Below are 115343 nucleotides of genomic sequence, written 5' to 3'. Positions count from 1 at the left end.
AGCTCAGAAAGCGACATAGAAGAATTAGAGAAGAAGTTATGCCAGTCGGAAAAGGAAAAGAAAGAATTAGAAGGTAAAGTTAGTGATGAACGTCAAAAGCGCACTGATCTTGAAAGTAAAGTTGATAAATTGTGTACAAAGGAGAAAGAGTACTTATCTAAAATTAAGAAGCTGGAAAAGGAGTCATTATCTTTACAAAAAGAAGAGAAAGAATCTGATAACACATTAACAACAGTGAATGATGATCGCGATAATAAGGTGAAAGAATTAAACAGTTCACTTTTGAAGCAATCCTCTCAAATAGAACAACTTCAAAAAGCTTTATTGGAAAAGAAAAAAGAAGAAGTGCTTTTTTTGCAACGGATGATAGAATATGTAACAGATGAGGTAGAAAAATTAGTAAGGGAAAATGAAGTGATCAGAGATGATGATAAAAAAGTAATATTACAAGTGATTCAAGCAACAAAGTCTGTGTTAGTAGAAGAAGCTGCACAATATTTGCCAGGCGAAACGTCTGTTCCTTCATTTGTGGAAGATCCTAGATATACCAGTGGATGTTCTACCCCGATCAATAGCCACTAGACATTTTGAGTACAGTTGTACACTGGATACATAAAACCTTAGCCATTTTTAGCTAGTAGACTGAAAAAGGAAAGTTTGTTGTAGGTGCAGCACTATAATTCCTCCACAGATAAGAGAATTTTAATAAATATATACAAGACTGCTGAACGTGGGGGGAGGAGGGGAGTAATGAGCAATTTGCTTAGTGAGGCTAACACATTTTATTTTATAGCTAGTTCCTTAGCTACTCTTACGTTACTTACATCTTTAGCGCTTATTGTAACTTCTAATGTGCCTCTTCCTCTAATTCTTGCTTTAGCTACATTATCTGTTTTGGTGCTTGCACTTTCGTATAAAATAATTAGTAATAATAAAAAAATAGAGGTTGAGAGAAATAAATTCGCTCAGAAAGAGCAAGAGTTAGAAAATAAAATAACTCTAGGAAAGGAAGCTGAAAAAGCTGCAAACAAAGAAGTGGAAAAATTAAAACATGAATTAACTCGAGAAAAGCAAAATTTAGACAAGAGAGCAAAAAGATTGGATCAGAAAGTAAATGAGTCAGAAGTTGAGAGAGAATCTCTTCTTGAAGAAAAAAATCTTTAGAGAAAAAATTAGAAACAGCAAAGAATCGTACGTTTGAAATAGACAATGAATTGGACAAAACAAGAAAGGAAATAGGTAAGCTTAATGAGCAGGAAGAGAAATTAAAACTTGAAATCTCATGTTTAAAGAAACAGTTGGAAGAAAGAAGTAGATTTATTGCAAAGCTGAAGATGGAAGTGGATGATAATAAACATTTAGAGCTAGAGAATAAGGGGTTAAATGATAGAATAGAAACGTTACGTGAAGTACAAAAGGCACTACGTGAGAAAAAACATGAACTTAGTGAAAAAGTAGAGGCATTGAATAAGGAAAAAAATAAACTTTCTAAAGAAGTAGAGGAATTACGTGAAGAACAAGAAAGGCTGCATGCAAACTTAGATAAGCTACAATGTAAAATTAAAGAGGTCAACAAAGAAAAGAAAAATTTATCTAAAGAATTAAAAGAGAAATTTGAAGAGTTAGATGAAGCAAATGGTTTAATTAAAAATCCATCTTTTGAGTTAGATGGGATAAGAAAAGATTGTAATAATGAAGTAAAAAGTTTAAGAAATTCACTTTTAGAACGAGACAGTCAAATAGAAGATTTTTTGAAAGAGAAAGAAAAACAAGTGAATTTTGCGCAACTGTTGATAAGATGCGTAACAGACAATATAGAAGAACCAATAAGAAATAATGATGGAAAAGCAATATTAGATACGATTCAAATATTAAAGTCTGCGTTACAAGGAGAAATTGCACGGCTTTTGCCAGACGAAACGCCTTCTTCTTCGCTGGAAGATCTTGGATATGAATCATTATTTGTCAGTCGCTCATCCACCCCGACCAAGTTGCCAAATTCACTATTGACAGAATCTTATGAACGCAGTCAGTTCAATCAGAGTGAAAGTATTTGCAAAACACAACAATGAGTCTTATTATAAGATAAATCATGCAAGATAATGAACCCAATAATATGCGCACTGGATACACAAGACTTAAATAAGGCTATTTCTCTAGCTAATGCTCTGCGTGGTAAAGTTGGCATGGTAAAGCTGGGATTAGAATTTTTTGCTGCTCAAGGTCTTTCTGGAGTGCAAGAAGTTGCAAAATGCAATGTACCAATTTTTTTAGATCTGAAATTGCATGACATTCCAAACACTGTAGCCAAAACAGTTGAAGTAATAAAAGTTCTGAACATTGAAATGTTAACTCTGCACATCAGCGGTGGAACAAAAATGCTTGAAGAAGCGCTAAGTGTAGTGCAAGGCACAAAAATAAAGCTGATTGGGGTGACAGTGCTAACTAGTATGAGCAATGAGGATTTAAACGAGCTTGGAGTAGCAAGAGAAGTAAAATCACAGGTAATTTTGCTTGCAAAGCTTGCAAAAAAGATTGGACTCTATGGAATAGTCTGTTCTGCATTGGAAGCTCAGGAAGTGCGCCGAGAATGCGGTGAAGACTTTAAAATTATTACTCCAGGAATTCGTATAGATCCAGGTCATGACGACCAAAAAAGAACAGCAACACCAAAAGAAGCAATAAATTCAGGAGCTGATTATATCGTCATTGGCAGACCCATTACAAAAACTACAAGTAGTGCGGAGCTAATATTGAAATCCATGAAAGAATTTTAATATAATAACTTAATTTATAAAAATACTAACATATTAATTAGGAATAAGCATGAGTAATATCAATAGAATAATACGCGAAGTAATCAAGGAATTCCGCTCAAAATTACCAGATAAGGAAATAGAGGAATATTCTGGCAAATTGAATAAGCTACATATCTACCAGTGCAATAAGCATATAATAGAAAATAAGAAGCTATATCATTATACAATAAATGGGAAAACCCATGCTATGGGTCAGCATGGGCATAATTTTGTCAAGAGTTTAGAAGTTATCTTGAGGAATAAGCCACAAATTTCCTTAGAAGAGGTAATTGATTTTATGGAAAAAATAATTAATTTTGGTATTGATAGTTGTTATGGAGCATTTGAGATGATATTTGAATCTCGCTCTGGTGTTACAATAGATGATGCAGTTAATTTTGTAAAAGATAGCTTATCTAGTAAATTTTATAGATTCCATGGCAGTGGGATTTTCAAAGTAATATTAGAACTTAATCCAGAGAGCTCTCTTGAAGAGATAGAGAAACAATTTAGCAAAGTAGTAGATCCTTACTTTCTTAATGCTTGGAGTCGAGAAAGTGAAAGGGCTTTTGCTAAGATATGTAGGTTATGTAGAGAAGGACATGTGGAGAATATGCAGAAATTTGATTTTAGCAATTTTAATTTAGATCAAGATAGTGCTGGAGCATTAAGAGCACTGTTACAGTATTGTGTTGACGTTTCTAATCAAAAAGCTTTAGGTGATTCACATGAATTGCATAGAGAAGAGATGGAGGGGATATATAAATTTGATGATAATTACGATTTAAATTTAGATAGTGATCATAATGATAGTATCTGGCATTGAAATTATACTACAATAATAAAATAACTGGATAAAAATTATCACCAAAAAAATTCAAAAAAGTGCTTGACATAAAAGAACGAACATTATATAGTGTCATTATCTTTTATTTTACCTCGCTTAATTTAATTACTGGATTAAGCTTACAGTACTAAGCGTGGCACAAAGTGCCACGCTATTTTTCGGTTTACATTTTCAACAGATAAAAAATGATGCCATTTCAGTGCCAAGCACATAACTGTACGGATATTCATTTTTAAAGGTAAATTGCACAACAGATGATGTCATTCCAGTGCTTGACACTGGAATCCAGAAATTTTGCTTATAACTGAGCTGATGAGCTAAAGGTAGTTGTCTTACGCTAAAACAAACGTTTTTAATTAAGTTGCATAGAAGCTGGATCCCAGTGTCAAGCACTGGAATGACATCGTTTACTATGTACCATATTGCAATATTCGTACAACTGTGGGAAACATCTATGGATGCCATTCCTATTACCTTATTTCCATTTTTATTTCATTTTCAAAGGAGGCTATTATGTCACTTACCGATATCGCTCACCGTATCAATGAACTCGCTTCATCATGGGAGCAATTTAAATTAATAAATGATCGCAAACTAAAAGAAATTGAAAGCAAAGGGCGTGCTGATTCTGCAACAATTGAGCAGCTATGCAAGGTAAATAATGCCATTGATAGTTGCAAAGAGCGTTTAGACTTGATCGAAACTGCAGCTCAACGCCCAGAAGTAAATACAGATTTTAGCACAAGCGATAAATATTTTTCTGATTATATCCGCAAGGGAATGGAAAGCGGTTTATCACACAAAACCCTCAGTGGAGATGACAGTGATATCGGGGGGTATCTAGTTACTCCGCATATTGTAAAACGCATAAACAAGCGCGTAACTGATTCGTCCCCAATGCGACAAATATGCTCCAGTCAAAGAATCTCTACTGAAACATTGGATTACATTATAGAAGATTTTGACCGCGCCGGTGCAGGTTGGAGCAGTGAAACAGTAGATGATGAGGACGGTGGCAATAAGTCTAAGTATGATTTTGCAAAAGATACGGACACGCCCAAAATCCAAAAGATTTCCGTCACAACTTACGAGTTATATGCTCAACCACAAATATCACAAAAGTTACTCGATGATGCGTTTGTCGATGTTGAGAGTTGGCTGGTGGAAAAGATTGCCGAGACTTTTAGTAAGGAAGAAAGCGAAGCCTTCATTAAGGGTGAGGGCACTTTTCAACCAAAAGGAATTTTAGCTTATGAAAATGGAAACAGTTATAATAAAATAGAGCAAGTTAAAACTGAAAAATTAGATAGTGATTCAATAATGATGTTGTATTACTCTCTGGACGAATATTATTCCAAAAATGCGTCATTTTTGATGAACAGGAGTACGTTGAAGGATATCAGGCTGCTAAAATCTCAAACAGGTCAGTATCTCTGGCAGCCAAGTCTGTCGCTTGAAGCTCCAGATACTTTAATGGGAATACCAGTATATCAATCTGCCGATATGCCACCAGCGCCAAACAATCAGCTACCAGTAATTGCGATGGCAGATTTCAAACAAGCTTATAAGATTGTAGATAACAGAGGAATGAGAATATTAAGAGACCCTTATACGAATAAACCTTATGTGAGGTTTTTTGTCACTAAGCGTGTCGGCGGAGAGGTTGTAAACACCAGTGCTATTAAATTGTTGAAAGTTGCGAGCAAGTACTAAAAACTTCCGCAGCATCATCTTTATAGCTGATCAAAGCAACACGTCATACCGCGATTCATTCCATAAATGTACGAACATTGTGATTTTGGCCCATCAGGAGGGTGTCATCCCAGTGCTTGACACATATAGCTAAACTGACTTAGATTTACCGACAGTTTGAAAAACAAAAATTCGTCATTCCGCTACTTGTTAGCGGAATCTATGCTGAGATATCGCGGCGGTATGACGTAGGAAAACCTTTCTTGGGTTAGCTATAGTTTGCTATATTATGTGATTTTATTTTTAGCATTGCTTCTTACATTATGTAATTTTGTTTTCCATAATGTATATTATGTAATTTTCGATGCTAAAATCTGTTATAGCTCTCAGTATGATATGAGTGATTCTCTTTCAATAATTATTTTTTAAATAGTTTGTTGGTTCATCAATTTCTTTAGGATTGATATCTACAATTATTTTTCCGTTTTTTAACAGAATAATCCGATCTGATATTTTTGTTAAAAAATCCAAATTGTGAGAAGCGATAATCATAGTAATACCCATATCTCTAACTGATTGTAATAGTTCCACAACGTCGACTATTGTTGCTACATCTAAACCAGACGTTGGCTCATCGCATAATAGAATCCTTGGATTCATCATTAAGCTTCTGGCAAGCGCAACCCGCTGTTTTTGCCCACCGGATAGATTACTAGGGTAATCATTTTTTTTAGAGGCAATACCCAAAGACTCAAGTAGTGAATCACTTTGATCCTGAGTTTTGTTTTTAAGTTTGGGAGCATATGTAAGATTTTCCCAGACAGTCATATGTGAGAAAAGTTGAAAATCCTGAAATACAAAACCAGTACTATCATTGCATTCAATGCTACCAGAATCTAAAACTTCGAGTTTTTGTATACAACGTAACAATGTTGATTTACCACTACCAGAAGGACCAGCAAGACCAACTATAGATTGCTCTATAATCAGGTTAATATTATTAAGTACTGGAATATTATTAAATAATTTACAAACATTATGCATTTTTATCATATATACCTTTCTGTTCAATCTTTTTGCCTATATATTCAATTAGTAATACAAGAGCGTAATAATAAGCCCCAGCAAGACAAAGTGGTATAAAATAAGTAAATTGTTCTGCTGCAAGCATTTGCGCAGAGCGCATAATATCAACACCACCAATAGTAGAGATTAATGCCGTTTCTTTAAGGAGTGCAATGATCTCATTTATCATTGCAGGAAGAATATTTTTAATAACTTGTGGTAATATAATATCTCTCCACATATAGAAACTAGGTATTTGTAAAGTTTTAGCTGCTTCAAACTGGTTTTTTGATATAGTTTCAATACCAGCTCGTAAAATCTCAGCAATATAAGCACAGCTATTTAGACCAAATGCTATAATGCCAGCACTAAATATGTTTAATTTAATTCCTGCAATGGTTGGGGTCATAAAATAAACAACACTTAACTGTAATATAAGGGGGGTGCCACGTATTACAGATATAATTCCATTAATTAATGGAATACAGATCTTATTATATCTGAGTACTGACAATAATCCCCCTAGACTCACACCTAAAAGCAGTCCTCCAATCAATAATTTTAAAGTAAAGGCAAGGCCTGTTCCAACAAACAAGAAATTAGAAATTAATTCCTGCATCAGTTATCTCCTAGCCATTTTTCTGCTATTTTTTGTATTACACCTTTACTTTCTAAACTTTTTAATGCCTCGTTTATTTTATCCTTTAAAGCAGATCCTTTATTCACAGCAATAACATAACCACCATCTAACTTGGCAGTGGCTGACCATGATAGACCAGGATTTTTTTTGCTAAATACTTTACCTTGGAATTCATCAATTAGGACGCCATCAACATGACCAGACTTTAATGTTTCTACAGCTTGATTATTATTGTCTATAGCAATAATTTGAGCTGTTGTAGGAACATGCTCTTTTAGCCAAATTTCCATGACAGTTCCTAGTTGAACGGCTATCTTCTTGTGAGTTAAGTTGTTTATACCGGCTATGGGTTTATTTTTGTGATATAGAATACCAAATTCCCCTGTATAATAACTATTTGAAAAATCAAAATTTTTTTCACGCTCTTCTGTGCTACCAATAGTAGATATAGCAGCATCTACAGAATTACTTTGCAATGCTGCAAATATAGCACTAAACTGCATATCTTTAAATATCGCTTCTTTACCTAACTCTTTTGCTACTAATTGAGCAAGCTCAATGTCAAAGCCAGTAAATTTACCATTTTCATAATATTCAAAAGGTGGATAATCTGCAGAAATTGCAAATCTAATGATATTATCGTGTTTATTTTCCTTGCATCCTGTTAATAGAATACTTATCACTATAATAGCATTTAAAATATATTTTTTCATATTACTAATTTATATTCATATTTTATTCATCTTATGAATATAGACATTAAAAATTGAATAGTCAAGAAATAATGAATATAATTTCAAATATACTTATTACATATTCAATATGAGGAAAATGCATAATGCATGACAACACACTAGGTGAACATATTTTAAATATTATTCAAAATCACGAAATTTTAGAGCAGAGCGATTTACAGACCTTGCTTAAAGAAAGAGGGCACAACATTCCTCAGGCTACTTTATCAAGAAAATTAAAAAAACTTAAAATTGCCAAAGTTGCTGGTATGTATAAAGTAATTGACATCAACCAATATCGATTACCATTAATACTTAATATGCAAATTTCGGATTTTGGTTTAATAGTACTACACACTCAACCAGGACAAGCTAGCAGCCTAGCTTACTTTCTAGATCAGAAGTATGTTATTTATTCATTAAATAATAGCAAAAACATAGGAATTATAGGAACTATAGCAGGTGATGATACAGTATTATTGATCATCAAAAGTAAGGCTGAACTTAACAAAGTATTACAATCAATTTATGAAACATTTCCATATTTAAGTCCTGAATAAGAATGTTGTAAGTTAAAAATGTGATATAAAGGAGATAAGAGGGATTTCTTTGTTTAAATCTTTGTCTTCTTTTTTTCAATATACCTACATATCAGAATGGACAATTCATATAGAATCAGCATAGGTATTGCAAGCCCTACTTGGCTTAATACATCAGGTGGAGTTAAGATTGCAGCGATAATAAAAATTACCACTATCGCGATTCTGCGTTTATTTGACAAACTTTGTGTAGTGAGTAACCCTACTCTCACCATTAATGTGAGTATTACTGGAATTTGAAATGCAGTGCCAAAAGCAAACATAAATTGGAGAACGAGGTCTAAATATTCGCTAACTGATGGCATAAACTCTATCGGTATATCGAAGGATTTACCACTGTGTTCGAAGTTGATAAAAAACTTCCAGGCTAAAGGAAATATATAGTAATAGACTACAGTAACTCCCGTTACAAATAAAACCGGTGTTGCAATTAAGTATGGCAACAACACTGCCCTTTCACTTTTATATAACCCAGGTGCTAAGAACATATAGAATTGCCATGCAAACACAGGAAAAGAGAGCAAAAGTGCACTCATTACAGCAACCATAAGATATACAAAAAATGCCTCTGTTAAGTCTGTGTAAATCAAAGAAAAACCTTTGCTACCTTTTGTTGCTTCTATTAAAGGTGCAAGTAAAAAACGGTATATATTTTCCTTAAAGTAGTAACAAAAACCAAAAGCAACGCAAAAAAATAGAAAGCAAAAGATAACTCTTTTTCTGAGTTCCGCAAAGTGCTCATAAAATGAGGCGTATTTGTTTGAGTTCCAGTTCATACTTTACTATAGCTCAATAATGCTATGTCTAACATTCTCAGCGAAAAAGCCCACTCATTGTCATACCACGCTGCAACCCTGCATATATCACCTGTAACATATGTACCAGTTAAATCCACAATTGCACTATAAGGGTTATGCACAAAATCTATTGAGACTAAAGGTTCCTCGCATATAGAAAGTACATTTGACATTGGATAACCCTCTGTCATCCTAGTACCCTCTGATGTCATCCGAGTAGCTGACACTGGATTAGATTCCAGCGTCACGCGCTGGAATGACGTAGACGAGAGAGCTGCATCCTTAAACATTTCATTGATTTCTTTAACGGTCGCTTTCTTATCAGTCGTAAATGTAAAATCAACCATAGAAACATTGCTAACCGGAACTCTGACGGCAGTGCCATCTAGCTTGCCCTTTAATTCAGGAATTATAGAACCAATTGTTTTTGCTGCCCCGGTTGTAGTTGGCACCATAGATAATCCGCAAGCCCTTGCTCTACGCAAATCTTTATGATTACCATCAAGAACATTTTGATCATTCGTGTAGGCATGTATAGTAGTCATAAAACCGCTTTTTATACCTAAACTGGAGTGTAGGACTTTCACAATCGGAGCAAGGCAATTTGTAGTGCAAGAACCTGCTGATATCACTTTATGCTCTTTTTCGAGCATATCGTCATTCACACCATAAACTATAGTGACATCAGCATCCGGAACTGGAGCAGAGACAATTACTTTCTCTGCATTGTGCCTTATTGCTTCTTCACGTTTATTGAATGCACCAGTACATTCAAGTATTACATCAACATTCCAAGGAATATTTTCAGGATTCCGTTCTCTATATAAAGAAAACTTTTTGCCATTTATAGAAATCCAATTTTGAGACTCATTAAAATCAATATCACCACTGAATTTGCCATGAACAGAATCATATTTAATCAAATGTGCATGCTGCTCAGCACCGAGCGATCCATTGATAGCTACAACTTCTATTTGCTCACTATACTTTTCTATTTCATAAATAGCACGCAATACACTTCTGCCTATTCTACCCAGACCATTAATTCCTACGCGAACCGTCATCTCTTCATTCAAAAAATTTAATTATAGAGGATATCACTTGATATTTCATTCTATTCTTTTGCTTTTCTATCGATATGAACATTATAGCAAGGAGACAGGGCTAAAAACTTGCTTGACAAACTCCGCCAGCCCCCTTATCATGAAACTGAAGCTATTGTATTTGCTTTCGCCAATCTGCAGATTAAAAGGTAAGGATTACTTAATGTATCGGCGTCTTATGTTTAATTTTTTGCAGTATATAGATACTGTATGTCTTTACAAAACTTCATCTACATCTAGATTTTTATCTAAATAAGCTGAACGCGCTTATAAAGCGTTACAAGACATCAAAAAATGCCAATACTTGACAGAGATAGTAAAAGACTAGCTAACTCGGGGATTCTTTGTCTTTTTTTCTGCTTGGTAAATTTCTTAAACATTTGCAGCGTAGGTTAGTTGCAATTAAAAGCAGCTAAATCTTGCTTGTCAAACGTTTAAAACATAAAAAACGCCAATATTTTAAAGCAGATAATAACCCCAGGGCTTCTTTTGCCTTTTTTTTCATTTGGTAAATTTCTTAATGTTTATAGCTAAAAGAGCCCAAGAGAGGTCAATGCCCCTGTGATGTCATTCCAGTGCTTGACACTGGAATCCAGCCTTTATTATGCAGCCACTTGGTTGAAATTAAGTCTTCTGGATCCCAGTGGGCTTTGTTGCATCGCTAGCTATGATGGATTAAAGATAAAAAAGATAGGGAATATCAGTAGCTTATTATTCTGGTATTTATAACAAGAACGGTCAATGAATACCTAAATTTGAGTAAAAGAAATTTCACTACCATTTACCAATCCGGCTAAAATTCAAGAATTTCAATGCTTTAGCTATTTTCAATAGAATTAAATTTATTAATATAAATAACAAATTACTATTCTTAAATTTGATCAGATTGATTGCAAAAAAACAAGATTTTCAATAGGTTGCTTATAATCCTAACTATAGTTAGCCTTTCATAAGTAGCGATGCAACAAAGCCATCCCAGTGTCAAGCACTGGGATGACAAAAAAAGGAGGCTACTCGGATGACAGGAGAAGGTACTGCCGTCATAAAGGAACCAGTTTCAGCTACTTTCATGACATCGTTGTAACATTGTACCATATTACAATTTAGCGTTTTTAGTAACTAAGAAAAGTGCTTCCCCCTTTTAGAGCACTGCATATAATAGAATTATATCGCAGTGCATTGCGAAACAAAATTCCCAATACTACAGGAGGCTTTATGAATAAGAAATTTCTCTATTCACCATTGTCAATAAAAAGTATAGGAGAAAACGGTGTATTTTCTGGTTATGCGAGCGTTTTTAACATAGTTGATAAACAAAATGATCTGATATTGCCCGGAGCATTTAAGGAAAATTTAAACAGAAATAAAATAAAACTCCTTTGGCAGCATAATCCTGACGAACCTATAGGTAGTATCATAGATATTTATGAAAATGATGTTGGCCTGTATATAACCGCACATTTACTTTTGGGTATTCAGAAAGCAGAAGAAGTGTATTTGATGCTCAAAACTGGGGCAATTAACGGACTTTCCATCGGCTATATACCTATAGAGTATGATGTTGATCATAAAAGTGGAGCTAGAGTGTTAAAACAAGTGGAATTATGGGAAGTCAGTTTGGTCACTTTTCCTGCAAACTTGGCTGCTCAGGTAATCAATGTGAAAAATCAGAACAATGAACAGGAAGTGTTAGCAAGAGCGATAGAAAAAGCAAATGCTGTACTTGCAGACATGTACATTTCTGCTTAAAGTGTATTAGGCGGGCAAAGACTTTACCATAATTTGACACCTGTGTTAGTATTTGTTTAACATTTATACTAATATATATATAACTTTATTGCTATTAAAATTTTCTATAAATTAAAGTTAAAAAATAAGGTAATTTTATGCTAAATATTAATAATAAGGTTAATTATGAAATTAATATTAAGCGAAAGGAAAAAAAATACAGCTGGTCTACTGTATTTGCTTGGTTATATCTAAAAACGATTGGACGAATATTGCCCAAGAGATGGAATAGATGGGCAGAAAATATTTTGTACTACGATAAAACTACTGCAAACAATGAAGTTCAAACTGATGCTTTTAAGACAATAGATGGAAGTGTTCAAGTTGACTTAAAACCTGAAGTTGTAGAGAAAGAGAGCCAAAGTGTAGTGATAAACAAAGATGGAGGGGTTCAGACTGATGGAGTAGCATTGATAACAGAGGAAGATGATGAAGCATTAGAAGAACAGCTGGAGGGCATAAATCAGGAATTAGAACTTGAACGTTTACAAAATGCTTCCTTAAAAGAAGAAAATAGAGAATTACGATCTGCAATTGAAGGACTTGAAAAGAGTTATAAGGGACTTACAGAAGATGCAGGCGAACGAGAAGAGGAACTAACCAAATACAAACAAGATAAAAAAGCAATGCAGGATAAAGTTGATGAACAACAGAAAACTATATTTGATCAATACATGATAATAAGAGAGCAAGGAGAAGAAATTGAAGCTACTAGGAAAGATAATGAAAGTCTGCAAGCACAAATAATAGAACTTAAGAGTAGGTTAAAGGACAAGGAGGATAAATTAATTGAATTGAATCAACAATGGCAAGCTAGCAAATTAGTGGCTTTACTTAAATCACAGACTGATAAATTGTGTCAGGCTAAAGACAAAAATACTGAATTAGAAAATAAAGTCAGTGACTTAGGTCATGAAAACAAAGCTCTACGATTAAGTGTGAATACATTGACTGCTCAATTGGGTGAAATGGAGAACTTGGGGAAGCAATTACAAAGTGTTCAAGAATCTAAACAACAATTGGAGATTGATTTAGAAGGTCAATTGAAAGCTGACACTAAGAAACTACAGGAAGCAAAAGAAGGTCAATTGGCTAAAAAGGCAGATACAGTGAGTACAGTATCTACTGCAAAATCAACTACTGGTTCTATGAAGTCAAAAATTCCAAAGGGTTTATCTAAGCTTCGTGGGAATGAGAATTGCGATAAATTTTTATCTGATAAAAATAAAGAGTTGAAAAAAAGTTTTTCTAAATTTGAAAAGAAACACTTTTGCCATAACGTGCTTAATGAAACTATAAAGTTTCTATCAAATCAAGATGATGGCAAATTTGAAAGCAGTAAGCTGCTTGAATTATTAGAAAGTAATTTGAAACAATCCGCAAGGGAGATCATAGAAGCTAAGGTTAAAGAAGTTGTCAACGAACATTGTAACATTGGAAAAAATATGGGTAAAGAACTACGAGATGACACGTTAAAAGCCAAGTTGTCACCTTCTGTTAGAAAATGCGTAAAAAAATTAGAATTTAACAAACAAGAAGGGGTAAATAAGATTGTAGACTCTATCTTGCACAGCTTTAATAGCAAGAATAATAATAATAACGACTCAGGAGAATTGCTTAAAGAAATTGTTACAGGAAAATTAACAGAGGCTAAAATGAAATGTTTTTCAAATAAGATTCAAGAGTTACAACTGGCATTAAGCATAAGAGATAAATTTTTATCTCCAGATCAGGGAATGTGTAATCAAACTCAAGGAGGAGTAAACGAATATCAATTAACAGAAAAAGCTAAAAAAGAACATATACCTAATTCCTCTATGAGTTCCCCTAATATTGCAAGCATACATTCATTGAACAGTCAGAAAGCAGTTAGAATAGGCTCTTAGCATAAAGCACCAGCTCCTCTTTTGTTAAAGTGTAGGAGCTATCTTCCCAATGTTGTTTTAGCAATTCCAAGTTTCTACCTAAACTTTTTCCTGGCTGGTGACCTATACTTATTAAATCATCGCCAGATAAAGGAAATTTTGGAATATTGAATGTGTTAGCAAATGAAATGTATTCATCAACATTTTCTCCAGACTCAACACCACAAATTTTCACTAAATCACAATATAATTCTCTACCAAATAAAGATATGTATTTTTTTTGCTCTTTTTCTGAGAGTTCTGTTTTGATATCGTTGGATAGTAAAAATAGCAGCTTTTTCTTTTGCTTGTTTGAAAGACGTAAAAATTTGCTTACATATTCTCCAAGACTTAGCCTGTCATTTTTTTTAGTAGTCCTAAGGAGTAACGCTAATTTTACTAGTGCATCAGTGCCCAAAAGAAGTGGCGAAGACAGAATTTCGCATTTTACTTCTTTTGGGATAATCTTTTGCAAAACATCAGATTCTTGCATGCTCTTAAGTGTTGGAAAAGGATCATTGCACTCCAGCAATTTAAGTATTTCATCTCTTATTCTCTCTCCAGAGAGGTTTTGAATCATATGCGAATGCTTTTTGCATACGTTTAGTATTTCATCACTCAAATCTCCGACACATATTTTTGCATGAAAACGAAATGCTCTTAAAATACGTAGATAGTCTTCTTTAATTCTATCTTCAGCGTTGCCTATAAAGTTTAACCTTCGCGCTTTTAAGTCCTCTATACCACCAAAGTAGTCATATATATGGCCATGCTTATCTGCATACAGAGCATTAAATGTAAAGTCGCGCCTTGAAGCATCCGCTTGCCAATTATTGGTAAATTCTACTTTTGCATGCCTACCATCACATTTCACATCATGCCTTAGTGTTGTGATCTCAAAAGATCTTTGATTTAGAACCGCAGTGATAGTTCCATGTTTTAAGCCAGTTGGAATAGTTTTAATATTACGGAGTTTTAGCGCTTTAATCGTTTGATTGGGAAGCAAATTAGTAGCTAAATCGATGTCGTGGACATCACGCTGCAAAATTGAGTCTCTCACACACCCGCCGACAAGCCTAGCCTCACCACCAAATTCCTCTATGGCATCAATAATTAAACTAGTCTCATGGTCAACTTGCATTTAGGTTAGTACGTACTGCAAATTCATATTATATGAAATGCTTGCAAAAGCCCTATATAAAAATATACAGGGCTATGAAGATTTATTTTACACTTCCAATTATGATATTTGTTGTTGATGAAATGTTTTTTCTGTTCTTGATTCCTCCATACTACATCTTGGTAAACTTGAAGGGTTTTGCTCTTCAGAGCACTCTATGCGCTGCTTTATCTCACTAACGCACTGCTCTACAACATCACCAATTTTTCCATCAGCATTTTCTGCCAATAACTTATCAAATCCCTTTTCAACCTCTGCTCTCTCAGAGATATCCTTTGAAAGGTTACAATATTCTAAGATCTCGTCTAGCTGCAGTTTTTTTGCTAATAGGAAATCTTCTTGTTCTTGCTCTTGTTTAAGTTTGGTTTCCTCTTGCAGTTGTTTTGCTAAACTTTTATTTCTATCAAGCAATGGTTCGAAATGCAATCCGCCTTTGTTTATTATATGCACAATACTACTATCATCATAATCAACTTTATTGTATTCACCTGCACTTTTTGAACCTGAATTGTCTATTAATTCATGCAAAGACAGATCTTGGTTATCAACAGTCTGGTTCTCTATAACATGTAGCTTTACCTTATACTTTTCACAAAGTATTCTGCCTTCAACGTCAGGATCACCCCACCTACTGTTACGCATAATGTCTGCTGTATAATCATCTACAGTTTCACTACGGTGCTGGCCATTTTTATCATGACTATTGACAATTGCATTTGTAAACCACTTTGGTGGATTCTTTTGCGCAAATTCCCTACAATCATTTCTTAATTTTTCGGCAGTAACTTGCTCTCCTGTCTGTTGTTCTAGACTTTGCCTGAACGAGTCAAAAAAACAGCTTCCATTACCAATTGCTTGTCCTACATAGAAATTGTCAGGGTAAGGGTTACTATTTAAAAGAGTTATTTCTTGCCCTGAGATCCTGGGCCTTTTTATTCCAACCTCAACATCATGAAAGTCACTTGGTAGTTTCCGTTTCTTAGCTGTAGTCATAGTTTTACCTTAATTTAAGCTATATATTACTATACCAACAAAATTGTCAATAAGCGACTAGTTAAGTATAGCAGAAATTTTTAAATTATGCAATAGTTATAATTTTACATAGCAAATATGAGTTTTAACTGCGGTATAGTTGGGTTACCAAACATAGGAAAATCAACCTTATTTAATGCGCTTACAGAGTCAAGTGCAGCCGAAGCTGCAAATTATCCTTTTTGCACAATCGAGCCAAATATAGGCAAGATTTCGATAAAAGATCAACGTTTGAAACAAATCGCAGCAATTGCAGGCTCAGAGAAGGTAATCTACAACCAATTAGAAGTTGTAGATATTGCAGGTCTGGTAAAGGGTGCGAGCAAAGGCGAAGGGCTTGGCAATAAATTTTTAAGCCATATCAGAGAAGTTGATGCCATCGTTCATCTGCTCAGGTGCTTTACGGATGACGATATCAGCCATATACACAGTAAAATAGATCCAATATCAGATGCTGAAGTGGTAGAAATGGAATTAATCCTAGCTGATATTGATAGCATAGAAAAAAGGCTTCCTCAATTGGAAAAGAAAGCAAAGCAAGGTGATAAAGAGCTAAAGAGACAACTTGAATTAATGCAAGAGGTATTAGCTACTTTAAAATTAGGTAAACCTGCAAGAAGTTTGGAGAATATCAATGAAGATGAGATGAAGTTGCTTCAATTGCTGACAACAAAGCCCGTTATGTACGTTTGCAATGTTGAAGATACAAATGTTATAACTGGCAATGAATTATCTAAAAAGGTAGAGAGGATGGCGGAGGAAAATAAAAGCAAATTTTATTGCATTTCAGCAAAACTCGAAGCAGATATTGCAAATCTTGATAGTGAAGAGGAAAAACAGAGTTTTTTATCAGAATTTGGCTTACAAGAATCAGGCCTTGATGGAGTAGCGCGTATTATGTATGAAGTGCTGAGTATGATAACTTTCTTTACTGTGGGCCCCAAAGAAGCACGGGCATGGCCAGTAAAAATAGGGTCAACAGCCGATAAAGCAGCAGGTGTAATCCACACTGATTTTGAGAAAGGCTTTATAAAAGCAGAGACAATAAGCTTTGCAGACTACATAAAGTATGGAAGTGAATCAGCTTGCAAAGACGCAGGAAAAATTCGCTTTGAAGGCAGAGATTATATCGTGCAAGATGGCGATATAATGCACTTTAGGTTTAATGTGTAGTTTATTATGCAGCCACTTATTTAAAGTTAAGTTTTCTGGATCCCAGTGTCTGGGCACTGGGATGACATCCTCCCTAGCGGAGATTGCTCTCAAATCACAATGTTCGTACAGTAAGCACTGACCACTTTGCTTCAATATTTGCGATGCCCCTGAACAGATACAAAAAATCTATTGTTTTTTTATAAATTAAATCCTAAGGCATTTTTTACTGTAGATTAATCATTTGATTATAGTATCATTTTAATTAAGCTTATGCTTGGGATATTTATGAAGAATATTTTATATTTTATATTATTAGCTGTCGTATTCGGATCAACCATCCTGTTTGCCGTAGAGCAGCTTGAAGAAAAGAAAATTGAATCAGTTCATAAAAACGAAAATGTAGGTGTAAGGAAGCAAGATAGCACAAATCAAAAAGATGAGTTAAAAAGCAACGTCGATGCTAAACAAACACAAGAGGCTGAGAGCAAAAGATTAGACGGCACTACCGATAAAGAGAAACTGCAACACAACGAGAACAAAGCTTTCGTGGTTGAAAAAACTATAAGTGAAGGTGAAAGGATTGATAAAGATTTGCCAAATGACCAGCTAGAAGGAAGCACAGACAAATTTGCTCAAAATTTACCAAATGTGGCCAATAAAGAAGTGAATAAAGATTTGAAACCAGAGCCTTTGCCTTTAAGTGCTGATTTAAATGAGAATACAGCTAACCCGCAAAAAAATCTACAAGCTGATCAGAAGATTGATATAAAAGATAATGAACTTTCAAAAAGTGATGCGAGTCAATTATTAGAGGGAAAAAAAGAAAAAGTAGAGAATCAGTCTGAAGAAAAAAAAGTGAAAGAAACAAACAGTAATTCCAAGGACCGCAATAGAGTAAAACCTATAACTAAAAAAGATGAAGAAGAGCAAAGTGAAAAGAAAAGTTTACAAAAATGGACAAAGCTAAACAGAGAACCAATAAAAGAATGGGGTCATAAAGACATACAAAGCAAGTCAATATATAAACGACAATATGATAGCCTTAATGAGCATCTTCCTACAACTGTGTTTATTGATGATTACAGTAAGCAATTTTTTTACTGCATTAAGAAGAACAACTTAACTTGCTTAAGAGGAGTAATAAGTAAGCTAGAAAAAATTGGATTAACAATTCAAGAGATACTAAGGTTTAGAAATAAATTGGGTGATACTCCTCTCATTTATTCAGTTAAACAAGGTGAGGTAGACATAGTGCGCTTTCTCTTATTACAAGGTGCTGATCTTAGAGTAGTTAACAATAATTTTCAATCCCCAATTGATATAGCAATCGAAAAAAAGCAGATCAATATAATAAATGCGATTGCCGAAATGATGCCACATCTTTTGGAGGATAGAAAAATAGACAATAAAGAAAGCTCAGCAATGTACGATTGGGCTGTGAAAACGAAAGAAATACAGTGCGATAAGCAAGATGATTAGATTTTTGATATTAATTTTAGTTGGTCATTTATGTTATGGAAACGAAACAAATGATGAAAAAAATCAGATTAGTGATTTTTTAAACGCTTTGCGTGATGCAAAATACGTATCTTACAGTAAAAAAGACTTTGCTGAATTTTTGGTGCAGTGCCACAAAGAGGGCGTGCCAGAAGATTTTAAGAAAGGTTTTGGTTCTAACTTAAATGGAGCTAATTTTAACCAACTGTACCTAAGTAAATCTGTTTTTGATGGAGTAAGTCTGATTGGTGCCGATTTTTCTAACACCGATTTATCCGATGTGTCTTTCATTGATGTTGATTTACGTGGTGCTAATTTTTCCAATGCTAATTTACATGGCATTAAAATAAAAGGTACAAATTTGAGTTTTACAAAATTTGTTTCTGCAAACTTAACAGATATCGTATTTGATCAGTCTAATGTTAGTTATGCTGATTTTATCAGTTCCGATCTCAAAAAAGTAAGTATGCACAACGTAATTGGTTTGCATACTAATTTCTCGAATGTGAAAATGAATTTCTCCAACTTATCAAACTCGAATGTTAGCCACGTAAATTTTAGTGATAGTGAAATAAACGATACTGTTATGCAGAAAAACAACCTTGATAATGCAAGTTTCTTTGGAGTGGATGCATATAAATTAAAGATACAATTTTCTTCATTAAAAAATGCTAACATATATGGTGCAGAGTTAAAAGAATCAGACTTTACAGGTAGCAATCTTTCCGATGCTTGCCTTAATTCTTCTATCATAATTAACAGTAACTTCGACGAAACTGATTTAAGCAACACACAAATTTCCTATGTGAATGACGATAATTCAAGTTTTGTTCAATCTATACTAAATGGTTCCAAGATAAAACATGCATATGTTTCTGAAGCAAATCTTCATGATGCTGATTTATCCAATATTGATTTTAGTTTTAGTGAACTGCATCAAGTTAATGTCTCTAATGCTGACATTCGTCACGGAAAGTTTCATAATACTAAAGTTGCAAATTCTAACATGAATGGCTCATTTTTTGACCATTCACTATTCATCTATGTGAAGATAGAAGATTCAGACCTTTCTACAACTTCAATGTATAAGATAAAAATCCAAGACTCTCAAGTTTATAACAGTACACTTTCTCGCCATAATATTGATTCCAGTGAAATAGAAAATTCAACATTCTTTAATTTATTAGCTGATAATTCGAGCTGGTCCAATTTAAAAGTAACTAATTCAAATTTTATTGAAAGCGATTTCAGATCTTCTTTGCTTCACGCTAATGCCTTTAGGAAAACTAGCTTTTTTCTTAGCAATTTGAGTAATTCAACAATTAGTGATATGTCTTTTCTCTCTTCAAGCATATATAAAAGTTCAGTTGTTGATGCTCACTTAACAGGTTGCAAATTTGATAATTCAATTTTGATTGACAATAAAGGACAGAAAAAACTTGCAGGTTCAGAAAATGCTATAACTTCGATTAAAGATTTGCAAGAGAAAATATCACAGGGTGAAAAATTTAATGTAAATTATTCTTACTTTGAATTTAAGAATATGAATTTAGAAAATGCCGATTTTTCTAATTCAACATTGAGTAGAGCAAAGTTTGTAAACGTTAATTTGAATAAGGCAAATTTTGAAAAGACCGATTTGCGCTATACTGTCTTTGATAACTCTTCTCTTATTGGCACCAACTTATCAAATTCTAATTTAGAAGGTTCTAGCTTTTTAAACTCTGATCCAAAAAGCACCATGTTAAAAAATGCAAAGAAAAATGACCGTAAAAAGTGAGGGCGTATTATTGGTTCTATCCTCCCCTTCTGGAGCTGGAAAAACTACTATATCAGCAAAATTACTTGAGCAATCAACTAATTTAGTTAGGTCTGTTTCTATGACTACACGCAAGCCTCGCCCCGGCGAAAGAAATGGAAAAGACTATTTTTTCGTTACCGAAGAAAAATTTCACGAGTTATGCAAAGCTGGCCAAATGCTTGAATACGCCAAAGTTTTTGAGAATTTTTATGGTATACCAAGAAATTTTATAGAGCAAAACTTAAGCAATGGAATAAGCGTTTTACTCAGCATAGACTGGCAAGGAGCATTTCACTTATTCAAGCTCATGAGAAAAAAAGTTGTAAGTGTTTTTATACTTCCCCCTTCAATGGAAGAGCTTAGGTTGCGTTTGCAAAAGCGTAATAGTGATGATGCAAGCGAAATAGAGCGCAGATTAGCCGAAGCTCAAAAAGAGATAAGCAAACGTGATAAATATGATTATGTAATAATCAATGATGATATTGATAAAAGTGTAGAAGAGATAAGCTCCATACTAAATAAAGAAAGACTTAAAAAATCAGAAGAAAAACCAAGCCTGGAAGATTTATAAAAAATCAATTTGGATATTTGCAGCTATAGTTTCTTATCCTATTTTAGCCAATAGCACATTTCACAGTTTAGCTATATTTATTATTTTTTAAGATTAAATGGTTAAAATAGTAGCAACTGTTCAAGTGAGGATTTGACTATGACAACAGATTTTCTAATAGAAACTAGTTTTCTGCCTTTCCACCTATACATATACAACGTTTAGCTCAATTTAAAAGTCAAACTTCTTGGTTGTTAGTTTAGTGCTGACAACTTAAATAGCTTTTAATATTGAGGTTTTAGTATGGGTATAGATATAACTGCACTAACTACTAATGCAGATAAATTAGGTGAATGCATAGATAAAAATAAAAAGCAAGAGCAGGATAGAAAAGACGAACAATTATATGGCATTATAGAGAGAAAGGTAAAAAAAGAAGAACACAAGCGTGAAAAACCAAGAGGTCAAGATGGAACCCTCAAGAAGTGTAAAAGGTTATTTGAGGAAGGTGCTAGCTCTGAAGTACTAACTAAATTAGAAGAATCACTTAGAGAACAAGAAAAATATTATAAGTATTATGTCCAATGCTTTCTTCCGGTATTGAATAGAAAAATATCGAAAGAACTAGACCCTATAAAAAAAGAGGAAATAGGACAAGCAATTTCAGAAATTACTTATAATAGCAGATATTGTTTTACCCACAACCGTAGGGACAGCGAAACAGAGAGTGGCTACGGCAGTGATGTTGAAGATGATCATGAAGTAGAAATAAGCAACGAAATAACAAATAACAATGCTCTACTACTAAAAGCGATCAAAAATGGAAATAACAGGAAATTTAGAAAATATCTAAAAGATTGTACGGATATTAGCAGCATAAAAGCTGAAGAAGGGAAAAATATTTTACACCTCATTGCGTCGTTGGAAAAGAAACAGAAATGCAAGTTTCTGGGTACCCTAATAAAAACGGTCACCAAGGAAGATTTAGCACAACTTGTTGATAGTGAAAATCAGGACGAAAAAACTCCTCTTCAGGTGGCACTAATTAACAAGATAACAAAAGAAAAACATGAGTCTCATACAATCCAAGATAACGATAACACACTTAAGTTTCTTACAAAATTGTTAGAGCATGGGGCCAGCTCTGATAATTTAGGATTATCTACAAAAAAATTACAAGACTTAAAAGAAGAGCAAAAGACATACTATCGTAATTTCTTAGAAAAATTAGCAGAGCAAGGAAAGAACTCTAAATTAAAGCCAGAAATAAAAATCAATACAGAAGCAAAAATTAAAGAAATTATACCACGTACCATAAATACTCCAGATAGTAATGATAATTATCAATTACATTTAGCAATTAAAAATAATGATAAAGAACTTTTTAAAGAACTATTGCAAAAAGGGGCAGATATTAGCCTTAAAGACACAGATGATAATAATGCTTTACACTTGATTGTTAAACCTGAAACAAAACAAAAACTTAAACTTCTCCATATATTGCTAGAAGCAAGCCAAAAAGAACAATTTATAAAAGCTGTAAATGATAAAAAAGAAGGGCAAACACCGCTCCACCAGGTACTCCAGTGCATACAAGAGAAGAGTGAGAACCGATCACTTAAGAAATTTGAGAAAACTAAGAGATATAAAACCCTAGAGCTATTACTACAAAACGGTGCAGATATTACTGTGCAAGATAAAGATGAAAAAAATGCTCTGCACTATATTGCTTCATTCAAAGGAGAACAAAAAGTTGCATGTTTGAAGTTGACTTTAGGTAAGGATGAATTTAGTAAGGCTATAAATGCTGTTAACGGGAAAGAGCAAACACCGCTCCATCAGGTACTCCAGCGCATACAAGAAAAGAGTAAAGAACCTTCATTGAAAAATAAAATAAAGAATGTAATAAAAAAAGAATTTAAGGATACTGGCAGGTATAAAACCTTAGAGTTATTTCTACAAAACGGTGCAGATATTACTGTGCAAGATAAAGATGAAAAAAATGCTCTGCACTATATTGCTTTATTCGAAGGAAAACAAAAAGTTACATGCTTGAAATTAATATTAGGTTTAGTAAAAGAAAGAAAAATATCTGAAGATCAATTAAGAGAGGCTGTGAATGCACCTAATGGAGAAGGGAACACACCCCTAGAATTGGCATTAAAGAAAAAAGCAGAAAAAAGAAGTATCGAACACCTATTGCAAGGAACAATTTTTGATACAGCAACTGCTTATGACAATACAACAAAATTTTGTACAATGCTGCTAGAAATAGGCGCTGATCCCTGTTCTCTGGAGCTGAAAGATCCAAAATTCCATACTAAAAAGTACTATTTAACTTTACGAGATCTAAAAGATTATTCAGAGACTCCACAGAAAGCACAGGAGAAAGCTAAAGAACTAAAAGAGAAGCTTGAAGAAAAATACCACTGTAAAACTGCTTCAAAAAAATGCAAGTCTGGCATTAAAGAAGCAGGTTCTGGTATAAAAAAAGGAGTATCTGCTGTAGCAGGATTCATAGATCCAGCAAAAAGGACCCGCGAACTGTTAGCAATCACGATAACGATTACTGTTATTGCAATGGTAACATTTGCTTTCTTTCAGGTTCAAATGGCAATTGGAGCAGCCATTCCTATCATAGCTACTGCTGGAGTTATATGTCTTACTTTAACTTTAGGATTTAGTGGTATTAAGAAATTTTTTGAAAAATCAACCAACAAAGCACAGGACATATTTAACGACAAAAACCGCTCTAATTCAACAACAGAGCAGAATCAAGCTTCGAAGAACCCTATTGACAATGATCAACAGAATTTAGGAAATGATTCTGAAGACCTAGCAGCAAAAAGACAACAAAATCAATCAGAGCATACAGAAAACCCAGCTACCAAAATGAGCGATGTATCAATAATGAACTCGTTGAAAAATTGTGTAGGGATAGTGTAACTAGTAAACCCTCTTCTCTGGCGCTATGAAATCAATCTCACCGCTCAGAGTTTTTTCAGCCACTTTTTTATAATCAATTTTTACGTTAATTTGCCCTTTCTTTTCTTCAAGCCACGCTATAGTGTGCTTCATCCAGTTTTTGTCATCACGTTCAGGAAAGTCTTCACGAGCATGGGCACCTCTGCTTTCCTCGCGATTAGCTGCGCATTCCATGGTAATAACCGCTTGTGGGATCATGTTAGCAAGCTCCAGTGCTTCAACTAAATCACTATTCCACATCATACTGCGATCCTCAAGTGAAATATCAGGCATCATTTTTGCTACCTTTTTTATAGCTTTTTTGCCTTCTTCTAAAACTTCAGCAACACGGAACACTGATGCGTACTTTTGCATAGTGTTCTGCATTTCACTGCGTATTTTTGCTACTTTTAGCCCACCGGAAGCAAATCGCATTTTATTGAATCTATCTACTATCCAGTCTGTGCAGTCTGAATGCAATTTTTTATGTGGTGTACCGGATTTTAGTTTCTCTCTTGCTCTGAGCGCTGCAGCTCTGCCAAAAACCACAAGATCAAGAAGCGAGTTAGAACCAAGTCGATTTGCACCATGCACAGAGACGCACGCAGCTTCTCCAATTGCAAATATTCCATCTACCACTTCTTCCTTACCTTGCTTCAGCGTGATCACTTCTCCATGATAATTGGTTGGAATGCCACCCATGTTATAGTGAACAGTCGGAATGACCGGTATTGGATCTTTAGTAACATCAACTCCTGCAAAGGTCTTTGCGGTTTCGCTAATGCCCGGCAATCTGAGTTTTATTACTTCCGGATCAAGATGCGCTATAGTTAAATACATGTGATCTTTTTTAGGTCCAACTCCCCTTCCCTCTCTAATTTCAATTGTTATTGCACGACTTACCACATCACGGGAAGCTAAATCTTTTGCTTTTGGTGCGTAACGTTCCATAAACTTCTCGCCCTGAGAGTTAACAAGGTATCCCCCTTCGCCACGGCATCCTTCTGTCATCAAGCACCCTGAGCCATATATTCCTGTCGGATGAAATTGCACAAATTCCATATCTTCAAGTGGTAATCCAGCTCTTACTACCATGCCATTACCATCACCTGTGCAGGTATGCGCACTTGTTGCAGAGAAATAAACACGTCCATATCCACCTGTTGCTAACACCACTCTATGCGCACGAAATCTATGTAATGTGCCGTCGCATAGCGACCAAGCAAGAACTCCGCAGCATGTTTCGCTATCCATAATTAAATCAATCACAAAGTATTCAACAAAAAATTCAGCGTTGAATTTAAGACACTGCTGATATAGAGTGTGAAGGATTGCGTGCCCAGTCTTATCTGCTGCCGCACAAGTGCGCTGCGCTGATTTTCCTTTACCAAAGTGAGTTGTCATTCCACCAAAGGAACGCTGGTATATTTTGCCATCTTCTGTACGAGAAAAAGGTACGCCAAAATTTTCAAGTTCAATAACAGCTTTAGCAGCGTTTTTACACATATATTCTATTGCATCTTGATCACCAAGCCAGTCTGAACCTTTTATTGTGTCATATGCATGCCAGCGCCAATCGTCTTCACCGATATTACCTAAAGCTGCACTAATTCCGCCTTGTGCTGCAACTGTATGACTTCGTGTAGGGAAAATTTTAGAAATGCAGGCAACTGAAAAATTAGTTGCAGCCATCCCAAGCGTTGCTCTGAGCCCTGCTCCACCTGCACCTACTACTACCACGTCATACTCATGTTCTATGATCTCATACGCTGACTTATCCATATTTACTTATTTTATCATTACAGGCTTATGATATCACAGAAGTAGAAAAAATCTATACAAGTTTTCTATAGTTAAGACGTCATGCCGCCGCGGCGCTAACAAGTAGCGGGATGACAGCAATCCTACGTCATACCGCCGCAGTATCTCAGCCACTAACACGTAGCGGGATGACGAGCTTATTGTCATGCCGCCGCGAACCGTCATACCGCCACGAACCGTCATACCGCGATTCATTCGCGGTATCTCTAGATCCCGCTAACAAGCAGCGGGATGACGATTGTCGTTTAGCTATAAATATTAAGAAATTTACCAAACGAAAAAAAAGGCAAAAGAAGCCCCGTGGTTATTATCCGCTTTAAAATATTGGCGTTTTTTATGTTTTAAACGCTTGACAAGCAAGATTAAGCTGCTTTTAATTGCAACTAACTTACGCTGCAAATGTTTAAGAAATTTACTAAGCAGAAAAAAAGACAAAGAATCCCCGAGTTAGCTAGTCTTTTACTATCTCTGTCGAGTATTGGCATTTTTTGATGTCTTGTAACGCTTTATAAGCACGTTCAGCTTATTTAGATAAAAATCTAGATGTAGATGAAGTTTTGTAAAGACATACAGTATCTATATACTGCAAAAAATTGAACATAAGACGCCGATACATTAAGTAATCCTTACCTTTTAATCTGCAGATTGGCGAAAGCAAATACAATAGCTTCAGTTTCATGATAAGGGGGCTGGCGAAGGATGTCAAGTAATTTTCTTATTTCATTTAAATTGCTTGTAACCTTCTTATACACTCATCTTTACCAAGAATCACCATGATATCAATGATTCCAGGTGCATCCATTACTCCAGTTATAGGGGCGCGTAATGAGTGGTATACATCGCTTATTTTCATATCGTGCAATTTTGCACATTCCTTGATCTGAGAAGATAAAAAACCCTTATTCCAATTTTCATCACCGATCTTTGACAGAAATGACGCGAGTAACTTGATTATATCGAGGTTAGATTTGACAATTTGCTCAGCCTCTTCACTTAAATCAAGTGGCGGATCTTGAATATAAAATTTTGCTAAATCCAATAATTCGGTCAGGTAGTTTGCTCTTTTTTTTAGCTCTGTCAGTCCCTGCAGTAAATAGCCCTTTTTTTTGTCAGTTAGAGTATTTTCTCTAAGCATTAGAGTCAGAATATCTTCATTGCTCATATTACTAATATAGTGGTTATTCAAATGCTCCAGTTTTTTGAAATCGAGCCGTGCAGGTGAACGACCAATACTTTCTAAATTAAACCACTCTATTGCTTGCTCATCGCTAATAATCTCATCGTTGCCGTGACTCCAGCCAAGTCTCAGCAAGTAATTACGCATCGCTTTTGGCAATATTCCCATCTTTTCATAATCGCAAACGCTTGTGGCACCATGCCTTTTGGATAGCTTATTCCCATCTTCCCCATGGATAAGCGGCACATGTGCAAAGCGTGGAATGTCAAAATCAAGAGCCTGGTATATTAGCAGATGTTTAAAGGTATTAGTGAGATGGTCAGAACCACGTATTATATCAGTTATTCCAGCATCATGATCGTCAACTACCACGGCAAAAATATATGTTGGAGTGTTATCAGAGCGTAAGATCACTATATCATCAAGCTGGTCGCTATTTACTTTGATTTGGCCGTATATTTTGTCATCAATGACGATCTCTTGCGAATCTGGCACTTTAAAGCGGACAACTGACCTCACACCCGATGTCATTCCAGCGCGTGACCACATATTTTTCCAGTGTCGGCTACTTGGATGACAAGAAGGAGGTTTTGTAGTACATTTATGCTTGTATATCTTGCCCTCTTCTCTTGCTTTTGCCTTCTTTTCTGCAACTTCATCTTCAGGGCAGTAACAGTGATACGCCCTACCCTTTTCAACTAAAAGGTTTGCTACTTCTTTATGCCGCTCTATTCTTTTTGACTGATATACTATTTCCCCATCATAGCTCATACCGAGCCATCTTAGCCCTTCTATAATTGCATCAATTGCTTCTTGTGTTGAACGTTTTCTGTCGGTGTCCTCAATTCTTAGCAAAAACCTGCCACCATGATGCTTTGCATAGAGCCAATTAAATAACGCAGTACGAGCTCCTCCAATGTGCAAAAATCCTGTTGGTGATGGAGCAAATCTCGTGACTATACCTGGCATATTTGTCTGTTACAGTAATGTAAATGATGATAGCTAAAATTTATGTTTGTAACAATTTAGAATTTATTTGTTCTGAGAGATAAAATTTACTTATTTTTCATAAATTGTGTTGTATAGTTTAGTATTGGTTGAATATAGCGAGGTGAGTTATGAATGGACTTGTAGATATAGCAAAATTGCTTTCAGATAATGAAGCTAATATCAATTGGCGTTACACCGGCCCTTTTGATAAAACAAAACAAAGAGTACAGGCAGGTAATCTCCTGCATTTAGCTGCAAGAATACAAAACAAAGGTAAATTTGTAGACATTTGTAAGAAGAACATTGCTTCTGTAACTGCGCATAATGAATATGGAGATAATCCATTTCATGAAGCAGCAAGAAGTGGAATTTTGCTGCCTGCAGTACAAGAGATTGTGAATGACTTAGAGAAGGAAGCTAATAACAAAATTACGAAAGCAGAAGAAGCTGGAGATCGGAAAGAAGTAAGCAGATTGAAAGAGGAACTCAAATGTAATAAAAAATATATTAAAGATGCGCTCTGCAGTAAAGGCTATGCTTTTAATAAGAAGAGGGAAACTCCTCTTTATTACTTAAATGCTGCACAACAGAAAGAAATTAAGCAAATCGCAGGCATAAAAGACAGCTTTATATGTAACCAGAAGTTTCACCTGTGCTTATATATAATAGGAGCGATAGCATGTATCGCTGCTTTATGTTTGTCTTTATACTTTTTATTTTTAGTTTCGCAATCTTTTGCACTAAGCTCGATGGTTGCAATAGCTTCTGGCGGAGTCACATACCTGTCAGTTAAAGCATGTAGCGAGATACATGCCTTGCATAACGAAAGCACTTTAGTGGAAAATGCTAATGTACAACTTGCAGGAGAAAGTTTAGGTGTTTGATGAAGCTAGAAATTACTTGCAGGCAATGATATAGAAATTTACTTTCTTAACTTCAGAAAGTATACTCATACGATGATAGAAAAGAAGTACAGTAAGATTTTAATAGCAAACAGAGAAGAGATTGCCTGCAGGATTATCAGAACTGCCCATAAGATGGGTATATCTTGTGTGTGCATATACTCGGATGCAGATGTAAATTCTGTGCATGTAAGACAAGCAGATGAGTCAAGATATATCGGCCCTTCGCCATCTTGCCTCAGTTATTTAAACATTGAAAAAATATGTGAAGTAGCAGTTGAAACAGGTGCTGAGGCAGTTCATCCTGGCTATGGTTTTTTAGCAGAGAATCCAGATTTTCCACGTGCTCTTCAAAAACATAATATAGACTTCATCGGTCCCAGTGCAGAAACAATAGAAGTTACAGCCAACAAAATAACAGCAAAAGAAGCTGCAAGAAAAGCTGGAGTGAATGTAGTGCCAGGATATATGGGTAAGATCAGCGATGCTGCCCACGCAGCTCAAGTTGCTAAAGAGGTCGGTTTTCCCGTTATGCTCAAAGCTGCATCAGGCGGTGGTGGCAAAGGAATGCGAATTGTAAACTCCAAAAAAGAAATTGAACTAGCATTTACATCAGCCACAAATGAAGCAGAGAAAAGTTTTAAGGATGGCAGTATCTTTATAGAGAAATATATAGAGTTGCCAAGACATATTGAAATACAAATCATAGCAGATAAATATGGCAATATAGTTTGTCTTGGAGAAAGAGAATGCTCGATACAAAGGAATAATCAGAAAATAATAGAAGAAACGCCAAGTCCATTCATTAGTGAAGAAGTAAGACAAAAAATGTATGTTCAATGTGTTTCTCTGGCAAAGCAAGTTGGCTATTTTTCAGCAGGCACTGTTGAGTTTGTTGTAGATAAAGACCAAAACTTCTATTTTCTTGAGGTAAATACGAGATTGCAAGTTGAGCATCCAGTAACAGAATTTATGACTGGAATAGACATAGTAGAAGAAATGATTAGAACTTCCTGTGGAGAGAAATTGAGATTCAATCAGGATGATATTAAACTTACTGGTTCTGCAATAGAAAGTAGAATTTGCGCTGAAGACCCATCGAAGAAATTTTTCCCTTCCAGCGGAAGAATAAAATATTACGATAAACCGGGTGAAAATGATTATGTAAGAATAGATGATGGAGTTGCTGCAGGTTCAGAAATTAGCATGTTCTATGATTCGATGATTGCCAAAGTGATAACATATGGAAAAGATAGAGTAGAAGCGATCAGCAGAATGCAAAAAGCATTGTCTGAATGCTATATAGAAGGAGTAACAAATAATATAGAATTTCTAGAATCCATCTTCCATCACCCAAATTTTATCGCAGCAAAGCTCCATACGAGATTCATTCCAGATCATTACCCTAGTGGGTTTCACGGCGATTTTGTTACAGAGGAGTATATTAAAATATTTATTTTCACTGCGTTATATGTTCATTTGGAAAATGAAGAAAGGTACCATCATAAAGCAGTGAATGAAACATCTCAGGTGTCATTCCAGTGCGTGACACTGGAATCTAGTAAAAAAGAAGGGGCACCAGTATCAGCTACTCGGATGGCAGGTGACCGTGCAAGAGATTTATTCATAGTGAATATAAATGACAATGAGTACTCCGTAAATGCAAAATACCAAGATAATATATTAATAACGGTATATAATCACAATAAATACTCCGTTATAGGCAAGTGGAAATCAAGTTATAGATTGCTATATATCACAATTAATGACGATACCAATATAGCACTTAAAATAGAAAGACAAGGCAGCAAGTACTTCATAAGGCATGCAGGCATGAAAGCTGAGTGTTGTATATTTAAGCCTCATGTAGCTGAATTAAGTAGGTTAATGCTAAATAATGAAACAGAAGGGATTTCAGCAGATGCTGTAAAATCCCCAATATCTGGTTTATTAGTTAAATTGCACGTAAATGTAGGAGATCAGGTGGAAATAGGACAACCTTTATTTGTGGTGGAGGCAATGAAAATGGAAAATATCATATGTGCTGAAGCAGCAATGGTGATAAAAAATATTCCCGTTCAAGAAGGAAAAAATGTGCAGATTGGTGATGTAGTCTGCTTTCTTAAATAACATAAGAAGTACAAACTTGACCCAAACAAGATAAATGAAAACACTTGATGAGCTATGGCAATGGCTATTGGTATGTGCAATAATAGAGTAATTACACCTAAAATGATCTGAATGACGACGGAGAGCAGCATAATATATACCGGTTTTATGCTAGCATTTTTTACTGTGAGTATTACTACCAAAGTTAGTATTAGCAATGCCAGTGCTCGATGTATAAATTGCACTGTCGCTCTGTTCTCAAAGATATTCAGCCATATAGGCTGTAAGAAAAATAAATCTTCTGGAACGATTTGTCCGTCCATTAGTGGAAAGGTATTGTAAATCAAACCAGCATTTAATCCCGCAACAAATGCGCCGAAAATTATTTGTATTACAATTAGAATCAGAATAAGTATTGTGTAATATATACTACTGTTAGTAGATTGAAATCCTGTCATCCGAGTAGCTGACACACAACTGTACGAACGCTTACTTTTGAAAATAAATTGCACAGCAAATGGTGTCATGAAAGTAGCTGACACTGGAATCCAGCTTTTACTATGCAGCCACTTATTTAAAGTTAAGTTTTCTGGATCCCAGTGTCTGGGCACTGGGATGACATCTTTCTTGGTGAAAATTACTCTTATACTGCAATGTTCGTATAGTTGTGTACGTAACACTGGGATCCATATTTGGTAATCAAAAAATTGATATGACAATAATGCAAAGATAATTAATGCTAATAATAAGTGAAGTGCAAGCCTATAGTGGCTAACATGAGGTTCAGTTACTAAACCACTTTTAACCATATACCAACCAGCAAAAGCTTGTAAAGCTCCAAATAATAATGCCACACATAGCTTTATTACTACCTTTTTAGATATTTTTCTTCTTAATATGAAATATATAAATGGCAGGACAAAAACTAAACCTGTTAGTCTTGCAACCAATCTGTGTACATATTCTATTAAGTATATAGCGCGAAACTCCTCCATACTAATACCATAGTTAAGTGCTTTATATTCAGGTGTAGCTTCGTATTTTAATTTTTCTTGTAGCCAGTCTTGTTCACTCAGTGGTGGTAATGTTCCAGTAATTGGTTTCCACTCCGTGATTGACAATCCTGCTTTTGAAAGTCTGGTAAATCCACCAATCCCTACCATGAGAATTACCATGACCGAGCAGAGAAAAAGCCAAATAGCTACAGGTTTTGCTTCCATAAACCATGCTGAGTTTTGTTCCATCGCTCAGGGTAAAGAATAAATTCCCATAAGTCAAGAAAAGCTGCAACACTATGTAGCAGACTATAGACCGGAAAAAATATCGATACTATATAAAAATAAAAAGGCATCTTTTGCTGTTTGACAGCTATTACCAAAAGAATCAGGTTAGTAACGTATACCACTACAAAGTAGTACAAAAATAATTCATTTAAAACTTTAGTTAATATCAATGAAAGCAGTAAAAATGGAGTAGTAAAAAATATAAAAGCTGCAGAGCCAACAAAAAGATTCAATAGCAAAATTCCCTTAAATCCAGTGTGTTTATAAAGTGACTTTATATTTTTTAAATGAACAATATAAGTTTGCATATAGCCTTTGATCCAGCGCGCTCTTTGCTTAATCCAAGCAAATACAGCAATTGGTGACTCTTCCAATGTTTCTGAGTCAATCATCCTGGTTTTATATCCCATTTGTGCAAGTCTCAAACCAAGGTCAGCATCTTCGGTAACACTATAAGCATCCCAGAAAAACACTTTTTTTAGAATTTTTACTGAAAAATGATTACTGCTACCACCCAAAGGCATCGGCATGTTCATTTTTTGGAATCCAGGCAATAAGTATTGAAACCAGTTCATATACTCCAGAGAAAAGAATTTTGTGAGAAAATTATAATCACAATTGTAGTAATTTAATTTCGCCTGTACACAGGCAAGCTTATCGTCGTCCTTATTAAATTCAATCAGTGCTTTTTTTAACTGCAATGGGTCTGGTTTATCGTCCGCATCATATATTACTGCATACTTTCCTCTAGCAAAGCTCATAGCATAATTGCATGACTTGGCTTTTGTTCTAGGCAAAGAATGAGGCACTTTTATTACTTCAAAATACTGCGGTAAAGTGTACTTTTCTATAGCTGCTAGCGTTTCTTGGTCATCACTTTCTACCTGAAGCTTCACATCTAATTTTGATTTTGGATAATCCAAACTTTCAATGCTTTCAACCAATTGCTCTATCACTGCACTTTCTTTAAAAGCAGGCAATAAAATAGTATATATAGGAAAATCTTCTTCACTCAGCTTACTATAATCCACTTTTTAGTTGGAGGTTTCACATAAGTTAAAAATTGTAGCTATAAACTTGAATAAATAGCTAGAACATCCGATTATAAATATCAACATCAAAGCAAAATATGTATATTTCTCTGTTAGTGTTAAAATTGAAGTTACAATAAAGAAAGAAGCAAAAAATATTGAGCTTAGTTTAATGCTTTTGGCTGAAAAATTAGGATTCTTGTAATATAAGTAGTTGCTTGCAAATTCTGAAATACCAAAGTGCGAGTTAAGAAGATTTAAAATCTGTTCGCTATCCACTTTTATTAATACATAGTCAATACCGTAATGAGCTTCGACCCAACGGTTGATATCTCGGCTTGTGTCTTCAACCATAAAAAAAGTAGTATTATTTAATTTTTGCCAAGGAATTATATTAAATTTATAGTAAAAAAGTTTCTCTGGCTCTTTGCACAAACTAGAATCAAACTTAATTTTTTCTACATTATCAGCTTGAAGTATAGGCAATTGTTGCATTGAACCTAATGCAATTTTTTATTTAAGTCACGTGAAAATGAAGATATGACCTCGCTACTACGCTTATCATCTTTACGTTCATGCATTATTTTTTTTACAGCATCAGCAGCTATATTCGCTGTGTTAGCCTGTAAATCTCCAAGAGCTTTTTCAACTTGGTCAGTGACTTTCTTCAAGTTAGAATGGGCATTGTCATCTAATGTCTGATCTAGCTGCTGTCTATTGTGCTTAATGATACTATTAGCTTTATCAAGTGCTTCATTCATCATTTTATTAACTTCTGCATCTAATTCTTTGTATTTTTTAGAAGATTTTTTGTAATACTCCAACATATCTTTCCTGAATTTTTCAGTTTCTTCACTTGAAAATTTGCTTTTGTTACGCTTATTGTTAAGCGCATTTTTTATCACTTTCTTTAGCAATTTATACGAAAGGACAAAACTTACCAAGAAGGCAAGACCGATAATCAGTGATGTAGACATAAAAACCCCTAAAATTCTTTGGACACCAAGTCAGCAATAAATTCCTCTTCAATTTCAGAATTAGTCAATTTAGTATAATAAATTAAAGCAATACTAGTAGCCATTTGTTTTAACTGATCAGTATATTCAGATTTAAATTCTGCCACTTTTTTTTCAATAAGCTTGCTCTTTTTTTTATCTTCCTCTTCTAATATATTCTTAACATTAGCTCTCATTTCTTCTACCTGAGCAAGTGCATCATCTATGATTTTTTTTGTCTGTATTCTAGCTTGGGTTAAAGCTGCGTTATACTTGGTAATCTGATCTTCCGTAAGTCTTAAAAGATGAACAGAACTATTAAAAGAACCCAATACTTCTTTACTTCTAGTGCTTATTATTTCATCTAACTTTGGCAAAAATAAACAACTTACTACGAAAAAAAGTGAAGAGAAAAAAATTAAAAACCAAAAAACTTGAGAAAAGAAGGTTGAAACATCAAGCTGTGGCATCTGTTAAGCAGCAAATATTAATAACATTGCAAGTACAAACGCAAGCAATCCCATGATTTCAACCATGGCAGCACCAATATAAACATAACTTTTCATTTTACCTTCTGATTCAGGGTTTCTCGCAATCCCATTTAACATAGCAGAGAAGATATTAGCTATACCTAAACCAGCGCCGAGCATTCCAAACACAGCTAAACCAATTGCTATAAATTTTAAAGCTACTAAATCCATATATTACCTTTAATTATTTCTTTATAATATAATTGTAAAATATTCTACAAGGAAGTCAATTACTTTACTGCATCTGACAAATATACACATGTTAATATAGTAAATATATAAGCTTGTAAAATTGCAACAAATACTTCAAATCCTATCAATGCAATTATGAACAAAAACGGCGCAGGAGTGAAAAATATGTTCATATTTACAATAAACCCTGCTATCACTTTGATGATTGTATGACCAGCAATCATATTTGCTGCAAGCCTTATTGATAGGCTAACCGGCCTTACTAAATAAGCAAACAACTTAATAATAATTATTATAGGTGCAAGCCACGAAGGAGTTCCTTTTGGTAGCAATATGCGTAAAAATTCTACTCCCCTTTCTTTAAATCCAACAATCGTTATATAAATAAAAACCACCATCGATAAAGCGAAGGTGACTATCACATGACTTGTGACCGTGAAACTATAAGGAAGAACACCAACTAAATTACACGATAAAATGAAAATAAACACTGTAAATATCAATGGAATGTGCTGCAAGCCTTTGCTTCCAGTGTTATTTTCTATTATTGAAATAACAAAATCATATACATACTCAACTGCAGCTTGCAAATATCCTGGTATTACTGCCCCCTTCTTTATTCCAAAAAGCAAAAAGAGTATCACCAATATCACCGAAATCATCGTGAAAAGAGATGAATTGGTAAAGCTTACGTCATACCCAAATAACCTAGGTAACTCTATTACCGTATATACTTTAAACTGTTCCAGCGGATTTAATGCCATTTTAATCTGAATTATAAACAGTAAATAAAGTATGAATTTTATAGGACAAAGTCAAGAATTAAGATAAGGCTCTGTATTATTATAACATTAACATATTAACAAAATATGTAATTAGAATGTTAATTACAGTCAGCTCTGTATTTTAAAATTTACTAATCTTGTTAAATTATTCAATATCTTGACTTAATATCTTATTTTGATTATAATTTAATTTTTAGTGAGGTATATAATGAACGAAATAGATTTTATTAACACTAATCATCCTTTAAATTTGGAGCAGGAATTTGGTAACGGATACATCGAATCAGTAGATTGTTTCCTTGACGAAGATACTCGCGATTATTACATAGGACTCAACAATGCAATAATACACTTCTTTTTTGATGGTAACATTGATGAGGATGCCTGGGATTATGAAAGTCTTAAATTCTTTCTGGAGATAGATTTAAGGTGATATAGAAAAAATTCTTTCTCTTCGCAAGAAGATATAAAGTTACAAAAGCTTCTACATCATAAACAATGATGTAGAAGTATTCCACTACAACAAGCTTTAAAAGCACTACATTTTATATTACAATAACTTTTTTGTTTCTTGTTAGATCGATGAAATTCACGTTATCTTGGTTACTGGAGTATTTAGAAACCAATGCTAGTTTAGAAGAAATTACCGATAAATTAACTCACATAGGGTTAGAAGTAGAAGATGTGATCGACAATACCAAATTAGCTGGTTTTATTGTTGCAGAAGTATTAGAGGTGATACAGCATCCAAATGCTGATAAATTAAAATTATGTAAAGTAGATGACGGAAGTAAAATTCTACAAATAGTTTGCGGAGCAAACAATGTTAGAGAAGGTATGAAAACTGTGCTTGCATCTCTTGGTAGCACATTGCCAGAAAGTGATTTCACAATCAAGCCTACAAAAATACGAGGAGTGCTAAGTGAAGGGATGCTCTGCTCTGCTTCTGAACTTGCGTTGGTTCAAGAGGAAAGTGAAGGAATAATCGAGCTTTCCGATGATTATAAAGTAGGGGATAAATTTTTCAATTGTGACCCTGTAATTGATATAAATGTTACTCCAAACCGTGGAGATTGCTTAGGCATTTATGGAATAGCTCGCGACCTTGCTGCAACTGGAATTGGAACATTAAAGACTTTAAGCATTCCACAACTTACCAGCTCCATAAATTCACCAATCGATGTTGAAGTTACTGACGGAGAAAGTTTTATTAGTGGAATATACATCGCCAATGTAAAAAATCAAGAAAGCCCAAAGTGGCTAAAAGATAAATTGGAATCGATAGGAATGCGCTCCATTTCTACAATAGTTGATATCACGAACTATATTATGATATCTTTCAGCCGCCCAATGCACGCGTATGATGCAAAAAAAATAGAAGGAGAGCTCACAGTACGCAAAGCAAACGACGGAGAAAAATTTGCTGGTTTAAACGGTAAAGAATACTTATTAAACAAAGACATGAGCGTTATTGCAGGTGATAAAAATATTCATGGAGTTGCTGGAATTATAGGTGGAAAGTGCAGTGGATGTACACTTGAAACTACTGATATCTTTTTAGAGTCTGCTTGGTTTGACCCTATATCTATCGCTAAATCTGCAAGGCAAATAAACATCTCCACAGACGCTAGTTACAGATTTGCACGTTCTGTTGATCCCGAATTTACTTTTGATGGACTCAACCTTGCAGCTAAAATGATTCTGGATTTATGTGGTGGAGAAGCCTCAAGCGTAGTGTCTGCTGGCAGCTTAGATAGGGCTGACACCAAGGTGAGCTTTGATTACCAAGATGTAAACAAGTTTGGAAGTGTATCTGTATTGCCTGATGAAGTGTTCGATATCTTGACGAAACTAGGGTTTAATATTGATAAAAAAACCGAAGGCAATTGGAATGTACAAGTACCAAGCTGGAGACCGGACGTGACAATACCGGTTGACCTAATTGAAGAAGTAACAAGGATATACGGCTATGACAAAATAAAAGAAGAACCACTACCAAATAATGTTGAAGAAGTAGATAGTACATACGACAATTTGCGTATTTTGATGACAAACAGAGGGTTTCATGAAGTGCTAACCTGGTCGTTTATGAGTGAATCAACAGCTGAAAAATTTGGTTACTCGAATAAGTTATTTATCATCGATAATCCGTTTAACAATAACTTTAATATAATGAGACCAAGTATTATGCCAAATTTATTGCAAGTTACTGCTGATAATATTGCCCATGGAATATCTGATCTTGCAATCTTCGAAATCGGGCCGATTTACGATGGTGAAGCTCAGTCTAAACATGTTTTAAGTGGAATAAGAACAGGAAATAATTTACCGCGAAACCATTATAATACTAATAGGAAAGTAGATGTTTTTGACGCAAAGGCTGATTGCATAGCAGCTTTGGAGTTTTTTAACGTCAATTGCGATAATTTAACGATAGAGAGAGCAGAAAAAGAACATTACCACCCAGGAAAGTCAGGCACTCTCTCTTTTAAGAATAAAGTAGCAGGTTATTTTGGAGAGTTGCATCCTAATATATTAGATCTTTTTGACATCAAGCAAAAAGTTGTAGGTTTTGAGGTGATATTAGAAAATATTGAAAATTTACCTGTAAGTAGAAAGAAATTTATCGATTATAAATACCAAAGTGTAAAACGTGATTTTGCATTTATTGTAAATAAGGATGTGAAAGTAGGTAACATAATCAATGTGGTAAAAAAAAGCTCAGAGCTCATCACAGAAGTTTTAGTATTTGACGTATACCATGGAAATAATATAGAATCGAATAAGATGTCTATAGCATTGTCAGTTACTTTCTGCTCTCCAACTCACACTTTAACTGAAAAAGAGATCCAAAAAGAATCAAGTGCTATAGTTAATTTAGTATGTGAAAATACCGGGGGAACTTTGAGAACTTATCGTTGAGTCACAATCATAGTTTCCTGCCGTTGCTGTGTCACACTTACTTCATCCAATTTATTTCCAATATTGAATTCAATATCCTTGAAAAATCTATCCCACATTCCATGCAAATGCTCTTCTATTTTAGGCCACACATCATTTTTAAATGTTACCCCATCATCAGAAAATAAATTACCTAAAAAGGCTCCAACACCTTCATAATTTGACTGAAAACATTGAAGAAATGTCTCTCCTTCTTTATAAGTATTATGTGCCACATTTAACGCTTTTCTCTCTGTAGTCTCTTTATAAGCATTTGATGCTCCAATCTTTATTGCACCAAACATAACTTTACTCCAGTTCTTAACTTTCTGTATACAACCTTCACTATTTCCTGGTATATTATTTATTATATCTTTTGTCAAATTATCTATCAAAGGAGACAATAAACCTTGATAAAAGTGCTTGATATTATTTTTTGTTTTTATCACAGGACTTTTTATGCATTTTTCTGCCAAATAGTATTCAAGTTCCGCTTCCTCTAACAACTTCTTAACTGCTTCTTCGTTAAAAGTTTCACGCTCGAACTCCTTCAGTAAATCATCCTCTATTATTGCAAACTTTATTTTTTCGCGAGATTCTAGTTCTTCTATATAATCATTTTTTGTTTCTTCATTTATCAACAATCCTTTTTCTTCTAATTCTAACTGTTTTAATGCTTTGAGAATTTCTTGGTTATTTTTCAAATGCTTCTCTATTAATTTTGTACTTGGATGCTGTTCTCCTTTCCTATTTCGCTCACCTTCTAAATATTTGTTTAAATCCTCATTTTCTTCTATTACTTTCCTTAACGATATAGGTTGCTCTAAGCATTCTGCAATTTCCGCTCGGTGCGCATTAATCCTCTGTACTAAATCCGGCTCCTTTTCCTCTAACAGCTTACATGAATCCTCTATACCCTTTGCTTGGCCTTTGAGTACATTTTGTATTTTGCATTTCGTTATTTCTAAATATATCTTTGCTACAAAAGCATTTACTTTATCTGAAGCTTCTTTTAAATTCTCACTCAAAGAACCTTTTATCTCCTTTTCTAAATCCCGAAACTGGTCTATTAAGCTGAGCATGCCTAATAGGCCTAACTCACCCTTGGCTTTTTTCATTACTGATTTTACTAGCCTTTGCTCAACTTCTTGATCATCATACTCGAACTTAAAAAGACCTTCTAACCTTCTTCTTAAAACATCACCTGCTAAATTATTCTTTTTTACATCTCCATATATTTCTTTCAATTTTTCATGTATCCTAATATATCTTTTTTGTCCTTCTTTTTTTAAAAGATTAATCTCTTCTTTAGCATTACCTAGAGCTGTCTCTGTTTCTCTACTATGTATATATTTATAAACATCAATAATTGTTCTCTTAGCTATCTTCCCTTCTTCTTTAAGCCGCTTCCATTCTGCTTTAAATATAGGAAGCTCACTATCATCTAAAACATCCGGTACTTTTGCTCCTGCTTTTTTCAGATCTCTTATTATCACTTCTTTCTCACCTGGTAATTCCTTACCTTGACTCTCTAATTCCTGTTTCACTAAAGAATTTTTTATCTCATCTTCCAGTGAAAAACCTTCTTTCCGTCTATCCAGCTGAAACCTAACTGCTTGTATAAAGGCAACTTGATAGGCGTTGTATATTAAGTGAGTTGTCAACTTAAAATCTATGCTACTTACCACTTTTAACCTGAATTCGTCCAACAATTCCTTCAATTTATCATATGTAATCTCTTTCTTTTCTAGCTTTATCAGTTCTTCCATAGTCTTCGCAAATTCTTGAATAGAAGTTGCAAGCACATTCTTGATCTCATTACGTAAAGGCTTAAGACCATTTTTTAAGTGGATATTAGCTGATAATTTCAGTATGGTATTATGTTCTGAATCACGTGCAACATTAAACCAACTACCATCTTTATCTTCGTATAAATCTCTAAGTAGTTGTTTAAATTGCGGTGGAAACTTAACTTCCATATTCCACTTAATGTCTGCTTCAATAGCCTCTATCTCATGAAAAGACACCTCAATATTTTGGTGTTCATTTTGACATAACCCATTACTTATTTTAATAGCAGCAATCAAAAAATGAGATAATTTTTTATTTAAAAGATAAAAAGTAGCCAAAGCGAGTGTTGCAGGAATAAGTAATGCTGCAAGCACAACGATATTAACAAGAATCACTATTGCAGCAAGAACACCATATGCCAATCTTTTTGCTGTACTTTCACTTACTTCACTTTTTTTTGTTTTATTCTCCTCTGAACTGATTTGTGTCTTATCATTTGTTTTTAATTTATTATATACGGCTAATCCTAACGCAGTGAAAACTATATAAGGAAACATTAAAACTGATAGAGCTAAATTTAATACTTTCTTCTCCGGGCAAGCTCGATTTACCTCTTTAAATATTCTACTTGATATATTATACCAAGAAGTAAAAAAATCAGAGTTATAATCTTTATAATGAAATATACTGAGTGGAACGTTAAAATTAGCTAACGGCTCTTGTTCTTCCACAGCATCAAAAAATTCTTCTTCCTCTTCTGAAGTAGCAAGACCTAAATCATTCCCTTCTTCTACATTAGAAACAGCTTCCATAGCATCAAAAGACTCTTCCTCTTCCAAAGTAACATTGGAAATAGATTCTACTTTACCTAAATCATCACTATTGTTATTTAAGTCAACAACTTTCTTACAATCTACAACAGCATGCATACCATAACCTTACCTCAAGTAACCTAAGTATAGCATAAACAATGACAACTTTCAACTACTAATAATTTAACCTAATACCAACTATCAAATTTTGGTACTCCTTAAAATAAAAGTTAGTTCCAATTTCTGTATTAATGTCCAAAGATAAGGTAAGGGTCTGCTCTTTTATATATTCAATCCACGTATTTATTGCTTCCTTAATTTTCTCATCTTCTGTTTTGATTATTACTCTGATTCTATCGGACATATGAAAATCAGCTTGTTTCCTGGTTTCCTGAATGAGCCTCACGACATCTCTTGCAAGCCCTTCTAGAATTAATTCATCATTTAGTTCAGTATTTAGAATGACAATCCCTTTATTGTTATCAAATACAGAGGAATATTCACTGTTTGCTTTTAACAATAGTTCATATTCGCCTTTTTCTATGATGCAATTTTCTGACTCATTACCTAAAAAAACTTGCTCATTTTCAACTTGCTTCCATTTTCCCTCTTTGACATATTGAACTAGTTTCTTAATTTTATCTGGTATTCTCTTTCCAAGCAGGGGAAAACTTAGCTTTAACTCTAGTGATGCAATATCTTCAAGTCTGTTTACTAACTCCAGTTTTTTTACATTTACCTCATCTTTTATCATCTCTTGATATTCATTCATGCTTGGTGTCATTCCAGCACTTTTTTCTTTCTGGATCCCAGTGTCAGCTACTCGGATGACAGGAGAGAACTCTGGGATGACGGGAGAGAGCTCTGGGATGACAGAAAACGGCTCACCTTCAAGAAAACTACAGGAAGACTGATGATAAATGATCATACTGCCAAGTGGCTGTCTGATACGTATGTTAAAAGTGTTTCTAATAGAGAGTGCAGAGTTGCATATCTCTCTCACCAAATCCATCTTGGCAATGAGCTGACTATCAAACTTCTCTAATTGTGGAAAATTAGCCAAATGAACAGATGTTTCTTCATACTTAAGCCCTTGCCATATATTCTCTGTTATAAGTGGCAACAAAGGAGCTGCAGCTCTTAGTATGTAATAAAAAACCGTATATAGAACATTATAAGCATCAGTTTTATCCTGATCCAAATCACTTTTCCAAAAACGCTCGCGACTGCGACGAATATACCAATTATTTAGCACTTCAAAAAAGTTCATTAAAATTTTGCAAGCCTCTTGGGAGTTATAGTTGTTCATAGAAGCTTGGATACCTTCTACAGCTTCAAAACACTTGGAAATCATGTAACGATCAATAGTGCTTTGATAATCCTTACAAACTTCAGCTTTAATTCCATCTGCATTTGCATACATAGTAAAAAAGTGATAACTGTTCCAAATAGGTTTTATTACGTTTTTCAGAACATCTCGTATTGAGTTTCCTTCTTTATCGAGTAGCAAATTACCACCACAAACAATAGATCCAGAAAGCATAAGAAAACGCAGTGCATCAGAACCGTATCTATCAAAAACCTCCATTGGATCTGCATAGTTATTCAAACGTTTGGACAATTTTTGCCCTTTTACATCCAAAACAACACCGTGGCATATGCAGTTCTTAAATGGTTCCCTATTAAACAAAGCAGTGGACAATACAAAGAGCGTATAAAACCACCCCCTGGTTTGCGCTATGTATTCAGTGATAAAATCCGCAGATTCAAACCACTCCTTATTTTCAAACGGATAGTGGATTTGCGCAAATGGCATCGAGCCAGATTCAAACCAGCAGTCAAACACGTCAGGTACACGGCGCATAACTGATTTTCCTGTTGGATCATCAGGATTTAGTCTTGTTAAAGTATCGATAAATGGTCTGTGCAAGTCGTCTATTTTAACATTAAAATCTCTCTCCAGTTCTTCTATTGAACCATATACATCTACTCTTGGATATCTCGCATCATCTGATTTCCATACAGGGATTGGCGTACCCCAGAATCGATTGCGTGAAATTGACCAGTCGTGTGCCCCTTCAAGCCATTTTCCAAATTGACCATCTCTAATGTGGTTTGGTATCCAATTAACTCTCTTATTTAGCTCTACCATTCTGCTTTTGAATTTTGTAACAGCAACATACCAAGAAGGCATAGTTCGATAGATCAAAGGAGTGTCAGTTCTCCAGCAGTGTGGATAATTGTGAATATATTGCTCAGTCTTAAACCAACTTCCCTGCCCTTTCAATTTTTTTATTACTGTATCATTGGCATCAAAAACATGAACCCCTGCCAAATCTGAAACTTCAGCAGTAAATTTTCCACTGTTATCAATTGGACAAATAACTGGAATATCATGGCTTTGGCAAAGGTAAAAATCTTCCTCACCAAATCCAGGAGCAGTATGCACAACGCCAGTACCGTCTTCTTCCGTCACATAATCAGCAATAAAAACGCGAAATGCATTTTTTGTGTCTTTAAAATAGTCAAACAGTGGTTTGTAAGAAAGACCTGCAAGATCATTCGCTTTAAGTTTTATATTGCAGTTTTCATATGGAATATTTTTTTGTTCAGAGTGGCTGATAAATTTCTCTAAGTAGCTTTCAGCAAAAATGTATATTTCACCATTCATTGAACTTCCTTCACTACTCCCTGTCATCCCAGTGCCCAGACACTGGGATCCAGAAATAGATTCCAGCGTCACGCGCTGGAATGACATCAAAGGGTGGACTGACACTGCACAATACTTAATATCTTTTCCTATTGCTAAAGCCAAGTTGCTCGGCAACGTCCAAGGAGTTGTAGTCCAAGCAAGTAATTTACACTTTCGTTTAACACTTTTAAATTGCTGTGGGTTTTCTAAAAGCTCAAATGCAACAGTTACAGCTTTGCTAACTTTTTCTCTATACGCGTTATCAAGCCTTGTTTCGAAATTAGATAATGGAGTTTCGCATGCCCAGCTATATGGTACAACGCGCACTGATTCATACACCAGACCCTTATCATAAAGCTGCTTGAATGCCCACATGACCGACTCCATGAATGATTTATCCATAGTCTTATAGTCATTGTGAAAGTCTACCCACCTTGCTTGCCTATTTACATACTTCTCCCACTCTGATGAAAATTTCATCACAGAAGTACGGCAATGATCGTTAAATTTATCTATACCAAACTTCTCTATCTCAGTTCTACCAGATATTCCAAGTTCTTTTTCTGCACCCATCTCAGCCGGCAATCCATGGCAATCCCAGCCAAATCTACGTTCAACCCTTTTTTGAAGCATAGTTTGATATCTTGCAAATGCGTCTTTGATGAAACCAGTGAGTAAATGTCCATAATGCGGAAGTCCATTTGCAAACGGAGGCCCATCGTAAAAGACAAAACAATTATCCTTGGAACGTTCTTCAACTGACCGCTCAAAAACTTTGTTTTCCTGCCAAAATTTTATGATTTCCTTTTCTAACGATAAAAAATCAGGACTACTTACTGTATCAGGATAATGCTTTGACTTCATGTTCGCTATGTAAAACTAAAGAATATAGGGCTTTCTGAAAAATTACAAATTCAAAAATATTTCCGTAGCTCACACCCCAACAAACTATTCTGCCGAGCTTCCAATACCTTTTTTTAAGTTTTACTTGCAGTTTTTATTGTTTTACTTAACATTAACCCAAGCTTTAGGAGTATTTTATGGATCAGAAGACAGATAAGTTTCCACAATTTTTAAAAATGTTGTGCTTTGTTGAAATGTGGGAACGTTTCTCTTACTATGGAATGAGGGCACTTTTGGTCCTATTTTTGACTTCTCACTTAGGTTTCACTGATGAGAGGGCCTTTACTATTTACTCATTATTTGCTGCAACAGGTTATGCTATACCAATACTTGGAGGTTTTTTAGCTGATAAGTTGATGGGATTCCGCAACATGGTGTTGCTTGGAGGGATAGTGATGATAGCAGGTCATGCTTGCATGTCATTGGTTAAGTTTGAACCAGGTTTATTATATTTAGGTTTATCTCTAATAGCCATAGGTACTGGTATGTTTAAAGGGAACGTAACTAACTTACTTAGTTCATGCTATGGCAAAGACGATCCTGAACGTAGCAGAGGCTTTACTTTATTTTACGTAGGTGTGAATATTGGAGCAATATTGGCTTCTATTTCATGTGGTTATGTAGCCCACTTGTTTGGCTGGCACTACGGCTTTGGTTTAGCTGGTATTGGGATGTCTATAGGGCTAATCTTTTTTCTCAAATTTCAGAATCTTTTAGGAGATAGCGGCCTTTCTCCTTATCCAGAGCTTATGAATAAGCGCATATTAGGGATTAAAATTTTTGGTATAGTATTGATAGGAAGCTTTCTGTCATCATCAATAATTGCTAAAATGCTTATACATAGTGAATTTTTTACTAATATGCTCATATTTATTGGAATAACAGCTCTGGGCATATTTATTTATATAATATCTAAATTATCAGCAGAACAAAGACGAAAATTAGTGGCATTATCTATTCTTGTGGTATTTTTCTTGTGTTTTTTTGCTTTAGAAATGCAGCTTGGCTCTTTGGTTAACTTATTCACCGAAAGAAACGTTATTAACAATGTATTAGGTATAACAATCCCAGCTTCAGTTTCTCAAGCCATAAATCCTTTGTCAATTATAATATTTGGCTTTCTTTTTGGAACATACATGAAGTTTAAGCAAAAATATGCAACTTCCATGTTTACCCTTGGCCTTCTGACAATGGCTATGTGTTTTTTCACACTGTACATAGGATGTTTAAACTCTAACATTGAAGGTAAAGTAGAATACTTATATTTAATAATTGCTATCTCCTTTATGGGACTGGGAGAATTATGTATTGCTCCATTAGTCCAAGAACAAGCAACTACACTAGCCCCCAAAAACCTTAGAGGAGTAGTGATGGGTATAGTAATGCTGTCATTAGCGTTTTCTAACCTAGCCGGAGTTGCAATATCAAAATTTATGTCAGTTCCTTCAGTAAATGGTAAAATAAATTATTTAGAATCTTTAGAAATATATAAAGAGGGTTTTTTAAAGGTGGGAATATTTAATTTAATGCTCGTTATTGTATTTTTATTCTTCTTCAATTTTATACATAAAGTTGTTACTAACTCATCTTGTACAAAAAATTGATATAGGTAAGCTCAAATTTGTAGGTTTAAGGTACCCGTTCAGCAGAGGTAGCAATTAAACTTTGTAACTTTTGAAAAAGATTATGATTGCATTTTTTCAATACTCTTTGCTTAAGATTTATATTTAACGCTGCTTAAAATCAGTGAAATGCACACCCCAGCAAACTACTCTGCCGAGCTTCCAACACTTTCACATTTACTATTTTGTCCCTGTATTTATCTTCAGAATCATCAATGCACACTGATTGCATATATGGGCTTTTACCAATAATTTGGTTTTGGTGTTTACCTTTTTTATCGCTAAATAGAACAGGTATAGTTTTACCTACCATACTCTGGTTAAACTCAAGTTGTTGCTTACTAATTAATTTCTGTAAACGAAGAAGGCGCTCTGTTTTAACCTCTTCTGGTACTTGATCTTTTCTTTCCGCTCCCGGTGTGCCTGGTCTTGGGCTGTATTTAAAACTATAAGCCTGAGCATATCTAACTTTTTCTACTAATTTCATAGTTTCTTCAAAATCTTTTTCGGTTTCTCCAGGAAAACCAACAATAAAATCAGAAGAAAATTCGATTTCAGGTTTCAATTTGCGAAATCTGTCTATTATTTCCAAATACTCCTCTGCAGTGTGTTTCCTGTTCATCGCGTGCAATATTTTATTCGAACCAGACTGCACAGGCAGGTGAACAAACGGCATGAGCTTTGGCTCTTCCGCATGTGCCAAGTAGAGAGATTCATGCATATCTCTTGGATGAGAAGTTGTATAACGAATCCTCTCTAGCTTTTCAATTTTAGCAATATGACTAATTAATTTTCCTAAATCCCACACTTCCCCTTCGCACTCCCCATGGTAAGCATTGACGTTCTGACCAAGCAAATTGATCTCATTTGCCCCATTTGCAACTAATTTCAATGCTTCACGAAATATTTCATTCACTGGCCGTGAATACTCAGCTCCACGAGTATAGGGCACTACACAAAACGTACAAAATTTATCACAACCCTCTTGTATGGCAAGAAACGCAGAAGACCCCTGGCTATTGCCATAGCATTCATCTGGCAATTTATCAAACTTTGCAACTTCAGGAAAATCAGTGTTTATTACATGACCTTTACTTCTGCTTGCTTTGACTATCAGCTCCGGTAAGGTAGCGATACTCTGCGGACCAACAACAATATCAACAAAAGGAGCCCTTCTGAACACTTCTTCTCCCTCTGCTTGCGCTACACACCCAGCCACCACTATAGTCATTTCTTTTCGTAACGAATGAATCTTCCCAAGCTCTGAGTAAAGTTTTTCTGCTGCCTTCTCTCTAATGTGACAAGTATTCAGTATCACTAAATCGGCTTTCCCTGCATCACTAACAACGTTGAACCCCAAAGGTTTAATTACATTTTCCATTAAAACGGAGTCATAAACGTTCATCTGACAGCCGTAAGTTTTAATATATAGGCCTTTCATATTTGGTATGTCTTTTTCAAAATTTCTTCACCCTACACGTAAATGTCTAACAGACCAGCGCGTGACGCTAGTGAACTTGCTAGCACAATAGATTTTGACAAAATTATACGAAAAACTGGATCCCAGTGTCAAGCACTGGGATGACAAGTTCTCGGCAACCCCTACGTCATACCATCACGGTATCTCTAGATCCCGCTAACAAGTAGCGGGATGACGGTTGTCAGGGTGTCATGAAAGTAGCTAACACTGGCTTCCATCCAAGAGGGCAGTGCCCTCTTCTTGTCATCCCAGTGCTTGACACTGGGATGGCTTTGTTGCATCGCTACTTATGAAAGGCTAACTATAGTTAGGATTATAAGCAACCTATTGAAAATCTTGTTTTTTTGCAATCAATCTGATCAAATTTAAGAATAGTAATTTATTATTTATATTAATAAATTTAATTCTATTGAAAATAGCTAAAGCATTGAAATTCTTGAATTTTAGCCGGATTAGTGAGTGGTAGTGAAATTTCTTTTACTCAAATTTAGGTATTCACTGACCGTTCTTGTTATAAATACCAGAATAATAAGCTACTGATATTCTCTACCTTTTTTATCTTTATCCATCATAGCTAGCGATGCAACAAAGCCCACTGGGATCCAGGAAAAAGAATGGTGTCATCCGAGTAGCTTGACACTGGCATCCAGGAGACTTAATTGCAAGTAATGCATTGAGTTTGGTGAGTATGGGTTTTGCGTTATAGAATGAAGCACTTTTGGTGAATTTGTAAAGAAAGCTGGATCCCAGTGTCAAGCACTGGGATGACAAGAAAGGGAGCACTGGAATTTTTATTTCAGTATTGTACATTAGCCATGCATCTGAACAGATACGAGCTTTCTGCTTTTTTTGGGTAAGGTCAGTCAAAAAGGTTTTACAACAACCATAATAACTATAACTATTATCAATACTGTAACTGCTTCATTTAAAACGCGAAAATAAATATGTGACTTCTTATTCGAACCCATTGCAAAATTTTTCCTATATTTTGCAAGTAGCATATGAATAATTAACATCAAAAGTATTGCAAATGCTTTTACATGAAACCATCCTTCACGATATGCTTCCCTAATAACCATTAGTGTAATTCCAAGACCAAGTGAGAAAAGCATTGCAGGGTTTATGATATATCTAAGTAGCCTCTTTTCCATTGTTTGAAGCAAGCTATCATTTTCCGATCCCGGTTTTACAGTTGCATGGTAGACATAAAGCCTGGGTAAATAAAGCATACCTGCCATCCACATGATAACAGAGATAACGTGAAAAGCCTCAAGCCAGTGGTAATAGTTCATTAGCAAAAATTTAAAATTCCTGGTATTGTGTTAGTTTAATGAAAAAGAAATCGATATGAAAGCAGAAAATTTCACTAAAGAACAGATAATTGGATTCTACAGGAAAATGCTACTCATACGCAGATTTGAGGAAAAAGCAGGACAATTATATGGGATGGGATTAATAGGCGGGTTCTGTCACCTATCAATAGGACAAGAAGCAGTTGCAGTTGGAACTCAAGCTGCATCAAAATTAGGTGACGCTTTTATCACAAGTTATAGAGACCATGGCTTAATGCTCGCATGTGATTCTGATCCAAATGTTGTAATGGCAGAGCTTACCGGCAAAGAAACAGGATGCTCGAAAGGTAAAGGTGGTTCGATGCACGTATTTGACGTTGAAAAAAAATTCTTCGGCGGGCATGGAATAGTGGGAGCACAAGTTCCAATTGGCACAGGAATAGCATTTGCTAATAAATATAAGAAAAAAGATAATGTGGTATTTACATATTTTGGCGACGGTGCTGCAAATCAAGGACAAGTATATGAATCGTTTAATATGGCATCTTTGTGGGAGTTGCCTGTGGTTTACATCATAGAAAATAATGAATACGCAATGGGAACCTCCGTGCAAAGGTCAACTTTAGTAACAGAGTTATATAAAAGAGGAGAAAGTTTTGGTATTCCTGGAAAACAAGTTGATGGAATGGATTTTTTCTCTGTTTATGAGGCTACAAGCGAAGCAGCGGAACACACACGCAGCGGAAAAGGGCCTATCCTGCTTGAAATGAAGACATATCGATATCGCGGTCACTCAATGTCAGATCCTGCTACTTATCGCTTAAAAGAAGAAGTTGAAGATATGAAGCAAAATCATGACCCTATAAGCACTTTAAAGAAATACATGACAGATAATAAAATGGCTTCAGAAGAAGAGTGCAAAGTAATTGATAAGGAAATACGTGATTTAGTAAAAAAGTCGGAAGATTTTGCCAAAAATAGTAAAGAACCAAGCGTTGATGAGCTGTATACTGATGTTTATAAATTTGTTAGCTAATTTTTTTATCCAGAACTGTACAAACATTGTATAGTAAACGATGTCATCCAAATAGCTCCTTCTCCCGTCATCCAAGTGCCCTCCTTTTTTTGTCATCCCAGTGCTCTGACTACTTGGATCCAGCTGAGTTGGTGAGTATAAAAGTATAGCTAACGCAAGCTCTACGTCATGCCGCCGCGAACCGTCATACCGCGATTCATTCGCGGTATCTCTAGATCCCGCTAACAAGCAGCGGGATGACGGTTGTCAGGCTAGCTGTCATCTCAGTAGTCTCCTTCTCCTGTCATCCGAGTAGCTGACACTGGTTCCTTTATGACGGCAGTAGCCCCTTCGGTGTCATTCCAGTGCTTGACACTGGAATGACACCAATAATTGACATTTCACTAGATATTCATTATAAATAATGGAATGCTACAAAGTATAAAAACCATATTAATAGAAGACGATAACGTTAGGCTGGATAGGTACATCAGAAGAATCTTTCCTGATCTAAAGCAATCTGTAATTGAAAAATCTTTAAGGAAAGGATTAATCAAAGTTGATGATTGCAAAGCAAAGTCCAGTGATAGAGTAAATTCTGGGCAAACTATAACGCTGAAGCACTTGAATTATATTGAAAACGCTAATTCTGATCGCAAATATAATGAAAAGTTAGTGAATCTACTAAGAGAGAACATATTATATGAAGACGAATATATACTAGCTATAAACAAACCCGCAGGGGTCATCGTTCAAGGTGGCGTAAAAGTAAAGATTAGCATGAGTGATTTGCTTGACCAAATAAGAGAGGGAGAAACATTTAAAATTGTCCATAGGCTAGATAGAGATACGAGTGGAGTGATAATATTCGCACGCAACGCTAATGTTGCCAGATACCTTATGGAAGAATTTAAAGGACGAAGAGTAAAAAAAACTTATTTAGCATTAACTTCTGGCATACCGAGCAAGGATAGTGGAACAATAGACTATCCATTGGTGAAAAAATATGTTTCAGGTCAAGAAAAAGTGGTCGTTGATGAAAATTCACCTCAGAATGCCACTACGCATTTTTCAATTATAGCAAAATCCAAACACAATGTTGCTTATTTTAAATTACAACCAATTACCGGCAGAACCCATCAGTTACGTGCACATTTAGCTCATATAAATTGCCCTATTCTTGGTGACGGTAAATATGGTGGTAAAAAAGCTTTTATTGATGGGATAGCAAATAAAATTCACCTTCATTCGCATTCTTTATCTTTAAAACTGCCAAACAATAAAGAAATCACTATCACCGCTCCTATCACTAAACACATCGAAAAATCCATTGAAGCGCTATTTTTCGACTGAAACGATTTCACCAATCAACTTTTCTGTCTTTGGCTTTAATTTGAAGCACAGATATTAGGCTAATTAATGCGCAGGCAGTAAGATAAATGCCTGCTGCAAGTTTTGTTTCGGTTTTTTCTATAAGCCACATGCATATGTATGGAGAAAGGCCACCAAAAATTCCTGCAGATATATTATTTGCTAAGCTTACGCCAGTGCATCTTACTTTTGTTGGAAACAGTTCACAAATAACAGAACCATATATTCCAAAAGATGCACCTACTGGTATAGTAATCAATAAGTAAGTTATTATTACGACATAGTGGTTAACGGAAGATAATAATGGTAATACACATGTACCAATCAGAGATAGCATAATCAGTACAGGAATCATTACGCGTTTTCTTCCAACTTTATCAGATAAAATTGCAAAAAGTACCGCAGATGCTGCAAATACAACCTGTATTACTATCCTCATTAAATCTTTAACACTAATAGATAAAATAACTAGCTCTTTTATTGATATATTATAAAACATTATTGCTGCGTAGACAATTGCATTCTGAGCAATTCCCAGATTGATTGAAATAATAAGCGGTCTTTTATAGTTTCTTACTAGTTCTAACAATGGTGAATGTGCTAAATTATTAGCGTACTTATTAGTTTTATATGCTAAGCTTTCTTTTAATATGTACCTAGTTAAAAAACCTATTGTCCCCAAAAAAAAGCAAAAATAAAAAAGCAACTTCCATCCCCATATTTCATAGTTCTCACCTGTAACTCTTTTGCAGATAAATATCATTGTTATGCATAAGAGCGTTCCCAGGGCTCCGCTAAAGGGCTTCATACTTCCTAAGAAACCTAGATTTTTTTTATCTTTTGAATGCTCTATCGTAAATGCTGTATTAATGCTTGTTTCACCTCCTGCAGTTATTCCTTGCACTATTCTACAAAACACAAGCAATACAGGTGAAAGCAACCCTATTTCTTTATACCCAGGTATAATTCCCATAATTGTGGATGATATTGAAATTAATATTACTGAAGTAAGTAAAGTCTTTCTTCTGCCATACTTATCTCCCATATAACCAAAAATTACTGCACCAATTGGTCTAAACGCAAAACCAATTGCAAAAACACCAAGGAATTTGAGTGTACTCAAATAATGATCTTCTGATGGGAAAAAAACGTTGATGATTGTATCTGTTAATACTCCAAAAAGAGTGAGTTCATACCACACAATCATGTTACAGATCATGCCCGATAGTATTGCTTTTTGGATATTATTCATGGTCTTTCAATTTAACATAACCTAATATATCATTAACCGGTGCTCCTTGCTATAAAATTTTTCATTCAATAACCTTCAAGGATAATTCACGTAAATGCTTATCCTCCACCTTGGAAGGAGCACCCATTAGAACATCTTCACCTTGCTGGTTCATAGGAAAACAGATTACTTCACGAATATTTGGCTCATCAGCAAGCAGCATAACTATTCTATCAACTCCTGGTGCTATTCCACCATGAGGAGGAACACCAAATCTGAATGCACGTACAAGTGCACCGAATCTTGTATCAACTTCTCCCCGGCTATAACCTGCAATGGCAAAAGCTTTATACATGATATCCAGTTTGTTATTACGAATCGCCCCACTTGACAGTTCTATTCCATTGCAAACAAGATCATATTGGTAAGCAAGGATATCCAGTGGATTTTTGTCCTCTAAATCTTTCAGACCACCGTGTGGCATGGAGAATGGGTTATGAAAGAAATCGATTTTTTTACTTTTATCGTCATATACAAAATATGGAAAATCAATGATCCAACAAAACTTGAAGATATTATCATCTATAAGACTGAGTTCTGACCCTAAAAGAGTGCGTACTTTTCCTGCAATGTTTGCCGCCTCATTCTCTTTGTCAGAAGCAAAAAATACACTATCTCCTGGCTCTATGTTTGTTGCTTCTCTTATGTGGTTTAGCCTATTTTCATCAAGAAATTTAGCAATTGGGCCTTTCGCAGTTCCATCTTTATCAAACGTTATATATCCGAGACCCTTAGCACCGAATTCTTTTTGCGCATGTTCTATCTTTTTATCAAAGAAGCTGCGTGGTTCCTCTGCTGTTTTAGGTGCAGGGATGGCTCTCACTACCATACCACGCTCAATATTGCTTTTGAAAATATTGAACCCTGAATCACGAAAAATTTCTGTAACATCGCTGATTAATAGTGGATTGCGCAGATCTGGCTTATCAGAACCATATTTAAGCATTGCTTCTTTATATGTAATACGTGGAAAATCTTTATCAACAGACTTACGAGAAAATTTAGCAAACACTCTATATAAGGTAGACTCAATAATCTGAAAGATGTCTTCTTGAGTTACAAAAGACATTTCAAGATCTAGCTGATAAAACTCTCCCGGAGAACGGTCAGCCCTTGCATCTTCATCACGAAAACACGGTGCGATTTGGAAATATTTATCAAACCCTGAGACCATGAGCAACTGTTTGAAAATCTGCGGAGCTTGTGGCAATGCATAGAACTTGCCAGGATTTAGCCTGCTTGGCACTAGGTAGTCGCGTGCTCCTTCAGGAGAGGAAGCAGTGAGTATTGGAGTTTGAATCTCTAAAAATCCTCGCTCTATCATGAGCTTGCGGAGTTCTGCAATAATTTGTGAGCGCAGAATAATATTGTTGCGGGCTTTTTCACGCCTTAAATCAAGAAAACGATATTTAAATCTCATATTTTCCGGATATTCTTGTTCGCCAGCAATGCTCGCTAATATACTTCTTTCTTCTTTCGCTATTTCTTCATCACGGTGGAACTCGACTTCCGATTCAACGTGCAAATTGCTAACTACAACCTCAATTTCCCCAGTTGCGATAGAGGTGTTTACCGTATCTTCAGTTCTAGCTTCAACTATTCCTGTAACAGTAATTATACTCTCCAATTTTAAATTTGATATCTCATCAAAAAAGTCTTTGTCATTATTCAATACTAGTTGAGTGATTCCATAGAAGTCTCTTAAATCAACAAAGATTAGGTTACCGTGATCGCGCTTACGGTATAACCATCCAGAGAGGGTAACTTCCTTTCCTACATCATTCTTCCTTAATTCATTGCACGTGTGAGTCTTGTAGCAGTTCATATTTGTTTCACTTCTAAATTCTTTAAAAAGTATAGAAATAAACCTTACTACATACAAGCCCATTCTCAGATATTTGTCCAATTTACGAAATAGAGCAGTATTACTTTTATACTGTCTTTACCCGCAAAAAAATTGCACAATTTCTATAATTATGGTATAATAGTAAGGGTATTTTTAATGAATTAGATACAGGAAATGCCACTTACACAGATCATATTATATAGCGTAACATTACTTGCTGTAGCTGCAGTATTTCTCTTTTTGAGAAAAATATACAAAAATCGCATTAGAAAAATCATATTTCCTAGAAAAGTTTTTAAAGAAGAGTGGGAAGAAGACAGAAAATTCAATGAATTATATCAAAAAAATAAGCAAAAAGAGTTGATGAAACAACAAGAAACGCTACGCGAGAAACAAAAAGATGTGCAAGTTTATAAAGAAGATCCAGAAATAGTTGACATAGCAAAACCGGTAGGTAAATGGACAAAGATGGTTATGATGGGTAATAGTTTAATGCAGCGTTTTGCACAATTGATACATAGAGAAGGCGGACAGAAAGGATTTTGGGAGCTGTTTGTAAAAGCTCAGGCTTCAACTCAAGGTAAACATAAGGGAAAGGGCAGATAATCCATGCTTGAATGTGAAAATTTATCCTGCACTCGTAATAATAAGGTACTATTTAAGAATCTCAGTTTTAAAGCTGAGCTAAAATCAAAGATTCTAATCACTGGTCCAAATGGTAGTGGTAAAACCAGCTTAATTAGAAGTTTATCTGGACTTTTACCGCCGGTATCAGGCAATATAAGGCACTGCGGAAAAGATATATATGATGATCCAAAATCCTATATATCTTCTATGGTCTATATAGGCCATAAGAATGCCTGTAAAGATAGCTTAACTGTTGCTCAAAACGTAGAATTCTGGGCAGGAATACGAAATACTAGAGAATTGATTGTGGCAGCTATTTGTTGCTTGCAGTTGCAACCTGTACTTAATATTAGATATGGCGAACTTTCTGCAGGCTGGAAAAGGAGAGTTGCGCTTGCTCGCCTCTTGATTTCTAATGCAAACGTTTGGCTGATAGATGAACCATTTTGTAATCTTGATAGTGCAACGTGTGAATTAGTGCTGAACCTAATCTCAATACGCTCTGAGCAAAATGGTATAGTAATTATTACAGGGCATAGCTCTACAGAGCAATTGTGTGATTTTACAACGATTGATATACGTAATTTCAATAGACTTCTTGTATAGTTTTTGGCAACAACCGCTAGAAATAAAAAACTTGCTTGACAAACTCCGCCAGCCCCCTTATCATAAACACTGAAGCTATTTATTTATCTTCTCTGTACAGATTAAATGACAAAAAAACTCACGTATCTGGCGTCTCATGTTTAATTTTTTGCACTATGTGCACCTTATGTCTTTATCAAACTTCTACCTACATAAGCTGAAACGCGCTTATAAAGCGTTTAAAACATAAAAAAACGCCAACTTAAAAAATGGATAGTGAATAACTAGCTACCCTAGGGTTTCTTTTGCCTTTTTTTCTGTTTAGTAAATTTCTTAAACATTTATAGCTAAGGTTAGTTGCATTTAAAAGCAGCTGAGTCGCGGTTATTAAGCGTTTAGAATAAAAAAACGCCATACTTGAAAGTATAATGTAAGTAATTAGCCAACTACGGGGCTTCTTTTGCCTTTTTTTCTGTTTAGTAAATTTCTTAAATATTTATAGCTAAACGACAACCGTCATCCCGCTGCTTGTTAGCGGGATCTAGAGATACCGCGAATGAATCGCGGTATGACGGTTCGCGGTGGCATGACGATAAGCTCGTCATCCCGCTGCTTGTTAGCGGCTAAGGGATATCGCGAAGGGATACTGCGAATGAATCGCGGTATGACGGTTAATTATTCTGCGGCGGTATGACGTAGAGCTCGCGTTAGCTATACTTTTATACTCACCAACTCAGTATCCAATCTGGATCCAAGTAGTCAGCTACTTGGATGACAACCTGTTGAGGCTGCGCTTACACATTCCACTTTCTATGCTCACCAAACAAATTTGCTTACTCGCAGCAAAATTTTCTGGATCCAAGTAGTCAGCTACTCGGATGACATCTTTGTGTTTGAGGCAAAACCAGCTATAACATTTCTTCGCAAACAAATGTTCGTACAGTTGTGCGCGTGATGCTGGAATCTAGACAACAATTAGATCCTATTGTCAAGCAATAAGCTACATGTGCTATTTATTTAGTAGATTAAATATGAAGTTTAAAACTCTGCTATTGACTTCCTGTAGAACTAGTGAAAAATAAACTTGCTTAAAACCACTTAATTAGTTATAGTTATAAGTTTAGGTACAGTAAAATGACAGCTTTTGTCCCCTTGATTATTTTTTTAATCTTGTATCTTGGAAGTGGTGCTTATTTTTCTTTTATCGGAACTGATAATCCACTTCATCAGGTTTCACCAGTAATCTGCTTATTACCAGCACTATTTTTTGCTGTCTCACGTGGTACAAATAAAATTCAGCATAACATCGATACTGTTATCAAGGGCATGGGTGACAAAAACACCCTTACTATGTGTTTAATTTTTTTATTTTCTGGAGCATTTTCTGCGGTGACTCAATCAATCGGTAGCGCAGACACTGTTGCTAATTTAATTCTTAATTTCCTTCCAGCAAGATTACTGCTGCCTGGAGTATTTTTGGCTTCTGCTTTTATTTCAACTGCAATTGGCACATCTATGGGAGTTGTTGCGCTGATGGTACCTATAGCTGTTAATCTGGCAAAAAGTGGAGCTTTTGGTCTCGAAATAGGAACTGCAACTGTAGTAGGTGGTGCCGTGTTTGGCGATAACCTTTCGATGATATCTGATACCACCATTGCATCTGTTTCTTCACAGGAAGCTTCAGCAAAAGATAAACTTAAAATGAACTCTAAAGTTGCACTTATTGCCAGCATTATAACACTCATCTACCTAGCAGTTGCCTCAAATAGTACAAAAATTATTTCTATATCAAATTTAGATTATTATTCTATAATAAAAATTATTCCTTACATTTCTTTAATAATCATGGGGCTGCTTGAAGTCGCCACTTTAGTAACAATAACTATAAACATAATTATTGCTGGTGTGCTAGGAATAACTTTTTTTGACTATGCTATCATTCAATTTCCTCATGACGTGTATGACGGTTTCAAAAAAGTAAACGAAATAGTGATATTTGCTCTATTTATCGGTGGATTGAGCCATATAATGTACAAGCAAGGTCAAAAAGCGTTGCATAAACTCATCGATGAAAGCAATATCACAAAAACTAAAGCTGAATTTGTGATAGCAGGAATTGCGTCTATGTTTACTACCTTAGTTGCCAATAATACCATTGCTATTTTACTAAGTGGTGGCATTGCAAAAAGGCTTGCACAAAAACACAGTATTGCGCCACATCGCAGCGCATACTTATTAGATGTTTTTGCTTGTGCTACAAAAGGTATCTTACCTTATGGTTCCCAACTATTGCTAGCAGGTAGCATCGCCTCTGTATCACCTATTTCTTTATTAACACAGGTATATTATTGCTTTATTCTAGCGGCAGTTACAATAGGCGAAATAATCATCAACAGCAGAAAAGAGAAACATTGTGCGGCTGCAACTTAGAGTTTCTCTTTTTTTACCCATAAGGAACGGAATTACTTGACACCCTTCGCCAACCCCCTTATCATGAAACTGAAGCTATTTATTTATCTTCGCAATCTGTGCAGGTTAATGACAAAAAACTTAGGGTATTTGGCGTCTCATGTTTAATTTTTCGCACTACGTGCATCGCATGTCTTTAAAAATTTCTGGGTTTTTACCTATATAAGCCGAAACGCGCTTACAAAGCGTTTAAGACAGCAAAAAACGTCAAATTGACAAGGGAGAATTTGAATGCTAGCTACTACGGGGTTTCTTTGCCTTTTTTCCTGCTTAGTAAATTTCTTAAACACTTGCGGTGTAGGTTAGTTGCAAGTTAAAAGCAGCTAAATCGCTCTTAATCAAGCGTTTTAGAATAAAAAAAACGCCGATATTTTAGTACATAGTAAATAGCCAACCACCATGGGGCTTCTTTTGCCTTTTTTTTCATTTGGTAAATTTCTTAAACATTTATAGTTGCAATTTAAGAGCCCGTAAAGGGTGTCATTCCAGTGCCCCTGTGATGTATTCCAGTGCTTGACACTGGAATACAGTTTTCCATATAATCTCATCGAAAATGTTGTAACCACTTTCCATGCTAGTTTGCTTGTTCACAAGCAAACTTTTCTGGATCCCAGTGTCTGGGCACTGGGATGACAAGAGAAGGTACTAGCCTGACACCCTGACAACCGTCATCCCGCTGCTTGTTAGCGGGATCTATGCTAATGCCCTTTTATTCTTTCAATTATGTTATTTCCATTTAAATCTGTCTGTTCCGCAACTTCAGTGAATACAGTTGAATACTCCCTAAAACTGATTGTCATAACTTTACCCTACTTTGAATAATATTTTGATCATTACATATTGTAACAAAAAAAAATCAACTCATTTCTTCTAACGGCTCTATATTAAAGATAGAAAGTCCAGAAGCAATGACGTGTGCTAAGGCTTGGACAAGTTGCAGCGGTGAGATCTTTCTTATATTTTTAATTGTGTAATCTTCTGTGTTTGTAAATGTTTTTTCTATACCCCACTGCAGTAATAAGTACTTTACGTTCTGAATGATTTATGATGTAAATTATACGGTAGTTGCTAACCCTTATCCTATATTGCCCTCTAAAGCTATGACATAAAGGCTTTCCTAGATTAAAAGGATCAACTGTAAGGCGTTTCTTTATGGCCTCCTGAACCATTAATTTAATCTTTGCCGGAAGAGCTGGAATTTCTTTTTCAATAACATTTTTTAAGAATTTTATAGTGTAAGTTTTATTTCCAGATGTTTTCATCATCCTCTACTTCTTCTTCACCTTCAGAGAGGCGATCGTCAGCTATTTTGGATAGCTCTACATCTTCTTCGAACTCTTCTTCCACTAAATCTACTAAAACTTCAGGAATAGTTTTATTTTGAGTCTCTGCCATTTCTGTAAGATACTGAGCCAATTTACTGTCAAAACTTACATTAACATTGAGCTTTTTTTGACTGTGAGCCATATATTAACCAGAAAATACTACTATAAACTATAACATTTTTACTTAATTTTGTCAACTTCTCTATTCGTTGAAAAAACAATCTTGCATAAAAAAATCAACTCATCTCTTCCAAAGGCTCTATATTGAAGATAGAAAGTCCAGAAGCGATGACGTGTGCTAAGGCCTGCACGAGAAACATTCTTGCAGCGGTGAGGTTTAAGTTGTCTTCCAGTATGAAACGCATGTTTAAATCACTCTTGCCATACCCCCATAAAACGTGAAACGCTTCTGCAACTTCAAGTAAGTAGAAAGTAATTCTGTGTGGCTCACAAAGCCTTGCTGCAATTTCTACCACATCTGGCCACTTTGCTAAGGTTTTTATGAGGAAGAGCTCTCCACCTGTCCTTAAAAGTGAAGGATCTGCTGTTGGGAGCTCTTTTGGAGCATTACGCATTAACGAATGAGCACGAGCATGCGCATATTGCACGTAAAAAATAGGGTTGTCTTTTGACTGTTCTTTAACTTTAGCAAAATCAAAGTCCAAGACCATATCATTCTTGCGTGTTAGCATTATAAAACGAGTTATGTCCCTGCCAACTTCTTCCACTACATCTCTTGCTGTTAGGAAGTTTCCTGATCTTTTGGACATCTTAACAGGTTTGCCGTTCTCGAAAAAATTCACAATATTATGCAGTTTTACCTCTATTTTTGCTTGATCATCACTGAGCGCAGAGACGACTGCTTTGAGTCTTTTGACATAACCGCCGTGGTCACTACCAAGCTCTACGATCATATTGTTAAAACCACGCGATATCTTATCAAAATGGTAAGCGATATCCGAGGCAAAATAAGTCCAACTGCCGTCCTCTTTCTTCAATGCACGGTCAACGTCATCACCAAATTTTGTAGAGCGAAATAGCATCTCTTTTCTGGAAGTCCAATTTTCGCTTTCTTTGCCTTTTGGTTTCTCCAGGTACCCTTCATACACTAGACCCTTGTCAGACAATATCTTTATACTCTCTTCAATTTTGCCACTTTTTTGTAGCTCATACTCTGAAGTAAAAACATCATGATTTACTCCAAGTAAGTTCATGTCTTCCTTTATGATTTCTAAGATAGAACTTAAAGTATAGTCTCTAATCACTTGATTATCTTGCTTTTCTAGAAGCTCTGCGCCATATTTTTTGGCCAGCCCAGTCCCTATTGGTTTTAAATATTCACCTGGGTATAAACCTTTTTCGATGCTGATTTTTTCTCCCAGAGCTTCCTTATACCGCAAATATGCTGACCGAATTAGCGTATCTATCTGCGCTCCAGCATCATTAATATAGTATTCCTTAGTAACTTTATAACCAACTTTTTTCAATAAATTTGCCAGAACGTCACCAAATACTGCCCCTCTTGCATGACCAATATGCAGTGGACCAGTTGGATTTGCAGATACAAATTCAACATTAATGGCCTGATTGTTCCCTATATCTAGGGTGCCAAACTCTGTTTTTAGCTCATTTATTTGTTTTAAAATTCCATGCCACACTTCTATTTTTAAGTGCATGTTGATGAAACCAGAGCCTGCTATTTCCACTTTTGCAACTTCATCAAAAAGTTCAAATTCTTTGGCTAAAACCTCTGCAATTTCAATGGGATTCTTCTTTTCATGCTTTGCAAGCACCATAGCAACATTTGTGTAAATGTCTCCATGGACTCTATTGCTTGGAGGCTCTATGATAAAGTTTGCTGCACTTGTGCTTATAACACCCCTTTGTTTCAACTCATTCAATTTACTAAAGATTAGAGAAGAAATCTGCTTAAAAATGTTCATTCACTATATTGCTATAAAATCTATAGCAGTATAGTGAATAAGTGGGACTAGTTGAAGGTTTATCTTAACTATTTTATCTTCCTGGATCAGAGTTTATATTAAGTCGTTGCCGTAACCATGGTAAGAGAAAGCCATACCTTCGCTGTAACCATCATTACCAGCATCAGGCTCTTCAACATCATCAGTTACTACCTGATCTTCAGTTGTGATTTTATCCTTGATCGTCTCGTCTACACCCTCATCACTATAAGAAAATTTGTTAGTATATGAATAGCGATTATTGATTTTATCACTATAGTTATGTTTTAACATAGAGACCTCCTATACAGTCAAAATTGGAATTACATTAAGATAGAACAAGCTATGAATATAACGTGAATGAAAGAAACTACAGATCACGAAATTTCCGGATAACTATGGAACCATTATAAAATAATAAAATTAAAAATTTAATAATTTTAATTATAAATCTAGCATATCAACTAACGGTATGATTTAAATTCTCTTTCAATTCCACTGTATCTTCGCCAGTTTTGCATATAGCCCGTCTTTACTTATTAGAGAGTCATGAGTGCCTACTTCTTCTACTTTTCCATGATTAATTACTATAATCTTGTCAGTCTTGAGTGCGGTTGATAGCCTGTGTGTAATTACGATTGTTGTTCTGTTTTGCATTAACTTGCTCAATGCTTTTTGCACGAGGTTCTCACTTTTGTAATCAAGGGCAGAGGTTGCTTCATCCAGTATTAAAACCTGAGGATTGTTGAGTATGGCCCTTGCTATTACAATACGTTGTTTTTGTCCTTCAGAAAGTTTTAATCCTCTTTTTCCTACAAATGTATCAAATTTATCAGGCAGCTTATCAATAAATTCCATCGCATAAGCGCTGATGGCTGCTTGCTTCACTTCCTCATATTCGGCACCTGGTTTGCCATATAGTATATTTTCCATTATTGAGCAAGAGAATATCATGTGATCTTGTGGCACTAAGCCAAACAACGATCTGAGGTCATTTAGCGCAATTGACTTAATATTGTACCCATCGATAGTAATGCTACCTTTGTTTGGATCATGAAAACGGAGCAGAAGCTTTAAAATGGTGCTTTTACCACTGCCAGATGGTCCAACAATTGATACTGCTTGACCTGCCTCTATAGAAAATGATACGTTATCTAATGCTGGCTTATCAGCATAAAAAAATGTTACGCCATTAAACGAAATTCCCTTTTGAACACTACAAATTTTTATAGGATCATCGGGATCTGCTATAGAGCTTTTCATATTTTTAAATTCAAATAAACGCTCTACTATTCCAAGACCTCGTTGTAAATCACTGATATTATCGCTCAAATTATTTATAGCTCCTGCTGCGAGCGCTGAATAAAACACAAATGAGGAGAGTTCTCCAATAGTTATATTATTGCTTAAGACTTCTTTAATACCAAAAAAGAGCAAAACAACTAGTGAACCTATCACACACGTGATAACTAGAGTTACTAAAATAGCACGCAAGAGTACTAATTTTACGTATGATTTTGATACTGAGTTTAAATGTTCCTTAAAACGGATTTTTTCGTTTTCCTCGAGTACAAACGATTTGATAGTCACTATAGATCTAAAATTTTCCTCACTAAATGACGCAAGCTCACTTAATTTATCCTGAGCAAAGCGTGCATAGCTACGCACTTTTTTTCCAAGTGAGGTCATGATAATGAGTAGTATAGGTATTATTGCGGCTGCATACGCAGTTAGTTGTATATTTGTATATAATAACATAGCAACACTGCCAATCAGAATCACAAAATTTCGTAATATGGTTAGTAAGCTGCTGTTTATTATTGATTGCAGCACAGAGGTATCAGTAATTAACGCTGAGATAACATCTTGTACGCCTGTGTTCTCAAAGAAACTTGGTTGCAAGTTAGTGATACTGCTGTATAAGTCATATCTGATTCTTGCGATAACTTTCTCGCTGCCAATGCCAATGAAATATAACCGAGTAAATGCAGTGAGAGAAATGGCTAAAACTATAAGTATTGCAACTAATAGTTTGGTAGTAAAATCGTGCTCTGTGCCAGAATCAATTATATTGCTTAAGCCTCTGCCAAAGAGGAGGATCGTTAAGGCTGAAAATAAAACTGCAATAAAAGCTATGATGAAATAAGATAGATTAGGCTTTATATAGTAAAATAACTGCCTAATATTAGATCGCATTTTATTTTAAAGTTTCTAAAGTTAAGTATATAGATTTTAGTTTCAGGGGAAAGGGGAAAGGTGTAGTATGAAGCAATTTAGGTTCTGCAGCTGTTGTGATTTTAGTCCACCAAGAAAGGGTAGTAGCTCGCAGAAACAAAAAACTTACTTGACAAACTCCGCCAGCCCCCTTATCATGAAACTGAAGCTATTGTATTTGCTTTCGCCAATCTGCAGATTAAAAGGTAAGGATTACTTAATGTATCGGCGTCTTATGTTCAATTTTTTGCAGTATATAGATACTGTATGTCTTTACAAAACTTCATCTACATCTAGGTTTTTATCTAAATAAGCTGAACGCGCTTATAAAGCGTTACAAGACATCAAAAAATGCCAATACTCGACAGAGATAGTAAAAGACTAGCTAACTCGGGGATTCTTTGTCTTTTTTTCTGCTTAGTAAATTTCTTAAACATTTGCAGCGTAAGTTAGTTGCAATTAAAAGCGGCTGAATCTCGCTTGTCAAGCGTTTAAAACATAAAAAACGCCAATATTTTAAAGCAGATAATAACCCCAGGGCTTCTTTTGCCTTTTTTTTCGTTTGGTAAATTTCTTAATATTTATGGCTAAACGACAACCGTCATCCCGCTACGTGTTAGCGGGATCTATGTTAAGGTATGACGGTTAAGTAAGGGATCTATGTTAAGAGATACCGCGGCGGTATGACGGTTCGTGGCGGCGTGACGATAAGCTCGTCATCCCACTACGTGTTAGCGGGATCTAAAGATACCACGGCGGTGTGACGGTTCGTGGCGGCGTGACGATAAGCTCGTCATCCCGCTACGTGTTAGCGGGATCTCTTGTTAGCGCCGCGGCGGTATGACGGTTCGTGGTGGAATGACGATAACCTCGTCATCCCGCTACGTGTTAGCGCCGCGGCGGTATAGCTATACTTAAAAATATGGTTGAATAGTTGTTAATAATAGTGTATAATTATTAATCTTTTCTCAGTATTTTTACTATGGCTCTTTCTAAATTTCTCGATCCAAAATTGGACCTAACATTTAAAAAAATATTTGGTACTGAGAGAAATAAGAATATTCTTATTCATTTTTTGAACGATATTTTAGGATGTACTGAAGTCAACACTATACAAGAAGTAGAATTCTTAAGCACCATTATGGACCCTGAAATTGCTTCTGATAAACAAAGCATTGTTGATGTTCTTTGCAGGGATTCTAGTGGGAACAGGTATATAATTGAGATGCAGCTCACTCGTGATAAAGGCTTTGAAAAACGTGCACAACTTTATGCTGCTAAGGCTTACTCAAGACAAGCTGATAAATCTGGTAAATACGTTGATTTAAAGAAGATTTTCTTTATCGCGATTTCAAATTGTACCTTATTCCCTGATAAGCTTGACTATATATCTAGCCATACCATAAGAGATGAGAAAACCAATGAACATGACTTAAAAGATTTTCAATTTATCTTCATAGAGCTGCCAAAATTTCCTAAGAGTAGAGCAGAACAACTAGAAAGTGTAGTAGACCGTTGGCTATTTTTTTTCAAATATGCAGATGAAACAACGGACGAAGATCTCAGAAAAATTGCGGAAAAATCACCAATAATAAAGCTAGCATATGATGAATTAGATAAGTTTCACTGGAATGAAAAAGATCTAATAGCTTATGAAGAAAGAATAATGGATCTGCGCAAAGAAGAAGCCATTCTTGAATACAGACTTGATCTTGCTAAAGAGGAAGGTAGAAAAGAGAGGGAAATTGAAGTCGCAAAGAATCTACTTAAAGCAGGTGTTTCTTTTAATATTATAGCTCAAACTACTGGTCTTTCTATGAGTGAGATCAAAGAATTGCAGAATTAAGTGTGAATGGTTACGAAAAATATAAGTTTTTGCGATAAACGACATAGTGATGTATTTGTTGTTCAGCATGTCAGTGGAATATTTTCTGAAAAATTTCCACATAACTCTTTCAGATTTCATAATATCTCTTGCCACTCATCTGAACAGATACCCATTTTGGAGGGATACCAATAATAGTTGTGAGCGGTACAAGTTTAGTCCATATACCTTCCAAGCATAACACGCTCACGAAACTTTAATGCGATAGCTTGGTTTCTACTAAAAGACAGCATTATGCCAAGTGCGATGCTCGAAGATAAAAGAGAAGAACCACCATAGCTAAGTAGTGGCAGGGTTATGCCGGTGGTTGGAAAAACACTCAATGTTACCCCTATGTTTATTATGAATTGTGTGATGAATTGAATTGAGATACCGAGAATCACTAACAGATTAAATAATTCATTTTCCCTATATGCAACGTAAAGCAAGCGGGCGGAAATGATACCAAATAACATCAATGTGGCTAAGCACGTAATCAAACCAAATTCTTCTGCTAAAACAGAAAACACAAAATCTGTATGACAATCAGGAAGAGAGGCTTTTACGCTACCTTCACCAGGTCCAACTCCAGTTAATTGACCTCTTTTAAATGCTTCTAATGATTTTGTGACTTGAAAGTTATCGCGCTGCGCAAAAAAGACAAAATTGTAAATCCTTTGCTTTATATGCGGAAGACATAAGTAAGCCGTGGTAATTCCAGTTGTGACCACTCCTATTATACATAGAAAGTATAAAAATGGTATACATGCAATAAACATTTGACCAATAAAAGAATATGTTAAAAGCATGGACATACTGAAATCAGGTTGCAGAAGTAACAACACAAAAACTAACAGAAATATTATGATTGATATGTGCATTTTAAACCTCATTTCGCTGGCCAAGATACTAGCTATAACAACAGAAAAAAATGGCCTTACGAACTCAGATGGTTGAACAGAAATTTTGACAATATGTAACCATCGTTTCGCACCTTTTACCTCTATACCAAGTATTATCGCAATTGCTACTAGAATAGTAAATAAAATGAAACCTGCGAATGAGAGGTTAAGTATAGTTCTTGTGTTGAGAAAAGAAAATGTCACCAAGGTAATTAGTGACAGGACTATATAAATTGTATGGCGCCGTATAAAATAATCCTGTGGCAGAAAAAGACGCTGCGCAATTACAGGGCTTGCTGAATAAACAAGAATGAAGCTTATAGTGAGCAAAAAAAACACTGGAAGGATGAGATAATAATCCAGCGTTCTATACCAGAGTTTAATATTCATTTTGTTCCAATGTGTAATGCCACTATTCCATAGCTCATATTATGAAACTCAACATTCTTAAAGCCTACCTCTTCAATTTCCATTTTAAAATCAGCCTGAGTTGGAAACTCTCTAATGCTCCTCACTAAATATTCATAAGAACTCTTGTCTTTAGCAACTATGCTGCCAATTTTAGGAATTACTTTAAATGAATATAAGTCATAAAGTTTGGTAAATATCTCATTTTGATAGTGCATAGGGGCAAATTCTAAGCAGATAAATTTCCCATGTGGTTTTAATACCCTGTGCGCCTCATTTAAAGCCTTCTTGCGGTCAGAAACATTTCGAATGCCAAAAGCTATTGTGCAATAATCAAATTCGGAGTCTTCAAATGGTAAACTTTCTGCACTTGCACATACCCAATCAAAATTAATTTGGTTTGAATTTATAGCTTTATCACGTCCTCTGTTTAGCATGTTTTGATTTATATCGCATACTGTAACCTTAGCACTTGGCTCTTTTCTTACTACTCTTATTGCTATATCTCCAGTTCCTCCAGCAACATCTAAAACCTTAGAGTTTTTTGTAAAATGCACACTATTTACCATCTTATCTTTCCATAATCTGTGCATTCCGAGGCTCATTATATCATTCATGGTGTCGTAGCGACTTGCCACGGAATCGAATACCTCTTTAACTAATTGTGATTTCTTCTCGATTTTTATAGTAGACATTACGTAAAAACTCCTTTATAATTAGTAAAAATTAATTTGAATTAACACAAATGTCAACGACAGGCCTTGAGCCTGTTAAAATCTTCTTCAGCGTGGTATGATGACCGAGTTAGTGGGCTTGATGCAACCACTAGGAACCCTTTGGAGTAAGCAATGTATTTATAATGCTCAAACTCTTCTGGGGTAACATACCTATCAAGTTTTGCATGTTTTGGAGTTGGTTGTAGATATTGACCAATTGTAATAAAATCAACCTCAGCACTGCGCAAATCGTCCATAACCTGCAGTATTTCCTCTTTTGTTTCTCCAAGACCAACCATAAGCCCTGACTTTGTGAAAACTTTAGGATTAATCTGCTTTACCATCTTCAGCAAATATAGTGAATGAAAATAGCGAGCTCGTGGTCTTATTTTTGCATACAATCTCGGCACTGTTTCAATATTGTGGTTATAGACATCAGGTGATGCAACAGCAATTGCTTCAAATGCTCCTTTCTTATTTAAAAAATCAGGAGTTAAAATCTCTATTGTTGTTTCTGAAGTTATCTTTCTAATTTCTTCTATGCACTGTATAAACTGATTTGCGCCACCATCTGGCAAATCATCACGATCAACAGAAGTAATGACAACATGTTTTAAGTTTAACTTTTTTATTGCTTTTGCTAAATTTTCTGGCTCATGAGGGTCTAGTTTATCAGGAATGCCAGTTGCAACGTTGCAAAATGCACAAGCACGAGTGCAAACAGAACCAAGAATCATCACAGTAGCATGACGTTTATTCCAACATTCACCAATATTTGGACATGCAGCCTCTTCGCACACTGTATGCAAGTTATGCAGTTTAACGATGTTTAAGGTCTCATTGAATACTTCACCGGTCGGAGCTTTTGCTCTGAGCCATTGAGGTTTGCTATGCATCTGAAACTGCTAACTCTACCTCTTGCTTTACTAAAACTTTTTTCAACCTTCTTTTTATCTTCTGCGCTTTCTCACTTAGTTTAATCGTTCTTGTGTTGAGCAAAAAAGCATCTAAATCACCTTTGTAATCTATAGTTCTCAAAGTTCTTGTTGCCACACGAAATCTAAACTTTTTATTCAATATATCACTTGTCAACGTAACCTTATGTAAATTTAAAAGAAAGGTACGCTTTGTTTTACGATTCGAATGTGATACCTTATTACCAAAAGATTTTTTTCTATTTGTTAATTCACAAACTCTACTCACTTCAATATACCAAATTATTCTATGTACTTAGATTACCTTATATAGTCAAATAGTCAATACTCTCTTGCTTAATTTTTATACCATATACTGCTTTATAACCAAAAAATATCGTAATTTTTTCTATTATAAGAGAAATCATATGCTGAATTTCCAATGCTTTACTGCCATTTGTTACTACCAGATGCAATACACCCGAATTTATATTCTGTGCATATGAGATCTTTTTCGGTTTTGTACACTCTGCTATTTCTTTCCCTACTATATTTCGCCAGTTTAAAATAAGACGTATTTCATTTTTACTAATCTTATTTTTCATGCATTTTAATGCATAGTTTTCAATTATAGACTTTAATTTTTTTGGACCGCTACGTTTGAGCATTTTTCTGTTTTTTTAGTAGGTAGATAATATAAAAGTATACATATAACTTGAGATTTTGTCATTACTGCTACATGTTTGTGAGATACCGTGACGGTATGACCATAATCGTCACTCCGCAACGCATATTGCATAGTCGTCATTCCGCGGCGTGTTCGCGGAATCTAGCTCTGGTCACGCTACTTAGATGACAACCTTCTAACTGCTTTACAAAGGCTCTACCCTCTGGCCTCACACCGTAAAAGCAGTATTTTTATGCAAAACTTATCTCAACGTAGCACTTGCCAAGATCGTTCCATTTACCAAATTTTGTGCTGTCATCTTTGCCTCATAATTAACCTTATAGCTGTTTTAATTGTAATTAGTTAAATTATTATTAACTTGCCAGGCTAGATCCAAAAAATAGCATAATCAATATGCAAATTGTAATAGAAATCACGTTTGCGTATGGTTTATTGCTATGCGGTTAATCTTTCCTCAATCCAAGCTGCTTGAATAGCTTCGAGTATTTTTTCGTTACAGCGTTTTTCATCATCATCAAATTCCTCTAAACTCAAGACCTTTTTTTTAAGCTCAGTGAATCTGATACTAATTATATTCTCATTTGGAAATTTTTCCTCCAGAGCTTCCACAATATCTTCTATATCAAGCCATTTCATACTTTTTTGTATTTATCTGCTAAGTTAAATTGGTGCCCATGGGGAGACTTGAACTCCCAAGGTCGCAAAACCCACGGATTTTAAGTCCGCTGCGTCTACCGATTCCGCCACACGGGCTTTTTTTATCTATCTAGAGTAAAACTCTACTACTAAATTGACTTCCATGTCTGCTGAATAAGGAACCTCAGAATATTGAGGTGACCTCAAATACTTCACTGAATGCTCTTTACTATCTGCTTCTAAATAATCCGGAGCCTTGCGCTCTTGTTTTTGTTCAGCCTCTACTACTACAGGGATTTTTGCTGCCCTTTCTCTTATTTTTATTATATCACCTGGCTTCACTCGATAACTCGATATGTTAACCACCTTATCATTAACTGTAACGTGCTTGTGAGATATGAGCTGCTTTGCTGAGTAAATTGTTGGAACAAGACCAGAGTGGTATAAAACAGAACTTAATCTCGATTCTAAGATACCGATAAAATTATCAGCCGTATAACCCTTTCTGTTATAAGCATCTAAAAATGTACGTCTGAGCTGCTTACTTGAAATCGCATAGTAAAACTTAAATTTCTTATGCGCAGCAAACTGCTTACCAAAGTCGGATAACTTCTTGAATCCAAGAATACCGTGTTGACCTGGAGGGTATTTCCTTTTGTTTACTGGGTCTTTAGCTCTACCCCATAAATTTACACCAAGTCTACGGCTAATCCTATACTTTCTAGTGATAACAGTTGTCATATAAAAACTCTCACGATTTAACTTTAGATTATTAAGGATTTTAGCACTCAGTGTCAACTTGTTTTTGCTGATATAATCTTTTATACTTCATTTTTAAGTTTTTCTATTAACACATGAATCATTCACATTTAAAATCTATGGCAAACGCCATCCGTTTTTTATCAATTGATGCAGTACAAAAAGCAAACTCTGGACACCCAGGTATGCCACTTGGCATGGCAGATGTTGCAACTGTTTTGTTTGCTAAATATCTGAATCATAATCCTGATGATTCTAAATGGTTCAATAGAGATCGCTTTGTTTTATCAAACGGTCATGGGTCAATGTTACTATACTCAATATTATATTTGACAGGTTATATTAGCATAGATGAGCTAAAAAACTTCAGACAAATGGGATCCAAGACCCCAGGTCATCCAGAGTTCGGCTTGACTTCCGGGGTAGAGGCAACAACAGGCCCGCTCGGTCAGGGGTTTGCCGCTGCTGTTGGCATGGCACTTGCTGAATCGATACTTGAAAAGCAGTTTAGAATCAATCACTACACTTATGTGATGCTAGGGGATGGCTGTCTTATGGAAGGAATAAGCCATGAAGCAGCATCACTTGCTGGGCATCTTAAATTGAATAAGCTTATAGCTCTTTTTGATGATAATGATATTTCTATAGATGGCGCTACTTGCCTTTCCTGTTCTGATGATGTAGAGAAACGCTTCTTAGCGTATGGATGGAATGTTGACAAAATTGATGGCCATGATTTTGATGCCATATCCCTTGCAATAGAGCAAGCAAAAAAGTCTGATAAACCTACAATGATCTGCTGCAAAACTATTATCGGAAAATTTTCAAGCCGTGCTGGCACATCCTCTGTTCACAGTGGTGCTTTTTCGGAGGAAGACATAAAACAGATGAGAGAGAAATTAAACTGGAATTATGAACCATTCCATGTACCAGAAGATGTGAAAAATGCCTGGAAGAAAACTGTTGAGAGAGCAAAACAAAACTACACGATGTCATTCCAGCGCGTGACGCTGGAATCCAGGAAAGAAGAAAAAGAATGGATCCCAGTGTCAAGCACTGGGATGACAAGAGAGAGTACTGGGATGACAGAAGAGAATGCTGGGATGACAGGGTATCATGCAGAACTTCAAAGACGGTTAGATAAACATCTACCAGATAATATCGCTGGTGTTTTAGCTGACCTGAAGAAACAAATATGTGAGCTAATGCCAAACGAAGCTACTCGATCTTCTTTCGGCAGAGTAATGGAACTTTTAACTGAGTCTATGCCGGAATTAATCGGCGGTTCTGCTGATCTTACCGGGTCAAATTGCACTAAATATGAGCACATGCAGGTAATAAATAGCAATAATTATAGTGGCTCTTATGTCCACTATGGAGTGAGAGAGCACGCTATGGCAGCATGTATGAATGGTATGGCACTTCACGGCGCGATTCTTCCTTATGGCGGCACTTTTTTGGTATTTTCCGACTATTGTCGTCCTGCTATACGTCTTTCAGCTCTGATGAAGCAGCAGGTTATGTATGTCATGACTCACGACTCAATTGGAGTGGGAGAAGATGGCCCGACTCATCAGCCAATAGAGCATTTAGCCTCTTTGCGTGCTATACCAAATCTATATGTTTTTAGGCCAGCCGATGCAGTTGAAACTCTGGAGTGTGTTAGCATTGCACTCGAAAAGAAAGAATCTCCAGCACTGTTTGCGCTCTCAAGGCAAAACGTAAGTTACATGCGCAAGTTCTACTCTGATATCGATCAATCTGCTAATTTATCGAAGTTTGGTGCATATATTTTGTGTGAATGTTCAAAAGAATTAAAAGTGACGATATTTGCTACGGGGTCCGAGGTTGAAATTGCAGTTGAAGCAAGGGAGAAATTGCAGGAAAAGGGTATAGGTACAAGGATTGTTTCTATGCCATGCTGGAGGCTTTTTGACGAGCAAAGCGATGAATATAAAGCGGCAATATTAAATAATGACAGCATTAAAGTTGCAATTGAAGCCGGAAGTGAAATGGGTTGGCATAAATACATAGGTTCAAACGGTATATTTATTGGCATGAAAAGCTTCGGAGAATCAGCACCTTATAAAACACTTTATGAGCATTTTAATATCAACGCTGATCATGTGGTAAAATGTGTGTGTGAGAAGTTAGGTTGCATTCAGTAAACCTCTTGCATAACCATATGAAAGCCCACTCTTCTTTGTCATTCCAGCGCGTGACGTTATTTCCATCCAAGATGGTGTCATTCCAGTGCTCCTTTTTTTGTCATCCCAGTGCGTGACACTGGGATCTAGCCTTTATTATTTGGTTGAAATTAAGTCTTCTGGATCCCAATGTCAGCTACTTTCATGACATCATCATAAAGTAAAATGAGATCCCAGTGTCACGCACTGGGATAACAGGAGAAGGAGGCTACTTAGAGAGGATGTCATTCCAGCACTTGACACTGGAATCCAGTTTTCCATCCAAGACGGTGTCATCCCAGTGCTTGACACTGGGATCCAGTTTTCTTTACAAATTCACCAAAAGTGTTTCATTCTATAACGCAAAACCCATACTCACCAAACCCAATGCATTACTTGCAATTAAGTTTCCTGGATCCCAGTGGGCTTTGTTGCATCGCTACTTATGAAAGGCTAACTATAGTTAGGATTATAAGCAACCTATTGAAAATCTTGTTTTTTTGCAATCAATCTGATCAAATTTAAGAATAGTAATTTGTTATTTATATTAATAAATTTAATTCTATTGAAAATAGCTAAAGCATTGAAATTCTTGAACTTTAGCCGGATTGGTAAATGGTAGTGAAATTTCTTTTACTCAAATTTAGGTATTCATTGACCGTTCTTGTTATAAATACCAGAATAATAAGCTACTGATATTCCCTATCTTTTTTATCTTTAATCCATCATAGCTAGCGATGCAACAAAGCCATCCCAGTGTCAAGCACTGGGATGACGCCTTTTCCGGTAGAAGATCACTATCAAATCACATTGCTCTGGTCATTATGATCACCATTATTTTGTTCAACTGATTGATCGACCCCAGGTGAAGAAGAATCATCATAAGGTTGTGTGTCAGACTTTTCTTCGTCAGACCCAAACAACCATGAAAAAAAACCACCAAAAAATGATGCAATTAATGAAAAAGGCTTCATAAGTATACTAAACAAACTACCAAAAAAAGAGCTCGGCTGTTCTTCTGTTTGTGCAGGTTCTGTGGAAGCAACAGGACCTACATCGTTGTCTTGTACATCAGTTCCTTGTTCTGCACTGGTGGTGCTGGTTTTTTCCCCTTCTTTGCTATTATCTGATTGTAGTTCAGTATCATCACCTACTCGTTTTTCTTCCTCTTGACCCCCTTCACTATCTGTCGATGATCCACCCGCTGAACTATCATCAGATTTTTCTGCTGGTTGCAATAGAGTTTTTATTCCTTCATCAGTGGCTAATTTGAAAGGAGTATTTCCATCTTCATTTTCTATATTAACATCTGCTCCTTTTTTATTAAGAATTTTACTGTTTCCGCAGAGGCGTTTGCTGGACGATCTGCATAACCCATAAACACTTTATTTTTTGTAGCAAAATGTAAAGGAGTCCATAGATCGTTATCTTGTATATTAACATTCGCTCCTTTTTCTAATAAAAGTTCTGCTATATCCGTATAACCTTCTCTAGCAGCCCAATGCAAAAGAGTATGTCCATATGAATCTACTGCATCAGCATTTGCTCCCTTGTTTAATAAAGCTTTAACTATATCTTTATGGCTACTATTGTAATTATATTCCATCATACTCTGAAGAAGTGATTCCATTACTGTATCAACCTTTGCTCCATTATTTAATAAAACTTCAGTTGCATCTTTATGACCATAGAAAGCAGCTTCAAATAAAGGAACCCTTCCATCTTTATCTGCTATATTAACATCTGCCCCTGTTTGTATTAGAGCTCTTACTATTTCTACATTGCCCTTTCTAGCAGCAAAATGTAAAAGAGTTTTTCCATCGTTGTCTATTGAATTAACGTTTACTTTTTTACTTAATAGACTTTGAACTTCCTCATAATTATCACTTTTAACGGCTGAATACAAAACTTCGATGTCCTTTTGCGTTTCTTCTAGAATTTTTACTATATGTTGCCTGCCTTGTTGAGAGGCAAGATTTAAAGGAGTGCTGCGAGTATTATCTAGTGGAGTAACATAAATTCCTTTTGCTTCTAATAGAACTGTTACTATTTGCTGATTGTAACTTTTAGCAGCTTCATGTAAAGGAGTCTTTCCATCTTTATCTACTGCATTAACGTTGATTCCTTCTACTTTTAATAGAGCTTCTATTATGCTTGTATCGAGTGGTTGCGTTTTGTTGGCTTCGTCAACAGCAACATGTAAAAGAGCGCGTCCAGTTTCAGACTGTGCATTAACATCTGCTTTGCTATCAATTAAAAGCGAGACCATATCTTTGTTTCCTTTGGCAATAGCATGCCGTAAAGGAGTAAATCTGTTTCCATCTAAAGCATTAACATCTGCTCCTTCACTTATTAGACGCTTTAATCCATCAATATCACCTCTTTCAACAGCCTCAAATAAAGCAGCATTTTGTGGGACTTGGCTTTCTTCTTCATCATCTTGCAATACTGGACTAGCATCATCAGATTCTTCTGCGGATTGCAATAGAGTTTTTATTTCTTCATCAGCGGCTAAACCTAAAGGAGTATTTCCATTATCATCCTCTGCATTAACATTTGCCCCTTTATCCAATAGAGCTTGCACCACCTGCTGATAACCACTTTCAGCAGCAAAGTGTAAAGGAGTCTTTCCATCTTTATCTTGTGCATCAACATCGATCCCTTTTACTTGCAGTAGGGCTTCTGCTACTTCTTTATGGCCATTTTCAGCAACCCAATGTAAAGAAGTCTTTCCACCTTTATCTACTGCATTAACATTTGCCCCATTACTTAGTAAAATTTCTACTTCCTCTTTATGGCCATTTTCAACAGCCCAATGTAAAGAAGTCTTTCCACCTTTATCTACTGCATTAACATTTGCCCCATTACTTAGTAAAATTTCTACTTCCTCTTTATGGCCATTTTCAACAGCCCAATGTAAAGGAGTCTTTCCATCTTTATCTTGTGCATTAACATCGATCCCTTTTACTTTCAGTAGGGCATCTACTGCATCTTTACGGCCATGTGCAATAGCCCAATGTAAAGGAGTCTTTTTATCTTGACCTACTGCATTAACATCTGCCCCATTATCCAATAGATCTTTTACTATCTCTGCATCGCCATTCGTAGCAGCATAATGTAAAGGAGTCCTGTTATATTCATCTACTGCATTAACCTCAGCTCCTTCACTTATTAGACGCTTTACTTTATTAGTATTACCTTTTATAACAGCAGAAAACCAATCATTATTTATACTTTGTAAATTACTCATCCCATACCTCCTGTAAAACTATATTGTTATGATAAAGTCGTTAATAATCTATGAGCTCTCACCCCTGTAAAATTATATTATCATGATAAAGTCATTAATAACCCATGAGCTCTGGATCACGCAAATAATGGTTATTCCCTGTGTTTTTCAGTACATTTGAGCTGGCTGTACATAAGAATTGCAATTGTAGAGCATGCTATTGTTAATAGTAAATTTGGTAAAATACCATAGCGAAAAAATTTTCCTACTATATATATTCCAATAGCCCCAAACATCATATTGCAGAATGAGAGAACTGCACTACCAAGCCCTATACCTTTGATCGTTTCTAAAGCAGAAGTTACGTTATTGCTTATTATTAATGCAAGTCCGATATTAGCTGGAATCCAAGCAGTTTGAAGAATGAATATATTCAACTTGTCCGCGAAATAAAAATATACCAATAAACTATCGGATATTATCGGTAACACCAAACCTATTATTAGCATTTTGCTAACCCCTACTTTTGGTACATACCTTCTATTAATTAAAGTTCCAATTATGTAAAATATGACTATGATCGATATGAGGTAGCCAAAATACTGTACTTCAATGCCCATCGATTCAAATATGAACGGGTAGTTAGCAATGTATGCCCAAAGCCACATGAAAGTTAATCCATGAATGGCTGAAAACCCAAGGAAACGATAATTTCTAAATATTGATATATATTGCTTGAAGATATTAGTAGTTATGTTAGTTATACTGGTTTCATTTTTATTTACAGTGAGTGTTTCTTGTAACTTAAAGTAGATAAAAATAAGTATAGCAATTGCCGCGAGTGACATAATAAAAAACAAAAATTTCCAATGATACCCATGTGAAATTATATAACTGCCCACCACTGGAGCTATTCCAGGTGAGAGTGCCACAACCATATTTAATTTTGAAATTACTCTCGAGTATTCACTACCCGAGTACATATCCCTTATTGCTGCATACCCAACAACACCTGCAACACCAGCTCCTGCCCCTTGTATGAAGCGAATTAGTATCAAGAGCATAATACTGTCGGCTATATAACACATGACACTTGCCAAAGTAAAAATTGTCATACCAATCAGCATCATTGGACGCCTACCATAATGGTCCGATAATGGACCATAAATTAAGCCAGATACCGCAAATCCAACTAGATTTAAGCTAATTGTAAGCTGCACTACACTGCCTTCTACTTTAAAATAATTGGCAATGCTTGGTAGTGCAACTGAGTATAGGTCAGTTGCCATATCGACAATTGCTACAGACAATATCATAATAAGAGAGATGATATTTTGCGAAAGAGCTGTTTTCACTTAATGATTTACTGGATTAAATATACTTAATTATAATGTATTTTTTTCATTAGTATATTAAATTAACTACTGAAATTAAGAGTAGCTATTCAAGAAAAAGCCTGTGAAGGCTCTATCCAGTAGGGCAGTGCCATGACTACTTGGATCTAGTTTCCATTATACAATTTCATCAAAGCAGTTTACTTACTTGCAATTAAGTTTCTGGATCCAAGTAGTCATGGCACTGGGATGACAGGAGAAGGAGGCTACTTAGATGACACCCTCCTAGTGGATTCAAATCACAATGTTCGTACAGTTATGTGCTTTGACACTGAAATCTTAAGCTAAAATCATGAAAAGCACGAATTTCAATATCTTACCTTTGATTATTCACTTTAAGCTTTAAGTCTTCAACAGAAGATGCATTTGCCTCACTTACTACCTTTAGTGGTTCACCAAGGCTATGTTCCACTTTTGTCTCAAATTTAAAGCCCAATTTTTCGCAAAGCTTCTGAAAATATTCAACAATAACATCAAACAAATTCTTACCACTTACTTTGTAGTTTTTTAGCTCTTTAGGAATGGTAAGAAGTACTTTACCATCTTCATATGTTACATTTTTATCTTCACATTTCAGTTTAAACTCCGCTGAACTGCAAAAACCTGGTGTTTCGATATATGTACAATCATCATAGTTAAGCATTTTTGTATATTTCATGCTAAAACTAAGCTTTATACAATTGGGTTCACGACAATCCATAATATACTCTCTTGTCATACAGTTGCTTTGCTTTGACAAATGAAAAGATCCAAGAGCTTGACTCATATCATTAGGAAGAAAATGAGTATATCCGCCCTGATAATAGTTATTTATTAACTCCTCAATAATAGAGTTATTGGGAATTGTTGCACCAACGTGTTTAAACATTTCTGTAAAAATTTGTCTGAGAAATGGACGATAATTCCCTTTTCCGTTTTCATCCCGTAGAATTAGATTTTTATGTTTTGAATACAGATTGTTAATAAATTCGTTAGTTATTTTTTGTCCGTTAATAGCAAGGCCGTGTGTTCTATTAAGATCCTTATATTTTCCCTCACCAGAAATTACTTCGTCCCAAGTGTTAGCTTTGAAATCAGCATATTTGAGCTTCTTCACTTCAGCTTTCAACGCATTGACCATTTCCTTTGACATGTTATATCTCTACCATTAATACCTGTATATTAATTCTAGCACTTACTTTATTAAATTTCAATTACTAAATGAATTTATCACTTTCACTTCCGTATTTTCCATCGAGTCACCGTAAGTCACTGCTTTTAGGTAAAACTTTTTTCCCCTTTGCACTTCGAAAGATATTACTGAATCATCAAGCAGAGTAAATTTTTCACCTGCGGTGTGCTGATACTCTTTGGTGCCCTCTTGCCCTCTAATTAGGTTGCTAAGCTTATATTTATTTTTATCTATAAGTTCGGCACTCTGAAATTTTACTATCTCTTTTCCAACCAGTGCTAAATTGCTTACATTTATAGTACTAACATTAGTGCTTGTAAAACCCTCTTCTGTCATCCCAGTGCCCAGACACTGGGATCCAGGAGAAATATGGTCAAGCGCTGGAATGACACCATCACTTAAATAATGGTTATATGAAGAACTCAATACACCAAAACGTAACACTACTATAAGCCCCTCGTCGGTAGATTCCATTACATATCCGTAAGTAGACTGCTTGTTTGTGCTTGCGATAGGCTTATAATCCTTATCGTTGTACGAAATAAAGAGTGTTGCTCCTTTCCAATTCTTTTCCTCGCTAATTAAAGTAAAGCTTGTGGTGTTATCTTTAACATGCGGTAAATCTATCATTTCTATGATGGTTTTGCTAACGTGAGAGGGAGGGTATTCCTTCAGCATAAGTGACCTTGTTGAAGGAAAAGAGAGCTTATATATAGAGCGATCATAACCAACGCCAATTACTTGAATGGACATGCTTTCAAATTTCGTTTTTATAATTCTCACCGTATGCTTTTGCTCACCGTCTAAAATCGTTATTACATCACTTGGCACAAGCCACGCATATTTTATCGACAGCTTGAAATTGTATATATTTCTCTCTTGCCACGAAGAATAAAGTAAAACCTCAGCTATATTTTGCGCCTCTCCCTCCTCCATAATGAGTGGTATTTCAACTGTTATAGCAGTGCCTTGCTTTGGCAACTCAGCATATTTAACATCAATTGGATAGCCAAAATTGCGGTTAAAGTAAACGATGTTAACTTTATTGTTTAAATCCAGTTGACTAATATTAACAAGTTGCATCGACTTTGAACTGTTATTGAAAACCATTTCACCAATTGGCATTACAGTTGTAACTCCCCTGCCCTTTTGGACAAATTTCAGTTTAGAGTCCTGTTCAACCACATCAAAAAAATAGCAACTTTGCAGCATTTTAATAATTGAACGTACCGATTGCTGGTCATTTATTACATATCCAGACAATAATCCTTTAACATCACTCGTATCGAACTGATCGCTTTTTAAACCTGCTTTTTGTAATAGATCCGATAAAACATCGGAAATATTAAGCTGTGAAAGCTTTCCCTGAATCCAATGTCCTGTCTGCCAATTATGGCAGTCAGTCCACATATCACACAAATTGGGGAAATAAGGAAATGGCCTTGCATCCCATGCCCAGAGAAACATTTTTTCTACCATTTCCGAGCTTTGCCACTTCTTTAGCGTTCCTTCAATTGCAATTTTTTGCGAAAGAAAGCTCACCTCTCCGTTTGAATATCGTGGATATTTGCTCTCTATGCTGCCTTTATCAACAAACACATTTGGCTCATTAGTGCAGCCGTTCATACTGGGAAATCCATACTCAGTAAACCATATTTTTTTCATTTTTGGTTGCCATTTCGTTTTACTACCACCTGGATTTATGTGAGTTTCACTCCACCATTTCTCTATATTTTTCCACGCATACCTGCTGTCGTTATACTTTACTTTTTCAGGTTCACTCTTTGAGTAATCATAGAAATAATCATACCCCACTCCACTGCTCCAACCACCCATTACATCTTCCGCGGAATAACCAAAAGGAGGCTCTGGACCATCAGTCAGTGGAAAATAAGCATCTATGCCAACAACGTCGATATACTCTGAAGACCACAGTTCATCCATATTATACCAACCATCATATGAATGGTATTCGCTCCAATCTGCAGCGTAGGTAACTGTTACTTCTTTTCCAAGATTAAGTTTTATCTGTTTTGCAAGTTTGACCAGCTCTATCACCACAGGATAATTACCTTGAGCATCTTTTACTCTGGTAAGCTGGACAAACTCAGACCCGATGATAAACCCTTCCACTTTAGTTTGTTTGGCAATGCTTGCATAATGCTCTATAAATTTGTTATATTGATTCTCAAAAAAATCACTTATATCCCCAGGGGTCCCGCTCAATTTTCCTCGCCACTCTTTGTTCTTTGTGTCAAGTAAGGGCATTGGATAGAGCATCACCTTGTAGCCTCTGCTGTGTAGCTCTTCTATATATCTTATCAACGCTGCATCACTAACTGTGCCACCATACCTTGGGTTTCCACTCGCATCTTTTGAAATTAGCTGAGCATTATCTCTGGTTACACCCCCTACTTGCCAATCATCAGGTAATATTGCGGAATCATCTTGAAATTCAACTGCAGGATATATTTTACAATCTTTAATGTTCAGATCATTCACAAACCAATTGACTACCACCGACACCAACTCAACATTTGGCAAATCTTCTTTTAATTGATCCAAAGAAAGCATTGCATCGCTCTTTTTAGTGTGGTTGTTGTGATTTACCCTTTGCGCCAGCCCATATGGGATATATTGGTTGCTGCTTATTTTCTCTTGCGCGATTTTCTTCTGTATTTTTGTATCATATACAAACTCACCTGAACCTGGTATGATATTGATATTCCGAATATTTTCCGCTATTGAAAACCCAACGGGCTTTAATGCAGTTCGCACTTCAAATGTAAATATCGGGACGCGATTGTTATAGTCTGCTAAAGGAAAATTCTTGATGACTATGTAAGATATTCCCCTATAAGCCGGCACATTCCCCTCTCCTTCAATTGATGACATAAATGGATCAGGATTTTGGTCTTCTCTGCCGCTGTAAAAAGTATAATCTATTTCATCAAAGCTAAGTGATGTTGTATCTGCCCAGATTCTGTTTAATTTTTCTACTTTCCCCTTGCAGATCGCAATTGCAAGCGTTGCGTAGTAATTATATGTAACGTTCATACCTCTTCCAATTTTGCTTTTGGTGGTTATCGCCTCTTCTTTTATTGGCTGTGACCAAATAATGTTCCCTGCAACACGAGCAGTGCCATAGATAATTGGAATCGTTCTGCCGTAGGTTGAGGTTTGAACTTGCAGATTTTTTAGTCTCGCACCATGCGTTACTTTTTGCTCGGCATCAAGGCCGAACATTGCCCCATCTAGCTGTGCACCAAGAAGAGCACCGAGTTCTGAGCCGATAATCCGGCCAATTGGACCAAAAATGCTGCCTGCTTGACCAAAAATTGATGATAAAATTATTGTAGACATGTTAATCCTCCTTTTGATAGATTTTTTTGAAATTGTTGAGAGAAGATCCAAGTGTCACGCTACTTGGATGACAAGAAAGTGGTACTGGGATGACAGATACTATGATAAGAAATTCAGCAGCTTACAATGGATAGTTGAAGTTTTTAATTAAGGAAAGCACACAAGTAAATCGTGTAGCTATAGTTATTGTAAGCAACAATGAAAAAGTGCGGAAGTGAAAAATTTATGTTGATTTTATATTAATTTTTAGTACAATTTAGCATTATAATCTGGGGGTACCAATGAAATTTGAAATGTCGGAAGAAAATAGTAAAAGAGTCTTGTCTGGTACAAAATGGATTACTAATGTTGGTCAAAACTATCTTACATCACTGAATAATAGCACTAAACCAACTAGTTCTGGAAAAAAAATTAATCAATGCTTTTTTACTTGTTCCAATCATCGTGCCTACTGCTATAACAGCATTATCTCTTAGCTTAACTATGCTTTTTTTGAATGCTGTTAATGTTCAAAAAGATGATTCTAAATTATCTAAAGTAATAAAGTTTATAGTTAGCTCTCTAATCTATATAGCTGCTACCGTGGTTTTAATTCCGTGCATTGTATTAAATCTAATAATTTCACTGATACCTGGTCTTATTTTTTATTACATTAATAAAGACATGTTTAGTCAAAAAGACATAGAAAACAGTCAAGGTCAACCAGTAAATAAAGTTGAGATAAGTAATGATAAAGAATACAATGAGCGTGTTGAAAAAGAAGCTAGCATATTAGGAACTGACCAACATCAAAATAATGAAGAGCACGAGCAAAATGAACTAAGGAGTAATAGTCAAAGTAATTCAGAACAACACCATTCAGCATATAATCAAGCATTAGTAAGTAATGGTCAACTACATAATCAACCGACTGTAGAAGTAATATCTCGAGAAGTGGGTAATACGCGATTTGTAGACCAGACTGTTATAGCAAAGGATATAAATAATGATGGTATACGAGATGGTGGAATGATGATGCGAACAGTTGGAAATGATCGTAACTTCACTGCTTGTGGTGTTGTTACCGGAAATGCTACTAATAAACAAGAAGGTTTCACTACTGCTATGGGGTTTTCATGTAACATTGTTGAAAATGGAATAGATTTCCAACTTGGCTGCAGTATGCGCACTGGAACTGACAAAAAGCAAGCAATTAAACATCTTAAGCAAAGTGAATCAGCGCGAACTTTGCTATCTGGTGATAGTGGAATATTGTCTATAGAGCAGTTTGGTAGCTCACAACGAAAGCAGTAATTATTTCACCAGCGGCAAAGTAATACCATGCTGATTCATATATTTTCCTTTCATATCATCATATGATTTCTCGCATTCACTTTCGCCGCTTAAAAATACGAATTGGCATGCGCCTTCATTAGCGTAAATTTTCGCAGGAAGTGGAGTGGTGTTTGAGAATTCGAGTGTGACATGACCTTCCCATCCAGGTTCTAAGGGAGTAACGTTTACTATAATTCCACATCTTGCGTAAGTTGATTTACCAACACAAATGACCAGTACATTCCTTGGTATACGAAAATATTCCACTGTACTTGCAAGCACAAAGCTATTTGGTGGAATTATACATACGTCTGTTTCCTTATCTATGAAACTATTCTCAGAAAAATTTTTAGGGTCCACGATAGCTGAATTAACATTAGTAAAAATTTTAAATTTATTATCCACTCTTGCATCGTAACCATAAGATGATAGTCCGAAAGATATAACACCTTTGCTGCTTTTGTGGTTCACAAAAGGTTCTATCATTCCAAAATTTTCAGCTTTTTCTCTTATCCATTTATCTGGCATAACTGCCATAATTGCCCCTTAAAGTTGTGTAATACTTACAATAATATAAAATAAAATTTAAATGTAAACTGTAGCTTTTGTCATGCAATTAAAGCTTTTCAGTTTGATTTTTTATTACAATAATTAGATTTATGTTCTTAACTAAAAATAATGCTTAGAAACTTTCTCCTGATTTTTGTATTCGTATTATTCACGCCGCTATCAAATGCTGATGCCAGGAAATACATCAGAATTGTTGGATCTTCAACTGTTTTTCCTTTTATCTCGTTTATAGCCGAAGAGTTCAACCGTGTATTCTCCTTTAAGACTCCAGTTGTGGAATCGATAGGAAGTGGATCAGGATTCAAAATGTTTTGCTCAGGAATAGGGGAAGACACGCCAGACATCACCACTTCATCTCGCCCTATGAAGGAAGTAGAAAGAGAACTATGTAAAAGGAATAAAATTAATGAAGTGATAGAAATCATCATTGGCTATGATGGAGTTGTCATTGCAAATTCAAATCAAAGCCATAGATTTGATTTCACAAAGAAGGACTTATTTGAAACTTTATCTGCATATTCTCAAGAAAATGATAAATTAGTAAAAAATAATAAGAAGTTTTGGTCTAATGTCAATCAAGCCTTACCAAAAACAGAAATTGAAATTTATGGTCCACATCAAAATACAGGTACATACGAAACTTTGGTTAATTCTATTATGCTTGATCAATATTCATGCATGAACTCGAGAATTTTCAAAGAGAATTATAAAGATCAGGAAGAAAGAAAGAAAGCATGTGGTAATATAAGGGATGACGGAAGGTATATAGAAGTTGGAATTAATGAAAATATAATAATACAAAAATTGAAAAGTAACAAGAACGCCTTAGGGATATTTAGTTTCAGCTTTTTAATGAGGAATCAAGATAAAATACAAGGGAGCACAATTGCAGGAATTGAGCCAACTTACGAAAATATATCATCGGGAAAATATATATTAGCAAGACCTCTATACCTTTACATAAAGAGGGAACACTTGGATACTGTTGATGGATTAAGAGAATTCGTAAAAGAAATTATAGATTCAATCGGTATTGAAGGTGGGTACCTATCTAGGCTTGGTCTAATCCCACTTTCAAGTGAAGACATGAAAAAAGCTTCAGCAAAAGTTTATGATATAACGTGACGGTCTTTTATATTCTTTGTCCCAGCGCGGCGCGCTGGGATGACATTATTAACGTTGTACTTCTGTAAACGTTCTTTCTACACTTGGATCTTCTAAAACCTTAGCAATACCAGCACCCATTAATATAACTGCTGCCAAAACTGTTAAAGCCAGTGCAACTACAGGATACGCTAGCACATAGGCTGCAACAGTACCAACTGCGCACAGTCCAACAACGCCCAGAGCAATTTTCCCTTTGTGTTCACTCCAGAAGGTTGTTTCGTTCTTTTCTGGGGTTTTGTTGTCTGCAGTTGGTGCAGAGTTTACGGTGTTTTGATCTAGATCAGTGTCATCTATAAAGTTAAGATCATCATTCTCAGACGGATCCTGATTGATTTCTTGTGAAAATCGAGTCGCATACTCTTTATCCCATGCTATCTGATCATTAATCTTGGCATTATCTAGTTCATTTTTACTAAGTTTTTCCTCAAATTCTTGAATCAAATCTTGAAAGCATTGCTCACCTACTCCAGGTATTTTAGCAAAACGTTTTTGTGCACATGTAAGTTTATCCATTACATAGTTATTTCCATTGGGCTCGAACCCAAGGAGCCCTGGAGAAGCAGCATCAAACATTAATTTAAAGCTTTCTTTTATCTTTTCCACATCTTCTTGGTTCAATTCTTCACTATATTCAACTTTCAGAGGATAAACTAAAAGGGCATCTACTCTTCCACTACTCCAATATACCTCTCGCTCTAAAACCCTTTCTACATCTTCACCACAATTCTCTAATGCTGCTTTAACTTGATCAATATCAAGGTTTTCTATTGCTTCTTGTAAGTTGGAATCAAGATCCTTTACCCTCTCGTGCTTTTCTATTTCTTGAATAACTCGTGCAAGAGCAAAATATTCTGTGCTATTATAGTCAATTTTTCCTTGAAAGCGTTTAAGAGGTTGTCCGGAAACAAGTAAAAGGCTATAATATCTGAAATTTTAGTACGGGGTAAAGATGAGAAAAAAGTATCCAACAGATCTAAGCGAAAGGGAATGGGCAAGAATAGAAAAACACTTCAGAGTATCATACAAGAAAGGAGGAAGGCCGCCAAAGTATAGCAAAAAAGAAATATTAGAAGCAATTTTCTATGTATTGCGTACAGGGTGTCAATGGCGGTATTTACCAAATGATTTTCCGCTATGGAAGACTGTGTATGAGCAGTTCAGGCAATGGAAGAAGCAGGGAATTTTTGAGAAAATGAATTATGAAATTACAAAATATAGTAGAAGAAAAATAGGAAGGAATGAGCAGCCGAGTGCCTGTATAGTAGATAGTCAATCTGTAAAGACTACAGAAAAGGGGGGATCAAAGGCTATGATGGAAGTAAAAAAGTAAAGGGTAGAAAAAGGCATATAATTACAGACACTCAGGGTTTTATACTAGGTTGTTACGTAGGCGCTGCTAACGAAAATGATAGAGATGGTATTAAAATAGCATTAAACAATATGAGAACAAAATATACTAAAGTTAAAAAAATGTGGGCTGACATGGGATACCAAGGAAGAAATTTAAAGAATCACATAAAGGAAGAATATGACATAGATATTGAAATTGTTAAAAGGCCTCCATGTAGATTTTGGGTGCACAAAGATACGCCACCTGAGCTACTACCAACAAGAGAACAAGGGTTTAAAGTACAGCCAAGAAGATGGGTTGTAGAAAGGACTTTTGCTTGGGTTAATAGGAATAGAAGGCTATCGAAGGAGTATGATTTACTCACAACATCCACTGAGAATTTCATATACCTAGCTATGAGTAGGGTTATGTTAAAGAGGGAATATGCTTGAATTTACTAGTTTCCGGACAACCTCTAAGATCATCTATTGTATCCGCAAAATATGGTTGACCTTCAAAAAATTCTATTACCTTGTAATCACACAAAAAATCATGAGTTTTTTGATCAGCTTTCTGCCAAATTAGTTCAATGATCTTTACTTGAGCTTTAATTGTAATGCTACAACACATAACAAAATCTAAAATGGTACCTTTGTCACTAGTCAAAGTCCCCTCGTGGCTCAAAACTGCTTGTATATCATTATGTTCATTATCGTCGAGTACGTTCTGGACTTCTTGAACACTGCCATTCCAGACTGCCTGTCTTAATGAACCTAGAATTTCTTCTTGTGCATCAGTTAATTCAACCATATCTTACCTCTAATAAAAATTTAATTATCACACATATTTACAAGTAAATCAAGTATATTGTTAATAACTGTTAATAAAGGCCAACAAAGTGCTTGACGTTAGAGTAGCTTTTATGGCTTTGTATAGCGAGGAAGTAACTCTATGAAAAATCATCAACGTTTACAAAATTTGCGTTCAATTGTATTTATTGTGGGAATATTCCTATTGCTGTTTAGCTTAGCAATGCTTATTCCTGCTATTACCAATAAGTATCTCAGCTACGAATGGAAAATTTTCTCGCTGGATTCATAATTACCTGCACATCTGGCGCAATTTTTATTTTACTCGGTAAATTAAGTAGATTGCATGGAATGCCAGCAATTTTTGCGATTACTAGTTGCACCTGGATTGCCTTGTCTCTGTTTGCAGCTATTCCTTTCTATTTTGATAATCTGAGCTATGTTGATGCATTGTTTGAAACGATATCTGGCATCACAACCACAGGAGCAACTATATTTAATGATATTGAAAAGCAATCTCCGGGAATACTGCTGTGGAGAGCAATGCTACATGGCATGGGGGGTTTTGGTGTAATCACTTTAGGAATTGCAGTTTTTCCTATGTTTAAGGTTCTCAGCCTAAATAATTTACTTTATTCTGAATATTCAGATGCTACCAAAAGGAAGTTGCCGAACACGCGAAGCGTAGTAATTCATGTTACGGCAATATATTATGGCTTAATTTTGTTATGTATATTTTCCTATTATCTAGCTGGTATGCCACTATTTGATGCAATATGTCACGGAATGTCTGCTGTATCAACTGGTGGATTTGCTAACTATAATGATTCTATAGGGCACTATAATAATCCCATACTAGAAGCCATAACGATCGTTTTTATGATTTTGGGTTCTCTGCCTTTTCTTAGCTATTTAAAAATCATAAGACGGTTAGACATTTGCTATGATGAGCAGGTCTCTTACTTTTTTAAGATAGCTATTGTTTCATCTTTATTTGCTTGTTTTTGGTTGTATAAAAATGTTGATTTAGGAGTGTCATTATCATTTAGATGCAGCACATTTACCATCACTTCCTTGATTACGTCAACTGGTTATGCAATCTGTAATCATATAGATTGGAGTTTCATTTCAGTCTTAGCTTTTTTTCTCACCTTTGTTGGTGGATGTAGTGGTTCTTCAAGTGGTGGTGTCAAAATCTTCCGCTTGATTGTTCTTTTAAGGTCTATAAGAAATTACTTTTACCTTTTATTAAACCCTGATGCAGACAATGGAGTAAAATTCAATGGAAAAACCCTGGAGAATGATGAAGTTCACTCTGTCTTTATATTTTTTGCAATTTTCATGTTAACGTTTACCATTTCATCAATAGTGATGTCTTACTTAAGCAATGCAGACTTTATAACTAGCATCAGTTCAGTCTCTGCAACGCTTACAAACTCTGGCCCGGGATTTAGTAATTTAATAGGTCCTTCGGGTAATTATTCCTCTTTCAGTAATGAAGTAAAATTATTTCTATCGTTTTTAATGCTGCTTGGCAGACTTGAAATATTGCCAATCTATTTTTGTATAGGCAATTTATTCTTATTTAATAGAAAGAAATAGTTGGTGAAGTTGTGAAATTTGATATTATAGCTAAACTGACTTACGACAATTTGAAAAACCGTCATTCCGCTACTCGTTAGCGGAATCTATACCGCGAATAAATCCACAGATGTACGAACATTGTGATTTGGGCACACCAGGAAGAATGTCATCCAAGTAGCCCCTTTCTCGTCATCCCGCTACTTGTTAGCGGGATCTATGCTAAGAGATACCGCGAATGAATCGCGGCATGACGGTTCGCGGCGGTATAGCTATAGATAGTATTAGCTATTTAATAAAAAGAGCGTAGCTAAACCAAGAAATATAAAAGCTGAGAGAATATCAGTTGTTGCCGATGTTAGGATTGAAGAAGAAACGGCAGGGTCAGACTTTAAGCGATGAAGCATTATAGGAATGAAAGTTCCGATGAACGTTGCAATAATTGACATCATAATCATGGAGACCACAAAAATCATCTCCACTTTGAAGTTGTGAAACCTTATTGCTAACACTACTAATGAAATAGTAGATAAGATCACCCCGTTTATAAGACCTATTAAAAATTCTTTCATCAGTATTCTTTTTGCATTTTGCTCAGTTAGATATTTTGTTGCGATTGCCCGGATGGTTAGCGTTACTGTTTGGGATCCTGCATTTCCGCTCATTGATGCAATTATCGGCATGATTATTGGCAGCACTATAAAACTTTTTATTACATCATCGAAAAAGCCAACTACTATGGAACACATTGTTGCAGCTAAGAGGTTAAACAGTAACCAAGGTAGCCTTTTAATTATAGTTTTATGTATAGGGGCATTTATATCGGCTTTAGAAGATACACCGCTTATTTTGAGTACATCCTCTTCTGTTTCTTGTTGAACAACTTTTATCACATCTTCAATTAAGATCACACCAATAATTTTACCATTCTTATTTACTACCGGAGCCGATAATAGAGAGTAATCTTTAAATATTCTTGCTACTTCCTCTTGGTCTATTCCAGTTTTAATGATTTTTATGTCATGATCCATTATCTCTTTTATTATTGTGTCTCCTGAGTGAGATATTACCTTATTTAAATTAACACTGCCTATAGGCTCTAATTTTGAGTTGATAATGAATATCTGGTAAAATTTTTCTGGTATTTTTTTATAGTTGCACACAAATTCTGTCAGTTGATTTATTGTCCAATAATATGGAGCTATAACCATATCTTTATGTATTAACCTTCCTGCACTTTCTTCTGGATATGATAGCAACTCCTCTACCGATTTCTGAGTTTTGCTGGGCAAATAGTAAAGTATATTTTCTACAGACTTTCTATCTAAATCTTTCACTATGGTTACTATATCTTCTACATCAAGGAGCATTAGTAACTTTGCTGTATTTTCTATTCCCAATGTTTCTATGATCTCTATTTGTAAATCTGGCACTACATGCACTAGGGCATCACTTAACAAATGTTGATCGAGGATATTAACTAATTTCTCCCTGTGATCACTGATCGAAGTAGATAAAAAATAAGCTAACTGAACACTGTCTATCGTTTTTACAATATTACGAACATTCTCTAGCTCCTCGTTATCAAGTGACTCTATTAAGTCATCAATAGCCTTTTTGTCTAAACCATAATGGGAACTTATTTCAATATTCATTACTTTACCTTGTTTTTTAATAAATATACGCGCTTGATTTCCTTAAACATTAAAGTACAATGAAATTATTTAAATTAACTATCATATGGTTAAATTTCTATTTTGTTTACTGTTATTGTTATTGATAGTAAGTATATTAAAATCTAAAGTATAATGAAAACTTATCCAGAAATTCTTGAACACTTTCAAAGCTTAAATAAAAGTATTTCTCTTATCAGGAGGTGTCTTTGACATAGAAAAATTAAAGTTGCGTCTTGAAGAGCTTGACTCCCAAGCGTCGAATGATGACCTATGGCAAGATAACCAAAAAGCACAAGAAGTTTTAAAAGAACGTTCTAAAATTAAAAATGACGTAGAGTCGTTTTTAAAGCTGGAAAGCGATTACAACGATGCCATCAGCTTAATGAAGTCTGCTATTGATGAAAATGATGAAGAATTTTTCTCTGAAGTTGAAAATGAATTAGCTAAGCTAGAGAAATTAATCAAGTATAAAGAAACAGAGTCCTTATTTACTGGTGAAGCAGATAATAATAACTGCTTTTTAGAAATCCACTCAGGAGCTGGTGGAACAGAGAGCAATGATTGGGCTGAAATGCTGATGCGCATGTATGTAAGGTGGGCAGAAATTTATCATAACTTTAAAGTTGAAGTTGTAGAAAAATTAGAAGGAGAGTCAGTTGGTATAAAGTCTGCAATGATAAAAATCGTTGGAGAAAAAGCTTATGGGTGGGCAAAAAGTGAAAGTGGAATTCACAGGCTGGTTAGAATATCGCCATTTGATGCAAATGGTAAACGTCATACCAGTTTTGCAAGTGTAGGAGTAACTCCAGTGATAGAAGATTCAATTGATATTGCTGTGGATGAAAAGGATCTAAAGATCGACACCTATCGTGCTTCCGGAGCAGGCGGTCAGCATGTGAACAAGACTGAAAGTGCGGTACGCATTACGCATATTCCAACTGGTGTTGTAGTTCAATGCCAAAATGGTCGTTCTCAACACAGAAATAAAGATGAGGCGTTAAAATTACTTAAAGGACGTTTATACCAAATTGAACTGGAAAAAAAAGAACAGAAAATGGCTGAAGAATATGGTAAAAAATGCGATATAGGCTGGGGCAATCAGATCAGATCGTACGTTATGCATCCATATCAAATGGTGAAGGATTTAAGAACCGGACATGAAGTGGGCAATATAAATTCTGTTTTTGATGGTAATATAGATTGTTTCATAGTTAGTGTGCTTACTAAGCAAAATTAGGTAGGGTTGACTTTCTTGCCATAATATATGATAATTAAAATATTGTTAAAGTAGGAGTAAAGTTATGGCGATTAAATATGATCAGTGGAAAAGTGACCTTACCCAGAAAAAGTGGAGAGAAAGTGTGGAATGTTTTTTACAAAAAGAATGATGCATCAAATTGTTCTGGAATGCAATAGTTAATAGTGACGTTGTTTGTTATAAAAAATTTCTATGTATTCAAATATTGCAGTTCTAGTGTGTTGAGCAGAGTGTTGTGAAGTATCAATAAGTATTTCTCTTTTCAATGAGCTAAAGAAGCTTTCTGCAACAGAATTGTCGTAACAACAGCCTTTATTACTCATCTATATTCTTTACAGCTAAGAGATATTGATACCCTTGCGCAGTATATTGTGAACCTTGGTCACTGTGCAGCAGTAGATTTTTAACAGGTTTACGCCTATTAATGGCCATTAATAAAGAGTTCATAACCAATTGTTTATTTATTGCACTACTCATTAACTACCATACGTGAGAATTATTGCTGCCAAATATAGCCATCCCTCCTTGGTTTTGATGTAAGTAATCCCATACTTTATTTGGTTGATCAACAATAAAGTTTTGGTCTAATATATTGGGAGCTACGACTCTACTGTCCGTTTGTTGTTTCTTAATTTTAAATTTTCTTCTCAATATAGCCTGAATACCATTTTTCTGCATAATACTTTGCACTGTTTTTAAGTTGCAACTTTTACCCAAAGCCTTCAATTCAGCATGAATTTTAGGAGCTCCATATCTACATTTAGAAACTTGATATATTTTTTGAATAGCTGCGAGTAGCTCTTTATTTGCTGATTCTCTACTGCTTATTTTTCTTGTGGTCCACTTATAGTAGCCACTAGCAGAAAATCCTACATAATTCCTGTACTTTATAGCAGTTACTATATAAAAAAATATTTTACTCTTTTTGACTGGCCAGGGCTTTTTTTTAAATGTCTCTTTCCCTTGTTACTCTTGCTTTGTAAATCAAACCTCTCTTTGTCGTAAGGAGCCATGTTACCTCTACCTGGAAATGCATTTGCCGCTGACTTTTTTTCGTTATATTTCTTCATCCATTTTCCTAATACACTATCCCTTATTCCTAGATCTCTTGCTACTTTTGCAACTGGTTGACCTACCTTTCTTTGTTCATTTGCCAGCTTAACAGCTTCCAATTTGAATTCTGCCGTATATTCTCTTACCATTTCTAATCCTCCAAAATTTTATTTTACCCAAAAAAACTCTTTTCTTTCTCTCCACTTTTTCTGGGTAAGGTCAGAAATTTAATGATCCAGGATATACTCCTTTGTTAAGGGAGATTGAGCATTTTCGAATATTTCTTGAGTGCTTCCAGACTCAACAATTCTGCCATTATGAAAGAAAATTACACTATCAGATAACTTTTTAGCTTGCTTCATTGAATGAGTCACCATAATTATAGTAAATCTTAATTTCAGCTCTTGTATAAGATTTTCGATTGCATTGGTTGCCATTGGATCAAGAGCAGAGCACGGTTCATCCATTAATAAAATAGTTGGCTTCACTGCAATTGCGCGAGCGATGCATAGCCTCTGTTGTTGGCCACCGGATAAATTGAGTGCGCTATCTTGCAATCTGTCCTTCAATTCTTCCCATAAACCAACCTTGGTTAAACTATTTTCCACCATCTCATTCAATTTTTGCTTATCCTTCGCCATACCATGCAATTTTGGCCCACAAGCAACATTATCATATATTGATTTTGCAAAAGGATTTGGCTTTTGAAATACCATACCAACTTTTGCTCTAAGTAGTACAACATCCATATCGCGTGAATATATATCACCCAGCCCATCGATATCTAATTCACCAACAGTTTTGCAACCTGGTACATAGTCATTCATACGATTAAAACAACGCAAAAATGTTGATTTACCGCACCCGGATGGTCCGATAAAAGTAGTAACTTTTCTTTTATAAATATTCAAATTTATATCGAATAAAACTTGCTTAGAGCCGTACCAGAGATTTAAATCTTTAACAGAGGCACGTGTATTGCTCATATCACATCCTGCATTGAATAGAGCCCCGGAATTTCTCTTTTATTTTCGTATAGCCATACTGCTGCTTGAACAGCTCCTCTAGCAAATGTTGTGCGATCAATTGCTTTGTGGTTTAGTTCTATCCGTTCATCAGAATTAACAAACATCACGCTGTGATCTCCTATTACTCCACCTCCACGAGATACTGCAAAACCTATTCCCCCCTTTTTCCTTATGTTTGAACCACTATGTAAATATTGATTGGACTGAAAATCCACTTTTGAAGCGTTAGCAATTGTTTTGCCAAGTTCTATAGCTGTTCCAGATGGTGAATCCTTTTTTAAGTTATGATGCATTTCCCAAATCTCAACGTCATATTCATTACCTAAAAGCTCAGCAGCTTTTTTTACCAATTTCAGCAACACATTAACCCCAACACTCATATTTGCTGACCATAATATTGGAACTTCAGCAGCATATTCTTTCAAATCGACACCTTCTATTCCAGTTGTGCCACTAACCAGCGGTGTTTTAAATTTTACAGCTGCTTTAAGGCAGTCTAACATACATTCTTTAGTTGTAAAATCTATTACAACGTCAGATGACTCAAATATGCCACTAATAGAACTTGTAACTTTAATTCCTAGATTGGCTATAATTGGTCCAATATCTGAATCTATGTACTTACTACCTGAACGGGCAACAGCACCTGCTATTTCCACTTTGGTATTTGTAATTAATTCATTGAGTATTTTTTTGCCCATTCTGCCTAAGCAGCCTATTACTCCAACTCTGATTTTCATAAAGCTTTTTACGTTTATTAAGAATGTTAGGCCTTTTTTTAAGCTCTGTCACTTCTGATCTATATTCTATAGCTGTACGAACACTGCAATTTCAGATCCCAGTGCCTTGACCACAACTATTGCAATATGGTACATAGTGAACGATGTCATTCCAGTCTGGAATCTAGCCTTTCTGCAATCTCATCGAAAACGTTTTTCTATGCTAGTTTGCTTGCTTACAAGCAAACTTTTCTGGATCCCAGTGCGTGACACTGGGATCTAGCCTTTATTATTTGGTTGAAATTAAGTTTTCTGGATCCCAGTGTCAGCTACTTTCATGACATCATTATAAAGTAAAATGAGATCCCAGTGTCTGGGCACTGGGATGACAAGAATAGGGCACTGGGATCTAGTGGGCTCAAACTACAATGTTTGTACAGCTGTGATCTATATTCTATAGCTGAATAATTTAACAATTCAAAATGAATACATATCCTATTGAGCTCTATATTACATACCAGGTTGCTTTGCCTTTTCCATGCTGAGTGATGTGATTACTCTTTACGAGATTAGATACGTGCTTCTTTAAGGTATTGCAGTTTGCTTTAGTAATATTTTCCAAATCCTTAATTGTAAGACGTCCATGTTTGCTGAGTAGTGCTAATACTTTAGCAGAAAGTGGTGGTAAATAGAGATTTAACACTTTTTCATGTGACACCTTTTGTTCAAGATGAAATTTTTGCTTTTGTAGTGACCTTAAAAAGAATATAAGCCATGGATTAAAATCATAGCTGCTCGTCTTCAAGGATTGTTGAGTACGACGCAAAGCTAAGTAGTAACTCTCCTTATTACTTTCAATTATACTTTCAAGGGAACTGTAAGGTACATAGATATACCCTAACTTTAGTAACAAGAAAGTTGTGAGAATGCGTGATAATCTGCCATTTCCATCCTGGAAGGGATGAATAGCTAAAAAAGTAACTATAAAAATGCCAATAATTAATAGAGGGTGTAACGATTTCACCTCTAATTGCTGGCTAGTCCAATAAATAAGTTCTTGCATTTGTGTTGCTGTCTCAAATGGAGAGGCTGTTTCAAAAACTATGCCCAAGCTTTTTCCAGATTCATCAAACGCTTCAACATGATTGGGGAATTTTTTATATTCTCCCATGTGCCTTTGATCTTTATATGAAAATTGTAAAAGCCAGATGTGAAACTGTTTTATAGTGTTTTCTGTAAATGGCATCTTGTTAAAGTTTTGAAATACTTCTTCACACACATACGCATATCCGGCTATTTCTCGTTCATCTAGAGAACGAAATGAACGTGTATCAAGTTTGGATAGTAATTGCTCAACTTCACGGTCTGATAATCTTGCCCCTTCAATACGAGTAGAAGAACCAATACTTTCAATTGTTGCAATTTTCTTGAGCATTTGTAAACGTTCTGGAGCTAAATTACCAAACAATTGCCATGCTCCTTTAAATTCATCAATTTCAGCAACTAATTTTAACATTTCAGGTGTTATTACAATTTTTGAAATGTCAAACATATCTGTATTTTTATCTAGTTATATTCAATTATATTCGAAAATATCCTATTAGCAAAGAATACTTGTGAGACACACACTAAAGAATGAATTTTGGTAGGCATAAAAGCAGCTATTTTATGTTAAAATACAACATTTTGATGAAATTATAAGAAAGGCTGGATCCGAGTAGTCAGCTACCCGTCAGTGCATGTTGAAAAATCATTTTATGATCTAAATCAGTTTTTTTACAGGTAACTTCTAAGCTTATCAATTTTTCCAAGATCTTCTTAAGTTCTGAAAGTTGCAAACTTTTCAAATGAGATTTAAAACTCTGCAATTGTTTAAAAAACAATGGAGGGCTTAGCTGATCAATCGCAGCCTGCTCACTCATTCCACCTTGCACTGACAGCAAAACGTTTTCAAGGCGTAGGAAATAATTTGATATAATGCGAATTAGTGCTATCGGTGAAAAATTTTCTTGCGATATCAATGCATCAGAAATTCTAATGAAACGCGACATATCTTTACTTGCTATGGCAGAGCATAGATCATCAAGTGTAGCATAGTCGTTGCCGGAAGTTGAAAAGCATAATTCTATATCAGTAAGTTTTAGGTCTTTTCTCTCCCCTAAGTATAAAACTAACTTCTCAAGTTCTGAACATATAGGCAGCTTGCTATGATTAAAGTAAGATTGCAAATGGTAGATTATCTCATTTGTGCATTTTATATCATTTTGTTTTAAGTAACTTGATATAATGTCATAAAGATTGCTGTTGCTGTCCTTATAGCAAGCAATCACACCAAAAATTTTTGAACTCTCCATATAACTTTTAGTCGCAGAATTATATGGAAGATCATTTGCTACCATCATTACATAATGACCACTTGCGTTATAATCCAATACATTTTTTAACTCCTTGGATATACCTCCACTCACATTTATCAGCTTAATTAATTTTTTGCTGGTAAACATCGAAACGTTTGCCAATTCAGAAAACAGTAAACTGGGTGACTTATGCACTATTGCAAAATCCATCACCTGAACTGAATACTCACCCAAATTAGCAATTATTTCTTGTACATAAAAATCAACCCTACTGTTATCACTTCCATGAATTAACACACCACGTAAAGCATCAGGTTTCTCTAGGAATTTTTTAACTTTGGATGGTGTGACCCTCATGCTATCTATATGATATCATTCTCATTTGACTGTACATGAGTATCCAAAGACTCTGAGTCTCCTTGTGCAATATTATGCACATCACCTGCTACATCATCTGACTCTTCTGTTTTTCCTGTAATATAATTATAAAATTTTTTCACAGGTTGAGATATATATTTGGAAAAAAATCCTTCTTCGCTCATATTGCTTACTCCATAAAATTAACAACTTATCATTAGCATATAAATAATAGTATAGCAAAAACTATTTTGTGCTAAGATAGTGATGTTTTATAATGAGTATATTACAAAATTATTAACATTCGAGATCAAAATTAAGCCAACCTGCTTAATACTAGCCTTATAAAATAAGCGATAATTAAATATACCGCTGCAACAAGTATAATTGCAGGTCCAGTTAACAAATCAAAACTTGCAGATAACATGAGACCCGATATCCCAGAGATCACAGAAAAAACTGTTGCAACAATAATCATCTGCATTGGAGTTTTCGAAATGAGCCTTGCAGATGCTGCTGGTATTAGCAAAAATGCAGCAATGAGTAATATTCCTATTAGTTGGGCAGCAATTGCTATAAATATAGCAAGAGTGATTAAAAATTCTAGTCTAACAAAGGTAACATTAATTTTTTCAACTACTGCTAAATCTTGATTAATTGAAATCATTAACCAATAACGCCATCTAAATATTAATATCAAAGTAACTACTGCAGAGGTTAAAAAAATCAATACTATATCACTTTGATCGAGCGTTAATATATCACCAAACAGTGAGCTAATAATACTATTATTGCCAGATGGAAGAAAAGACATAAGTATTAAACTCGATGATAAAACTACATTGGTAACAATGTTCAATATCGTATCAGCAGAATATAATCTGTTAAAATTAAGAGAAAGTAGTATAGCAAATGTAATTGCAATGAGCATTATGCTAAGCGATGGGCTAATCTTAAAGATTAAAGCAAGTGCAACACCAAGCAACGAAGAATGGGACAAACTATCACCAAGATAAGATAACCTTTGCCATATCATAAACGATCCTAAAGCGCCTGTTACTAGGCTAATTACAACTACTGCAACTAGACTATTGATGAAAAAGTCCTGGGTAAGCATGCTATATGGCTATTAGATAACTGACAACAAATCTATCTTCGGATATCAGAATATTATGGGTTCTGCATGCAGAACCTGTTGTCATAAATTCAAAATTTAAACCTTTTTGTTCCATAAGATAGGACTTCACTGAAGAACTTAGTATATTGCGTGTTTTACCAGTACCTATTAACAAAATTTCTATTTCCTCTGTTAAAAAAGATTCAAAATACTCCTTGCTGTTTATATCACTTTCTTTCAATTTTATCACCTTTTCAGGAAAAATTATAATTGAGCCGCAATATTCTCTATTATTCACCAAAAATTTTCCTTCCCTGTAACCATTTATAAGATTTTTATTCTCGGAAATTAAGGGCATAAGTCAAACTATTAATTGAGTGTCACATACCCACCATTCTGGTTGCTTTTTTCCGATATTAACTGCAGCAGCTTTTGCATTTTCCTCACTATCGAATATTCCAAAACATGATACACCACTGCCTGACATGCGAGAAAGTATAGAGCCTTCTTGTGACTCAAGTGTTGATATCACATCCTTAATTTCAGGTACAAAGCTTATTGCTATTTCTTGAAGATCGTTTCTCGTCTCTTTAAGAAACTTCAACAAATCCTTTTCAGCGTCATCGCTCCATTTAATTGGCTCAGAAAATTTTCCTTCATGTTTGGAAAATACCTCTGGTGTACTCAAAAACCTTTTTTTCGGTTTCACAAGCACCACATTTGTAGGTAAAGAGAATTTTTTAATGTGGCATAATTCTTCGCCAATACCTCTAACAAAAACTGGCTTGCTATCTACGCTTGCGGGAACATCAGCACCAACGTTTAAGGCTATTTCATTTAAAATCGTCCTATCAATCTCCCACAGCTTCCCTAGCGTACGTACCACAGCTCCAGCATCTGAGGATCCGCTACCAAGTCCTGCAGCAATTGGTATGTTTTTTACAACCTTTACAGTGACTTTAGTGCGTACAGGAGCATGCCTAAGCAGCAGATTAACCGCTTTCATTACAGTGTTATACTGGTTATTTATTCTAGACTCGGAGTTTATAAATTCAACTGTAGAGTTATCGTATCTAGAATCCTTCTCACCTACTTTTATTTCCAAAAAATTAGAGAGATTAGCAAAGACAAATAAACCTTCAATCAAGTGATACCCTGTTTCTTTTTTGTCTACAACATGCAAAAAAAGATTGATTTTTGCAGGCGCCTTTACACAAAAACTTTTCATTATATATCTTCACTAACACTATTTTTACATTATATGTATAATGCTATTCTAGTCAACTTTTATAAGGTTCTCGCACTTCTGATGAGATCAAATGCCATAAATCCTAATTTCTCTGTGTGGGTAAATGCGTCCGCTGGTACAGGCAAAACAAAAATCTTAATAGACAGAGTATTGAGACTTTTATTAGAAAACAAAAGAAATATTCTTTGCTTAACATTCACCAATGCTGCAGCAAACGAAATGGAGAATCGCATTCACAGCATACTCAGTAAGTGGGCAATATGTTCAGATAGTGTGTTGGCAGCAGATCTAGAACAACTAGATTTCTTTCCAATGTCATCCCAGTGCGTGACACTGGGATCCAGAAAAAATAAAGATTATTTAACAAGAGCAAGAAGGCTTTTCTCTGAACTGGAAAATCTTGGTCTAACTATACAAACCATACACGCTTTCTGTTACAAATTAATCTCCAGCTTTCCTATAGAAGCTGGCATTGCTCCAAATTGGACGCTGAGTGAATGTAAAGAATTACATTCCATCATATTCAATAAAGTGCTTCATAACGAAACTGTGCAGGATGATATCAACCTTATTGCAACTGAAATTGATGAAAATAAACTACGCGATTTGCTTTATACTTTATGTGTAAAAAGATCAGCGTCAGCAAATGATTCGAAATATATCAAAGATAAATTGAGCGCCCCAGATGAAATTCATGACTTACAGAGTGAAACAATTGAGCACGTGGAAAGACTAGCCGAGATATTAAGTGAAGGCAGTAAAAGAGATCAGAGTTATAGTGAAATACTTTATTCTACTGTCATCCCAGCTGGGATCCAGAAGAAAAGAACCAGCGTCACGCGCTGGAATGACACTAAAGTAGAAAACCTAGCCAAGGTCTTTTTAAAATCAGAATCGCACGAAAAAAAGAGCATATCATCCATTGCAACAAAAAGTATTTTGGAGAAATTCAAAGATGCAGAGCAAATAATAGAGAGCGTTCAGAATGTAGTATTTACCCATATAAGAGACATGAACTCTTATCAAATATTCAAGAGAACCAGTAGCTTACTTGGTGTATTTAAAGTATATGTTGATTTGTATAATAGTGAAAAATCAAAAAATGCACTGCTTGACTACAATGATATAATCAACTTAGCAACAAATCTTCTTAGCAATCCAAACTATAAAGATTGGATATTGTTTAACTTGGATCAAAAAATAGATCACATCCTTGTTGACGAGGCACAAGACAATAGCATCAGCCAGTGGAAAATTATAACAAATCTCTGCGATGAATTTTTTGCCGGTAATGATGAAAAGCGAACCTTATTTGTTGTTGGTGACGTAAAACAATCCATATACAGATTTCAAGGAGCAAATCCCCATCTATTCAACTATATGCAACAATACTTTCATACGAAAACTGGTGGTAGAGATTGGATATCATGCCAACTTGAAAAGTCATTTCGCTCAACTCCAGAAGTTTTGATGCTTGTAGATAGAATATTTAATAACTTCCGCGCAGAAATATCTTTTAATGATAATGAAATAAAACATGTTCCACATAGAGAAAATGACCAAGGATATATTGAAATTTGGCCAGCGTTACCAAGGCGCAAAGAGAAAGAACAGCGAGCTTTACAAATTCCTCTGACATGCAAGGAAGGTTATACAATAGCAGATCGATTACTTGCTCAAACAATAGCTAACAGAATTCACAATTGGTTAAATGAAGGGCGAATTTTAGTCGCTAAAGATCGCCATATAGAGCCAAGAGACATTATGATTTTGGTGCGACAACGAAACGTGTTAGTTGATTACATAATAAGCGAACTTAAAAAAGCAAATGTGCCAGTTGTAGGCCGGGATTATTTTAGAATTATGGACTATATAGCCGTGCAGGACTTAATAGCTTTGGCCGAATTTTTACTCCTCCAGGCAAATGATTTAGCTCTTGCAAATGCTTTAAAATCACCGCTATTTAATTTTACCGAGGATGATTTATTTAACATTGCATACGACCGTAAAGAGCATTCACTATGGGAAAGAATTCAGGATTATTCTGTGGTTATCTATAGTGAATTAAACTATCTCATTAACTTATCTCGCATAGAGTCTCCTCTTGCACTATTTACACATATATTGCGTACAGGTAAGAAGAAATTTGCTGCAAGGCTAGGTCTTGAGTGCTTTGAGGTCCTAGACGAATTTATGAACCTCGTGTTGCAATTTGAAAACCCATCTCTTCAAGCGTTTGTTCAATGGATCAAGGAGAATAATCCGGAGATTAAGAATGATATGCAATCAGAACGCAATGCTGTGCGAATAATGACAATTCACAAATCAAAAGGTCTGCAAGCTCCCATAGTATTTTTGGTTGATACAAACACAGTGCCAAGAAACAGTGAAAGCATTATCTTTGATGGAACAGAAGTGCCATTTTGGTGTGGAAAAAACAACAACGCTTATTGCGATCAAGTAAAAAGAGAGAAAAAACTAGAGGATTATAATGAATATTTGCGTTTATTATACGTAGCACTCACGCGTGCTGAAGATGAGTTATACATCTTAAGTAAAGAGCCAGTGCAAAAGGGCTCTTGGTATGATCTAATCACTAAGTATGGAGAACCATATGAAAAGAAACAAAGGGGTTTACGGCCAATATTTAAAGAAAAAGTTGAAGTATTATGCGTGAATGCAAACTACCCTTACATTTATAAAAAACGTGATTACTTTGACGTTCCGGTCATTTCCCTTCCACCAGCTTTAGCCCACTCTTCGGTGTCATCCCAGCGCGTGACGCTGGAATCCAGTGAAAAAGAAGGAGCAGAATGGATCCCAGTGTCAGCTACTTGGATGACGGATGGTTATGCAAGAGGCCTGATTATTCACAGCATATTGCAGTATATGCCCAAGATAGAAAAAGAAAGGAGAAAAAATTGGGTCAGAAAATACCTTGATAACATCAGCGAAGATAAGGATGAAATTTACAGTAAAATATTAGCCTTTAATGAAAAATATGGCTATTTGTTTGACTTGGAAGGCAAATCAGAGATTACACTGAGTGGAACAATTGATGGCAAGTCAGTATTAGTACGACTAGATAGGCTATGCATAACGCAAGATAAAGCAATCATAATTGACTACAAATCACACCGTAACGTTTCTGTTTCCTTATTAAATGAAATAAAAAAACAGATGTTAATCTATAAAACCTTAGTACAAGAAATATATCCAAACAAGCAAGTAGAGTGCGTGGTTATTTGGGTGGAAGATTTAACCATTCAATCTGACTTTTAACGAAACTTGATTGCAAGAAATAGCTGCTACGTCATACCACCGCGAACCGTCATCCCGCCGCAGACCGTCATACCGCGATTCATTCGCGGTATCTCAGCCGCTAACACGTAGCGGAATGACAGCAGTCCTACGTCATACCGCTGCGGATAGATCCCGCTAACAAGTAGCGGGATGACGAATTACTTAACTGTCATACCACCGCAAACCGTCATACCGCCGCGGTATCTCAGCCACTAACAAGTAGCGGGATGACGAATTACTCAACCGTTATCCTGCTGCTCCTTTCTCGTCATCCCGCTACGTGTTAGCGGGATCTCAGCATAGCTATCTTAAAGCTAAGTAATATAAGTCAATCCAGCTAGGATTCTTTTGATTGATCAAATTAATTTTCCACTGCCTTGGCCATTCTTTCAGGCGCCTTTCTCTTGCAATAGCTAAACTTATATCTTCAAACTCTTCAAAATATACAAGTTTATTTACATTATATCTTGATGTAAAACCTGAAACAATTTTGTTTTTGTGTTCCCAAATCCTCTTGATCAAATTTGCAGTTACACCAGTATATAATGTGCTATTAGCTTTATTTGTAAGTATATAGATATATGATAACTTCATCTTAATCGTTTATAGCTAAAGTAACTGAGGTTTACCAACATTATACTACACCATCATACCACAATAAAACTTACCGTCATACCACCGCGGATAGATCCCGCTAACACGTAGCGGAATGACGATTGTCGGTAAATCTAAGTTACTGTAGCTATAAAGGCTTTCACAACAACCTATTTTCCTTGAAACTAAAATAGCTACTGAATGTAATAATAATGTGGTCTATTAATTCTATTCCTATACTTTGGCAAGCTTCTGCTAGTTGTCTAGTGAGAGATATATCGCTATTTGAAGGTTGTGTATCTCCGCTTGGATGATTGTGAGATATTACAATGGATGTTGAACCAATCAAAAGTGCGCGCTTGATGATCTCTCTGACATAAAGAGGAGTTTGATCTACTGTACCAATATTTTGCAAGTCTTCCGCTATTAGACGATACTTTTTATTCATATAGATGACACGAAAATTTTCCTTATTGAGGCTTCCTATACTTATTCTTAAATAATCAAGCAATTTTTCCCAGTTATCGATTACAGGCAGGTTTTTTATTTCTTCTCTTGCAGAACGAACAAAGGCTTGTTTTACACAAAAGATGGCAGATATCGCTGCATTGCTGACATCATCAACGTTTTGCAGCGCTTCCAGGTCAGCATTAAAAACTTTATTTAAGCTGCCAAAACTTTCTATCAAACTCTTTGCCACCGGTTTTACATCAATTCTACTATATGCTGAATATAAAATGTGCTCTAAAACTTCATAATCAAGTAATGATTGTCCATTATCTAAAATAATTTTCTCTCTTAGGCGCTTTCTATGCCCCTTTTTGTAATTTTTCATCATCAATGAATTGCTTATCTCTTGTATAATAAGAAATTAGATTTTTAAGTAAAATATTTAATAAAGCGCATGACGCACAATTGTAAGAACATTCATTTTTAAAGACAGCAAATGGTGTCATGAAAGTAGCTGACGCGAGCTCTACGTCATACCGCCGCAGACCATCATACCGCCGCAGACCGTCATACCGCGATTCATTCGCGGTATCTCATCCGCTAACAAGAGATCCCGCTAACAAGTAGCGGGATGACGAATTACTTAACCGTCATGCCACCGTGAACCGTCATACCGCGATTCATTCGCGGTATCTCTAGGTCCCGCTAACAAGTAGCGGGATACTTGATCTTTACAGGGATGACGGTTGTCGTTTAGCTACAAACATTAAGAAATTTACCAAATGAAAAAAAAGGCAAAAGAAGCCCTAGTCATTGTCTATTTTCAGTATTTGGCGTTTTTTAAATCTTAAACACTGCAATTTAGCTGCTTTTAAACGCAACTCACCTTAGTTTAAATGTTTAAGAAATTTACTAAGCAGAAAAAAAGGCAAAAGAAACCCCGCGTTAGCTAGTTGTCACTCTCTAATCCTGCAAATTGGCGTACTATACTGTCTTAAACGACTTATAAGCGCGTTTCAGCTTATATAGGTAAAAACCCAGAAATGTTGTGAAGACATAAGGTGCACATAGTGCAAAAAATTAAAAATAAGACGCCAACTACGTTGTTTTCTTGCTGTTTAATCTGCACAGATGAAGATAACTGAATACCTTCACTATCATGATAAAGGGGCTGGCGAAGGGTGTCAAGTAGTTTTTAGCTCTGCCTTCTAAGGCTTTTACTCGTGACAACCACTGTGCCTGCGATCTTATCGTGCCAAGTTTGACAGCGTTTGTTGAAATTTGACCATAAAAAGCCCAAGAACAATGGTGCAACTGACAATATAAAGGAAAAAAATCTCTTTGTTGCTTGTTTTAGGGTCATCTTTTCGAAAGTTTGTGCATCCACAACTCTAAGCCCAAATAATAGTTTTCCAGGTGTAGTAGCAAACTTTACCCACATATATATTACATAGCAAAAGAGCATAATAAACTGGACTATTTGATTTAGAATCATTAATTTTACAAGTCTACTCTGCATTGCCTTTTCTTCTATAGAAAGTGGCACTTGCATTGGGGATTTTGCAGCAACTTGGCTGAATATTTTGCTATCCTCTGAGTTTGTAAAGAGCTGATTAAAGGCTTGGCTGCAAAACTGCAAGAACAAAACGATAATAATTAAATCAAGCAATACTGATATATAGCGCCTGAGGCCCGTTACATAACATATCCCATTTTCATCTTTCTTTACCTTTTGAATAACATTTATAGAAGAAAAAATAGAAAATAAACGATTAAAAAATTTATGTAACATATATATACTTTCCAATATTTAACGTGCCCCTGGCCGGACTTGAACCAGCATGCTTTTGCAAGCAACAGATTTTGAGTCTGCCGTGTCTACCATTCCACCACAGGGGCATTAAGTTTTAATGCTATAGGCAACACGGAATTAGTCAAATTTTTTTGCCTTTACATCTTTCAAATGAGGACTAAATATTCTACAATAATCAACAGTTACTCTCAAAACTTAAAATGAATGAATTAGCCAATCTCCTCAGTTCAAGAAGTGTAGACAAGGAAATATGTAAATTACCGCATAATTTAGAAGCTGAACAGATGCTTATTGGTGCAATGATTCGTGATAATAGAATCTGTGATGCAGTTGAAGACACAATTACAGCAGAAAATTTCTATGATCCACTGCATCAAAGTATTTTTACGCAAATATCTAAAACCAGAAAACATGGCATAGTTGCCAATGAACTGAGCCTTAAAATGTTTTTTGAAAACGACCAAGCATTTACCGAGTGTGGTGGGGTAGAGTACTTAGCAAAGCTTGCAGCGAAGGCAAGTATTGCACTTGATATTTATAGTTTGACTAGAATAATCCGTGATACTTACTTAAGGAGATGTTTAATTAAGCTCGGGCAAGAAATAGTTGGTGATAGCTACAACTACGATATTGAAAATCCTGCACAGGCGCAAATTGAACAAGCAATGACAAAATTGTTCAATTTGGCAGTAAAAAAACAAGGTGAGAAAACATATATAAAACTTGCAAGTTCAATTAAAGATGTAGTTGAGAAGATCAGCACACTGAAAAATAATCCAGAAGCGCTAGGCGTTACAACCGGACTTCAAGATCTAAATCAGCTTCTTGGTGGTCTACAAAAATCTGATTTATTAATTTTAGCTGCAAGGCCTTCTATGGGTAAAACAGCATTGGCGCTAAACATCGCACTTAATGCTTGTAAGATGTTGCAAAAAAGAGCAGATAAGCAACACTATGTAGCGTTTTTCTCGCTTGAAATGTCAGCAGAGCAATTAACTGCAAGGCTGATCACTATAGATTCAGGAATTAGTTATTATAAGGCATTAACCGGGAGAATTAGTGATTTTGAATTGCATGAATTTATCAATACTAGTACAGAATTATCTGAACTGCCTTTCATCATAGATGACACCCCTGCGCTATCAATTAGTGCCCTTCGCACCAGAATACGCTTGCTGTATCAATTATATAATGTAGAAGTGGTATTCATTGATTATTTGCAGCTAATCAGAGGAACAACAAAAAGGAGTAATGAAAATAGAGTGCAAGAAATCTCGGAAGTGACGCAGGGTTTGAAAGCAATTGCAAAGGAGCTAAATATTCCCATTGTTGCACTATCTCAGCTCTCTCGTTCTGTTGAGCAGAGGGATGATAAAAAACCACAACTTTCTGATTTACGTGATTCAGGGAGCATAGAGCAAGACGCAGATATAGTAATGTTTCTCTATAGAGAAGAGTATTATGAACTAAGAAAACAGCCAAATGAAGGAAACAATAAACATCGGGAATGGCAAGAGAAAATGGAAAAAATTAGAAACATTGCAGAGCTCATTATTGCAAAGCAGAGAAATGGACCAATTGGCAGTGTGAAGCTATATTTTGACTCTAACAGAGGTGCATTTAAAGATTACACGGAAAGGCATAGTTCATAGCTTGGCAGCAATCTTCTTGTTCCCAAGTTTATCAATTATTTTTTTATGTAAAGATAGCTTGACAACTTCTTAAAAATCCTTTTCTAATGGTATTATATTTTATAATACGTGAGATGATGAATAAAAACAATGTACCTATCTTATAGCTGGTGCTCTGGCTACTGCAACTTTGTTAGCATCGGGAGTGTTTGCTGCAGCTCCTTATATTGGTTTCTTAGCTCCAGTTGCAGCATTAAGTGTTGGCCTGCCATTTATTATTGGTTATGCTGTGTTTTCTGTTGTAACTATTGCACTTTCGTATAAAGCAATTAGTGAGAACAAAACAAATTCTGAGTTAAAAAATAAAATGAAAGCTCAAGAGCAAACAATTTCTGGGCAAAAAACTCAACTAGCTAAAAAAGAAGCGGAAGTAAAAGCTAAAGAGGAAGAAAATTCTAAGTTAAAAAATAAAGTAGAAGCTCAAGAGGAAGAAAATTCTAAGTTAAAAGATCAAGTACGCACTCAAAAGCAGAAAAGTTCTGAGCAAAAAACTCAACTAGCTGAAAAAAATAAAAAGATAGAAGAAGACAAATTAAAAGTGGCAATTGCTGATGGCACTGTTCAGCTTGCAAAAGGAACAGTTAATAGCGCTGTTTGGTTTGCAAAAGAAGCAGTTAATGGTGTCTTGTATTCTGGCAAATATGCTTACGATAATTATGTGCCATCAACTGAGTCTACAAAAGGAACACTTAGTGGTATTGGAGGTGGCTTGAAAAATACTTATGATGCGTCAATTGCATCTGTAAGAGGAGCACTTAACAGCGTTGGAAGCAGCTTGTACAGTAGGATTTATGGTACTAAGGTTTCTAGTCCGGAAGAGCAGTTTAAGCGTGAAGATGGATCTAAACCTAGCATGCAAGAACTAACTCGTTTGGATTATTTAAATCTTGAGGTTCTTTCCAGTGAGCAAAAGCAACGAGCTAATAGTTTGGATTATTTAAATATTGATAACGTTCCTAAGCAACCTGATCATTTAAATGTTGATGCTGCTAAAAGTTATTTAATGAGTCTTTCTGAGGATCAGGATGTATTTTATGATGCAGAATCTGGTGATGAAAAAGGTACTGAGATTTCTAGCCCAGAAAGTCAGCCAACTAAAGAAGAAAATGGTCAAGGCTGGTTTGCATGGAGCCTAGGAAAGGTTAAGTCGGCAATGACTGAAGTAGTAGTGATAGATGCTGATGTTACTAAACCATATTTTGCTAAAGTAACTAAGGCACTTGCCACCTAACTTGAATATGTAGACAGCGGTGTGCACCGTTGTTAACTAAAGATAATCCCATCCAGGAGAAATAGTTTTTACACTATTTCTCCTCTTTAGCATCAACCCTCAAAAAAACCGGCGTAGGTTTAGGCAGCGTAATGCCTAAGCTTACGCATGCGTTGCACAGAGATTTTAAATCTTGTTGCTCTTTCGGGATTTGCAGTTGATCAAGTATCATTTCCGCTGACCTCGGGACAATTGGCTGCAATAAAATGCCTATTATCCTGATATATTCCAGTAACTTGTAAATTACTAAATTCATGCGCTCTCTGTCAGTTTTGCTTAGTGTCCAGGGTGCACTTTTGTCTATGTAGGCATTTGCTTCAGAAGAGATGTTGATGATTAGAAGTATGATATGGTTAAATTCATACTTTGATAAATGGTCTATCACTTGACCTAGTATAGCTTTGCAATTTGGCAAACTTTCTTCACCTTTAAGTAGGCTTTGATCGATTGTTGGTACAATTCCAGAACATTGCTTGTGTAAAAATGAAATTGTTCTTTGTACTAAATTGCCTATGTTGTTTGCCAGTTCTGAATTTATCCGGCTGATCATATTTTTCTTACTAAAGTTACCATCCTGGCCGAAGCTTGCTTCCCTGAGGAGAAAATAGCGTAGCTGATCAACACCAAACTCTTGAGCGAGGCCAATTGGATCTATGACATTACCAAGGGACTTGGATATTTTCTCTCCCTCGTTCAACCACCAACCATGAACTGCAATTTGTTTTGGCAGTGGCAGGTCTGCTGCAAGGAGAATCGCTGGCCAATATACAGCATGAAAGCGCAATATGTCTTTACCGATTACATGAACGTTGAAAGAGTTGTCAGCTAGGTTTGCAGCGCTTGACACTGGAATCTGCGTTTTCCCTTGGTTTGGTGTCATTCCAGTGCTTGACACTGGAATCTGTGTTTCTGGTTCTGCCCAAAACCTCTTATATTCCTCACCTTCAGTACTAGGGAAACCTATTGATGTAAGATAATTGGTTAATGCATCTATCCAGACATAGATTACGTGTTTGTCATTACCTGGTACTTTTATTCCCCAGTTAAAACTAGTGCGAGAGATTGAGAGGTCAATGAGCCCTGATCTTACAAACGATATCACTTCATTTCTTCTGCTCTCAGGAAAGATAAAACTTGGCTGATTTTTATAGAGTTCCAGTAATTTTTCTTGCCAGTTTGATAAGCGAAAAAAGTAACTCTCTTCTTTTATCCACTGGACCTCAGCACCTGTTGGTGCTTTGCCATCTATCAGCTCTGACTCCTGATAAAATGCTTCATCACGAACTGAATACCAACCCGAATAGGAATCCAAATATATTTGCCCTCTCTCTTCAAGTCTATTCCATAAAGCTATAACTGCTTTTTTGTGACGTTCCTCCGTAGTGCGAATAAAATCGTCATACTCAAAATTCATGAACTTAGCCAATTCTTTAAATGAAACGCTCACTTCATCTGTAAATTCTTTTGGCTGCATTTCCTTTGCTTTAGCTGCTTTTTCTATTTTTTGTCCATGTTCATCTGTACCGGTGGTAAATTTGACATTTTTCCCAGCTAGTTTCATGAACCTTGCCACCACGTCACACAAGAGAGAAGTGTATGCATGACCAATATGCGGCTTATCGTTTACGTAATATACTGGCGTGGTGATGTAAAAGTTCTCGAATTGTTCCATGGTTTAGCATTTTGATAAAAATCAACTGAGTTAATTATAGTATTAAAAAGGCAGTAATAAATAAATATTGATTGGGTTAAGCATAATTTTTGAAAAAAGCTATTTACTGAAATTTTATTAAAATAAGAAACAATCAGGCATGATTATTGGAAGCCCAGAACAGATAAAATCTGTAAAACCAAAAAGAAACTCCCTCTTTATTTTATGTTCTTTGGGTATAGTGTTATGAAGAAGCGCTTCTGCAGCTATAACCGAAACAATCAATGGTGCTATAAATGCCCGTTTGAAAGCATGGTTTTGGGGGAAATGGTAAAACCATTGATGGAGTTCTTTTTGGGCTACCTCGTTTAGAAGATTGTATAACCTAACCGTCCCAAGCTGAAGTGCTTCTTATCATAATAATATAGGAGGGATTTTATATGGCAGAAGCAAAAAGTAAATTAAAAACAATAAACCTTGATGCAGCAGGGATTGATATTGGCTCGACTGTACATTATGTATGTGTACCTGAAGGAAGAGATGAACAACGTATCCAAAAATTTGGGTGCTTTACAGTAGATCTACACAACTTAGCAAAGTGGTTAAAAAAGTGTCAGGTTAGAACTGTAGCCATGGAGTCAACTGGAGTATATTGGATTCCCTTATTTCAAATATTAGAATCACATAAATTTGAAGTAAAATTAGTAAATGCGCGACATGTCAAAAATGTGCCTGGTAGAAAGTCTGATGTTCAAGATTATCAATGGCTGCAACAATTGCACAGCTATGGACTGCTTCAAGGATCATTTAGACCGGATAATCAAATGTGTGTACTGCGTAGTTACGTTAGACAACGTGCTAATCTAATTGAAAATGCAGCTAAACATACTCAACGTATGCAAAAAGCGCTAATTCAAATGAATATTCAATTACACAAGGTTATTAGTCATATTACTGGGATAACTGGTATGAAAATCATTGAAGCTATAATTGAAGGCGAAAGAGATCCTGAGAAATTGGCTAAATTCAGGGATGCACGAATAAAAAATGATCAGTCTACTATAGCAAAAGCGTTAGCTGGTGATTATAGAGAGGAACACTTGTTTGTGCTAAAACAAGAATATGCAGCATATACTTTTTTTCAAGAGCAAATAACGGGATGTGATAAAAGTATAGAAAATTACTATAAAACATTTGAAACAAAGTCGAATGAGAACAGGGCATTGAATAAGACACGAAAGAGAAAACAGAAGAATAGTCCAGATTTTGCCGTAGATGAAGATTTATATCGAATAACGGGGATGGATTTTACTAGAGTTCCAGGACTTGATGTATTAAGTATACAGGCTATCATTTCAGAAACAGGTATAAATCACAATAAATGGAGGACAGAAAAGCATTTTTCTTCCTGGCTCGGATTAAGTCCTGCTAATAAAATTACAGGAGGGAAAATTATTGGAACAAGAACTCGTAAAGTTGTTAATCGTGCTGCAACTGCCTTGCGACTTGCTGCTCATTGTGTATCAAGAAGCAACACTGCACTTGGTGCATACTGCAGGAGGTTAAAGAAGCGACTAGGGATACCAAAAGCGATCACTGCTACAGCAAGGAAATTAGCATGTATTTTTTATAATATGCTAAAATATGGACAAGAATATGTAGAAAAAGGAATGAACTATTATGAAACACTCTACAAAGAGAGAGTAGTCAAAAATTTGACTAAAAAAGCAAAGGAATTTGGTTATATACTAATGAAAGAGGAGCCGATAGATGAAGAAGGTTCTTAGGAGTTTCTTAGAAGAACAATGAGAAATTTTCTTGTAATTCTATTTATAGTTTTCTATGCATTTGATGCACACGCTGATGGAGCAACAGATGTAATGTGTAATGTAATAGGTTACGTTCATGGAATAGGTGGACCAATGATTACAGTGGTAATAATTGGTTCAAGCTTACTTGCAATATTTGGCAGAATGCCTTGGCCTGCACTTTTCGCACTGGGTATATTTGTTGCTGTGTTTTTTGGTGCTCCTCAAATTGTAACAAAGGTAACAGAAAAAGAAGTTTGTTGTCTTTTTAAAGGTCAAACCTTGGAGAATGGAAAGTGTGTTGCTGCTCCTGGATATGAACGTGTAGGTACAGGTTATGCTTGTCGTTCCGGTTGGGCGCTAACTAATAAAGGCTACTGTATAAAAGCTGGCCAAGATCCTTCAAAGTATTGGAAGTGAAAATGGTGCTTTTATAGAGTTAAATCTAACAAACCGCAGAGTATATAATTAACATCCACGCCTTTAGTTAGATTCCACTCACGCTTTATTACGTTGTACTCCATGCCAGCCATGTTTTGCAGCGTTACATTATTTTCTCTTAAGTGATTTGCAATTTCTGACGGCTTGAGAAATTTATTCCAGTTATGTGTACCTTTTGGCAGCCAATTTAATATGTACTCTGCACCAATTATTGCAAGACAAAAGGATTTAATAGTTCTATTTATTGTGGATATAAAGATTAACCCCTCCGGTTTTAGCAGTTCTATCGCTTTTTTCATGAAAAGCTCTAAATTATCCACATGTTCAACTACTTCCATCAGCAGAACCACGTCGTACTTCTTGTCATTGCTTAGCTCTTCAATGCTGGTGTGTATATATTCTATATTTAACCCTACTTTTTTTGCATGTGAATGCGCTACTTTTATGTTTTCTTCACATACATCTATTCCCACAACGTTAATGCCAACGCGTGCCATTGACTCTGACAAAATGCCACCACCGCATCCAACATCAAGCAATGATAATTCTTTCAAATTGCATTTTTTTAACTCTTTTATTTTCTCAATAATGTAAGATACTCTAACAGGATTCATCATGTGCAATGGTTTGAATTTGCCGTTCTCATCCCACCACTGGCCTGCCATTTTAGCGAATTTTGATATTTCATCTTCGTTATAAGTTTTTGTTTTTTTTTTCTTAGAGGTTATATTGCTGAGTTTATCAAGGCGTTTTTTATGTCTGCTTTCTTTTGAAAATTCTGTTTCGAGGAATTGTTTGACTATGTCTTTTGCTAATCCACTCGCAGTAAACCCTGCACCAAAACACAGTACATTTGCGTTGCCATGCTCGCGAGCTAATTTTGCGATCTCAACACTGTTACATAAAGCAGCGTAGATTCCTTCAAAACGATTTGCCACAGTACTCATGCCCAAACCTGTACCACAAATTAATATCCCATAATTTGCTTTTTTGCTTGTTATATCTTCTACAACTTTAACAGCATAGTTTGGGTAATCTACACACTTTTGCTTAGCAGTGCAGCCTTGATCTACTACTCTGTAACCTAGGGCTTCCAGGTAAGGTTTTATTTCTGATTTTAATTCATAACCAGCATGATCTGAGGCAATTGATACTATACCTAACATATAAGAAATAAGGACATTTTATATGGGTTTGAACTTTCTGTCAAGTCATTTAATGCTTCTGACCTTTTGGGAGTTCTAAAGCTATAGCTAAGGTTTTCCTACGTCATACCGCAATTCATTCCACAACTGTACGAACATTGTGATTTGAGAATAATCTCCGCCAGGAAGGGTGTCATCCCAGTGCTTTGGCACTGAGATCCAGAAAACTTAATTTTAAATAAGTACACCAGATAGCTGTATAATAAGAACTGGATTCCAGTGTCAAGCACTGGAATGACACCTTCTGTATAAATATTAAGAAATTTACCAAACGAAAAAAAAGGCAAAAGAAGCCCCGTGGTTGGCTAATTACTTACATTATACTTTCAAGTATGGCGTTTTTTTATTCTAAACACTTAATAACCGCGATTTAGCTGCTTTTAAGCCGCAACTAATCTAAATTATAAACGTTAAGAAATTTACTAAACAGAAAAAAAGGCAAAAGAAACCCTAGGGTAGCTAGTTATTCACTATCCATTTTTTAAGTTGGCGTTTTTTAATGTTTTAAATGCTTTATAAGCGTATTTCAGCTTGTGTAGGTCAAAACCCGGAAATTTGATAAAGACATAAGGTGCACATAGTGCAAAAAATTAAACATGAGACGCCAGATACGTTGAGTTTTTTTGTCATTTAATCTGTACAGAGAAGATAAATAAATAGCTTCAGTTTCATGATAAGGGCGCTGGCGAGGTTTGTCAAGGAAGTTTTTTGTTTCTGTGGGCTACCTGGATGACAGGATTGCTCTTGAATTTGTATAGCTACATTGTCGGTAAATCTAAATTGCTTTAGTTATAGAAATAAATTTCGAGTCAGATGTGTATAAATTCTATATAATTTTTATCCTACTACTAATTTAACAAGATGGATCATATAGATATTATAAAATCAAAATTATTATTATCCGACATAGTAGGTAAAAAAGTCAGATTAATAAAAAGAGGAGATAGTTTTGTTGGGCTCTGTCCATTTCATAACGAAAAAACCCCATCTTTTTCGGTGAGCAATACTAAGGGGTTATATTACTGTTTTGGTTGCTTGGCTAGTGGTGATGCATTTGAATTTATTTCACAAACTGAAGGATTAAGCTTTAAAGAAGCATTGGAAA

101 protein-coding genes, 2 tRNA genes and 2 pseudogenes (2 of these 105 only partly in view) are annotated in these 115343 nt (G+C 35.5%); 41 read left to right on the top strand and 64 right to left on the bottom strand.

Annotated elements, in window-relative coordinates:
* The 5 genes from ABWU48_RS03205 to ABWU48_RS03185 form a co-directional block, all read left to right on the top strand.
* Positions 1-582: the 3' portion of a hypothetical protein gene (locus ABWU48_RS03205; RefSeq protein ID WP_353288233.1), read on the top strand. The gene continues 537 nt to the left of window position 1, outside the view; only the last 582 of its 1119 coding nucleotides appear in the window; its start codon lies off the left edge, out of view; its stop codon occupies positions 580-582.
* 168 nt (positions 583-750) lie between these two features.
* On the top strand, positions 751-1164 hold the full coding sequence (locus ABWU48_RS03200; protein ID WP_353288232.1) for a hypothetical protein: 414 nt from the start codon (positions 751-753) through the stop codon (positions 1162-1164).
* A 50-nt stretch (positions 1165-1214) separates the two neighbouring features.
* Positions 1215-2072 (top strand): hypothetical protein, encoded by an 858-nt coding sequence (locus tag ABWU48_RS03195; protein ID WP_353288231.1) that lies wholly within the window; start codon positions 1215-1217, stop codon positions 2070-2072.
* 30 nt (positions 2073-2102) lie between these two features.
* The gene (gene pyrF / locus ABWU48_RS03190; RefSeq protein WP_209472951.1) at positions 2103-2777 is read left to right on the top strand and encodes an orotidine-5'-phosphate decarboxylase; all 675 of its coding nucleotides are present in this window, start codon (positions 2103-2105) and stop codon (positions 2775-2777) included.
* 49 nt (positions 2778-2826) lie between these two features.
* A complete protein-coding gene (locus ABWU48_RS03185; RefSeq protein WP_155968486.1) occupies positions 2827-3624 on the top strand; it encodes a hypothetical protein in 798 nt (265 codons plus the stop codon).
* A gap of 192 nt (positions 3625-3816) precedes the next feature.
* Here ABWU48_RS03185 and ABWU48_RS03180 read toward each other — a convergent pair whose 3' ends face one another.
* On the bottom strand, positions 3817-4110 hold the full coding sequence (locus ABWU48_RS03180; protein WP_010962608.1) for a hypothetical protein: 294 nt from the start codon (positions 4108-4110) through the stop codon (positions 3817-3819).
* Between the two features lie 48 nt (positions 4111-4158).
* On the opposite strand from ABWU48_RS03180, the gene ABWU48_RS03175 reads away from it, so the two are divergent.
* On the top strand, positions 4159-5358 hold the full coding sequence (locus tag ABWU48_RS03175) for a phage major capsid protein (protein WP_065094900.1): 1200 nt from the start codon (positions 4159-4161) through the stop codon (positions 5356-5358).
* A gap of 390 nt (positions 5359-5748) precedes the next feature.
* Here the strand turns inward: ABWU48_RS03175 and ABWU48_RS03170 are convergent, their stop codons facing one another.
* From ABWU48_RS03170 to ABWU48_RS03160, 3 genes are read right to left on the bottom strand one after another with little or no spacing between them, the layout of a single operon-like run.
* A complete protein-coding gene (locus tag ABWU48_RS03170; RefSeq protein ID WP_209472947.1) occupies positions 5749-6390 on the bottom strand; it encodes an amino acid ABC transporter ATP-binding protein in 642 nt (213 codons plus the stop codon).
* On the bottom strand, positions 6374-7021 hold the full coding sequence (locus tag ABWU48_RS03165; RefSeq protein WP_022626279.1) for an amino acid ABC transporter permease: 648 nt from the start codon (positions 7019-7021) through the stop codon (positions 6374-6376). The genes ABWU48_RS03170 and ABWU48_RS03165 overlap by 17 nt, the downstream gene beginning before the upstream one ends.
* A complete protein-coding gene (locus ABWU48_RS03160; protein ID WP_038198776.1) occupies positions 7021-7755 on the bottom strand; it encodes an ABC transporter substrate-binding protein in 735 nt (244 codons plus the stop codon). Before ABWU48_RS03160 ends, ABWU48_RS03165 begins: the two co-directional genes overlap by 1 nt.
* Before the next feature lie 125 nt (positions 7756-7880).
* Between ABWU48_RS03160 and ABWU48_RS03155 the strand changes: the two genes are divergently transcribed.
* On the top strand, positions 7881-8336 hold the full coding sequence (locus ABWU48_RS03155) for an arginine repressor ArgR (RefSeq protein ID WP_010081874.1): 456 nt from the start codon (positions 7881-7883) through the stop codon (positions 8334-8336).
* Between the two features lie 53 nt (positions 8337-8389).
* Here the strand turns inward: ABWU48_RS03155 and tatC are convergent, their stop codons facing one another.
* Positions 8390-9151, bottom strand: coding sequence for a twin-arginine translocase subunit TatC (gene tatC, locus ABWU48_RS03150; RefSeq protein WP_353288230.1), 762 nt, complete (start codon positions 9149-9151; stop codon positions 8390-8392).
* Positions 9148-10236, bottom strand: a complete 1089-nt coding sequence (locus tag ABWU48_RS03145) for a type I glyceraldehyde-3-phosphate dehydrogenase (protein ID WP_209472945.1) — start codon at positions 10234-10236, stop codon at positions 9148-9150. The genes tatC and ABWU48_RS03145 overlap by 4 nt, the downstream gene beginning before the upstream one ends.
* A gap of 1254 nt (positions 10237-11490) precedes the next feature.
* Between ABWU48_RS03145 and ABWU48_RS03135 the strand changes: the two genes are divergently transcribed.
* Both ABWU48_RS03135 and ABWU48_RS03130 read left to right on the top strand, forming a co-directional pair.
* Positions 11491-12024: an HK97 family phage prohead protease gene (locus ABWU48_RS03135; protein WP_006280514.1), complete on the top strand. Its 534-nt coding sequence runs from the start codon at positions 11491-11493 to the stop codon at positions 12022-12024.
* 137 nt (positions 12025-12161) lie between these two features.
* Positions 12162-13949, top strand: a complete 1788-nt coding sequence (locus tag ABWU48_RS03130; RefSeq protein WP_353288229.1) for a hypothetical protein — start codon at positions 12162-12164, stop codon at positions 13947-13949.
* Here ABWU48_RS03130 and ABWU48_RS03125 read toward each other — a convergent pair.
* Complete coding sequence (locus ABWU48_RS03125; protein ID WP_213862916.1) at positions 13933-15108, bottom strand: CCA tRNA nucleotidyltransferase; 1176 nt, start codon at positions 15106-15108, stop codon at positions 13933-13935. The two genes, ABWU48_RS03130 and ABWU48_RS03125, sit on opposite strands and share 17 nt — an antisense overlap.
* Before the next feature lie 99 nt (positions 15109-15207).
* Positions 15208-16140, bottom strand: a complete 933-nt coding sequence (locus ABWU48_RS03120; RefSeq protein ID WP_353288228.1) for a hypothetical protein — start codon at positions 16138-16140, stop codon at positions 15208-15210.
* Between the two features lie 117 nt (positions 16141-16257).
* On the opposite strand from ABWU48_RS03120, the gene ychF reads away from it, so the two are divergent.
* The 6 genes from ychF (at position 16258) to ABWU48_RS03095 (ending at position 24128) form a co-directional block, all read left to right on the top strand.
* Positions 16258-17352, top strand: a complete 1095-nt coding sequence (gene ychF / locus ABWU48_RS03115) for a redox-regulated ATPase YchF (protein WP_010962597.1) — start codon at positions 16258-16260, stop codon at positions 17350-17352.
* A complete protein-coding gene (locus tag ABWU48_RS06290) occupies positions 17345-17473 on the top strand; it encodes a hypothetical protein (RefSeq protein ID WP_410529689.1) in 129 nt (42 codons plus the stop codon). The genes ychF and ABWU48_RS06290 overlap by 8 nt, the downstream gene beginning before the upstream one ends.
* Positions 17474-17619: 146 nt before the next feature.
* Positions 17620-18813 carry an ankyrin repeat domain-containing protein gene (locus tag ABWU48_RS03110; protein ID WP_353288227.1) on the top strand — a complete coding sequence of 398 codons (1194 nt, stop codon included), beginning with the start codon at positions 17620-17622 and terminating at the stop codon, positions 18811-18813.
* The gene (locus ABWU48_RS03105) at positions 18806-20611 is read left to right on the top strand and encodes a pentapeptide repeat-containing protein (protein ID WP_353288226.1); all 1806 of its coding nucleotides are present in this window, start codon (positions 18806-18808) and stop codon (positions 20609-20611) included. Before ABWU48_RS03110 ends, ABWU48_RS03105 begins: the two co-directional genes overlap by 8 nt.
* Positions 20595-21203 (top strand): guanylate kinase, encoded by a 609-nt coding sequence (gene gmk / locus ABWU48_RS03100; protein ID WP_209473330.1) that lies wholly within the window; start codon positions 20595-20597, stop codon positions 21201-21203. Before ABWU48_RS03105 ends, gmk begins: the two co-directional genes overlap by 17 nt.
* Positions 21204-21485: 282 nt before the next feature.
* A complete protein-coding gene (locus tag ABWU48_RS03095; RefSeq protein ID WP_353288225.1) occupies positions 21486-24128 on the top strand; it encodes an ankyrin repeat domain-containing protein in 2643 nt (880 codons plus the stop codon).
* On the opposite strand, the gene sdhA is transcribed toward ABWU48_RS03095, so the two are convergent.
* On the bottom strand, positions 24129-25928 hold the full coding sequence (sdhA, locus tag ABWU48_RS03090) for a succinate dehydrogenase flavoprotein subunit (protein ID WP_264706107.1): 1800 nt from the start codon (positions 25926-25928) through the stop codon (positions 24129-24131). It abuts the gene before it with no gap.
* A 763-nt stretch (positions 25929-26691) separates the two neighbouring features.
* Positions 26692-28113, bottom strand: a complete 1422-nt coding sequence (gene gltX, locus ABWU48_RS03085) for a glutamate--tRNA ligase (protein ID WP_010962590.1) — start codon at positions 28111-28113, stop codon at positions 26692-26694.
* Positions 28114-28262: 149 nt separating this feature from the next.
* Here gltX and ABWU48_RS03080 point away from each other — a divergent pair, with 149 nt between their 5' ends.
* Both ABWU48_RS03080 and ABWU48_RS03075 read left to right on the top strand, forming a co-directional pair.
* Positions 28263-29018 carry an ankyrin repeat domain-containing protein gene (locus ABWU48_RS03080; protein WP_353288224.1) on the top strand — a complete coding sequence of 252 codons (756 nt, stop codon included), beginning with the start codon at positions 28263-28265 and terminating at the stop codon, positions 29016-29018.
* A 72-nt stretch (positions 29019-29090) separates the two neighbouring features.
* The gene (locus ABWU48_RS03075; protein ID WP_353288223.1) at positions 29091-31166 is read left to right on the top strand and encodes an acetyl-CoA carboxylase biotin carboxylase subunit; all 2076 of its coding nucleotides are present in this window, start codon (positions 29091-29093) and stop codon (positions 31164-31166) included.
* Here the strand turns inward: ABWU48_RS03075 and ABWU48_RS03070 are convergent.
* The 6 genes and pseudogenes from ABWU48_RS03070 to ABWU48_RS03045 all read right to left on the bottom strand — a co-directional run bounded on the left by ABWU48_RS03070 (position 31115) and on the right by ABWU48_RS03045 (position 35940).
* The gene (locus ABWU48_RS03070) at positions 31115-32389 is read right to left on the bottom strand and encodes a COX15/CtaA family protein (RefSeq protein WP_244663076.1); all 1275 of its coding nucleotides are present in this window, start codon (positions 32387-32389) and stop codon (positions 31115-31117) included. The two genes, ABWU48_RS03075 and ABWU48_RS03070, sit on opposite strands and share 52 nt — an antisense overlap.
* A pseudogene (locus tag ABWU48_RS03065) lies at positions 32347-33945 on the bottom strand (glycosyltransferase family 2 protein). The gene ABWU48_RS03070 and the pseudogene ABWU48_RS03065 overlap by 43 nt, the downstream one beginning before the upstream one ends.
* A gap of 14 nt (positions 33946-33959) precedes the next feature.
* Entirely contained in the window at positions 33960-34436 is a 477-nt protein-coding gene (locus ABWU48_RS03060) for a hypothetical protein (protein WP_065094793.1), read from the bottom strand.
* 8 nt (positions 34437-34444) lie between these two features.
* Positions 34445-34924 (bottom strand): hypothetical protein, encoded by a 480-nt coding sequence (locus tag ABWU48_RS03055; protein ID WP_353288222.1) that lies wholly within the window; start codon positions 34922-34924, stop codon positions 34445-34447.
* 3 nt (positions 34925-34927) lie between these two features.
* On the bottom strand, positions 34928-35155 hold the full coding sequence (locus ABWU48_RS03050; RefSeq protein ID WP_006014985.1) for a F0F1 ATP synthase subunit C: 228 nt from the start codon (positions 35153-35155) through the stop codon (positions 34928-34930).
* A gap of 59 nt (positions 35156-35214) precedes the next feature.
* Positions 35215-35940: a F0F1 ATP synthase subunit A gene (locus ABWU48_RS03045; RefSeq protein ID WP_155968396.1), complete on the bottom strand. Its 726-nt coding sequence runs from the start codon at positions 35938-35940 to the stop codon at positions 35215-35217.
* 217 nt (positions 35941-36157) lie between these two features.
* Here ABWU48_RS03045 and ABWU48_RS03040 point away from each other — a divergent pair, with 217 nt between their 5' ends.
* Together ABWU48_RS03040 and pheT are read left to right on the top strand one after the other, a co-directional pair.
* Positions 36158-36394, top strand: a complete 237-nt coding sequence (locus tag ABWU48_RS03040) for a hypothetical protein (RefSeq protein WP_353288221.1) — start codon at positions 36158-36160, stop codon at positions 36392-36394.
* Positions 36395-36543: 149 nt separating this feature from the next.
* Positions 36544-38883, top strand: coding sequence for a phenylalanine--tRNA ligase subunit beta (pheT, locus tag ABWU48_RS03035; RefSeq protein WP_209472911.1), 2340 nt, complete (start codon positions 36544-36546; stop codon positions 38881-38883).
* On the opposite strand, the gene ABWU48_RS03030 is transcribed toward pheT, so the two are convergent.
* Complete coding sequence (locus tag ABWU48_RS03030) at positions 38874-41621, bottom strand: hypothetical protein (RefSeq protein ID WP_353288505.1); 2748 nt, start codon at positions 41619-41621, stop codon at positions 38874-38876. The genes pheT and ABWU48_RS03030 overlap by 10 nt on opposite strands.
* A 58-nt stretch (positions 41622-41679) precedes the next feature.
* Positions 41680-45060 (bottom strand): class I tRNA ligase family protein, encoded by a 3381-nt coding sequence (locus ABWU48_RS03025; protein WP_353288504.1) that lies wholly within the window; start codon positions 45058-45060, stop codon positions 41680-41682.
* 176 nt (positions 45061-45236) lie between these two features.
* Between ABWU48_RS03025 and ABWU48_RS03020 the strand changes: the two genes are divergently transcribed.
* Positions 45237-46703, top strand: coding sequence for a peptide MFS transporter (locus tag ABWU48_RS03020; RefSeq protein ID WP_007548626.1), 1467 nt, complete (start codon positions 45237-45239; stop codon positions 46701-46703).
* A 139-nt stretch (positions 46704-46842) separates the two neighbouring features.
* Here ABWU48_RS03020 and miaB read toward each other — a convergent pair whose 3' ends face one another.
* The 3 genes from miaB to hemJ all read right to left on the bottom strand — a co-directional run bounded on the left by miaB (position 46843) and on the right by hemJ (position 49493).
* On the bottom strand, positions 46843-48162 hold the full coding sequence (gene miaB / locus ABWU48_RS03015; RefSeq protein ID WP_010962578.1) for a tRNA (N6-isopentenyl adenosine(37)-C2)-methylthiotransferase MiaB: 1320 nt from the start codon (positions 48160-48162) through the stop codon (positions 46843-46845).
* 600 nt (positions 48163-48762) lie between these two features.
* On the bottom strand, positions 48763-49011 hold the full coding sequence (locus ABWU48_RS03005; protein WP_317586155.1) for a hypothetical protein: 249 nt from the start codon (positions 49009-49011) through the stop codon (positions 48763-48765).
* Positions 49012-49064: 53 nt separating this feature from the next.
* Positions 49065-49493 (bottom strand): protoporphyrinogen oxidase HemJ, encoded by a 429-nt coding sequence (hemJ, locus tag ABWU48_RS03000; RefSeq protein WP_010082641.1) that lies wholly within the window; start codon positions 49491-49493, stop codon positions 49065-49067.
* 55 nt (positions 49494-49548) lie between these two features.
* On the opposite strand from hemJ, the gene pdhA reads away from it, so the two are divergent.
* Both pdhA and ABWU48_RS02990 read left to right on the top strand, forming a co-directional pair.
* Positions 49549-50529, top strand: a complete 981-nt coding sequence (gene pdhA, locus ABWU48_RS02995; RefSeq protein WP_006279887.1) for a pyruvate dehydrogenase (acetyl-transferring) E1 component subunit alpha — start codon at positions 49549-49551, stop codon at positions 50527-50529.
* A 408-nt stretch (positions 50530-50937) separates the two neighbouring features.
* Positions 50938-51861, top strand: coding sequence for an RluA family pseudouridine synthase (locus ABWU48_RS02990; RefSeq protein WP_353288503.1), 924 nt, complete (start codon positions 50938-50940; stop codon positions 51859-51861).
* Positions 51862-51868: 7 nt separating this feature from the next.
* Here the strand turns inward: ABWU48_RS02990 and ABWU48_RS02985 are convergent, their stop codons facing one another.
* Complete coding sequence (locus ABWU48_RS02985) at positions 51869-53131, bottom strand: MFS transporter (protein ID WP_006280528.1); 1263 nt, start codon at positions 53129-53131, stop codon at positions 51869-51871.
* 61 nt (positions 53132-53192) lie between these two features.
* Positions 53193-54995, bottom strand: coding sequence for an aspartate--tRNA ligase (aspS, locus tag ABWU48_RS02980; protein WP_353288514.1), 1803 nt, complete (start codon positions 54993-54995; stop codon positions 53193-53195).
* A 195-nt stretch (positions 54996-55190) separates the two neighbouring features.
* Between aspS and ABWU48_RS02975 the strand changes: the two genes are divergently transcribed.
* The 3 genes from ABWU48_RS02975 to ABWU48_RS02965 all read left to right on the top strand — a co-directional run bounded on the left by ABWU48_RS02975 (position 55191) and on the right by ABWU48_RS02965 (position 58658).
* Complete coding sequence (locus ABWU48_RS02975; protein ID WP_353288502.1) at positions 55191-55622, top strand: hypothetical protein; 432 nt, start codon at positions 55191-55193, stop codon at positions 55620-55622.
* Between the two features lie 3 nt (positions 55623-55625).
* Complete coding sequence (gene ccmA, locus ABWU48_RS02970; protein ID WP_007548816.1) at positions 55626-56249, top strand: heme ABC exporter ATP-binding protein CcmA; 624 nt, start codon at positions 55626-55628, stop codon at positions 56247-56249.
* 1113 nt (positions 56250-57362) lie between these two features.
* Positions 57363-58658: a Na+/H+ antiporter NhaC family protein gene (locus ABWU48_RS02965; RefSeq protein ID WP_006280467.1), complete on the top strand. Its 1296-nt coding sequence runs from the start codon at positions 57363-57365 to the stop codon at positions 58656-58658.
* A 519-nt stretch (positions 58659-59177) separates the two neighbouring features.
* Here ABWU48_RS02965 and ABWU48_RS02960 read toward each other — a convergent pair.
* The 6 genes from ABWU48_RS02960 to ABWU48_RS02935 form a co-directional block, all read right to left on the bottom strand.
* Positions 59178-59333 (bottom strand): hypothetical protein, encoded by a 156-nt coding sequence (locus ABWU48_RS02960; RefSeq protein WP_167513690.1) that lies wholly within the window; start codon positions 59331-59333, stop codon positions 59178-59180.
* A gap of 326 nt (positions 59334-59659) precedes the next feature.
* Positions 59660-59962: a type II toxin-antitoxin system RelE family toxin gene (locus ABWU48_RS02955; protein WP_233395579.1), complete on the bottom strand. Its 303-nt coding sequence runs from the start codon at positions 59960-59962 to the stop codon at positions 59660-59662.
* On the bottom strand, positions 59940-60164 hold the full coding sequence (locus ABWU48_RS02950; protein ID WP_010962565.1) for a hypothetical protein: 225 nt from the start codon (positions 60162-60164) through the stop codon (positions 59940-59942). Before ABWU48_RS02950 ends, ABWU48_RS02955 begins: the two co-directional genes overlap by 23 nt.
* 94 nt (positions 60165-60258) lie before the next feature.
* Complete coding sequence (gene argS / locus ABWU48_RS02945; protein ID WP_353288501.1) at positions 60259-61965, bottom strand: arginine--tRNA ligase; 1707 nt, start codon at positions 61963-61965, stop codon at positions 60259-60261.
* Between the two features lie 93 nt (positions 61966-62058).
* Entirely contained in the window at positions 62059-62277 is a 219-nt protein-coding gene (locus ABWU48_RS02940; protein ID WP_010962563.1) for a hypothetical protein, read from the bottom strand.
* Positions 62278-62472: 195 nt separating this feature from the next.
* Positions 62473-64179, bottom strand: a complete 1707-nt coding sequence (locus ABWU48_RS02935; RefSeq protein WP_209472893.1) for an ABC transporter ATP-binding protein — start codon at positions 64177-64179, stop codon at positions 62473-62475.
* Positions 64180-65179: 1000 nt separating this feature from the next.
* On the opposite strand from ABWU48_RS02935, the gene ABWU48_RS02930 reads away from it, so the two are divergent.
* Positions 65180-66043, top strand: coding sequence for an Rpn family recombination-promoting nuclease/putative transposase (locus ABWU48_RS02930; RefSeq protein WP_265023279.1), 864 nt, complete (start codon positions 65180-65182; stop codon positions 66041-66043).
* A 194-nt stretch (positions 66044-66237) separates the two neighbouring features.
* On the opposite strand, the gene ABWU48_RS02925 is transcribed toward ABWU48_RS02930, so the two are convergent.
* The 8 genes from ABWU48_RS02925 to rpsD form a co-directional block, all read right to left on the bottom strand.
* Entirely contained in the window at positions 66238-67353 is a 1116-nt protein-coding gene (locus ABWU48_RS02925; RefSeq protein WP_209472889.1) for an FtsW/RodA/SpoVE family cell cycle protein, read from the bottom strand.
* Entirely contained in the window at positions 67350-68066 is a 717-nt protein-coding gene (gene ubiE, locus ABWU48_RS02920; protein WP_010962557.1) for a bifunctional demethylmenaquinone methyltransferase/2-methoxy-6-polyprenyl-1,4-benzoquinol methylase UbiE, read from the bottom strand. Before ubiE ends, ABWU48_RS02925 begins: the two co-directional genes overlap by 4 nt.
* Before the next feature lie 53 nt (positions 68067-68119).
* Positions 68120-68983: a lipoyl synthase gene (gene lipA, locus ABWU48_RS02915; protein ID WP_010082514.1), complete on the bottom strand. Its 864-nt coding sequence runs from the start codon at positions 68981-68983 to the stop codon at positions 68120-68122.
* On the bottom strand, positions 68976-69290 hold the full coding sequence (gene rpmB, locus ABWU48_RS02910) for a 50S ribosomal protein L28 (RefSeq protein ID WP_006279619.1): 315 nt from the start codon (positions 69288-69290) through the stop codon (positions 68976-68978). Before rpmB ends, lipA begins: the two co-directional genes overlap by 8 nt.
* Before the next feature lie 37 nt (positions 69291-69327).
* Positions 69328-69669, bottom strand: a complete 342-nt coding sequence (locus tag ABWU48_RS02905; RefSeq protein WP_010082513.1) for a DUF721 domain-containing protein — start codon at positions 69667-69669, stop codon at positions 69328-69330.
* Positions 69670-70124: 455 nt separating this feature from the next.
* Positions 70125-70325, bottom strand: coding sequence for a Fe-S cluster assembly protein IscX (iscX, locus tag ABWU48_RS02900; protein WP_007552114.1), 201 nt, complete (start codon positions 70323-70325; stop codon positions 70125-70127).
* Between the two features lie 30 nt (positions 70326-70355).
* Positions 70356-70442: transfer RNA gene (locus ABWU48_RS02895), tRNA-Leu, on the bottom strand.
* Between the two features lie 9 nt (positions 70443-70451).
* Entirely contained in the window at positions 70452-71066 is a 615-nt protein-coding gene (rpsD, locus tag ABWU48_RS02890; RefSeq protein ID WP_010962555.1) for a 30S ribosomal protein S4, read from the bottom strand.
* A 113-nt stretch (positions 71067-71179) separates the two neighbouring features.
* On the opposite strand from rpsD, the gene tkt reads away from it, so the two are divergent.
* Positions 71180-73252 (top strand): transketolase, encoded by a 2073-nt coding sequence (tkt, locus tag ABWU48_RS02885; protein WP_209472884.1) that lies wholly within the window; start codon positions 71180-71182, stop codon positions 73250-73252.
* 215 nt (positions 73253-73467) lie between these two features.
* A complete protein-coding gene (locus ABWU48_RS06285) occupies positions 73468-73719 on the top strand; it encodes a hypothetical protein (RefSeq protein WP_264373793.1) in 252 nt (83 codons plus the stop codon).
* 351 nt (positions 73720-74070) lie between these two features.
* On the opposite strand, the gene ABWU48_RS02875 is transcribed toward ABWU48_RS06285, so the two are convergent.
* The 5 genes from ABWU48_RS02875 to ABWU48_RS02855 form a co-directional block, all read right to left on the bottom strand.
* Entirely contained in the window at positions 74071-74508 is a 438-nt protein-coding gene (locus tag ABWU48_RS02875) for a hypothetical protein (protein WP_264706125.1), read from the bottom strand.
* A 59-nt stretch (positions 74509-74567) separates the two neighbouring features.
* Positions 74568-76520, bottom strand: coding sequence for an ankyrin repeat domain-containing protein (locus ABWU48_RS02870; protein WP_353288500.1), 1953 nt, complete (start codon positions 76518-76520; stop codon positions 74568-74570).
* A gap of 131 nt (positions 76521-76651) precedes the next feature.
* Entirely contained in the window at positions 76652-77815 is a 1164-nt protein-coding gene (locus tag ABWU48_RS02865) for a multidrug effflux MFS transporter (RefSeq protein WP_010082551.1), read from the bottom strand.
* Positions 77816-78209: 394 nt separating this feature from the next.
* Positions 78210-79025 (bottom strand): hypothetical protein, encoded by an 816-nt coding sequence (locus ABWU48_RS02860; protein WP_353288499.1) that lies wholly within the window; start codon positions 79023-79025, stop codon positions 78210-78212.
* Positions 79026-79082: 57 nt separating this feature from the next.
* Positions 79083-82427, bottom strand: a complete 3345-nt coding sequence (locus ABWU48_RS02855; protein ID WP_353288498.1) for a glycoside hydrolase TIM-barrel-like domain-containing protein — start codon at positions 82425-82427, stop codon at positions 79083-79085.
* 281 nt (positions 82428-82708) lie between these two features.
* Here ABWU48_RS02855 and ABWU48_RS02850 point away from each other — a divergent pair, with 281 nt between their 5' ends.
* Positions 82709-82903 (top strand): hypothetical protein, encoded by a 195-nt coding sequence (locus tag ABWU48_RS02850; RefSeq protein WP_353288497.1) that lies wholly within the window; start codon positions 82709-82711, stop codon positions 82901-82903.
* Positions 82904-82910: 7 nt separating this feature from the next.
* Positions 82911-83720: a hypothetical protein gene (locus tag ABWU48_RS02845; RefSeq protein WP_353288496.1), complete on the top strand. Its 810-nt coding sequence runs from the start codon at positions 82911-82913 to the stop codon at positions 83718-83720.
* Here ABWU48_RS02845 and dcd read toward each other — a convergent pair whose 3' ends face one another.
* A complete protein-coding gene (dcd, locus tag ABWU48_RS02840; RefSeq protein ID WP_006280485.1) occupies positions 83721-84278 on the bottom strand; it encodes a dCTP deaminase in 558 nt (185 codons plus the stop codon).
* A 141-nt stretch (positions 84279-84419) separates the two neighbouring features.
* Here dcd and ABWU48_RS02835 point away from each other — a divergent pair, with 141 nt between their 5' ends.
* Positions 84420-85436 (top strand): substrate-binding domain-containing protein, encoded by a 1017-nt coding sequence (locus ABWU48_RS02835; protein ID WP_341820258.1) that lies wholly within the window; start codon positions 84420-84422, stop codon positions 85434-85436.
* 48 nt (positions 85437-85484) lie between these two features.
* On the opposite strand, the gene ABWU48_RS02830 is transcribed toward ABWU48_RS02835, so the two are convergent.
* Positions 85485-86096 carry a hypothetical protein gene (locus tag ABWU48_RS02830; RefSeq protein WP_353288495.1) on the bottom strand — a complete coding sequence of 204 codons (612 nt, stop codon included), beginning with the start codon at positions 86094-86096 and terminating at the stop codon, positions 85485-85487.
* A gap of 331 nt (positions 86097-86427) precedes the next feature.
* On the opposite strand from ABWU48_RS02830, the gene ABWU48_RS02825 reads away from it, so the two are divergent.
* Positions 86428-87260 (top strand): IS5-like element ISWpi1 family transposase gene (locus ABWU48_RS02825; RefSeq protein ID WP_209472412.1). Its coding sequence is split into 2 segments (ribosomal slippage): positions 86428-86797 and positions 86797-87260, totalling 834 coding nucleotides; the frame shifts between segments, so codons are not numbered across the junction.
* On the opposite strand, the gene ABWU48_RS02820 is transcribed toward ABWU48_RS02825, so the two are convergent.
* Positions 87235-87618: a hypothetical protein gene (locus ABWU48_RS02820; RefSeq protein ID WP_353288494.1), complete on the bottom strand. Its 384-nt coding sequence runs from the start codon at positions 87616-87618 to the stop codon at positions 87235-87237. The genes ABWU48_RS02825 and ABWU48_RS02820 overlap by 26 nt on opposite strands.
* A gap of 263 nt (positions 87619-87881) precedes the next feature.
* On the opposite strand from ABWU48_RS02820, the gene ABWU48_RS02815 reads away from it, so the two are divergent.
* Positions 87882-89219, top strand: coding sequence for a TrkH family potassium uptake protein (locus ABWU48_RS02815; RefSeq protein ID WP_353288493.1), 1338 nt, complete (start codon positions 87882-87884; stop codon positions 89217-89219).
* Positions 89220-89482: 263 nt separating this feature from the next.
* Here the strand turns inward: ABWU48_RS02815 and mgtE are convergent, their stop codons facing one another.
* Complete coding sequence (mgtE, locus tag ABWU48_RS02810; protein ID WP_353288492.1) at positions 89483-90853, bottom strand: magnesium transporter; 1371 nt, start codon at positions 90851-90853, stop codon at positions 89483-89485.
* Positions 90854-91006: 153 nt separating this feature from the next.
* Here mgtE and prfB point away from each other — a divergent pair.
* A protein-coding gene (prfB, locus tag ABWU48_RS02805) for a peptide chain release factor 2 (RefSeq protein WP_151808105.1) occupies positions 91007-92111 on the top strand; the annotation gives its coding sequence in 2 pieces (ribosomal slippage) (positions 91007-91081 and positions 91083-92111; 1104 coding nt in all).
* 179 nt (positions 92112-92290) lie between these two features.
* On the opposite strand, the gene ABWU48_RS02800 is transcribed toward prfB, so the two are convergent.
* The 12 genes from ABWU48_RS02800 to ABWU48_RS02745 all read right to left on the bottom strand — a co-directional run bounded on the left by ABWU48_RS02800 (position 92291) and on the right by ABWU48_RS02745 (position 99991).
* On the bottom strand, positions 92291-92455 hold the full coding sequence (locus tag ABWU48_RS02800) for an IS3 family transposase (RefSeq protein ID WP_084741697.1): 165 nt from the start codon (positions 92453-92455) through the stop codon (positions 92291-92293).
* Positions 92448-92609, bottom strand: coding sequence for a DDE-type integrase/transposase/recombinase (locus tag ABWU48_RS02795; protein WP_010082071.1), 162 nt, complete (start codon positions 92607-92609; stop codon positions 92448-92450). The genes ABWU48_RS02800 and ABWU48_RS02795 overlap by 8 nt, the downstream gene beginning before the upstream one ends.
* Positions 92610-92612: 3 nt before the next feature.
* The gene (locus ABWU48_RS02790; protein WP_353288512.1) at positions 92613-92909 is read right to left on the bottom strand and encodes an IS3 family transposase; all 297 of its coding nucleotides are present in this window, start codon (positions 92907-92909) and stop codon (positions 92613-92615) included.
* A gap of 122 nt (positions 92910-93031) precedes the next feature.
* Positions 93032-93334, bottom strand: a complete 303-nt coding sequence (locus tag ABWU48_RS02785; RefSeq protein WP_151807816.1) for a transposase — start codon at positions 93332-93334, stop codon at positions 93032-93034.
* 78 nt (positions 93335-93412) lie between these two features.
* A complete protein-coding gene (gene pstB, locus ABWU48_RS02780; protein WP_353288491.1) occupies positions 93413-94171 on the bottom strand; it encodes a phosphate ABC transporter ATP-binding protein PstB in 759 nt (252 codons plus the stop codon).
* On the bottom strand, positions 94168-94953 hold the full coding sequence (dapB, locus tag ABWU48_RS02775; protein WP_010962542.1) for a 4-hydroxy-tetrahydrodipicolinate reductase: 786 nt from the start codon (positions 94951-94953) through the stop codon (positions 94168-94170). The genes pstB and dapB overlap by 4 nt, the downstream gene beginning before the upstream one ends.
* Before the next feature lie 484 nt (positions 94954-95437).
* Positions 95438-96484 carry a Fic family protein gene (locus ABWU48_RS02770; protein WP_010082541.1) on the bottom strand — a complete coding sequence of 349 codons (1047 nt, stop codon included), beginning with the start codon at positions 96482-96484 and terminating at the stop codon, positions 95438-95440.
* Between the two features lie 169 nt (positions 96485-96653).
* Positions 96654-97646, bottom strand: coding sequence for a DNA polymerase III subunit delta (gene holA, locus ABWU48_RS02765; protein WP_265042721.1), 993 nt, complete (start codon positions 97644-97646; stop codon positions 96654-96656).
* Positions 97647-97651: 5 nt separating this feature from the next.
* On the bottom strand, positions 97652-97831 hold the full coding sequence (locus ABWU48_RS02760) for a hypothetical protein (protein WP_010082539.1): 180 nt from the start codon (positions 97829-97831) through the stop codon (positions 97652-97654).
* Between the two features lie 131 nt (positions 97832-97962).
* Positions 97963-98763: a metal ABC transporter permease gene (locus tag ABWU48_RS02755; RefSeq protein ID WP_010962536.1), complete on the bottom strand. Its 801-nt coding sequence runs from the start codon at positions 98761-98763 to the stop codon at positions 97963-97965.
* Between the two features lies 1 nt (position 98764).
* Positions 98765-99121, bottom strand: a complete 357-nt coding sequence (locus tag ABWU48_RS02750; protein ID WP_209472851.1) for an Mth938-like domain-containing protein — start codon at positions 99119-99121, stop codon at positions 98765-98767.
* 3 nt (positions 99122-99124) lie between these two features.
* A complete protein-coding gene (locus ABWU48_RS02745; protein ID WP_209472850.1) occupies positions 99125-99991 on the bottom strand; it encodes a 4-(cytidine 5'-diphospho)-2-C-methyl-D-erythritol kinase in 867 nt (288 codons plus the stop codon).
* A gap of 81 nt (positions 99992-100072) precedes the next feature.
* Between ABWU48_RS02745 and ABWU48_RS02740 the strand changes: the two genes are divergently transcribed.
* A complete protein-coding gene (locus ABWU48_RS02740; protein ID WP_264705721.1) occupies positions 100073-103294 on the top strand; it encodes a UvrD-helicase domain-containing protein in 3222 nt (1073 codons plus the stop codon).
* A gap of 324 nt (positions 103295-103618) precedes the next feature.
* Here the strand turns inward: ABWU48_RS02740 and ABWU48_RS02735 are convergent, their stop codons facing one another.
* The 4 genes from ABWU48_RS02735 to ABWU48_RS02720 form a co-directional block, all read right to left on the bottom strand.
* Positions 103619-103909, bottom strand: a complete 291-nt coding sequence (locus ABWU48_RS02735; RefSeq protein ID WP_353288490.1) for a GIY-YIG nuclease family protein — start codon at positions 103907-103909, stop codon at positions 103619-103621.
* Positions 103910-104069: 160 nt separating this feature from the next.
* On the bottom strand, positions 104070-104744 hold the full coding sequence (gene radC / locus ABWU48_RS02730) for a RadC family protein (RefSeq protein WP_010962534.1): 675 nt from the start codon (positions 104742-104744) through the stop codon (positions 104070-104072).
* A gap of 810 nt (positions 104745-105554) precedes the next feature.
* A complete protein-coding gene (locus tag ABWU48_RS02725) occupies positions 105555-106151 on the bottom strand; it encodes an RDD family protein (protein ID WP_190321214.1) in 597 nt (198 codons plus the stop codon).
* 24 nt (positions 106152-106175) lie between these two features.
* A tRNA-Leu gene (locus ABWU48_RS02720) sits at positions 106176-106258 on the bottom strand.
* A 114-nt stretch (positions 106259-106372) separates the two neighbouring features.
* Between ABWU48_RS02720 and ABWU48_RS02715 the strand changes: the two genes are divergently transcribed.
* Together ABWU48_RS02715 and ABWU48_RS02710 are read left to right on the top strand one after the other, a co-directional pair.
* The gene (locus ABWU48_RS02715) at positions 106373-107824 is read left to right on the top strand and encodes a replicative DNA helicase (protein ID WP_015589094.1); all 1452 of its coding nucleotides are present in this window, start codon (positions 106373-106375) and stop codon (positions 107822-107824) included.
* A 169-nt stretch (positions 107825-107993) separates the two neighbouring features.
* Entirely contained in the window at positions 107994-109094 is a 1101-nt protein-coding gene (locus ABWU48_RS02710) for a hypothetical protein (RefSeq protein WP_353288489.1), read from the top strand.
* Between the two features lie 73 nt (positions 109095-109167).
* On the opposite strand, the gene metG is transcribed toward ABWU48_RS02710, so the two are convergent.
* Positions 109168-110805 (bottom strand): methionine--tRNA ligase, encoded by a 1638-nt coding sequence (metG, locus tag ABWU48_RS02705; RefSeq protein WP_209472839.1) that lies wholly within the window; start codon positions 110803-110805, stop codon positions 109168-109170.
* Between the two features lie 419 nt (positions 110806-111224).
* Here metG and ABWU48_RS02700 point away from each other — a divergent pair, with 419 nt between their 5' ends.
* On the top strand, positions 111225-112571 hold the full coding sequence (locus tag ABWU48_RS02700) for an IS110 family transposase (RefSeq protein WP_353288272.1): 1347 nt from the start codon (positions 111225-111227) through the stop codon (positions 112569-112571).
* A gap of 18 nt (positions 112572-112589) precedes the next feature.
* Entirely contained in the window at positions 112590-113012 is a 423-nt protein-coding gene (locus ABWU48_RS02695; protein ID WP_244663072.1) for a TrbC/VirB2 family protein, read from the top strand.
* A gap of 11 nt (positions 113013-113023) precedes the next feature.
* Here ABWU48_RS02695 and ubiG read toward each other — a convergent pair whose 3' ends face one another.
* Positions 113024-114199 (bottom strand): bifunctional 2-polyprenyl-6-hydroxyphenol methylase/3-demethylubiquinol 3-O-methyltransferase UbiG, encoded by a 1176-nt coding sequence (ubiG, locus tag ABWU48_RS02690; RefSeq protein ID WP_264705718.1) that lies wholly within the window; start codon positions 114197-114199, stop codon positions 113024-113026.
* A gap of 195 nt (positions 114200-114394) precedes the next feature.
* On the opposite strand from ubiG, the pseudogene ABWU48_RS06280 reads away from it, so the two are divergent.
* Positions 114395-114481 (top strand): annotated as a pseudogene (locus tag ABWU48_RS06280) (WPE palindromic element domain-containing protein); the annotation flags it as partial.
* A gap of 618 nt (positions 114482-115099) precedes the next feature.
* Positions 115100-115343 carry the start of a DNA primase gene (gene dnaG / locus ABWU48_RS02680; RefSeq protein WP_353288488.1) on the top strand. 1505 nt of this gene lie beyond the right edge of the window, so only the first 244 of its 1749 coding nucleotides appear in the window; its start codon is at positions 115100-115102; its stop codon lies off the right edge, out of view.

It is taken from the genome of Wolbachia endosymbiont (group A) of Tromatobia lineatoria, from assembly GCF_964028565.1.
GTDB lineage: Bacteria > Pseudomonadota > Alphaproteobacteria > Rickettsiales > Anaplasmataceae > Wolbachia > Wolbachia pipientis.
The sequence above is the reverse complement of the archived record's forward strand: the minus strand, read 5'-3'. Positions and strand labels throughout refer to the sequence as shown.

Bases quoted from the DNA above. Each gene is read 5' to 3' on its own strand.
- ubiE (WP_010962557.1), bottom strand. From the start codon at position 68,066: ATGTCTACTATAAAAATCGAGAAGAAATCACAATTAGTTAAAGAGGTA.
- tatC (WP_353288230.1), bottom strand. From the start codon at position 9,151: ATGAACTGGAACTCAAACAAATACGCCTCATTTTATGAGCACTTTGCG.
- ABWU48_RS02770 (WP_010082541.1), bottom strand. From the start codon at position 96,484: ATGTTTGACATTTCAAAAATTGTAATAACACCTGAAATGTTAAAATTA.
- ABWU48_RS03155 (WP_010081874.1), top strand. From the start codon at position 7,881: ATGCATGACAACACACTAGGTGAACATATTTTAAATATTATTCAAAAT.
- ABWU48_RS06290 (WP_410529689.1), top strand. From the start codon at position 17,345: ATGTGTAGTTTATTATGCAGCCACTTATTTAAAGTTAAGTTTTCTGGA.
- metG (WP_209472839.1), bottom strand. From the start codon at position 110,805: ATGGAACAATTCGAGAACTTTTACATCACCACGCCAGTATATTACGTA.
- ABWU48_RS03175 (WP_065094900.1), top strand. From the start codon at position 4,159: ATGTCACTTACCGATATCGCTCACCGTATCAATGAACTCGCTTCATCA.
- ABWU48_RS02750 (WP_209472851.1), bottom strand. From the start codon at position 99,121: ATGCCCTTAATTTCCGAGAATAAAAATCTTATAAATGGTTACAGGGAA.
- pheT (WP_209472911.1), top strand. From the start codon at position 36,544: ATGAAATTCACGTTATCTTGGTTACTGGAGTATTTAGAAACCAATGCT.
- ABWU48_RS02815 (WP_353288493.1), top strand. From the start codon at position 87,882: ATGGAAAATTTTCTCGCTGGATTCATAATTACCTGCACATCTGGCGCA.
- ABWU48_RS02695 (WP_244663072.1), top strand. From the start codon at position 112,590: ATGAGAAATTTTCTTGTAATTCTATTTATAGTTTTCTATGCATTTGAT.
- ABWU48_RS03050 (WP_006014985.1), bottom strand. From the start codon at position 35,155: ATGGATTTAGTAGCTTTAAAATTTATAGCAATTGGTTTAGCTGTGTTT.
- ABWU48_RS03080 (WP_353288224.1), top strand. From the start codon at position 28,263: ATGAATGGACTTGTAGATATAGCAAAATTGCTTTCAGATAATGAAGCT.
- ABWU48_RS03180 (WP_010962608.1), bottom strand. From the start codon at position 4,110: ATGGCATCCATAGATGTTTCCCACAGTTGTACGAATATTGCAATATGG.
- ABWU48_RS02855 (WP_353288498.1), bottom strand. From the start codon at position 82,427: ATGTCTACAATAATTTTATCATCAATTTTTGGTCAAGCAGGCAGCATT.
- ABWU48_RS03185 (WP_155968486.1), top strand. From the start codon at position 2,827: ATGAGTAATATCAATAGAATAATACGCGAAGTAATCAAGGAATTCCGC.
- ABWU48_RS02835 (WP_341820258.1), top strand. From the start codon at position 84,420: ATGCTTAGAAACTTTCTCCTGATTTTTGTATTCGTATTATTCACGCCG.
- ABWU48_RS02865 (WP_010082551.1), bottom strand. From the start codon at position 77,815: ATGATATTGTCTGTAGCAATTGTCGATATGGCAACTGACCTATACTCA.
- ABWU48_RS03120 (WP_353288228.1), bottom strand. From the start codon at position 16,140: ATGACTACAGCTAAGAAACGGAAACTACCAAGTGACTTTCATGATGTT.
- ABWU48_RS02955 (WP_233395579.1), bottom strand. From the start codon at position 59,962: ATGATGAAAACATCTGGAAATAAAACTTACACTATAAAATTCTTAAAA.
- ABWU48_RS02975 (WP_353288502.1), top strand. From the start codon at position 55,191: ATGCCACTTACACAGATCATATTATATAGCGTAACATTACTTGCTGTA.
- ABWU48_RS02820 (WP_353288494.1), bottom strand. From the start codon at position 87,618: ATGGTTGAATTAACTGATGCACAAGAAGAAATTCTAGGTTCATTAAGA.
- rpsD (WP_010962555.1), bottom strand. From the start codon at position 71,066: ATGACAACTGTTATCACTAGAAAGTATAGGATTAGCCGTAGACTTGGT.
- ABWU48_RS02745 (WP_209472850.1), bottom strand. From the start codon at position 99,991: ATGAAAAGTTTTTGTGTAAAGGCGCCTGCAAAAATCAATCTTTTTTTG.
- ABWU48_RS02755 (WP_010962536.1), bottom strand. From the start codon at position 98,763: ATGCTTACCCAGGACTTTTTCATCAATAGTCTAGTTGCAGTAGTTGTA.
- ychF (WP_010962597.1), top strand. From the start codon at position 16,258: ATGAGTTTTAACTGCGGTATAGTTGGGTTACCAAACATAGGAAAATCA.
- ABWU48_RS02870 (WP_353288500.1), bottom strand. From the start codon at position 76,520: ATGAGTAATTTACAAAGTATAAATAATGATTGGTTTTCTGCTGTTATA.
- ABWU48_RS03055 (WP_353288222.1), bottom strand. From the start codon at position 34,924: ATGCCACAGCTTGATGTTTCAACCTTCTTTTCTCAAGTTTTTTGGTTT.
- ABWU48_RS03135 (WP_006280514.1), top strand. From the start codon at position 11,491: ATGAATAAGAAATTTCTCTATTCACCATTGTCAATAAAAAGTATAGGA.
- ABWU48_RS02715 (WP_015589094.1), top strand. From the start codon at position 106,373: ATGAATGAATTAGCCAATCTCCTCAGTTCAAGAAGTGTAGACAAGGAA.
- ABWU48_RS02985 (WP_006280528.1), bottom strand. From the start codon at position 53,131: ATGAATAATATCCAAAAAGCAATACTATCGGGCATGATCTGTAACATG.
- ABWU48_RS03030 (WP_353288505.1), bottom strand. From the start codon at position 41,621: ATGCATGCTGTTGTAGATTGTAAGAAAGTTGTTGACTTAAATAACAAT.
- ABWU48_RS03160 (WP_038198776.1), bottom strand. From the start codon at position 7,755: ATGAAAAAATATATTTTAAATGCTATTATAGTGATAAGTATTCTATTA.
- argS (WP_353288501.1), bottom strand. From the start codon at position 61,965: ATGAACATTTTTAAGCAGATTTCTTCTCTAATCTTTAGTAAATTGAAT.
- ABWU48_RS03130 (WP_353288229.1), top strand. From the start codon at position 12,162: ATGCTAAATATTAATAATAAGGTTAATTATGAAATTAATATTAAGCGA.
- ABWU48_RS03045 (WP_155968396.1), bottom strand. From the start codon at position 35,940: ATGGCATTAAATCCGCTGGAACAGTTTAAAGTATATACGGTAATAGAG.
- ABWU48_RS03005 (WP_317586155.1), bottom strand. From the start codon at position 49,011: ATGTACAATACTGAAATAAAAATTCCAGTGCTCCCTTTCTTGTCATCC.
- ABWU48_RS02795 (WP_010082071.1), bottom strand. From the start codon at position 92,609: ATGAGTAGTGCAATAAATAAACAATTGGTTATGAACTCTTTATTAATG.
- ABWU48_RS02925 (WP_209472889.1), bottom strand. From the start codon at position 67,353: ATGAATATTAAACTCTGGTATAGAACGCTGGATTATTATCTCATCCTT.
- gmk (WP_209473330.1), top strand. From the start codon at position 20,595: ATGACCGTAAAAAGTGAGGGCGTATTATTGGTTCTATCCTCCCCTTCT.
- ABWU48_RS03200 (WP_353288232.1), top strand. From the start codon at position 751: ATGAGCAATTTGCTTAGTGAGGCTAACACATTTTATTTTATAGCTAGT.
- mgtE (WP_353288492.1), bottom strand. From the start codon at position 90,853: ATGAATATTGAAATAAGTTCCCATTATGGTTTAGACAAAAAGGCTATT.
- aspS (WP_353288514.1), bottom strand. From the start codon at position 54,995: ATGAACTGCTACAAGACTCACACGTGCAATGAATTAAGGAAGAATGAT.
- ABWU48_RS03025 (WP_353288504.1), bottom strand. From the start codon at position 45,060: ATGAAGTCAAAGCATTATCCTGATACAGTAAGTAGTCCTGATTTTTTA.
- ABWU48_RS02785 (WP_151807816.1), bottom strand. From the start codon at position 93,334: ATGGTAAGAGAATATACGGCAGAATTCAAATTGGAAGCTGTTAAGCTG.
- ABWU48_RS03060 (WP_065094793.1), bottom strand. From the start codon at position 34,436: ATGTCTACATCACTGATTATCGGTCTTGCCTTCTTGGTAAGTTTTGTC.
- pstB (WP_353288491.1), bottom strand. From the start codon at position 94,171: ATGAGCAATACACGTGCCTCTGTTAAAGATTTAAATCTCTGGTACGGC.
- ABWU48_RS03020 (WP_007548626.1), top strand. From the start codon at position 45,237: ATGGATCAGAAGACAGATAAGTTTCCACAATTTTTAAAAATGTTGTGC.
- radC (WP_010962534.1), bottom strand. From the start codon at position 104,744: ATGAAAAATTACAAAAAGGGGCATAGAAAGCGCCTAAGAGAGAAAATT.
- ABWU48_RS02700 (WP_353288272.1), top strand. From the start codon at position 111,225: ATGGCAGAAGCAAAAAGTAAATTAAAAACAATAAACCTTGATGCAGCA.
- ABWU48_RS02940 (WP_010962563.1), bottom strand. From the start codon at position 62,277: ATGTTAAAACATAACTATAGTGATAAAATCAATAATCGCTATTCATAT.
- ABWU48_RS03075 (WP_353288223.1), top strand. From the start codon at position 29,091: ATGATAGAAAAGAAGTACAGTAAGATTTTAATAGCAAACAGAGAAGAG.
- lipA (WP_010082514.1), bottom strand. From the start codon at position 68,983: ATGCATAGCAAACCTCAATGGCTCAGAGCAAAAGCTCCGACCGGTGAA.
- holA (WP_265042721.1), bottom strand. From the start codon at position 97,646: ATGAGGGTCACACCATCCAAAGTTAAAAAATTCCTAGAGAAACCTGAT.
- ABWU48_RS03095 (WP_353288225.1), top strand. From the start codon at position 21,486: ATGGGTATAGATATAACTGCACTAACTACTAATGCAGATAAATTAGGT.
- ABWU48_RS02845 (WP_353288496.1), top strand. From the start codon at position 82,911: ATGCTTTTTTTGAATGCTGTTAATGTTCAAAAAGATGATTCTAAATTA.
- ABWU48_RS02860 (WP_353288499.1), bottom strand. From the start codon at position 79,025: ATGTCAAAGGAAATGGTCAATGCGTTGAAAGCTGAAGTGAAGAAGCTC.
- ABWU48_RS02800 (WP_084741697.1), bottom strand. From the start codon at position 92,455: ATGAGTAATAAAGGCTGTTGTTACGACAATTCTGTTGCAGAAAGCTTC.
- gltX (WP_010962590.1), bottom strand. From the start codon at position 28,113: ATGCCAGGTATAGTCACGAGATTTGCTCCATCACCAACAGGATTTTTG.
- miaB (WP_010962578.1), bottom strand. From the start codon at position 48,162: ATGAAAGGCCTATATATTAAAACTTACGGCTGTCAGATGAACGTTTAT.
- ABWU48_RS02760 (WP_010082539.1), bottom strand. From the start codon at position 97,831: ATGAGCGAAGAAGGATTTTTTTCCAAATATATATCTCAACCTGTGAAA.
- ABWU48_RS02850 (WP_353288497.1), top strand. From the start codon at position 82,709: ATGAAATTTGAAATGTCGGAAGAAAATAGTAAAAGAGTCTTGTCTGGT.
- ABWU48_RS03070 (WP_244663076.1), bottom strand. From the start codon at position 32,389: ATGGAACAAAACTCAGCATGGTTTATGGAAGCAAAACCTGTAGCTATT.
- ABWU48_RS02740 (WP_264705721.1), top strand. From the start codon at position 100,073: ATGAGATCAAATGCCATAAATCCTAATTTCTCTGTGTGGGTAAATGCG.
- ABWU48_RS03165 (WP_022626279.1), bottom strand. From the start codon at position 7,021: ATGCAGGAATTAATTTCTAATTTCTTGTTTGTTGGAACAGGCCTTGCC.
- pyrF (WP_209472951.1), top strand. From the start codon at position 2,103: ATGAACCCAATAATATGCGCACTGGATACACAAGACTTAAATAAGGCT.
- dcd (WP_006280485.1), bottom strand. From the start codon at position 84,278: ATGGCAGTTATGCCAGATAAATGGATAAGAGAAAAAGCTGAAAATTTT.
- ABWU48_RS03145 (WP_209472945.1), bottom strand. From the start codon at position 10,236: ATGACGGTTCGCGTAGGAATTAATGGTCTGGGTAGAATAGGCAGAAGT.
- sdhA (WP_264706107.1), bottom strand. From the start codon at position 25,928: ATGGATAAGTCAGCGTATGAGATCATAGAACATGAGTATGACGTGGTA.
- ABWU48_RS02930 (WP_265023279.1), top strand. From the start codon at position 65,180: ATGGCTCTTTCTAAATTTCTCGATCCAAAATTGGACCTAACATTTAAA.
- hemJ (WP_010082641.1), bottom strand. From the start codon at position 49,493: ATGAACTATTACCACTGGCTTGAGGCTTTTCACGTTATCTCTGTTATC.
- ABWU48_RS02725 (WP_190321214.1), bottom strand. From the start codon at position 106,151: ATGTTACATAAATTTTTTAATCGTTTATTTTCTATTTTTTCTTCTATA.
- ABWU48_RS02990 (WP_353288503.1), top strand. From the start codon at position 50,938: ATGCTACAAAGTATAAAAACCATATTAATAGAAGACGATAACGTTAGG.
- ccmA (WP_007548816.1), top strand. From the start codon at position 55,626: ATGCTTGAATGTGAAAATTTATCCTGCACTCGTAATAATAAGGTACTA.
- ABWU48_RS02950 (WP_010962565.1), bottom strand. From the start codon at position 60,164: ATGGCTCACAGTCAAAAAAAGCTCAATGTTAATGTAAGTTTTGACAGT.
- ABWU48_RS02935 (WP_209472893.1), bottom strand. From the start codon at position 64,179: ATGCGATCTAATATTAGGCAGTTATTTTACTATATAAAGCCTAATCTA.
- ABWU48_RS03170 (WP_209472947.1), bottom strand. From the start codon at position 6,390: ATGATAAAAATGCATAATGTTTGTAAATTATTTAATAATATTCCAGTA.
- pdhA (WP_006279887.1), top strand. From the start codon at position 49,549: ATGAAAGCAGAAAATTTCACTAAAGAACAGATAATTGGATTCTACAGG.
- dapB (WP_010962542.1), bottom strand. From the start codon at position 94,953: ATGAAAATCAGAGTTGGAGTAATAGGCTGCTTAGGCAGAATGGGCAAA.
- iscX (WP_007552114.1), bottom strand. From the start codon at position 70,325: ATGAAATGGCTTGATATAGAAGATATTGTGGAAGCTCTGGAGGAAAAA.
- tkt (WP_209472884.1), top strand. From the start codon at position 71,180: ATGAATCATTCACATTTAAAATCTATGGCAAACGCCATCCGTTTTTTA.
- ABWU48_RS02905 (WP_010082513.1), bottom strand. From the start codon at position 69,669: ATGCTCAAACGTAGCGGTCCAAAAAAATTAAAGTCTATAATTGAAAAC.
- ABWU48_RS02965 (WP_006280467.1), top strand. From the start codon at position 57,363: ATGACAGCTTTTGTCCCCTTGATTATTTTTTTAATCTTGTATCTTGGA.
- ubiG (WP_264705718.1), bottom strand. From the start codon at position 114,199: ATGTTAGGTATAGTATCAATTGCCTCAGATCATGCTGGTTATGAATTA.
- ABWU48_RS03105 (WP_353288226.1), top strand. From the start codon at position 18,806: ATGATTAGATTTTTGATATTAATTTTAGTTGGTCATTTATGTTATGGA.
- ABWU48_RS03110 (WP_353288227.1), top strand. From the start codon at position 17,620: ATGAAGAATATTTTATATTTTATATTATTAGCTGTCGTATTCGGATCA.
- ABWU48_RS02735 (WP_353288490.1), bottom strand. From the start codon at position 103,909: ATGAAGTTATCATATATCTATATACTTACAAATAAAGCTAATAGCACA.
- ABWU48_RS03125 (WP_213862916.1), bottom strand. From the start codon at position 15,108: ATGCAAGTTGACCATGAGACTAGTTTAATTATTGATGCCATAGAGGAA.